At 71.9% G+C, this 101,364-nt stretch carries 100 protein-coding genes and 1 riboswitch (1 of these 101 running past the window's edge); of the genes, 51 read left to right on the forward strand and 49 right to left on the reverse strand.

Translation table 11 applies throughout. The annotated features are described in order from the left end of the window. From ACWDGI_RS26590 to ACWDGI_RS26610, 5 genes are all read left to right on the forward strand, one after another. Positions 1-7, forward strand: the end of a protein-coding gene (locus tag ACWDGI_RS26590) for an aldehyde dehydrogenase (NADP(+)) (RefSeq protein WP_450763015.1). The gene continues 1,523 nt to the left of window position 1, outside the view; only the last 7 of its 1,530 coding nucleotides appear in the window; its start codon lies beyond the left edge, outside the window; its stop codon occupies positions 5-7. Between the two features lie 121 nt (positions 8-128). Beyond that, positions 129-737 (forward strand): DUF1349 domain-containing protein, encoded by a 609-nt coding sequence (locus ACWDGI_RS26595; protein ID WP_450763017.1) that lies wholly within the window; start codon positions 129-131, stop codon positions 735-737. A gap of 66 nt (positions 738-803) precedes the next feature. Beyond that, on the forward strand, positions 804-1,307 hold the full coding sequence (locus tag ACWDGI_RS26600) for an N-acetyltransferase family protein (protein ID WP_450763019.1): 504 nt from the start codon (positions 804-806) through the stop codon (positions 1,305-1,307). A 61-nt stretch (positions 1,308-1,368) separates the two neighbouring features. Continuing rightward, positions 1,369-2,085 carry a DsbA family oxidoreductase gene (locus ACWDGI_RS26605; protein ID WP_450763021.1) on the forward strand — a complete coding sequence of 239 codons (717 nt, stop codon included), beginning with the start codon at positions 1,369-1,371 and terminating at the stop codon, positions 2,083-2,085. Between the two features lie 97 nt (positions 2,086-2,182). Next, complete coding sequence (locus ACWDGI_RS26610; protein WP_450763023.1) at positions 2,183-3,244, forward strand: aminotransferase class V-fold PLP-dependent enzyme; 1,062 nt, start codon at positions 2,183-2,185, stop codon at positions 3,242-3,244. A 154-nt stretch (positions 3,245-3,398) separates the two neighbouring features. On the opposite strand, the gene thpD is transcribed toward ACWDGI_RS26610, so the two are convergent. The 5 genes from thpD to ACWDGI_RS26635 form a co-directional block, all read right to left on the reverse strand. After that, positions 3,399-4,286 carry an ectoine hydroxylase gene (gene thpD / locus ACWDGI_RS26615; protein WP_450763025.1) on the reverse strand — a complete coding sequence of 296 codons (888 nt, stop codon included), beginning with the start codon at positions 4,284-4,286 and terminating at the stop codon, positions 3,399-3,401. Positions 4,287-4,289: 3 nt separating this feature from the next. After that, a complete protein-coding gene (locus tag ACWDGI_RS26620; protein ID WP_362720622.1) occupies positions 4,290-4,688 on the reverse strand; it encodes an ectoine synthase in 399 nt (132 codons plus the stop codon). A gap of 31 nt (positions 4,689-4,719) precedes the next feature. Then, a complete protein-coding gene (ectB, locus tag ACWDGI_RS26625; protein WP_450763027.1) occupies positions 4,720-5,991 on the reverse strand; it encodes a diaminobutyrate--2-oxoglutarate transaminase in 1,272 nt (423 codons plus the stop codon). 11 nt (positions 5,992-6,002) lie between these two features. Continuing rightward, entirely contained in the window at positions 6,003-6,518 is a 516-nt protein-coding gene (gene ectA / locus ACWDGI_RS26630) for a diaminobutyrate acetyltransferase (RefSeq protein ID WP_450763029.1), read from the reverse strand. A 356-nt stretch (positions 6,519-6,874) separates the two neighbouring features. Continuing rightward, positions 6,875-7,975: a pyridoxal-phosphate-dependent aminotransferase family protein gene (locus tag ACWDGI_RS26635; protein WP_450763214.1), complete on the reverse strand. Its 1,101-nt coding sequence runs from the start codon at positions 7,973-7,975 to the stop codon at positions 6,875-6,877. A gap of 216 nt (positions 7,976-8,191) precedes the next feature. On the opposite strand from ACWDGI_RS26635, the gene ACWDGI_RS26640 reads away from it, so the two are divergent. The 5 genes from ACWDGI_RS26640 (at position 8,192) to ACWDGI_RS26660 (ending at position 12,886) form a co-directional block, all read left to right on the forward strand. Then, positions 8,192-9,046 (forward strand): transporter substrate-binding domain-containing protein, encoded by an 855-nt coding sequence (locus tag ACWDGI_RS26640; RefSeq protein ID WP_450763031.1) that lies wholly within the window; start codon positions 8,192-8,194, stop codon positions 9,044-9,046. After that, positions 9,043-9,876, forward strand: coding sequence for an amino acid ABC transporter permease (locus ACWDGI_RS26645; protein WP_450763033.1), 834 nt, complete (start codon positions 9,043-9,045; stop codon positions 9,874-9,876). Before ACWDGI_RS26640 ends, ACWDGI_RS26645 begins: the two co-directional genes overlap by 4 nt. Beyond that, on the forward strand, positions 9,873-10,652 hold the full coding sequence (locus tag ACWDGI_RS26650) for an amino acid ABC transporter ATP-binding protein (RefSeq protein WP_450763035.1): 780 nt from the start codon (positions 9,873-9,875) through the stop codon (positions 10,650-10,652). Before ACWDGI_RS26645 ends, ACWDGI_RS26650 begins: the two co-directional genes overlap by 4 nt. A 91-nt stretch (positions 10,653-10,743) precedes the next feature. Beyond that, positions 10,744-11,835, forward strand: a complete 1,092-nt coding sequence (locus tag ACWDGI_RS26655) for an amidohydrolase family protein (RefSeq protein WP_450763037.1) — start codon at positions 10,744-10,746, stop codon at positions 11,833-11,835. 142 nt (positions 11,836-11,977) lie between these two features. Beyond that, positions 11,978-12,886: an SCO1860 family LAETG-anchored protein gene (locus tag ACWDGI_RS26660; RefSeq protein WP_450763039.1), complete on the forward strand. Its 909-nt coding sequence runs from the start codon at positions 11,978-11,980 to the stop codon at positions 12,884-12,886. Positions 12,887-13,010: 124 nt separating this feature from the next. Here the strand turns inward: ACWDGI_RS26660 and cobC are convergent, their stop codons facing one another. The 6 genes from cobC to cobM are packed head-to-tail and all read right to left on the reverse strand — an operon-like array spanning position 13,011 to position 19,403. Next, positions 13,011-14,096, reverse strand: a complete 1,086-nt coding sequence (cobC, locus tag ACWDGI_RS26665) for an Rv2231c family pyridoxal phosphate-dependent protein CobC (protein WP_450763041.1) — start codon at positions 14,094-14,096, stop codon at positions 13,011-13,013. Further along, positions 14,086-15,012 carry a sirohydrochlorin chelatase gene (locus tag ACWDGI_RS26670; RefSeq protein ID WP_450763043.1) on the reverse strand — a complete coding sequence of 309 codons (927 nt, stop codon included), beginning with the start codon at positions 15,010-15,012 and terminating at the stop codon, positions 14,086-14,088. The genes cobC and ACWDGI_RS26670 overlap by 11 nt, the downstream gene beginning before the upstream one ends. Continuing rightward, on the reverse strand, positions 15,009-15,593 hold the full coding sequence (locus ACWDGI_RS26675; protein ID WP_351733119.1) for a precorrin-8X methylmutase: 585 nt from the start codon (positions 15,591-15,593) through the stop codon (positions 15,009-15,011). The genes ACWDGI_RS26670 and ACWDGI_RS26675 overlap by 4 nt, the downstream gene beginning before the upstream one ends. Continuing rightward, positions 15,590-17,293, reverse strand: coding sequence for a precorrin-3B C(17)-methyltransferase (gene cobJ / locus ACWDGI_RS26680; RefSeq protein ID WP_450763045.1), 1,704 nt, complete (start codon positions 17,291-17,293; stop codon positions 15,590-15,592). Before cobJ ends, ACWDGI_RS26675 begins: the two co-directional genes overlap by 4 nt. Beyond that, positions 17,290-18,546, reverse strand: a complete 1,257-nt coding sequence (gene cbiE / locus ACWDGI_RS26685) for a precorrin-6y C5,15-methyltransferase (decarboxylating) subunit CbiE (protein ID WP_450763047.1) — start codon at positions 18,544-18,546, stop codon at positions 17,290-17,292. The genes cobJ and cbiE overlap by 4 nt, the downstream gene beginning before the upstream one ends. Beyond that, a complete protein-coding gene (gene cobM / locus ACWDGI_RS26690) occupies positions 18,543-19,403 on the reverse strand; it encodes a precorrin-4 C(11)-methyltransferase (protein ID WP_450763049.1) in 861 nt (286 codons plus the stop codon). The genes cbiE and cobM overlap by 4 nt, the downstream gene beginning before the upstream one ends. Before the next feature lie 84 nt (positions 19,404-19,487). Here cobM and ACWDGI_RS26695 point away from each other — a divergent pair, with 84 nt between their 5' ends. Next, entirely contained in the window at positions 19,488-20,216 is a 729-nt protein-coding gene (locus tag ACWDGI_RS26695) for a ZIP family metal transporter (protein ID WP_450763051.1), read from the forward strand. A 5-nt stretch (positions 20,217-20,221) separates the two neighbouring features. Here the strand turns inward: ACWDGI_RS26695 and cobI are convergent, their stop codons facing one another. From cobI to ACWDGI_RS26745, 10 genes are all read right to left on the reverse strand, one after another. Continuing rightward, a complete protein-coding gene (gene cobI / locus ACWDGI_RS26700) occupies positions 20,222-20,971 on the reverse strand; it encodes a precorrin-2 C(20)-methyltransferase (protein WP_450763053.1) in 750 nt (249 codons plus the stop codon). Next, complete coding sequence (locus ACWDGI_RS26705) at positions 20,968-22,566, reverse strand: cobyrinate a,c-diamide synthase (protein WP_450763055.1); 1,599 nt, start codon at positions 22,564-22,566, stop codon at positions 20,968-20,970. Before ACWDGI_RS26705 ends, cobI begins: the two co-directional genes overlap by 4 nt. After that, positions 22,566-23,165 (reverse strand): cob(I)yrinic acid a,c-diamide adenosyltransferase, encoded by a 600-nt coding sequence (gene cobO, locus ACWDGI_RS26710; RefSeq protein WP_450763057.1) that lies wholly within the window; start codon positions 23,163-23,165, stop codon positions 22,566-22,568. Before cobO ends, ACWDGI_RS26705 begins: the two co-directional genes overlap by 1 nt. Then, complete coding sequence (locus ACWDGI_RS26715) at positions 23,165-25,159, reverse strand: putative cobaltochelatase (protein ID WP_450763059.1); 1,995 nt, start codon at positions 25,157-25,159, stop codon at positions 23,165-23,167. Before ACWDGI_RS26715 ends, cobO begins: the two co-directional genes overlap by 1 nt. Further along, positions 25,156-28,809 carry a cobaltochelatase subunit CobN gene (gene cobN / locus ACWDGI_RS26720; RefSeq protein ID WP_450763061.1) on the reverse strand — a complete coding sequence of 1,218 codons (3,654 nt, stop codon included), beginning with the start codon at positions 28,807-28,809 and terminating at the stop codon, positions 25,156-25,158. The genes ACWDGI_RS26715 and cobN overlap by 4 nt, the downstream gene beginning before the upstream one ends. After that, entirely contained in the window at positions 28,806-30,353 is a 1,548-nt protein-coding gene (locus tag ACWDGI_RS26725; protein ID WP_450763063.1) for a cobyric acid synthase, read from the reverse strand. The genes cobN and ACWDGI_RS26725 overlap by 4 nt, the downstream gene beginning before the upstream one ends. Then, complete coding sequence (locus tag ACWDGI_RS26730) at positions 30,350-31,333, reverse strand: cobalamin biosynthesis protein (protein ID WP_450763065.1); 984 nt, start codon at positions 31,331-31,333, stop codon at positions 30,350-30,352. The genes ACWDGI_RS26725 and ACWDGI_RS26730 overlap by 4 nt, the downstream gene beginning before the upstream one ends. A 101-nt stretch (positions 31,334-31,434) precedes the next feature. Then, positions 31,435-31,574: riboswitch (cobalamin riboswitch) on the reverse strand. Between the two features lie 145 nt (positions 31,575-31,719). Beyond that, positions 31,720-31,947: a hypothetical protein gene (locus tag ACWDGI_RS26735; RefSeq protein ID WP_450763067.1), complete on the reverse strand. Its 228-nt coding sequence runs from the start codon at positions 31,945-31,947 to the stop codon at positions 31,720-31,722. 19 nt (positions 31,948-31,966) lie between these two features. After that, positions 31,967-33,220 (reverse strand): anion permease, encoded by a 1,254-nt coding sequence (locus ACWDGI_RS26740; protein ID WP_450763069.1) that lies wholly within the window; start codon positions 33,218-33,220, stop codon positions 31,967-31,969. Positions 33,221-33,394: 174 nt separating this feature from the next. Continuing rightward, positions 33,395-34,183 (reverse strand): lysozyme, encoded by a 789-nt coding sequence (locus ACWDGI_RS26745; protein ID WP_450763071.1) that lies wholly within the window; start codon positions 34,181-34,183, stop codon positions 33,395-33,397. A gap of 196 nt (positions 34,184-34,379) precedes the next feature. Between ACWDGI_RS26745 and ACWDGI_RS26750 the strand changes: the two genes are divergently transcribed. From ACWDGI_RS26750 to ACWDGI_RS26760, 3 genes are all read left to right on the forward strand, one after another. Continuing rightward, positions 34,380-35,114 (forward strand): class II aldolase/adducin family protein, encoded by a 735-nt coding sequence (locus ACWDGI_RS26750; RefSeq protein ID WP_450763073.1) that lies wholly within the window; start codon positions 34,380-34,382, stop codon positions 35,112-35,114. A gap of 239 nt (positions 35,115-35,353) precedes the next feature. Continuing rightward, positions 35,354-36,481, forward strand: a complete 1,128-nt coding sequence (locus ACWDGI_RS26755; RefSeq protein ID WP_450763075.1) for an alpha/beta hydrolase family protein — start codon at positions 35,354-35,356, stop codon at positions 36,479-36,481. A gap of 256 nt (positions 36,482-36,737) precedes the next feature. Beyond that, the gene (locus ACWDGI_RS26760) at positions 36,738-38,213 is read left to right on the forward strand and encodes a hypothetical protein (RefSeq protein ID WP_450763077.1); all 1,476 of its coding nucleotides are present in this window, start codon (positions 36,738-36,740) and stop codon (positions 38,211-38,213) included. 22 nt (positions 38,214-38,235) lie between these two features. Here the strand turns inward: ACWDGI_RS26760 and ACWDGI_RS26765 are convergent, their stop codons facing one another. Next, complete coding sequence (locus tag ACWDGI_RS26765) at positions 38,236-38,649, reverse strand: VOC family protein (protein ID WP_450763079.1); 414 nt, start codon at positions 38,647-38,649, stop codon at positions 38,236-38,238. Between the two features lie 246 nt (positions 38,650-38,895). Beyond that, positions 38,896-39,786, reverse strand: a complete 891-nt coding sequence (gene ypfJ / locus ACWDGI_RS26770; protein WP_450763080.1) for a KPN_02809 family neutral zinc metallopeptidase — start codon at positions 39,784-39,786, stop codon at positions 38,896-38,898. 207 nt (positions 39,787-39,993) lie between these two features. Here ypfJ and ACWDGI_RS26775 point away from each other — a divergent pair, with 207 nt between their 5' ends. The 4 genes from ACWDGI_RS26775 (at position 39,994) to ACWDGI_RS26790 (ending at position 44,154) form a co-directional block, all read left to right on the forward strand. Continuing rightward, the gene (locus tag ACWDGI_RS26775; RefSeq protein ID WP_450763082.1) at positions 39,994-40,908 is read left to right on the forward strand and encodes a hypothetical protein; all 915 of its coding nucleotides are present in this window, start codon (positions 39,994-39,996) and stop codon (positions 40,906-40,908) included. 92 nt (positions 40,909-41,000) lie between these two features. Next, positions 41,001-42,599, forward strand: coding sequence for an ABC-F family ATP-binding cassette domain-containing protein (locus ACWDGI_RS26780; RefSeq protein WP_450763084.1), 1,599 nt, complete (start codon positions 41,001-41,003; stop codon positions 42,597-42,599). Positions 42,600-43,003: 404 nt separating this feature from the next. Next, the gene (locus tag ACWDGI_RS26785; protein WP_046727957.1) at positions 43,004-43,222 is read left to right on the forward strand and encodes a helix-turn-helix domain-containing protein; all 219 of its coding nucleotides are present in this window, start codon (positions 43,004-43,006) and stop codon (positions 43,220-43,222) included. A 128-nt stretch (positions 43,223-43,350) separates the two neighbouring features. Beyond that, positions 43,351-44,154: an enoyl-CoA hydratase/isomerase family protein gene (locus ACWDGI_RS26790; protein ID WP_450763087.1), complete on the forward strand. Its 804-nt coding sequence runs from the start codon at positions 43,351-43,353 to the stop codon at positions 44,152-44,154. 208 nt (positions 44,155-44,362) lie between these two features. On the opposite strand, the gene ACWDGI_RS26795 is transcribed toward ACWDGI_RS26790, so the two are convergent. After that, positions 44,363-45,061 (reverse strand): nucleopolyhedrovirus P10 family protein, encoded by a 699-nt coding sequence (locus tag ACWDGI_RS26795; RefSeq protein ID WP_450763089.1) that lies wholly within the window; start codon positions 45,059-45,061, stop codon positions 44,363-44,365. 87 nt (positions 45,062-45,148) lie between these two features. Between ACWDGI_RS26795 and ACWDGI_RS26800 the strand changes: the two genes are divergently transcribed. The 6 genes from ACWDGI_RS26800 (at position 45,149) to ACWDGI_RS26825 (ending at position 48,450) form a co-directional block, all read left to right on the forward strand. After that, on the forward strand, positions 45,149-45,622 hold the full coding sequence (locus ACWDGI_RS26800; RefSeq protein ID WP_450763091.1) for an Asp23/Gls24 family envelope stress response protein: 474 nt from the start codon (positions 45,149-45,151) through the stop codon (positions 45,620-45,622). 19 nt (positions 45,623-45,641) lie between these two features. Beyond that, positions 45,642-45,836 (forward strand): hypothetical protein, encoded by a 195-nt coding sequence (locus ACWDGI_RS26805; protein WP_360481506.1) that lies wholly within the window; start codon positions 45,642-45,644, stop codon positions 45,834-45,836. After that, on the forward strand, positions 45,833-46,192 hold the full coding sequence (locus ACWDGI_RS26810; RefSeq protein ID WP_450763093.1) for an Asp23/Gls24 family envelope stress response protein: 360 nt from the start codon (positions 45,833-45,835) through the stop codon (positions 46,190-46,192). The genes ACWDGI_RS26805 and ACWDGI_RS26810 overlap by 4 nt, the downstream gene beginning before the upstream one ends. Beyond that, positions 46,192-46,797 carry a DUF6286 domain-containing protein gene (locus ACWDGI_RS26815; RefSeq protein ID WP_450763095.1) on the forward strand — a complete coding sequence of 202 codons (606 nt, stop codon included), beginning with the start codon at positions 46,192-46,194 and terminating at the stop codon, positions 46,795-46,797. Before ACWDGI_RS26810 ends, ACWDGI_RS26815 begins: the two co-directional genes overlap by 1 nt. Before the next feature lie 2 nt (positions 46,798-46,799). Continuing rightward, complete coding sequence (amaP, locus tag ACWDGI_RS26820; RefSeq protein ID WP_450763216.1) at positions 46,800-47,378, forward strand: alkaline shock response membrane anchor protein AmaP; 579 nt, start codon at positions 46,800-46,802, stop codon at positions 47,376-47,378. A gap of 175 nt (positions 47,379-47,553) precedes the next feature. Beyond that, positions 47,554-48,450 (forward strand): LysR family transcriptional regulator, encoded by an 897-nt coding sequence (locus tag ACWDGI_RS26825; protein ID WP_450763097.1) that lies wholly within the window; start codon positions 47,554-47,556, stop codon positions 48,448-48,450. An 89-nt stretch (positions 48,451-48,539) separates the two neighbouring features. Here the strand turns inward: ACWDGI_RS26825 and ACWDGI_RS26830 are convergent, their stop codons facing one another. The 6 genes from ACWDGI_RS26830 to ACWDGI_RS26855 all read right to left on the reverse strand — a co-directional run bounded on the left by ACWDGI_RS26830 (position 48,540) and on the right by ACWDGI_RS26855 (position 54,211). Continuing rightward, entirely contained in the window at positions 48,540-49,316 is a 777-nt protein-coding gene (locus tag ACWDGI_RS26830) for an SDR family oxidoreductase (RefSeq protein ID WP_450763099.1), read from the reverse strand. A 118-nt stretch (positions 49,317-49,434) separates the two neighbouring features. After that, positions 49,435-50,190: an SDR family oxidoreductase gene (locus ACWDGI_RS26835; RefSeq protein WP_450763101.1), complete on the reverse strand. Its 756-nt coding sequence runs from the start codon at positions 50,188-50,190 to the stop codon at positions 49,435-49,437. Positions 50,191-50,195: 5 nt separating this feature from the next. Continuing rightward, entirely contained in the window at positions 50,196-51,980 is a 1,785-nt protein-coding gene (locus ACWDGI_RS26840) for a glycoside hydrolase family 15 protein (protein ID WP_450763103.1), read from the reverse strand. Between the two features lie 65 nt (positions 51,981-52,045). After that, positions 52,046-52,843 carry an SURF1 family cytochrome oxidase biogenesis protein gene (locus tag ACWDGI_RS26845; RefSeq protein WP_450763105.1) on the reverse strand — a complete coding sequence of 266 codons (798 nt, stop codon included), beginning with the start codon at positions 52,841-52,843 and terminating at the stop codon, positions 52,046-52,048. 49 nt (positions 52,844-52,892) lie between these two features. Then, on the reverse strand, positions 52,893-53,126 hold the full coding sequence (locus tag ACWDGI_RS26850) for a hypothetical protein (protein ID WP_351326105.1): 234 nt from the start codon (positions 53,124-53,126) through the stop codon (positions 52,893-52,895). 92 nt (positions 53,127-53,218) lie between these two features. Beyond that, positions 53,219-54,211 carry a DEDDh family exonuclease gene (locus ACWDGI_RS26855; RefSeq protein WP_450763107.1) on the reverse strand — a complete coding sequence of 331 codons (993 nt, stop codon included), beginning with the start codon at positions 54,209-54,211 and terminating at the stop codon, positions 53,219-53,221. Between the two features lie 206 nt (positions 54,212-54,417). Between ACWDGI_RS26855 and ACWDGI_RS26860 the strand changes: the two genes are divergently transcribed. The 8 genes from ACWDGI_RS26860 to ACWDGI_RS26895 all read left to right on the forward strand — a co-directional run bounded on the left by ACWDGI_RS26860 (position 54,418) and on the right by ACWDGI_RS26895 (position 62,115). Continuing rightward, complete coding sequence (locus ACWDGI_RS26860) at positions 54,418-55,212, forward strand: acetoacetate decarboxylase family protein (RefSeq protein WP_450763109.1); 795 nt, start codon at positions 54,418-54,420, stop codon at positions 55,210-55,212. Beyond that, entirely contained in the window at positions 55,212-56,096 is an 885-nt protein-coding gene (locus ACWDGI_RS26865) for an SDR family NAD(P)-dependent oxidoreductase (RefSeq protein ID WP_450763111.1), read from the forward strand. The genes ACWDGI_RS26860 and ACWDGI_RS26865 overlap by 1 nt, the downstream gene beginning before the upstream one ends. Positions 56,097-56,121: 25 nt before the next feature. Beyond that, on the forward strand, positions 56,122-57,408 hold the full coding sequence (locus ACWDGI_RS26870) for an amidohydrolase family protein (protein WP_450763113.1): 1,287 nt from the start codon (positions 56,122-56,124) through the stop codon (positions 57,406-57,408). Beyond that, entirely contained in the window at positions 57,405-58,634 is a 1,230-nt protein-coding gene (locus ACWDGI_RS26875) for an amidohydrolase family protein (protein WP_450763115.1), read from the forward strand. The genes ACWDGI_RS26870 and ACWDGI_RS26875 overlap by 4 nt, the downstream gene beginning before the upstream one ends. A 45-nt stretch (positions 58,635-58,679) precedes the next feature. Then, positions 58,680-59,393: a VIT1/CCC1 transporter family protein gene (locus tag ACWDGI_RS26880; RefSeq protein WP_450763117.1), complete on the forward strand. Its 714-nt coding sequence runs from the start codon at positions 58,680-58,682 to the stop codon at positions 59,391-59,393. 110 nt (positions 59,394-59,503) lie between these two features. After that, positions 59,504-60,370: a sterol desaturase family protein gene (locus ACWDGI_RS26885; RefSeq protein ID WP_450763119.1), complete on the forward strand. Its 867-nt coding sequence runs from the start codon at positions 59,504-59,506 to the stop codon at positions 60,368-60,370. Then, complete coding sequence (locus tag ACWDGI_RS26890; protein WP_450763121.1) at positions 60,367-61,032, forward strand: lysoplasmalogenase; 666 nt, start codon at positions 60,367-60,369, stop codon at positions 61,030-61,032. The genes ACWDGI_RS26885 and ACWDGI_RS26890 overlap by 4 nt, the downstream gene beginning before the upstream one ends. Before the next feature lie 36 nt (positions 61,033-61,068). Beyond that, the gene (locus ACWDGI_RS26895) at positions 61,069-62,115 is read left to right on the forward strand and encodes a zinc-dependent alcohol dehydrogenase family protein (RefSeq protein ID WP_450763123.1); all 1,047 of its coding nucleotides are present in this window, start codon (positions 61,069-61,071) and stop codon (positions 62,113-62,115) included. 24 nt (positions 62,116-62,139) lie between these two features. On the opposite strand, the gene ACWDGI_RS26900 is transcribed toward ACWDGI_RS26895, so the two are convergent. The 4 genes from ACWDGI_RS26900 to ACWDGI_RS26915 all read right to left on the reverse strand — a co-directional run bounded on the left by ACWDGI_RS26900 (position 62,140) and on the right by ACWDGI_RS26915 (position 67,812). Next, positions 62,140-63,150 carry a CopD family protein gene (locus ACWDGI_RS26900; RefSeq protein WP_450763125.1) on the reverse strand — a complete coding sequence of 337 codons (1,011 nt, stop codon included), beginning with the start codon at positions 63,148-63,150 and terminating at the stop codon, positions 62,140-62,142. A 105-nt stretch (positions 63,151-63,255) separates the two neighbouring features. After that, the gene (locus ACWDGI_RS26905; protein WP_450763127.1) at positions 63,256-64,632 is read right to left on the reverse strand and encodes a CoA transferase; all 1,377 of its coding nucleotides are present in this window, start codon (positions 64,630-64,632) and stop codon (positions 63,256-63,258) included. 43 nt (positions 64,633-64,675) lie between these two features. Beyond that, positions 64,676-66,220 (reverse strand): S8 family peptidase, encoded by a 1,545-nt coding sequence (locus tag ACWDGI_RS26910; RefSeq protein ID WP_450763129.1) that lies wholly within the window; start codon positions 66,218-66,220, stop codon positions 64,676-64,678. 65 nt (positions 66,221-66,285) lie between these two features. After that, positions 66,286-67,812: a S8 family peptidase gene (locus ACWDGI_RS26915; RefSeq protein ID WP_450763131.1), complete on the reverse strand. Its 1,527-nt coding sequence runs from the start codon at positions 67,810-67,812 to the stop codon at positions 66,286-66,288. A gap of 335 nt (positions 67,813-68,147) precedes the next feature. Between ACWDGI_RS26915 and ACWDGI_RS26920 the strand changes: the two genes are divergently transcribed. From ACWDGI_RS26920 to moaA, 3 genes are all read left to right on the forward strand, one after another. Then, positions 68,148-68,504, forward strand: coding sequence for a DUF485 domain-containing protein (locus ACWDGI_RS26920; RefSeq protein WP_450763133.1), 357 nt, complete (start codon positions 68,148-68,150; stop codon positions 68,502-68,504). Next, positions 68,501-70,120 (forward strand): solute symporter family protein, encoded by a 1,620-nt coding sequence (locus tag ACWDGI_RS26925; RefSeq protein WP_450763135.1) that lies wholly within the window; start codon positions 68,501-68,503, stop codon positions 70,118-70,120. The genes ACWDGI_RS26920 and ACWDGI_RS26925 overlap by 4 nt, the downstream gene beginning before the upstream one ends. A gap of 154 nt (positions 70,121-70,274) precedes the next feature. Then, on the forward strand, positions 70,275-71,264 hold the full coding sequence (moaA, locus tag ACWDGI_RS26930; RefSeq protein WP_450763137.1) for a GTP 3',8-cyclase MoaA: 990 nt from the start codon (positions 70,275-70,277) through the stop codon (positions 71,262-71,264). Positions 71,265-71,294: 30 nt separating this feature from the next. Here the strand turns inward: moaA and ACWDGI_RS26935 are convergent, their stop codons facing one another. Together ACWDGI_RS26935 and ACWDGI_RS26940 are read right to left on the reverse strand one after the other, a co-directional pair. After that, positions 71,295-71,501, reverse strand: a complete 207-nt coding sequence (locus tag ACWDGI_RS26935) for a hypothetical protein (protein ID WP_450763139.1) — start codon at positions 71,499-71,501, stop codon at positions 71,295-71,297. 231 nt (positions 71,502-71,732) lie between these two features. Next, positions 71,733-72,131, reverse strand: a complete 399-nt coding sequence (locus ACWDGI_RS26940; protein ID WP_450763141.1) for a DUF3099 domain-containing protein — start codon at positions 72,129-72,131, stop codon at positions 71,733-71,735. Between the two features lie 245 nt (positions 72,132-72,376). On the opposite strand from ACWDGI_RS26940, the gene ACWDGI_RS26945 reads away from it, so the two are divergent. Further along, on the forward strand, positions 72,377-72,655 hold the full coding sequence (locus tag ACWDGI_RS26945; protein WP_362719552.1) for a GlsB/YeaQ/YmgE family stress response membrane protein: 279 nt from the start codon (positions 72,377-72,379) through the stop codon (positions 72,653-72,655). Between the two features lie 55 nt (positions 72,656-72,710). Here the strand turns inward: ACWDGI_RS26945 and tyrS are convergent, their stop codons facing one another. The 3 genes from tyrS to ACWDGI_RS26960 form a co-directional block, all read right to left on the reverse strand. Further along, a complete protein-coding gene (tyrS, locus tag ACWDGI_RS26950) occupies positions 72,711-73,979 on the reverse strand; it encodes a tyrosine--tRNA ligase (RefSeq protein ID WP_450763143.1) in 1,269 nt (422 codons plus the stop codon). 78 nt (positions 73,980-74,057) lie between these two features. Beyond that, positions 74,058-75,452, reverse strand: coding sequence for a metallopeptidase TldD-related protein (locus ACWDGI_RS26955; protein WP_450763145.1), 1,395 nt, complete (start codon positions 75,450-75,452; stop codon positions 74,058-74,060). After that, positions 75,449-76,972 carry a TldD/PmbA family protein gene (locus ACWDGI_RS26960; protein WP_450763147.1) on the reverse strand — a complete coding sequence of 508 codons (1,524 nt, stop codon included), beginning with the start codon at positions 76,970-76,972 and terminating at the stop codon, positions 75,449-75,451. The genes ACWDGI_RS26955 and ACWDGI_RS26960 overlap by 4 nt, the downstream gene beginning before the upstream one ends. A gap of 236 nt (positions 76,973-77,208) precedes the next feature. On the opposite strand from ACWDGI_RS26960, the gene fabG reads away from it, so the two are divergent. The 3 genes from fabG (at position 77,209) to ACWDGI_RS26975 (ending at position 79,288) form a co-directional block, all read left to right on the forward strand. Next, positions 77,209-77,928, forward strand: a complete 720-nt coding sequence (gene fabG, locus ACWDGI_RS26965; protein WP_450763149.1) for a 3-oxoacyl-[acyl-carrier-protein] reductase — start codon at positions 77,209-77,211, stop codon at positions 77,926-77,928. A gap of 5 nt (positions 77,929-77,933) precedes the next feature. After that, positions 77,934-78,701, forward strand: coding sequence for an enoyl-ACP reductase FabI (fabI, locus tag ACWDGI_RS26970; RefSeq protein WP_046727988.1), 768 nt, complete (start codon positions 77,934-77,936; stop codon positions 78,699-78,701). 236 nt (positions 78,702-78,937) lie between these two features. After that, entirely contained in the window at positions 78,938-79,288 is a 351-nt protein-coding gene (locus tag ACWDGI_RS26975; protein WP_360481410.1) for a hypothetical protein, read from the forward strand. On the opposite strand, the gene ACWDGI_RS26980 is transcribed toward ACWDGI_RS26975, so the two are convergent. Then, complete coding sequence (locus ACWDGI_RS26980; RefSeq protein ID WP_450763151.1) at positions 79,266-79,958, reverse strand: FadR/GntR family transcriptional regulator; 693 nt, start codon at positions 79,956-79,958, stop codon at positions 79,266-79,268. The two genes, ACWDGI_RS26975 and ACWDGI_RS26980, sit on opposite strands and share 23 nt — an antisense overlap. Positions 79,959-80,062: 104 nt before the next feature. On the opposite strand from ACWDGI_RS26980, the gene ACWDGI_RS26985 reads away from it, so the two are divergent. The 4 genes from ACWDGI_RS26985 (at position 80,063) to ACWDGI_RS27000 (ending at position 82,760) form a co-directional block, all read left to right on the forward strand. Then, positions 80,063-81,349 (forward strand): CynX/NimT family MFS transporter, encoded by a 1,287-nt coding sequence (locus ACWDGI_RS26985; RefSeq protein ID WP_450763153.1) that lies wholly within the window; start codon positions 80,063-80,065, stop codon positions 81,347-81,349. Between the two features lie 320 nt (positions 81,350-81,669). Then, positions 81,670-81,786 (forward strand): SGM_5486 family transporter-associated protein, encoded by a 117-nt coding sequence (locus ACWDGI_RS26990; protein WP_089107830.1) that lies wholly within the window; start codon positions 81,670-81,672, stop codon positions 81,784-81,786. A 168-nt stretch (positions 81,787-81,954) separates the two neighbouring features. Next, positions 81,955-82,161, forward strand: coding sequence for a hypothetical protein (locus ACWDGI_RS26995; RefSeq protein ID WP_450763155.1), 207 nt, complete (start codon positions 81,955-81,957; stop codon positions 82,159-82,161). An 80-nt stretch (positions 82,162-82,241) separates the two neighbouring features. Next, complete coding sequence (locus tag ACWDGI_RS27000) at positions 82,242-82,760, forward strand: SixA phosphatase family protein (protein ID WP_450763157.1); 519 nt, start codon at positions 82,242-82,244, stop codon at positions 82,758-82,760. Positions 82,761-82,886: 126 nt separating this feature from the next. On the opposite strand, the gene serB is transcribed toward ACWDGI_RS27000, so the two are convergent. Both serB and ACWDGI_RS27010 read right to left on the reverse strand, forming a co-directional pair. After that, positions 82,887-84,095, reverse strand: coding sequence for a phosphoserine phosphatase SerB (serB, locus tag ACWDGI_RS27005; RefSeq protein WP_450763159.1), 1,209 nt, complete (start codon positions 84,093-84,095; stop codon positions 82,887-82,889). A gap of 249 nt (positions 84,096-84,344) precedes the next feature. Beyond that, the gene (locus ACWDGI_RS27010; protein ID WP_450763161.1) at positions 84,345-86,363 is read right to left on the reverse strand and encodes a streptophobe family protein; all 2,019 of its coding nucleotides are present in this window, start codon (positions 86,361-86,363) and stop codon (positions 84,345-84,347) included. Positions 86,364-86,595: 232 nt separating this feature from the next. Here ACWDGI_RS27010 and ACWDGI_RS27015 point away from each other — a divergent pair, with 232 nt between their 5' ends. After that, positions 86,596-89,127, forward strand: coding sequence for an FHA domain-containing protein (locus ACWDGI_RS27015; protein WP_450763163.1), 2,532 nt, complete (start codon positions 86,596-86,598; stop codon positions 89,125-89,127). 82 nt (positions 89,128-89,209) lie between these two features. On the opposite strand, the gene ACWDGI_RS27020 is transcribed toward ACWDGI_RS27015, so the two are convergent. The 3 genes from ACWDGI_RS27020 to ACWDGI_RS27030 form a co-directional block, all read right to left on the reverse strand. Next, positions 89,210-90,043 (reverse strand): transglycosylase SLT domain-containing protein, encoded by an 834-nt coding sequence (locus ACWDGI_RS27020; protein ID WP_450763164.1) that lies wholly within the window; start codon positions 90,041-90,043, stop codon positions 89,210-89,212. A 297-nt stretch (positions 90,044-90,340) separates the two neighbouring features. Next, the gene (locus tag ACWDGI_RS27025) at positions 90,341-91,423 is read right to left on the reverse strand and encodes an S-adenosylmethionine:tRNA ribosyltransferase-isomerase (protein WP_450763166.1); all 1,083 of its coding nucleotides are present in this window, start codon (positions 91,421-91,423) and stop codon (positions 90,341-90,343) included. Further along, entirely contained in the window at positions 91,420-92,115 is a 696-nt protein-coding gene (locus tag ACWDGI_RS27030) for an SDR family NAD(P)-dependent oxidoreductase (protein WP_450763168.1), read from the reverse strand. Before ACWDGI_RS27030 ends, ACWDGI_RS27025 begins: the two co-directional genes overlap by 4 nt. 225 nt (positions 92,116-92,340) lie before the next feature. Here ACWDGI_RS27030 and ACWDGI_RS27035 point away from each other — a divergent pair, with 225 nt between their 5' ends. The 3 genes from ACWDGI_RS27035 to ACWDGI_RS27045 all read left to right on the forward strand — a co-directional run bounded on the left by ACWDGI_RS27035 (position 92,341) and on the right by ACWDGI_RS27045 (position 94,538). Then, positions 92,341-93,486: a GAF domain-containing sensor histidine kinase gene (locus tag ACWDGI_RS27035; RefSeq protein WP_450763170.1), complete on the forward strand. Its 1,146-nt coding sequence runs from the start codon at positions 92,341-92,343 to the stop codon at positions 93,484-93,486. Continuing rightward, entirely contained in the window at positions 93,479-94,120 is a 642-nt protein-coding gene (locus tag ACWDGI_RS27040; RefSeq protein ID WP_450763171.1) for a response regulator, read from the forward strand. The genes ACWDGI_RS27035 and ACWDGI_RS27040 overlap by 8 nt, the downstream gene beginning before the upstream one ends. Before the next feature lie 169 nt (positions 94,121-94,289). After that, entirely contained in the window at positions 94,290-94,538 is a 249-nt protein-coding gene (locus ACWDGI_RS27045) for a chaplin (protein WP_365283670.1), read from the forward strand. Positions 94,539-94,712: 174 nt separating this feature from the next. On the opposite strand, the gene ACWDGI_RS27050 is transcribed toward ACWDGI_RS27045, so the two are convergent. Next, entirely contained in the window at positions 94,713-95,498 is a 786-nt protein-coding gene (locus tag ACWDGI_RS27050) for a hypothetical protein (protein ID WP_450763174.1), read from the reverse strand. A gap of 150 nt (positions 95,499-95,648) precedes the next feature. Here ACWDGI_RS27050 and ACWDGI_RS27055 point away from each other — a divergent pair, with 150 nt between their 5' ends. The 3 genes from ACWDGI_RS27055 to ACWDGI_RS27065 all read left to right on the forward strand — a co-directional run bounded on the left by ACWDGI_RS27055 (position 95,649) and on the right by ACWDGI_RS27065 (position 98,041). Next, positions 95,649-96,440: an ABC transporter ATP-binding protein gene (locus ACWDGI_RS27055; RefSeq protein ID WP_450763176.1), complete on the forward strand. Its 792-nt coding sequence runs from the start codon at positions 95,649-95,651 to the stop codon at positions 96,438-96,440. An 82-nt stretch (positions 96,441-96,522) separates the two neighbouring features. Then, complete coding sequence (locus ACWDGI_RS27060; RefSeq protein ID WP_450763178.1) at positions 96,523-96,954, forward strand: NfeD family protein; 432 nt, start codon at positions 96,523-96,525, stop codon at positions 96,952-96,954. A 130-nt stretch (positions 96,955-97,084) separates the two neighbouring features. Continuing rightward, positions 97,085-98,041 carry an SPFH domain-containing protein gene (locus ACWDGI_RS27065; protein WP_450763180.1) on the forward strand — a complete coding sequence of 319 codons (957 nt, stop codon included), beginning with the start codon at positions 97,085-97,087 and terminating at the stop codon, positions 98,039-98,041. Positions 98,042-98,154: 113 nt separating this feature from the next. Here ACWDGI_RS27065 and ACWDGI_RS27070 read toward each other — a convergent pair whose 3' ends face one another. From ACWDGI_RS27070 to ACWDGI_RS27080, 3 genes are all read right to left on the reverse strand, one after another. Beyond that, on the reverse strand, positions 98,155-98,664 hold the full coding sequence (locus ACWDGI_RS27070; RefSeq protein ID WP_360481358.1) for an HNH endonuclease: 510 nt from the start codon (positions 98,662-98,664) through the stop codon (positions 98,155-98,157). 167 nt (positions 98,665-98,831) lie between these two features. Further along, positions 98,832-99,371 carry a YbhB/YbcL family Raf kinase inhibitor-like protein gene (locus ACWDGI_RS27075; RefSeq protein ID WP_450763182.1) on the reverse strand — a complete coding sequence of 180 codons (540 nt, stop codon included), beginning with the start codon at positions 99,369-99,371 and terminating at the stop codon, positions 98,832-98,834. Positions 99,372-99,436: 65 nt separating this feature from the next. Further along, positions 99,437-100,219, reverse strand: a complete 783-nt coding sequence (locus ACWDGI_RS27080; RefSeq protein ID WP_450763184.1) for a sporulation protein — start codon at positions 100,217-100,219, stop codon at positions 99,437-99,439. Positions 100,220-100,355: 136 nt separating this feature from the next. Here ACWDGI_RS27080 and ACWDGI_RS27085 point away from each other — a divergent pair, with 136 nt between their 5' ends. Next, positions 100,356-101,006, forward strand: a complete 651-nt coding sequence (locus tag ACWDGI_RS27085; RefSeq protein WP_450763186.1) for a DNA-3-methyladenine glycosylase — start codon at positions 100,356-100,358, stop codon at positions 101,004-101,006. Positions 101,007-101,364: the final 358 nt, after the last annotated feature.

Consider the following 101,364-nt stretch of genomic DNA (forward strand, 5'->3'; position numbering starts at 1 on the left):
GCGGTAGCGCCGAGGGGGCGCGGGTGCGTTGCGGTGTGCCGGTTCGTGGTTGCTCGCGCAGTTCCCCGCGCCCCTTGAAGTCGGCTGCCCCTGCGTCTGTTTCAAAGTGACCCTGACACAATCCGACCATGGACGTGGAACTTCCCGAACTTCCCTTTCCCCTCCGTACCTACGGGCCCGACGGGCACTGGTTCTATGAGGGCGGTGTGCTCACCGGGTGGGCCGGGGCCCGGCAGGACCGGTTCGTGTCGCCCACCGGGGAGGCCCTGGATCCCGCCTCGGACGCGCCCCGGCTGCTCGGGGCGCCCGAGGGGGACTTCCAGCTGATCGCCCGGGTCACCGTCGGATTCGGCGCCGCCTTCGACGCCGGTGTGCTGTACGTCCACGTCGGTGACCGGGCCTGGGCCAAGCTCTGTCTGGAGAACTCCCCGGACGTCCCCACCGTCTGCACGGTGGTCACCCGGGGGCACTCCGACGACTCCAACGCCTTCACGGTGGAGGGGAGTTCGGTCTGGCTGCGGATCAGCCGGACCGGGCGGGCGCTCGCCTTCCACGCTTCCCGCGACGGCAAGAGGTGGGTCTTCGTGCGGCTGTTCACGCTGGGCGGGGAGAAGGAGACGGAGGGCGCCCTGGTCGGCTTCATGACCCAGTCGCCGATAGGGGAGGGATGTGTGGTGACGTACGACCACATCGAGTTCAGGCCCGACTGGCCGGCCGATCTCCGCGACGGAAGCTGAGCGGGAAGACCACGGCGAGAAGGACGGCCTTGGAACCGGCGCGGGCCTGATCGCGTCCTCCGTTGCATGATCAGGGACCCTCTGAAGGGGCTGCGGGTGATCCGTACGGCCCTGCCCGCCGAGGCCGAGAAGATCGCCGCGCTGCACCACCGGGCCCGGTCGACGTACTACCCGGACGGCCTCCCGGACGACGACGTCGACTGGACGGCGGCCTGGCGGGGAGCAGTCGAGCGGCCCGACGGGCAGGTGCTGTGCGTGGTGGAAGCGGGCGTGATCACCGCGATCGCCTCCTTCCGTACACCGGAGGGCGGGCCCGCGGAAACGGTCAAGCTGTTCCAGTTCCATGTCGACCCCGACCACTGGCGGGCCGGGGTCGGCACCGCCCTGCACGGCGCCTGCCTGGAGCAGTGGCGCGCCGACGGCAGGCGGACGGCCGTGCTCGACGTGCACACCGACAACCGGCGGGCCCAGGCCTTCTACGCCCGCCAGGGCTGGGTGCCGGACCCGGACCAACCGCCCGCCGACGGTGACCACCATCTGTACCTGCGGTACACGGTGGGCGGGGAATGAAGCGGGCTGATTGAAGGTTCAGGCAGTTGAGAGACGTCTTACTACCTGGAGAGCCGAAGACATGCGCGTCGAGATCTGGAGCGACATCGCCTGCCCGTGGTGTTACGTGGGCAAGGCCCGCTTCGAGAAGGCGCTCGCCGCCTTCCCGTACCGTGAGCAGGTCGAGGTCGTGCACCGCTCCTTCGAGCTGGACCCCGGCCGTGCCAAGGACGACGTCCAGCCGGTGCTGGCGATGCTCACCAAGAAGTACGGCATGAGCGCGGCGCAGGCCCAGGCCGGCGAGGACAACCTGGGTGCCCAGGCCGCCGCCGAGGGCCTCGACTACCAGACGCGAGGCCGGGACCACGGCAACACCTTCGACATGCACCGGCTGCTGCACTTCGCCAAGGAGCAGGGCCGCCAGGACGAGCTGATCCAGCTCCTGTACCGGGCCAACTTCGCCGAGGAGCGGTCCCTGTTCACCGAGGGCGCCGAGCGGCTCGTCGAACTGGCCGTGGCGGCCGGGCTGGACGCGGAGGATGTGCGCGGGGTGCTCGCCGACCCGGCCCGCTACGCCGACGACGTCCGCGCCGACGAGCGCGAGGCCGCCGAGCTCGGCGCCAACGGGGTGCCCTTCTTCGTCCTCGACCGAAAGTACGGGGTCTCCGGCGCCCAGCCCGCCGAGGTGTTCACCCAGGCGCTCGGCCAGGCCTGGGGTGCGCGTTCCCCGCTGCAGCTCATCGACGAGGGTGACGCCGAGGCCTGCGGGCCGGACGGGTGCGCGGTCCCGCAGCACTGAGAAACCCCAGGTCAGAGCGGTCGTATAAGCAGGGCTTAGCGGTTCTGCGTAAAAATCCGCAATGGACGGGGGGTTCGGTGGGCCGCAGAGTGGAGCCATGGAGACCACGGAGACGTTCGAGAGCCTCGTCCGCGCCGAGTTCACCCCGAAGAGCACCTACCTGAACACCGCCAGCAACGGCCTGCTGCCGGCCCGCACCGTCGCCGCCCTGCACGAGGCGGCGCTGCTGCGGGCCGAGGGCCGTCCGCTGACCTCGCTGTACGAGGACGTGGAGGCCGCCCGGGCCGCGTACGCCCGGCTCGCCGGCGTCCCCGCGACCCGGGTCGCGGTGGGCGCGTCGGTCGCCGCGCACTCCGGTGTGATCGCCGCCTCGCTGCCCGCCGGCGCCGAAGTCCTCACCGCCGAGGACGACTTCACCTCCGTGCTGAACCCGTTCCACGTCCGCGGCGACCTCAAGGTCCGCGCCGTGCCGCTGGAGCGGATCGCCGAGTCCGTCCGCCCCGGCACCGCTCTGGTCGCGGTCAGCGCCGCCCAGTCCGCCGACGGACGCGTCGCCGACCTGCCGGCCCTGCGGGAGGCCGCCCGCGAGCACGGGGCGCTTACCTACGTCGACTTCTCCCAGTCCGCCGGCTGGCTCCCGATGAACGCCGACGACCACGACTTCTCGGCCGCGGTCTCCTTCAAGTGGCTGCTCGGCCCGCACGGCACCGCCTTCCTCGTGGTCCCCGAGGACTTCGGCGGGCTGACCCCGCTGCTCGCCGGCTGGGTCGCGGGCGAGGAGCCGTGGGACAGCTGCTACGGCCCGGTCACCGAACTCGCGCACTCCGCCCGCCGGTTCGACCTCACCCACGCCCTGTTCACTCTCGCGGGCCTGCGCCGCTCCCTCGACCTGATCGAGGAACTCGGGGTGGCCGCCGTGCACGCCCACGACGTGGCCCTCGCCGACCGGTTCCGGGCCGGACTCGCCGCCCTCGGGCACGCGCCCCTGCCCGCACCCGGCTCGGCGATCGTCTCGGTGCCCGGACTCGGCGGCCGGCAGCCGGACCTGAGCCGCGCCGGCATCGAGGTCTCCAACCGGGCGGGCAACCTGCGGGCCGCGTTCCACCTGTACAACACCGCCGCGGACGTGGACCGGCTCCTGGACGTGCTCGGCGGCTGAGGGGACGCGGACACGACCGGGCCGGGACCCCGTCCCACGGGAGGTCCCGGCCCGGCCGGCTCAGGGGGAGATCACCGCACGGGCGTGAAGTCCCGCGCCCCGATGCGGTGTCCGATGGCCGCTGCGCGGCGGCCCGGTCGGCTGTGCACTCGCGTCACCGCACCGGCGTGAAGTCCCGCGCCCCGATGAACTCAGGCCGTCGTACCGGGGCCGAGAACGGTTCCACCGCCGCGTTCTCCACGCTGTTGAACACGATGAAGACGTTGCTGCGCGGGAACGGCGTGATGTTGTCGCCGGAGCCGTGCATGCAGTTGCAGTCGAACCAGGTCGCCGAACCGGCCCGGCCCGTGAACAGCTTGATGCCGTACTCGCCGGCCATCGCGGTCAGCGCCTCGTCCGAGGGCGTGCCCGCGTCCTGCATCTGCAGCGACTTCTTGTAGTTGTCCTCGGGCGTGGCACCGGCGCAGCCCAGGAACGTCCGGTGCGAGCCCGGCATGATCATGAGACCGCCGTTGGTGTCGTGGTTCTCGGTCAGCGCGATCGAGACCGACACGGTCCGCATGTTCGGCAGTCCGTCCTCGGCGTGCCAGGTCTCGAAGTCCGAGTGCCAGTAGAAGCCACTGGCCCCGAACCCGGGCTTGACGTTGATCCGCGACTGGTGGACGTAGACGTCCGAGCCGAGGATCTGCCGGGCCCGCCCGACCACCCGCTGGTCGCGCACCAGGTTCGCGAACACCTCGCTGATCCGGTGCACCTCGAAGACCGAGCGGATCTCCTTCGACTTCGGCTCGACGATCGAGCGCTCGTCGGCCCGGATCGCCGGGTCGGCGACCAGCCGCTCCAGTTCCTGCCGGTACACGGCGACCTCGTCGTCCGCGAGGAGGTGCTCGTCGGCGAGGAAGCCGTCCCGCTCGAACGCCTCCAGCCGGTCCGTGGCGATCGGCCCGGCCGCACCGGGCGCCGACCAGACGACCGGGTCCTTGCGGGGTACGGAGACCTCGACCGGGCCACGGCTCGGGTACAGGTCGGTGATCGTGGTCATGGGTCAGCCCTCCTCCGTCAGCAGCGGATAGACGCCGTTCTCGTCGTGGTCCTCCCGGCCGGTGACCGGCGGGTTGAACACGCAGATGCAGCGGAAGTCCTCCTTGACGCGCAGCGTGTGCCGCTCGTGCCCGTCGAGGAGGTACATGGTGCCGGGCGTGATCGTGTACGACGTCCCGGTCTCGCGGTCGGTCAGCTCGGCCTCGCCCTCGACGCAGACCACGGCCTCGATGTGGTTGGCGTACCACATCTCCGTCTCCGTGCCCGCGTAGAGGATCGTCTCGTGCACCGAGAAGCCGACCCGCTCCTTGGCGAGGACGATGCGTTTGCTCTCCCAGGTCCCGGACGCGGCCTTGACGTGCCGGTCGGTGCCTTCGATCTCCTTGAACGAACGGACGATCACGGTGGTGTACAGCCTCCTTGCTAGATCCTGGTCAGACGGTCTCCCGGACGGCACGGGCGAGGATGCTCAGCCCCTCGTCCAGCTCGTCCGGGGTGATGGTCAGGGCGGGCAGCAGCTTGACGACCTCGCTCTCCGGCCCCGACGTCTCTATGAGCAGCCCCAGTTCGAAGGCGCGTTTGGCGATCCGCCCGGCCCGCGCCTTCTCGTGGAACTCCATGCCCCACACCAGACCCCGGCCCCGGTACTCCCGTACGTCGGCGAGGTTCTCCTCGACGATCGCGATGAGCCCCTGCTCGACCTGCTCGCCCTTGGCCCGGGTCTGCTTCTCCATCGCCGGGCCGTCGGTCCAGTAGCTCTCCAGGGCGGCGGCCGCGGTGACGAAGGCGGGGTTGTTGCCGCGGAAGGTCCCGTTGTGCTCGCCCGGCTCCCACACGTCCAGCTCGGGCCGGAACAGGCACAGCGACATGGGCAGTCCGTAGCCGCTGATGGACTTCGACACCGTGACGATGTCGGGGACGATCCCGGCCTCCTCGAAGGAGAAGAAGGCGCCGGTGCGTCCGCAGCCCATCTGGATGTCGTCGACGATCAGCAGCATGTCCTGCCGCTCGCACAGCTCCTTGAGAGCGCGCAGCCACTCGGGCCGTGCGACGTTGATGCCGCCCTCGCCCTGCACGGTCTCCACGATCACCGCGGCGGGCTTGTTGAGCCCCGACCCCTGGTCCTCGAGGAGCCGCTCGAACCATAGGAAGTCCGGGACCTTGCCCTCGAAGTAGTTGTCGAAGGGCATCGGCGTCCCGTGCACCAGCGGAATCCCGGCCCCGGCCCGCTTGAAGGCGTTGCCGGTGACGGCGAGCGATCCGAGGGACATCCCGTGGAAGGCGTTGGTGAACGAGACGATCGCCTCGCGCCCCTTCACCTTGCGCGCCAGCTTCAGCGCGGACTCCACGGCGTTGGTGCCGGTGGGACCGGGGAACATGACCTTGTACGGCAGGTCGCGCGGCCGCAGCACCAGGTCCTGGAAGGTCTGGAGGAACGACCGCTTGGCGGTGGTCGACATGTCGAGGCCGTGGGTGACCCCGTCACGTTCCAGATAGTCGAGCAACGCCCGTTTCAGCACCGGGTTGTTGTGGCCGTAGTTGAGTGACCCGGCGCCGGCGAAGAAGTCCAGGTACTCGTGGCCGTCCTCGTCGTACATCCGGCTGCCCCGGGCCTGGTCGAACACGGTCGGCCAGGCGCGGCAGTAGCTGCGGACCTCGGACTCCAGGGTCTCGAAGACACTCAGGTCGGGCTGGGTGATGGTCACAGGGAGGCTCCTCAGTGCGATGTGGGGGTCAAGGGGCCGATGCGGTACAGGACTTCGGGGTCGTGCGGACCGTCCGGGAACTCGCCGGCCTCGAACAGCACGGTGCGCTCGACGGTGGCGCCGTGCCGGGCGGCGTACGAGGTGAACAGCCGCTCGGAGGCGGTGTTCCCGGGCGTGATGGTGGTCTCGACGGCGGTGAGCGGCTGTTCGGCGGCCACCCGCGCCGTGAGCCCGTCCAGCAGCTTCGCCGCGACACCGCGGCCGCGCTGGACGGCGTCCACGGCCACCTGCCAGACGAGCAGCGTGTCCGGGCGGTCCGGCCGGGTGTACCCGGTCACGAATCCGACCGGCTCGCCGTCCGCGCCGCGCGCCACCGCCGACGTGCCGGCGAAATCCCGGCACCACAGCAGATAGCTGTACGAGGAGTTCAGATCGAGGCTTCCGGAATCCTTTGCGATACGCCACAGGGCGGCGCCGTCGGTCACCATCGGGCGCTCGACGATCAGGTCTGCTTGTGGTGCGGTCATGCGGACTGAATTTAGCGAGGCAAATGCAAAAATGCACGGCGGGTGCTGTTGCCAGCTCGATCCGCCGTGCCCGTATGTGCCGATATTTCCCACCACAAACCGGGCAAATGACCCGGTTATGTGGAGTGCGTCACAGGGTTGAAACCTGGATGAAATTACCCCGGTTTAGCTCCGCAAAAAGCGGGCAGAAGAACTCGGGTAAGCCATCCAACAAAAGGGAATTCGGAATTGCCTTGAATTCTGGCGCCGTTAACACTTTCGATATGCCGCCGGCGGCCCGGGCAAGCCGCCCGACGCGGGTGGCGTCACCGGTGCGGGGTGAATCGCCGGTGCCGCCTCCCGCCCGTTTCCGGCCGCTACCGCCAGACGGACTCCACCGCCCGCCGGGCCCCCTCCAGGTCCACCGTCCGGCCCCGCTTCGCCAGCCCCGCGCCGAGTGCCGCCAGGCTCGCGTGGACCGCGCCCACGGTCGCGTCCACTCCGTAGTGGTTCACCCGGATCATCTCGGTGGCCAGCGCGCCCCCGCCCGCGGCCAGCGGCAGCGTGCCGTCACCCGCCAGTGCCTCGGCGACCAGCTCCGACGCCACCACCCCCGACGGCACCCGCAGTGTCGTGGCGACCGGCGCGGCGTCCGACTCCTCGTACACGTACGGCTCCAGGCCGCCGCCCAGGGCCACCGCCCCGGCCCGGGTGGCCAGTGCCGCCGTACGGTGACGGCGCATCACCGTCTCCGGTCCGTCCGCCTCGATCCGCTCCAGGCACGCCTCCAGGGCGAGCATCTCCAGCTGTGCCGGAGCGTGCAGCAGCACCTTGCGGCCGCCGTCGACCCAGCGCTCCTTCCAGTCCAGCAGCGACAGATACGAGCGGCGCGGGGCCTGCGGGTTCGCCGCCATCCGGGCCCATGCCCGCTCGCTCACCGACACCGCCGAGACGCCGGCCGGGCCGCCCATCGCCTTCTGCGCCCCGATCACGCACAGGTCCACGCCCCAGGCGTCCGGCAGCACCGGCTCGGCCCCGACCGAGGCGACCGCGTCCAGATAGAAGAGGGCGCCCTGCTCCCGTACCACCGCGCCGATCTCCGCGACCGGGTTGGTGTTGCCGGTCGCCGCCTCCGCGTGCACCAGGGAGACGAAGTCGATCTCCGGGTGCTCGGCGAACGCCTCCCGGATCTGCGCGGCCGTCACCGCCGTGTGGAACGGCACCGCGAGGTCGATCACCGTCGCGCCGCAGTCCCGCAGCCAGTCGCCGAAGGTCTGCCCGTAGGGGCCGGTGATCACGTTCAGCGCGGTCGTCCCCGGCCCGGCGGCCGCCCTGATCGCGCCCTCCAGCGGCAGCAGCGCCTCGCCCTGGGTGATCAGGACGTCCTGCCGGGTGTCGAGGAGCCTGGCCACGCGGTCCTCGATGGCGGCGAAGTGCGCGGCGGTCAGCGGGGGCAGGTCGAGGAAGGGGTGGGTCACGGCGGTGCTCTCTTCGCTCACGGAGGGGTGGACCAGCATGAGCGTAACCGGCGCCCATCGCAGCCCCTTGACCGGCGGCGGGCGGTGGTGACCGGCGACTTCTTAGGCCGGACGGCCTCATTGCCATCGGATTGGTTTGAGAAACCCAAACATCTCCTTATAATCGGAACCCGCAAACGGAATGCAAAGCTCCACCACAGACTCACGGGAGGTCTCGTGACCACGCTCCTCGGGCACCGCCGGGCTCGCGCCCTGGCCGCCGTCACCGCCGCGGCCGGGCTGGCCCTCGTGGCCGGCTGCACGTCGAGCGGCAACGGCTCCAGCGCCTCCAGAACGGCCGCGGGCGGGGTCGAACTCGTCAAGGCCGGGCAGCTCACCACCTGCACCCACCTGCCGTACCCGCCGTTCCAGTCGGAGATCGACGGCAAGGTGCAGGGCTTCGACGTGTCGATGATCGACCTGGTCGCCAAGGACCTCGGCGTGAAGCAGCAGATCCTCGACACGCCGTTCGAGAACTTCAAGACCGGCGCCTTCCTCAACTCCGGCGAGTGCGACCTGGCCGCGGCCGGCATGACCATCACCGCCGAGCGCAAGAAGAACGTCGACTTCTCCGACCCCTACTTCGACGCCACCCAGGCCCTCCTGGTCGCCAAGGACAGCGGTATCACCTCGCTCGCCGACGCCAAGGCGAAGAAGGTCCAGCTGGGCACCCAGGCGCAGACCACCGGCGAGGACTACACGAAGGCGCAGGGCTTCGACCCGGTCTCCTTCGAGTCCTCCGACGCCGTCCTCAACGGCCTGCGCACCGGCCAGGTCAAGGCCGTCGTCATCGACTACCCGGTGGTCCAGGGCTGGCTGAAGGACAAGGCCAACGCCGCCGCCTTCCAGATCGCCGGGCAGATCAACACCGGTGAGCAGTACGGCTTCACGGTCAAGAAGGGCAACACCAAGCTCCTCGCCGCCGTCAACAAGGCGATCGCGGACGCCAAGGCCGACGGCACGTACAAGAAGCTGTACGAGAAGTGGATCGGCCCGTACGACGCGTCCGCGGCCTCTCCGGCCGCCTCATGACCGCCGCGGACACCGAATTCCAGCCCCGCAGGAAAGGCCTGAGCCGGCGGCAGAAGCGCCGGCTCTCCCGCGGTGCGCAGTACGTCGTCTTCGTGGCTGCCGTGATCGCCTTCGCGGTCGGCGCCGACTGGGGACGGCTGAAGAACCAGTTCGCGCAGTGGAGCATCGCCAAGCAGATGTTCCCGGACGTCATCACGCTGGCGCTGAAGAACACCGTGCTCTACACGGTGTCCGGGTTCGTCGTCGGCCTGGCGCTCGGCATGCTGATCGCGCTGATGCGGCTCTCCTCCGTCGGCCCCTACCGCTGGCTGGCCGGCATCTACATCGAGATCTTCCGCGGCCTGCCCGCCCTGCTGATCTTCATCTTCATCGGGGTCGCGGTCCCGCTGGCCTTCCCCGGCACGGAGATCGTCGGCGGCACCTACGGAAAGGTGGCGCTGGCCCTCGGCCTGGTCGCCGCCGCCTACATGGCCGAGACGATCCGCGCGGGCATCCAGGCGGTCCCCAAGGGCCAGCTGGAGGCGGCCCGTTCACTGGGCTTCTCGCCGGCCCGCGCGATGGTCTCGATCGTCATCCCGCAGGCGTTCCGCATCATCCTCCCGCCCCTGACCAACGAGTTGGTGCTCCTCTTCAAGGACTCCTCCCTGGTCCTGTTCCTCGGCGTCACCCTGGAGGAGCGCGAACTGTCCAAGTACGGCCGCGACCTGGCCAGTACGACCGCCAACTCCACACCGATCCTCGTCGCCGGCCTGTGCTACCTGCTGGTCACGATCCCGCTCGGTTTCGTGGTGCGCCGCATGGAGGCGAAGGCCCAGGAGGCCGTCAAATGAGCCGACCCGAGATCGAGCTGAAGGGCCTGCACAAGTCCTTCGGCGACAACGAGGTGCTGCGCGGCATCGACCTGGAGATCGGCCAGGGCGAGGTCGTGTGCGTCATCGGCCCGTCGGGCTCCGGCAAGTCCACGTTGCTCCGATGCGTCAACCTCCTGGAAGAGCCCACCAAGGGCCAGGTGTTCGTCGGCGGCACGGAGCTGACGGACCCCGATGTCGACATCGACGCCGTACGCCGCCGTATCGGCATGGTCTTCCAGCAGTTCAACCTCTTCCCGCACCTCACGGTGACCGACAACCTCACGCTGCCGCAGCGCCGGGTCCTGAGGCGGGACAAGGCGACGGCGGCACGGGTGGCCGCCGAGAACCTGCAGCGGGTGGGCCTCTCGGAGAAGGCGGACGCCTACCCGGCCTCCCTCTCCGGCGGCCAGCAGCAGCGCGTGGCGATCGCCCGCTCGCTGTCCATGGGCCCCGAGGTGATGCTCTTCGACGAGCCGACCTCGGCCCTCGACCCGGAGCTGGTCGGGGACGTGCTGGCGGTGATGCGGATGCTGGCCCGGGAGGGCATGACCATGATGGTCGTCACCCACGAGATGACCTTCGCCCGCGAGGTCGCCGACCGGGTCGTCTTCATGGACGGCGGGGTGATCGTGGAGGACGGCGCCCCCGACCGGGTCATCGGCAACCCGCGGCACGAGCGCACTCGCCATTTCCTCTCGCGCCTGCTGGATCCGGCGATGGCGGACGTGGAGGAGGGCCAGGACAGCGCCCCGTAGGGGGCGCGGGGCTGTATTCGATATGCGGCTACCGCCGCGTGGGCGCGACCAGCCACGACGCACCCGCACCCGACGAACTATCGTGCGTAGCATGAGCGATCAAGCGGCGCTGCACGTGAAGGGCCGGGTCCTGGTGGGACCCGAGGACATCCGCGACGAGCTGTGGGTGGTCGGCGGCCGGATCTCCTACGACCGCCCCACCGGCGCCCATGACATCACGACAGTGGACGGCTGGGCCCTCCCCGGTCTCGTCGACGCCCACTGCCATGTCGGGCTCGGCCCGGACGGGCCGGTCGACGCGGCCACCGCCGAGAAACAGGCCCTCACCGACCGCGAGGCCGGCACGCTGCTGATCCGGGACGCCGGGTCGCCCTCCGACACCCGCTGGGTCGACGACCGCGAGGACCTCCCGAAGATCATCCGGGCCGGCCGGCACATCGCCCGCACCCGCCGCTACATCAGGAACTTCGCCCACGAGATCGAGCCGGACGACCTGGTCGCCTACGTCGCCCAGGAGGCCCGGCGCGGTGACGGCTGGGTCAAGCTGGTCGGCGACTGGATCGACCGCGACCTCGGCGACCTGGCCCCCAGCTGGCCACGGGACGCGGTGGAGGCGGCGATCGCCCAGGCGCACCGGCTCGGCGCCCGGGTCACCGCCCACTGCTTCGCCGAGAACTCGCTCCAGGACCTGGTCGAGGCCGGCATCGACTGCGTCGAGCACGCGACCGGCCTGACGGAGGAGCTGATCCCCCTCTTCGCCGCACGCGGAGTCGCCATCGTCCCGACCCTCGTCAACATCGCCACCTTCCCCGACCTCGCGGCGGGCGGCGAGGCCAGGTTCCCGCGCTGGTCGGCCCATATGCGCCGGCTCCACGAGCGCCGCTACGACACCGTCCGGGCCGCCTACGACGCCGGCATCCCGGTCTACGTCGGCACCGACGCCGGCGGCTCCCTCGCCCACGGCCTGGTCGCGGGCGAGGTCGCCGAACTGGTCACCGCCGGGATCCCGCCCCTCGACGCGCTCGCGGCGACCAGCTGGGCGGCCCGCGCCTGGCTCGGCAGGCCCGGCCTGGAGGAGGGCGCACCGGCGGACCTGGTGGTGTACGAGAGCGACCCGCGCGCGGACGTACGCGTCCTCGCGTCCCCCCGCCGGGTGGTGCTGAACGGGCAGGTCGTCGAGTAAAGGAACGCCTGTGCCCGGCGGTTCGAATGCGTGCACGGAAAGTCCACTAATGAGTGAAGTCACGCTGGATTGCCGCCCGTTCACCCCTGGTGCGTAATTCTTGGCGGGTCCCGAGCAAGTTTCCTCTGGGGGTCCCACCACCTTGAACAGCGACACCTTCCGTATGCCCGCACGCCGTCTCGCGACCATCGCGACGGCCACCGCCCTGGTCGCCGGTCCCGCGGCCCTGGCGGGCGCGGGCGCCGCACACGCGACCACCGACCAGGGCCGCGCCGGCGCGGTCGTCCTCCGCACCGGCCTGGACGTCTCGCTCCTCGACAAGACCGTGAACGTCCCGCTCGCGGTCTCCCTGAACCAGGTCCAGGCACCGCAGAGCGCCGACCGCACCGCGCTGACCGCCACGCTCGACGGGGTGGACGGCGGCAAGCCGTTCAGCGTCCTGGGCGCCGAAGCCGCCTCGGCCAGGGCGACGGTCTCCGACAGCCTGGCCGAGGGCTCGGTCCACCTCGTCCACGCCCGGCTGCACCTGCCCGGCCTGCCCCTGCTGTCCCTCGTCGAACTCGACACGGTCACCTCCCGGGCCACCTGCGAGACCGGCAAGCAGCCGGTGGCCTCGGCGAACGTGCTCGGCGCCGTCACGGTCCTCGGCAAGCGCGTGACGCTGAGCGCGGGCGGCCCCACCGACGTCAAGGTCCCCGGCGTCGGCGAGGTCCGCCTCGACCTCTCCAAGCGCGAGACGACTTCGACGACGGCGGCGGCCAGCGCCCTGGAACTCAAGGTCTCCGTGAACCCGCTGAAGCTGAACGTGGCCGACGTGGAAGGAACGTTGACCCTCGCGAAGGCGACCTGCGAGACACCGCCGGACCCGGCCGCCCCGTCGGACCCGGCCGACCCGGTGACCGACGTCAAGCCCCAGGGCGCCCCGGCGAAGGAGACCAAGCTGGCGGAGACGGGCGGGAGTTCGATGACGCCGTATGCGGTGGGAGGAGCGCTCGCGCTCGTGGTGTCGGGCGGGGGAACGCTTCTCCTGGCGCGCCGCAGGCGTTCCTAGAGGCGTCCGCTGACGCGCCCCGGAGGGGTGCGGGGCGGTAGTCGATGTGCGGCTACCGCCGCGCGGGCGCGACCAGCCACAACGCACCCGCACTCACCCACGGCCCGCGGTTCCCCGGCCCCCCTCACCCCCGTATCAACATCAACGCCTGATCCAGCGCCTGCAAGAAGCCGTTCACCGTCCCCCGGTCCCGCACCGCGACCCGCACCCACTCCTCGTCCAGCCCGGGAAACGTGTCCCCCCGCCGCACCGCGTACCCCAACACCCGCAACTGCCGCCGCACCGCGGCCGCCCCGGCCATCCGGACGAGCACGAACGGCCCCTCCGCAGGTCCCGCCACCCGGACCCCCTCCGGCGCGAACTCCTCGAGTCCCGCCACCAGATGGGCCCGGTCGGCCGCCCCCCGGTGCGCCGCGTGCGCCGCCTCCGCCAGCGCCCGCGGCGCCACACACGCCTCGGCCGCCACCAACGCCGGCGCCGACACCGGCCACAAGGGCTGCGCCCGTGCCAGCTCCGCGATGATCTCCGGCGCGGCCAGCACATAGCCGACCCGCAGCCCCGCCAGCCCCCACGTCTTCGTCAGGCTCCGCAGCACCACCAGCCCCGGCACGTCGGTCCGCCCGGCCAGCGCCTCCCGCTCGCCCGGCACCGCGTCCATGAACGCCTCGTCGACCACCAGCGTCCGCCCGGGCCGGGCGAGCCGGGCGATCGCCTCGGCGGGATGCAGCACCGACGTGGGGTTGGTCGGATTGCCGATCAGCACCAGGTCGGCGTCCTCCGGCACGGCCGCGGGGTCGAGCCGGAACCCGTCCGCCTCCCGCAGCAGCACCCGGTCCACGGTGTGTCCCGCGTCCCGCAGCGCCGCCTCCGGCTCGGTGAACTGCGGATGCACCACCACCGGCCGGCGCACCTTCAGCGCACGCGCCAGCAGCACGAACGCCTCCGCCGCGCCCGCCGTCAGCAGCACCCGCTCCACCGGCAGCCCGTGCCGCGCGGCGACCGCCGCCCGTGCCGCCCGCCCGTCGGGATAGGCCGCGAGACCGGCCAGCGATCCGGCGATCCGCTCCCGCAGCCAGGCCGGGGGAGTGTCGGCCCGTACGTTGACCGCGAGGTCGATCAGCGCGGAACCGTCGTCACGGACCTCGGCGTCACCGTGGTGCCGCAGATCGTGCGGGCCTCCCGAACCGCCGGAACCGTCGTCAGTGCGCATGCGCGTGGCCGCCGTGGTGATGGTGGTGCCCGTGGTCGTGGCCGTCGTCGTCGGGATGGAAGTGCGGCTGCTGCGGCAGCCCCACCTTGTCCTCGAAACCGGGCATCGCGATCCGGTACACACACGAGTCGCAGTTCATCCGCACCTCGCCGGCGGCCGCCTCCCGGTACCGCTCCATCACCAGGTCGAGCAGCTCCGGCTCGGGCCCGATGACGTCCGCCGAGCGCACCTCGGCCTCGGGGTGCGCGGCCGCCCAGCCCTCGGTCTGCTGCCGCACCCGCTCCGGCAGGATCCCGGTGAACAGGAAGTACGGGAGGACGACGATCCGGCGCGCCCCCAGTTTCAGACACCGGTCGAGTCCGCTCGGCACGTCCGGCGCGGCCAGCGACACGAACGCCGTCTCCACACCGGCGTAGCCGCGCCCCTCCCACAGCAGCCGTGCCGCCCTGTGCACCTCGGCGTTGGCGTCCGGGTCCGTGGACCCCCGGCCCACCAGCAGCACGGTGACGTCCGCCCGGTCCAGCGGGGCGCGCCCCCCGTCGGCGCCCAGAGCCTCGTCCAGGCGCCGCTCGAGCACGGTCAGCAGCGCGGGATGCGGGCCCAGCGGACGCCCGTACGTGTAGGAGATCCCCGGGTGCCGTTCCTTCTCCCGGGCCAGCGCGGCCGGGATGTCGCCCTTGGCGTGCCCGGCGGAGACCAGCATCAGCGGTACGGCGGCGAACCGTCGTACCCCGCGCTCGACCAGCTCGGCCACCGCCTCGCCCAGCGGGGGCGGGGACAGCTCGATGAAGCCGCCGGCGACGGGCAGTTCGGGGTGGCGGCGGCCCAGCTCCCGTACGAAGTCACGGAACGCCTCGGCCCCGGCTTCGTCCCGGGTGCCATGGCCGGCGATGAGCAGGGCGGGCGGGGTGGTCACAGCGTCTCCTCGGAAGTGGGGTGGTACAGCAGGGCGTTGAGCGCGGCGGCGGCGACCGCCGAGCCGCCCTTCTCGGACACGTTGCTGACGGCGGGCAGCCCGCTCTCCCGCAACGCGGCCTTGGATTCGACGGCGCCGACGAAGCCGACGGGCAGACCGATGACGAGCGCGGGGGAGGCGTCCAGCGTCAGCAGCTCCTCCAGAGCGGTCGGCGCGTTGCCGATCACCCAGAGTGCGCCGGGGCCCACCTGCTCGTACGCGAGGCGGATCGCGTGCGCCGAACGGGTGAGCCCGGCAACGGACTTGGCGTCACGCAGCCGGCACACCGTCTCCCGGCGGGTGATCCCGGCGGCGACCATCTCCACGTCCACCACGACCGGCGCCCCGGCGTGCAGCGCGGCATGCGCCTTCACCAGGTCGTCCTCGTCGGTCACGAGGTCGCTCGCGTACTCCAGGTCGGCGGCGGAGTGGACGACCCGCTCCACCACGGCGCGGGTCAGCGGCGGGAAGTGCGAGGTGTCCAGGCGGGCCCGCAGCCGCCGGAAGGACTCCTCCTCGATGGGATGGACGACCCGGTTCACTCGGCCCCCTCCGGAGCGCTCTCCTGCCAGCGGTAACCACGCGGGGTGACCATGCGCCCGGCGATGTTCCTGGTCGCCGTGTTGCCCACGGTCACGACGGTCATCATGTCGACCCACGCCGGGTCGAGTGCGCCCAGGGTGGTCACCCGGCTCGACTCGTCGGGGCGCGAGGCGTTGCGTACGACACCGACCGGCGTCGCCGGCTCGCGGTGCTCGGCGAGGAGCGTGAGCGCCTTCGGCAGCTGCCAGTCACGGCCCCGGGAGCGCGGGTTGTAGAAGGTCACCACGATGTCCGCCGCGGCGGCGGCCCGCACCCGGCGCTCGATGACCTCCCACGGCGTGTGCAGGTCGGACAGGCTGATGGAGACGTGGTCGTGGCCCAGCGGCGCGCCCAGGATCGCCCCGGCGGCGAGCGCCGCGGTGACGCCCGGGACGCCGATCACGTCGATGTCGTCGGAGGCCTCGGCGAGCGCGGGCGAGGCCATCGCGTACACGCCGGCGTCGCCGCTGCCGATCAGCGCGACGGCATGCCCGGCACGCGCCTCGGCGACCGCGGTCCGCGCCCGCTCCTCCTCGGCGCCGAGCCCCGACTCCAGGACGCGGGTACCGGGCCGCAGCAGGTCGCGGATCTGGTCCACGTACTGGTCGAGCCCGACGAGCACGGAGGCGCGCCGGAGTTCGGCCTTGGCGCGCGGGGTGAGCAGGTCGCGGGCGCCGGGTCCGAGCCCGACGACCGCGAGCCGGCCACGCGCGGGTCGTCGTACGACGGCGCAGGTCGCCATGGCGGGCCGGCCGTCCGCAGGGGCCGACTTCCGCTTGGGGACGAGGAGTTCCCCGCCACGCACCAGGGCCGCGGCCTCCGCGACGGACGGGGTGCCGACGGCGGCCAGCGGCGCGTCGGAGGGGTTGGGCACCGCCACCGCGGCCAGCTCCTCGGCGGTGTACGTCACCAGGGGGACCCCGAGCCGTGCGGCCGCCTCGACGATGCCGGGCTCCCCGGCCTTGGCGTCGACGGTGGCGAGTCCGGCGACGCTACGAGGGGAGAGTCCCGCGTCCCGCAGGGCCCCCTCGACCAGGCTGAGCACCTCGTCGACCGGAGCGCCCTTGGAGGCGCCGACGCCCACCACGAGGGACGGCGGGCGCAACAGCACCTCGCGCTCGGCGGGTTCGACCGCGCGGTCGGTCAGCCGGACCGTGTACGCGCCCTCCCCGGCCAGCGGCAGCGGCGGCAGCGGCCACGTCAGCTCGGTGCGCAGGGCGACCGGTTCACCGTCCAGCAGGGCCCGTGACACGGTCGCCACCGAGCCCTCGACGGGGAAGCCCAGGGTGTCGAGGCCGGGCAGTCCGACGGAGTCCGTCGCGGTGGTCACCACCGGCTGCGCGGCCAGGACCTCGGCCACCTCCCGGGCGAGTTCGTTCGCGCCGCCCGCGTGCCCGCCGACCAGGGACACGGCGAACCGCCCGCCCTCGTCGACGCAGACCACACCCGGGTCGGCCGTCTTCTCGCCCAGCAGCGGGGCGATCAGCCGGACCACCGCACCCGTGGCCAGGAAACACACCAGTTGCCCGCACTCCGCGAACGCGGACCGCACGGCGTCCCCGACCGGACCGTCGTACACCCGCGTGCGGTCCGGCCACGCCGCGGCCAGCCGGTCGCGTGCCGCCGCCCCCGCCGCGGTGGCGGAAATGAGGCCGATCACTGAGCAACTCCTTCTTCGGAGGGTTCTTCGGAGGGTTCTTCGGAAAGGGGGATTCGATCCCCCCACAGCAGGAACACGGGATTGGCCGCCGCCAGCCGGGTGACATCCCCGGGCAGCGGCGCGAGACGCGAGGACTGCAGCAGCACCCCGTCGCAGGAGAACCCGGCACCGGTCAGCGCCTCGCGCGCCGCCGGTACCCGGTCGAGGGCGGCCAGCGCGACCACCACCGACCGCCGGGCCCGCAGCGCGCAGGCACCCACCACGGCGGGCAGCTCACGACCCCCGCCGCCGACGAACACGGCGTCGGGATCCGGGAGTCCGGCCAGGGCCTCGGGCGCCGTACCGTGCACCACGTCCACGTACACGCCGTGCGCCCGCGCGTTGGCGGCGATCCGCTCGACCCCGTCCGCGGCCCTCTCCACGGCGACGGCGGCCGCCCCGAGCCGGGCGCACTCCACCGCCACCGACCCGGAACCCGCGCCGACGTCCCAGACCAGGTCGCCGATCCGCGGCCCGAGCCGGGCCAGCGCCAGCGCCCGTACCTCGAACTTGGTGATCATCGAATCCCGGTGCGCGAACTCCCGCTCGTCCAGGGCCCATCGGGCGGGCCCGGCGGCCACCCCGGCGACGGTACGCGCCGCCCCGAGCACCCGCGCCGGGTCCAGGCACAGCACCACGTTGACGTCCGCTCCCCAGTCCCGGCCGGCGGCCTCGGCGGGCGTGACCCGCTCCACCCGCTCCCGCCCGGGGTCACCGAGCGCGCTCGCCACGACCAGCAGCCGGTCCGCCGGCACCGCGGCCCCCAGCTCCGCCGGGCCGGCCCCCGGCCCGGTCAGCACCGCCACCTTCGGATGCGCCCGGCAGACGTGCACCGCCGTACGCGGCTCCCGCCCGTGCGCGCTCACCACCACCGCGTCGTCCCAGGGCAGCCCGACCCGTGCGAACGCGGCGGCGACGGACGACACCCCGGCCCGCACCTCCAGCCGCTCCGGCCCGAACCGCTCGGCCAGCGCCCGCACGATCCCGAAGAACCCGGGATCGCCCGAGGCCAGCACGGCCACCGGGCGGTCCTTTTCGACGTACTCCTCGACGGCGTCGAGCGCGGGTGCCAGCGGCCCGAGGACGATCCGCTCGGCCCCCTCCGGCAGCCGCACGGCGTCCAGGTGCCGTCGCCCCCCGACCACCAGCGTGGCCCCGGCCAGCGCCTCCGGGGCCAGGGGCGCCCCCGTCCCCGTACCGATGACCGTGATCACGTACTCGCCCCCCGCTCACGCAGCGCCTTCCGCGCCTGAGGGTCGGCCTTGCGGAAGCCGTGGAAGTGGCCGGGGTGGTAGAGGTGCGAGCGGGTGCCGTGGGCGTCCAGGGCGGGGCCGACCAGGAACAGGGTGTGCTTCCAGAGCTTGTGCTCCTTGACGGTCTCCTCCAGCGTCTCGATCGTGCACTTCACGACCAGCTCCTCCGGCCACGTCGCCTGGTAGGCGACGACCACCGGCGTCGACGTCGGATAGCCGCCCTCCAGCAGCTCCCGCACCAGCTGCCCGCTGCGCGCGGCGGAGAGGAAGATCGCCATGGTGGTGCCGTGCCGGGCGAACTCCCGTACCTCCTCGCCCGGCGGCATCGGCGTCTTGCCGCCGCCGAGCCGGGTCAGGACGACGGACTGGGCGACCTCGGGAATGGTCAGCTCGCGCTGGGCGAGCGCGGCGACGGCCGAGAACGAGGACACCCCCGGCACGATCTCGACCTCGACGCCGATCCCGGCACACCGGTCGACCTGCTCCTGGGTACCGCCCCACAGGGCCGGATCGCCGGAGTGGATCCGGGCGACCCGCAGCCCCTCCGCCCCGGCCCGCTCGTAGACGGCGACGACGTCCTCCAACGACATCGTGGCCGAGTCGAGGATCTCGGCGTCCTCGCGCGCGTGCCGGAGGACCTCCGCCTGGACCAGGCTCGCGGCCCAGATCACCACGTCGGCCTCGGCGATCGCACGCGCGGCCCGGAACGTCAGCAGATCGGCGGCGCCGGGACCGGCACCGACGAAGGTCACCCTGCCGGTGGGGGCGGCGCCGCAGGCAGTGGCTGCGACAGCGGCAGAGGCAGCGGCATCGGCCATGGAAAATCGGTCCTCTCTGGACAAACGGTGTTACGGGTGCTGCTGGATGTGCGCTGGGGCGGGTCGATCGGATAGCAAGGGCACATGGCGGTCTTCGTCGCGCTCGGCGCGTTCCTGATGACGCTGGCCGGCGGCTGGACGGCACAGCGCGTGACCGACCGTCGCCACCTGGTCCTGGGCCTGGCCGGCGGACTGATGCTCGGGGTGGTCGGCCTCGACCTGCTGCCGGAGGCGCTGCACGCGGCCGGCCGGGAGATCTTCGGCGTACCGGCCGCCCTGCTGCTCTTCGTGGCCGGCTTCCTGGTGGCCCATCTGGTGGAACGCACGCTGGCCCTCCGCCAGGCCGCGCACGGCGGTGACGAACACGGTCACCGGGCGCCCGAGGTGGGCCTGACGGCGGCCGGCGCGATGGTCGGGCACAGCGCGATGGACGGCGTGGCGATCGGCGCGGCCTTCCAGGTGGGCGGCGGCATGGGCACGGCGGTCGCGCTGGCCGTGATCGCGCACGACTTCGCGGACGGCTTCAACACGTTCACCATCACGAGCCTCTACGGCAACGCGCGCCGCCGGGCGATAGGCATGCTGATCGCCGACGCCTGCGCACCCGTCCTGGGCGCCCTGTCGACCGTCTTCTTCACCATCCCCGAGACCGTGCTCGGCGGCTATCTCGGCCTCTTCGGCGGCGTCCTGCTGTATCTGGCCGCCGCCGAGATCCTCCCCGAGGCCCACCACGAACACCCGGCCCGCTCCACCTTGCTGTGCACGGTGGCCGGGGCCGCCTTCATCTGGCTGGTGGTGGGCATCTCGGGCTGAGGCGCTCACAGCTTTCCGCCTCTGCCGCCGTCCCGGCGCGGCGGCGCGATGAGCGTGGAGAGATACGGCAGCGGGGAACCGTCGAGTTCGGCGGCGGGCCGTATGGACTCCTCGTCAAGGCCTAGCGCCGACCCCCACACGGCGTCCTCGATCCGCCCGGTCTCCCGCAGCGCCTCGGCGACCGCGCCGGCCTGCCGCCCGAACTTGTACGCCACGACCGTCCCCGGCCCGCTCAGCGCGTCCTTCAGCACCTCGGCACCCGCCGTCACCGGCACCAGCGTCAGCGGCTCGGTCCCCTCGGTGAGCACGGCACCGGAACGGGCGGCGAGGTCCTGCATGGCGGTGATGCCGGGCACGGTCTCCACGACCACGTCCGGGACCAGCCCGGCGATGGTCTGCGCGAGATAGGTGAAGGTCGAGTAGACGTTCGGATCCCCGATGGTGGCGAAGGCGACGGACCCGCGCTCCCGCAGCAACCCGGCGACCGTGGTGCCCGCCGCGTCCCAGGCGGCCTCGCGCCGCCCCCGGTCACTGCGCTCGTTCAGCGCGAACACGACTCGGACGACCTTCTCCGCGCCGACGTAGTGCAGCACGGTCGCCTCGGCACGGCCCTGCTCACCGACGTCTTTCCCATCAGGCCCGGCCATGACGGGTACGACGACCACCTCGGCGGCACGCAGGGCGTTGACGCCCTTCACGGTCACCAGCTCGGGGTCACCCGGACCCACCCCGACTCCGATCAGCCTGCTGCTCATGACGTCCGGCACCTCTCCACGAACCTTCGGGCCACACCGGGCTCGGACGCCCAGTGCGTGTGCAGATAACTCGCGTGCACGCCCTGCTGTACAAAACCCTCGACCCGCGGCCGGGGGGTACGCACACCCCACGCGGGCGCCGCACCGGCCCCCGGCTCGACCGCGGTCCGGTGAAACTCGTGTCCCCGCAGCCGGGTCCCGGCGACCGCCAGCACACTGTCGCTCACGGCGACCGCGTCCCGGTAGCCGAGAGTCAGCCGCTCGGTCATCCGCGCCCGGACGTCCAGCACACCGCACATCGCCAGCCCGTCCAGCTCCCGGCACAGATAGAGCAGCCCGGCGCACTCCGCGGCCACCGGAGCACCGCCGTGAGCGAGGGCGCCGACGGCCTTGCGCAGCGGCTCGTTGGCGGACAGCTCGGCGGCGTACACCTCGGGGAAACCGCCGCCGACGACCAACCCCCGCGTCCCGTCCGGCAGTTGCTCGTCCCGCAACGGATCGAACGGCACCACCTCGGCCCCGGCGGCAGCGAGCAACTCGGTGTGCTCGGCATAGGAGAAGCTGAAGGCGGCCCCAGCAGCGACAGCAACAACGGGCCGCACACCCCGACCACCCAGCCCGTCCGGTACACGCAGCGCACCCCCGCCACCCAGCCCGTCCGCCGTCCGAGGACGAAGGCCGGCCCGCACCCTCTGCGGCCCGTCCGCCACCCTCCCCAGCCCGTCCGGCGTTTGAGGACGAGGCCGTTCAGGCCGAAGCGGGGGTTCGGGGGCGGCAGCCCCCGAAGTCGGGGTCGCAGGGGCGCCCGCCCCTGGAGATGGGACGGGTAGGGGCGGCGGGGGCGAGGAAACCACGGAAGCCACGGCCGCACCCGCATCCCACGCCGCACCCGGCACCACACCGGCCCCCCGGGCCAACCCCAGCAGCCCCTCCAGGTCACACCCGTCGGAGACCTGCGCGGCCATCGCCCCGACCGCGTCCACCGCCTCGCCCCGCCGCTCGGCGACCGGCACCAGCCCCAGATGCCGCGACGGCGTATCCACCAGGGCCACCCGCCGCAGCACCCCGAACACCGGCACCCCGGAGGAATCCAGCGCCTCCCGCAGCAACTCCTCGTGCCGGTCCGACGCCACCTTGTTCAGGATCACGCCCCCGACCCGCACCTCCGGATCCCACGACGCGAACCCGTGCACCAGCGCGGCCACCGACCGCGACTGCGACGACGCGTCCACGACCAGCACCACCGGCGCCCGCAGCAGCTTCGCGACATGAGCGGTGGACGCCAGTTCCCCTTCCCCGGCGGCCCCGTCGTACAGTCCCATCACACCCTCGACCACGGCGATGTCGCAGCCGCGCGCACCGTGCGCGAACAACGGCCCGATGAGCTCAGGACCGCACAGGTACGCGTCGAGGTTCCGCCCCACCCGCCCGGTCGCGAGCGCGTGGTACCCGGGGTCGATGTAGTCCGGTCCGACCTTGTGCGGGGACACGGCGAGCCCCCGCGCGGCGAACGCGGCCATCAACCCCGTGGCGACGGTGGTCTTGCCGCTGCCCGAGGAAGGCGCGGCGATGACCAGCCGTGGAACGGAAGACATCACCACTCGATGCCCCTCTGCCCCTTCTGCCCCACGTCCATCGGGTGCTTGACCTTGGACATGTCGGTGACGAGGTCGGCGAGGTCCACCAGCTGCTCGGGCGCGTTCCGCCCGGTGATCACGACATGCTGGTTCCCGGGCCGGTTCCGCAGCACCTCGACGACCTCGTCGGTGTCCACCCACCCCCAGTGCATGGGGTACGCGAACTCGTCGAGCACGTACAGCTGGTACGTCTCGGCCGCCAGGTCACGCTTGACCTGCTCCCAGCCCTCGCGGGCCTTCTCCTCGTTGTCCAGCTGTGCGTCCCGCTGCACCCAGGACCAGCCCTCGCCCATCTTGTGCCAGGCGACGGTCCCGCCCTCCCCGGAGTCCCCGAGGACCCGCAGCGCCCGCTCCTCGCCGACCTTCCACTTCGCCGACTTGACGAACTGGAACACCCCGATCGGCCATCCCTGGTTCCAGGCGCGCAGCGCGAGCCCGAACGCGGCGGTGGACTTCCCCTTGCCGACGCCCGTGTGCACGACGACAAGAGGCCGATTCCGACGCTGACGAGTCGTCAGTCCGTCGTCCGGTACGGCACTCGGCTGTCCCTGCGGCATTACGCGGCCCTCCTCTGCACGTCCTTCACCAGCCCGGCGATGGAGTCAGCCCGCAACTCGTCGAGCGTCACCGCCGCACCGCCCAGTTCACCGGCCAGCTGCCCGGCGAGTCCGAGCCGTACCGGCCCCGACTCGCAGTCCACGACCACCGAGGCGACGCCGTCGGCCGCGAACAGCCGGGCCGCCCGCCCGGCGAGCGCGACCGGCTCAGGTCCACCGGTGGCCCGGCCGTCGGTCACCACGACGACGAGGGCCCGTCGCGCGGGGTCCCGCAACCGCTCCACCCGCAGCACGTCGTGCGCCTTGAGCAGCCCGGCGGCGAGCGGGGTGCGCCCGCCGGTCGGCAGCGCCTCAAGCCGGGCCGCCGCCGCGTCCACGGACGAGGTCGGCGGCAGCGCGACATCGGCGGCCGAGCCCCGGAAGGTCACCAGCCCCACCTTGTCCCGCCGCTGATAGGCGTCGAGCAGCAGCGACAGCACGGCGCCCTTCACGGCGCTCATCCGCTGCCGGGCCGCCATCGACCCGGACGCGTCGACCAGGAACAGCACGAGGTTGCCCTCGCGCCCCTCCCGGGTCGCCTGCCGCAGATCGTCCCGCCGGACCACCAGGCCAGGACCGGACCGCCCGCGGGCCCGCTGATGCGGGGCGGCGGCCTGCACGGTCGCCGCCAGGTGCAGCTTGGTCAGAGCACCTCGGGGCCGCCGGGCACCCGTCGTACGCCCGTGCTCGGTGCGCGCGCGGGAGCGCCGGCCGGCGGCGCCCGCACCGATCCCGGGCACGGTCAGCACCTTGGTGCGGAAGGGTTCGGCGGCCCGTGTCGGCGCCTGCTCGCCCGAGCCGCCGGAGGCCTGTGGCTCGCCGTCCTCCCCGGCCTCGGGCCGCGCACCCGTGTCGCCGCCCTGCGGGTCGCCGTCGTCGGGCGCCGGCTGCCCGCCGCCCCCGCCGGGACCGTCCGGATCGGGATCGTCGTCCTCGGACTCGCCGGAGAACTCCTCCAGCGTCTGGTCCAGCTTGTCCTCGTCGAGGCCCGGCGCGTCAAAGGGGTTGCGGCGCCTGCGGTGCGGCAGCGCGAGCAGCGCGGCCTGCCGGACGTCCTCCGCCAGCACCTCGGTCCGCCCGGCCCACGCGGCCAGCGCGGTCGCCGTCCGCGCCATCACGATGTCGGCGCGCATACCGTCGACCTCGAAGGCAGCGCAGGTCGCCGCTATCTGCCGCAGCGCCCCGTCGCCCAGCCGCACCGACGGCAGCAACGCCCGTGCCGCCACGATCCGTTGCCGTACGGCGGCCTCCTCACCGGCCCAGCGCGTCGCGAATCCGGCCGGGTCGTCGTCGTACGCGAGCCGTCGCCGTACCACCTCGACCCGCTGGTCGGGCTCGCGCGAGGCGGCCACCTCCACGGTCAGGCCGAACCGGTCCAGCAACTGCGGCCGCAGCTCGCCCTCTTCGGGGTTCATGGTGCCGACGAGCAGGAACTTCGCGGCATGCCGTACCGAGACGCCCTCGCGCTCCACGTAGGAGGCGCCCATCGCGGCCGCGTCCAGCAGGAGGTCGACCAGGTGGTCGTGGAGGAGGTTGACCTCGTCGACGTAGAGGATGCCCCGGTGGGCGTCGGCCAGCAGGCCCGGCTCGAAGGCCTTCACGCCCTCCGCCAGGGCCCGTTCGATGTCCAGGGCGCCGACCAGCCGGTCCTCGGAGGCGCCGACCGGCAGTTCGACCATGCGCGCCGGGCGGGACTCGAAGGCACCGGGCGGGTTGTGCGGCCCGTCCGGGCAGGCCGGATCCGGGGCGGCCGGGTCGCAGGAGAAGCGGCAGCCGGCGACGACGTCCACGGTCGGCAGCAGCACCGAGAGGGCGCGTACCGCCGTGGACTTGGCGGTGCCCTTCTCGCCGCGCACCAGCACGCCGCCGACCGCCGGCGACACCGCGTTCAGCAGCAGCGCCAGCCGCAGGTCGTCCTGACCCACGACGGCCGTAAAGGGGAAGGGGGTGGTCACTGGTCGCCCTCCAAGTCGCCTTCGAGCTCCAGGTAGGTGGCGCGCAGCCGCTCCAGGGTGTCCGCGTCCGGCTCGGCCCACAGGCCCCGGTCGGCGGCCTCCAGGAGCCGTTCGGTGATGCCGCGCAGCGCCCACGGGTTCGACTTCTTCATGAAGTCCCGGTTCTCCGCGTCGAAGACGTACTCCGCGCTGAGTTTCTCGTACATCCAGTCGTCCACGACGCCGGCCGTGGCGTCGTAGCCGAAGAGGTAGTCGACGGTCGCCGCCATCTCGAAGGCGCCCTTGTAGCCGTGCCGGCGCATGGCCGCCATCCAGCGCGGGTTGACCACCCGGGCCCGGAAGACGCGGTGCGTCTCCTCGCCGAGGGTGCGGGTCCGCACCTGGTCGGGGGTGGCCGAATCACCCACGTACGCCTCGGGGTTGGCGCCGGTCAGATGGCGCACCATCGCCACCATCCCGCCGTGGTACTGGAAGTAGTCGTCGGCGTCGACCAGGTCGTGCTCGCGCGTGTCCACGTTCTTCGCGGCGACCGCGATCCGCCGGAACGCGGTCTCCATGTCCCCGCGCGCCGGCCGCCCGTCGAGCCCGCGGCCGTAGGCGTAGCCGCCCCAGACGGCGTACACCTCGGCGAGGTCGGCGTCGGAGCGCCAGTTGCGGGCGTCGATCAGCGGCAGCAGGCCCGCGCCGTACGCGCCCGGCTTGGAGCCGAAGACACGGGCGGTGGCGCGCCGCCGGTCGCCGTGTTCGGCGGTGTCCTCGTCGGCGTGGGCGCGCACGTAGTTCCGGTCGGCCGGTTCGTCCAGCTCGGCGACCTTGCGCACGGCGTCGTCGATCAGCCCGACCACGTGCGGGAACGCGTCCCGGAAGAAGCCGGAGATCCGGACCGTGACGTCGATGCGCGGCCGGCCCAGTTCGTCCAGCGGGACCACCTCGAAGCCGGTGACGCGCCGCGACGCCTCGTCCCAGACCGGACGGCAGCCCAGCAGCGCCAGGATCTCGGCGATGTCGTCGCCCTGGGTGCGCATCGCGGAGGTGCCCCACACCGTCAGCCCGACGGACTTCGGATACGCGCCGGTGTCCTGGAGGTAGCGCTGCACCAGCGAGTCGGCGAGGGACTGGCCGACCTCCCAGCTCAGCCGGGAGGGAATGGCCTTGGGGTCGACCGAGTAGAAGTTCCGGCCGGTCGGCAGGACGTTGACCAGCCCGCGGGTGGGGGAGCCGGACGGCCCCGCCGGGACGTAACCGCCGTCGAGCGCCCTGAGGATGTGGTCGATCTCGTCCGTGGTGCGGGCCAGCCGGGGCACGACCTCGGCGCAGGCGAACTCCAGCACGGCGACGGCGTCGGGGAGTTCGGTGCCGAGGACGTCACGGATGAGGGAGCGGCTGTCCGCGACGGCCCAGTCGCGCTCCTCCATCCCTTCCGCGATCCGTCGGCAGAGCTGCTCCAGCAGGTCGATGGCGTCGGCGGCCGTGCGGGCCGGACCCTCGACCAGATCGGACAGCTCGACCGGCACCTTCACCGGCGCACCGGGCTCGGCGAGCAACTCCTTCTCGACCAGGCCGAAGTGCGCGGCCAGCGCGGCCCGGAGCCCCGGCAGCGCGTTGGCCTGCCCGCCCCACACCTGCGAGGCCCGCAGCACGGCCAGCACCAGGTTCACGCGCGCCTCGCCGACCGGGCCGCCGCCGAGGATGTGCAGGCCGTCGCGGATCTGCACGTCCTTGATCTCGCACAGATAGCCGTCGATGTGCATGACGAACTCGTCGAAGTCGGCGTCGTCCGGCTGGTCGTCCACATGCAGGTCGTGGTGGAGTTCGGCCGCCTTGACCAGCGTCCAGATCTGCGCCCGCACGGCCGGTGCCTTCGTCGGGTCCAGGTCGGAGACCAGCGCGTACTCGTCGAGCAGCTGCTCCAGTTTGGCCAGGTCGCCGTAGGTGTCGGCACGGGCCATCGGCGGGACCAGGTGGTCGACCACGGTGGCGTGCCCGCGCCGCTTGGCCTGGGTGCCCTCGCCGGGGTCGTTGACGATGAACGGGTAGATCAGGGGCAGCTCGCCGAGGACCGCGTCCGGCGCACAGCCGGCGCTCAGCCCGAGCCCCTTGCCGGGCAGCCACTCCATCGTGCCGTGCTTGCCCATGTGCACGACCGCGTCCGCGCCGAAAGAGTTTTCGAGCCACCGGTAGGCCGCCATGTAGTGGTGCGACGGCGGCATGTCCGGGTCGTGGTAGATCGCGATCGGGTTCTCGCCGAAGCCGCGCGGCGGCTGGATCATCACGACGACGTTCCCGAACTGCAGGGAGGCGAGGACGATGTCGTCCCCGTCGACGTAGAGGGAGCCCGGCGGCTCGCCCCACGCCTCCAGCATGCCTGCCCTGAGGTCCGGGTCCAGCGTGTCGAACCACGCCCGGTAGTCGGCGAGCGGCACCCGCGCGGGCGCGGCGGCCAGCTGCTCCTCGGTGAGCCATTCGACGTCGTGGCCACCGGCGTTGATGAGCCGGTGGATCAACTCGTCCCCGTTGTCGGGGTGTCCCTCGACCCCGTACCCGGCATCCCGCAGCGCGTCCAGCACGCGTACCGCCGAGGCAGGCGTGTCGAGCCCGACCGCGTTGCCGACCCGCGAGTGCTTGGTCGGATAGGCGGTGAAGACCAGCGCGAGCTTCTTGTCCGCGTTCGGCTTGTGCTTCAACCGCGCGTGCCGCAGGGCGATTCCGGCCACCCGTCCGGCCCGCTCGGGGTCGGCGACGTACACCGGGACGTCGTCCGGCCCCTGCTCCTTGAAGGAGAACGGCACGGTGATCAGACGGCCGTCGAACTCCGGGATGGCGACCTGCATAGCCGCGTCCATGGGGGAGAGGGCGGCGTCGGACTCGTCCCAGGTGCTCTTCGACGAGGTCAGGCACAGGCCCTGCAGCACCGGGACGTTCAGATCGGCGAGCGCCCCGATGTCCCAGGCCTCCTCGTCACCGCCGGCCGAGGCCTGCGAGGCGTGGGTGCCGCCGGCCGCCAGCACGGTGGCGACCAGCGCGTCGGCCCCGGCGAGGATCTCGTACAGCCCGGCGTCCGCCCCGCGCAGCGAACCGCAGTACACCGGAAGGGCGTTGGCGCCCCGTGCCTCGATCGCCTCGCACAGGGTGTCCACGAAGGCGGTGTTGCCGCTGAGTTCATGGGCCCGGTAGAAGAGCACCCCGACCGTGGGACGGCCGGCCCGGATCCGGTACGCGCCGTGCACCCCGAACTCGGGCATCCTCTGCGGCTCGGCGAACCCCTCGCCGGTCAGCAGCACGGTGTCGGACAGGAACCGGGACAGCTCAAGCAGGTTCGCGGGGCCGCCCTCGACGAGATAGCGCAGCGCCTCCGCGACCACGCCGGCCGGCACCGACGACTCGGCCATCAACTCGGCGTCCGGCACGGACTCGCCGCCGAGCAGCACGGTCGGCACCCCGGACGCCCGGAGCGCGGCGAGCCCGTCCTCCCAGGCCCGCTTGCCACCGAGCAGCCGTACGACGGCGACGTCCGCGCCCTCGATCAGCGCGGGCAGCTCCTCCGTGACGTCGACGCGCGTCGGATTGCCGATCCGGTAGTCGGCACCGGAGGCGGCCCGGGCCGCCAGCAGATCGGTGTCGGCGGTCGACAACAACAACACAGTGCTCATGCGGGCGCTCCCGGTGGGATGAAAGGCAGTCCTTGCGGCGCGCCCGACTCGATGAGCCGCCAGAGCGCGTCGGTGTCCGCGTGCTGTTCGATCAGGTCGCCGAGCCGGTCGAGCTGCTCCTCGCGCAGCGCGGCGAACGAGGTGTCGGGGGCCGGCACGAACCGGCGGCCCGCGGCGGCCGCCACCTCGCGCAGAAAGGCCCGGCGGAAGCCGTCCGACTCCAGGGAGCCGTGCCAGTGGGTGCCCCAGGTCTGCCCGACCCGGCAGCCGTCCAAGAAGGGCTCCCCACCGGTGACTTCGGCCACCCCGTGATGGATCTCGTACCCCTCGACGCGCTCGCCGAGGGCCTCGCCGACGGGCCGGGTGAGGGTCTTCTCCCGGGCGAACCGCACCCGTAGGGGCAGGACCCCGAGACCGGCCACCTGTCCGCGCCGGCTCTCGACCTCGTCCTCGATGTGCTCGCCGAGGACCTGGAAGCCACCGCAGATGCCGAGCACCGGCCGCCCCTCGGCGACCCTGCGCTTCAGCGCCTCCGCGAGCCCCCGCTCCCGCAGCCACTCCAGGGCCCGGACCGTCCCCCGGGTGCCCGGGATCACGACGAGGTCGGCGTCGGCGAGTTCCTCGGGCCGGTCCACGAACCGCACCACGACACCCGGTTCGGCGGCCAGCGCGTCCACGTCCGTGAAGTTGGACATCAGGGGGATGGCACAGACGGCGACCCGCAGCACGTCCGCGCCGACCGGCGGAGTCGTGTTCGACTCCCGGACGGTCCCGCGCAGCGAGACCCTCCCCCACGCTCGGCTTCGCTCGCGCGGGGGGACCCCCATCCCGTCCTCCTCGTCGATCCCGAGCCCGTGCCGGAAGGGGAGCACGCCGTAGGTGTGCCGCCCGGTGAGGCCGTGCAGCATGTCGAGGCCGGGCTCCAGCAGGGAGACGTCGCCCCGGAACTTGTTGACGAGGAACCCGGCGACGAGGGCCTGGTCCTCCGGCGAGAGCAGGGCGACGGTGCCGAAGAAGGAGGCGAACACGCCCCCGCGGTCGATGTCGCCGACGACGAGCACCGGGATCCGCGCGTTGCGCGCGATCCCCATGTTCACGATGTCGGTCCGGCGCAGGTTGATCTCCGCCGGACTGCCCGCCCCCTCACAGATCACCGCGTCATACGTGCCCCGCAACTCGGCGAGACAGTCGAGCACGGTCCCGAGCAGCTTCTGCTGCCGTCCCCCGTGGTAGCCGCGCGCGCTCAGCTCGCCGACCGGTTTCCCGAGCAGTACGACCTGGCTGCTCTGCTCGCCGCCCGGCTTGAGCAGCACGGGGTTCATCAGCGCGGTCGGCTCGATGCGACAGGCCTGTGCCTGCATGGCCTGCGCCCGCCCGATCTCGGCGCCCTCGCGCGTGACGAAGGAGTTGAGGGACATGTTCTGCGCCTTGAACGGCGCGACCTTGACGCCCTGCCGCACCAGCCACCGGCAGATACCGGCGGTGACGACACTCTTGCCGGCGTCGGAGGTGGTACCGGCGACGAGGAGCCCGCCGCCGTTCACGACGTCCGTCCCGGCCGCCGTGCGGAGCGCTGTGCCGGGCGCCGTGAAAGCGCCCCCCGCAGCAGGGCCCCGGCCGCGCCGGCCCCGAACGCCAGCCACCCCACCCGCCGTGACAGTCTTACCGCCCGCTCGATGTCCGCGACTTCCACCGCACGCCCCTCCGCGTTCAGTACCGGCCGGTGCTCGACCCGCCCGCCGTATGACAAGGTCCCGCCGAGCCGTACCCCCAACGCCCCGGCGAACGACGCCTCCACCGGCCCGGCGTTGGGGCTCGGGTGCTTCGCCGCGTCGGACCGCCAGGCCCGTACGGCCCCCTCGGTGTCCGCTCCGGCGACGGCGGCCAGTACGGCGGTGAGCCGTGCCCCCGGCCACCCCGCCACGTCGTCCAGCCGCGCCGAGGCCCACCCGTACCGCCGGTACCGGGCCGACTTGTGACCCACCATGGCGTCCAGGGTGTTGACGGCCCGGAACCCGAGCAGCCCCGGCACCCCGCCCACGGCCCCCCACACCAGCGCACCCACGACCGCGTCGCTCGTGTTCTCCGCGACGGACTCCACGACGGCCCGGGCGATTCCGTCGGCGTCCAGGGCCTGCGGATCCCGTCCGCACAGATGCGGCAGCCGGGCCCGGGCGGCCTCGACGTCCCCCGTCTCGAGGGCGCGTCCGATGACACCGGCCTCGCGGGCGAGTGAAGTGCCCCCGACGACGGCCCAGGTGGCGGTCGCGGTGAGCGCGACGGAAGCGGCGGTGGACGGTCGTACGACCCGCTGGGCCAGGGCACCCAGCGTCACGGCGCCGCCGGCGCAGACGGCGGTGTGCAGCGCGCCCCACCCACGGTGGTCCCGCCACAGCGCCCGTTCGACGGCCCCGGCCGCCCGTCCGAACGCGGCGACCGGATGCCCGCGGCGCGGATCGCCGAGCAGCAGATCGCCGAGAAGGCCGGCGGCGGCGCCGTACGCGAAGACGCGACCGGCACCCATCGGCTCAGCCCGCCGCGGGGGCGGGAACGGGCCTGGTACTCAACCTCGAACGGCAGCCGCGCATGGCGATATGTCCTCACTCAGGGTGTCCACGCCCTGGTTCGACGAGACCGGCGGTGAGAGTTCCTGGCTCCCGGGGATTGCTACCCCGGTGACAGTGGCGGGACCGCGCCGGATTCACACCGGCTTCCTCTCTTGCCGCCGTACTTGGCTCCGGAAGTCCACCACGCCCCCGGAAGACCCGTCAACTTGCCGTTGACCTGCGGGAGGAGTGTGTGGGAAGGCCCACACCGGTGGGCCGGCGGGGCTCGTGGGACATGCCGAAGGCTCCTCCCGAGCGAGTCGGGGAGGAGCCTTGTCCGGCCGAGGTCAGGCCTTGGCCACGATCAGGACTTGGCCACGATCAGGTGGATGCCGTACGCCACCGCGGCCGCGCAGGCGGCGAAGCACAGGTAGGCGGCGGTCACGGCCAGGGCCGCGGAGTTGCCCTGGGCCACGGCGCGTTCGCGGGCGGAGAGGCCCTTGATGCCGAGGGTGAAGAGGGCCACCATGCCCACGGTGACCACGAGGCTGACGCCGAAGACGGAGCCGATGGCTGCCCAGTCGATGTTCATGTCGGTTCTTCCTCGGGTGTCAGACGGTCGCGGCCGGGTCGGTGGCGGCGGCCGGCGCGGGTGACGGGGCGGGGGACGGGATCGTGGCGGTGAGGTCGTCGGCCACCGTGCCGGCGGGCGGCGGGGTCACGGCGGCCATCGCCGCGGTCACCACGCCGGCCGGCTCCGTGCCGTCGGTGTCGTTGACGTTGGCGCTGTCCACGACCTCGCGGCGGGAGAGCTTCCAGATCGTGGCGCTGGATGCGACGAGGAAGACGGCGACGACCGCCGTGCCCCAGTCGCCGAGGTCCGTCACGGACTCGGCGAGCGCGCCGACGACCGCGGCCGCGGGGAGGGTGAGCACCCAGGCGATCATCATGCGGGTCGCGGTGGACCAGCGGACCGTACCGCCCTTGCGGCCCAGGCCCGCGCCCATCACGGAACCGGAGACGACGTGCGTGGTGGAGAGGGAGAAGCCGAGGTGGGAGGAGGCCAGGATGGCGGTGGCCGCGCTGGTCTGGGCGGCGAAGCCCTGCTGCGGCTGGAGGTCGGTCAGGCCCTTGCCCATGGTGCGGATGATCCGCCAGCCGCCGATGTAGGTGCCGAGGGCGATGGCGAGGCCGGCGGAGAGGATGACCCAGGTGGGAGGGTTCGAGCCGGGGGCGATGGAGCCGCCCGCGATCAGCGCGAGGGTGATGATGCCCATCGTCTTCTGCGCGTCGTTGGTGCCGTGCGCGAGGGAGACCAGGCCGGCCGAGGCGATCTGACCGGCGCGGAAGCCCTTGCGGGTGGCGTTGTCGTCGGCGTTCTTGCCGATCGCGTACGACAGGCGGGTGGAGAGCATCGCGGCGAGGCCCGCGACGACGGGGGCGGCGACCGCCGGGAGCAGGACCTTGGTGACCAGCACGTCGCCGTGGACCGCGCCGAGGCCGGCGGAGGCGACGGTGGCGCCGATCAGACCGCCCATCAGGGCGTGCGAGGAGCTGGAGGGCAGACCCACCAGCCAGGTCACCAGGTTCCAGAGGATCGCGCCGACCAGGGCGGCGAAGATGACCTCGGGGCGGATGCCGTTCTCGTCGACGAGGCCCTTGGAGATCGTGTTGGCGACCTCCACGGAGAGGAAGGCGCCCACCAGGTTGAGCGCGGCCGACATGGTCACCGCGATCTTGGGCTTGAGTGCGCCGGTCGAGATGGTCGTGGCCATCGCGTTGGCGGTGTCGTGGAAACCGTTCGTGAAATCAAACGCGAGTGCGGTCACCACCACAATCGCGAGGATCAGCGAGAAGTTTTCCATTTACCCAGACAATCTTTAGAGGTCATCGGCCGTTGGACCGTAGGCAACCTGGATGAACGGAAGGTGAACTGGGATGGTCACTGTGGTGTCTGAGATCGACTTCAGGGTATCCGCGCGCGGGAACGGGCGAAGCCGCCGTCCCGTCTCCGGTCCGGCGGCTCAGTCGCCCGTTGGTCAGTAGCCCTTGGCGAACGCCTTCAGCCGGCTCGCCGACCCGTTGAAGAGATTCTGGTCACCCGGCAGGCTGCCGCTGTTGTCGTACTGCCAGAAAGTCCACCGCGACCACCCGGCCGGCAGCGCGCCCGCGTCCGCCGAGCCGTGGCGGGCGATCCACAGGGCGTGGTTCGCGGCGAAGGCGCCGCTGCCGCCGGTGCAGAGGTTCCACCAGTGGGTGGTCGTGTAGATCACCGGCCGCCGGCCGGTCTCCCGCTTCAGTTCGTCACTGAAGGACTTGATCCACTCGACCATCTTGGAGTGGCTCAGCCCGTAGCACCTGTGCTTCTTGTCGTACGGGTTGTACTCGACGTCGAGCGCCGGCGGCAGTGTCCAGCCGTCCGCGCTCCAGGTGCCGCCGTGGCTCACGAAGTACGCGGCCTGCCGAGCGCCCGACGACTTGTCCGGCAGCGCGAAGTGGTAGGCGCCCCGCATGATTCCGGCCTCGCGTGAACCGTTGTACTGCTGGCCGAAGTACGGGTTGCGGTAGGTGGTGGACTCGGTCGCCTTGACGTATACGAACCTGGCGCCTTTCGCCCTGGCGCCCGCCCAGTCGACGTTCTTCTGGTGCGAGGAGACGTCGTGCCCCTTCGGCGGGCTCGCCGCGGACGCCGGCGTCCCGGCGAACGCGGTCGCGGCCCCCGCGAGGGCGAGAGCGGCCACGGACGCCGCGAGGGCGCGGGCCTGATGGCGGTGACGGTGGCGGTGGCGGTGGCGGTGGTGGTGCGACGCGGAGCGGTCACGGGCCATGTTTCCCCCCGGAATGGCGACGTGTACGAAAAATCGTCCAGAGGTTATTGGAAGATCGGCGTATGATCGGCGATCTTCGGCCAAGCCTTGAAATGGGGCGCTTTGTGAGGATTTGCGCTCTACTGAATTCGGGGTGTCCGGCCTAAAGTGCCCTGCCGTACAAGCCGGTTGGGGCACCGCCTGACAGGATCGGGCCATGACTGAGCAGTGGCGGGACGAGCGTGCCGGACGGGGTGGGCGCAGCGACGCACCGGGTGTGTCGGAGCCGCGGAGACGGGATGTGCGCGCGGAGGAGGCGAGCGCCTGGCGCGAACTCGTCGCCACCGCCTGCCGCACCGTGACCGACGGACTGGTCGTCGGCACCTCCGGCAACGTCTCGGTCCGCGTCGGCGACACCGTGCTGGTCACGCCGTCGGGCGTGCCGTACGACCGGCTCACCCCGGACGACGTGACGGGCGTCGACCTCTCCGGTCGCCAGGTGCTGGGCGCCCTGGTCCCGACCAGCGAGCTGCCGATGCATCTCGCGATCTACCGCGGCACGGACGCCGGTGCCGTCGTGCACACCCACGCCGTGCACGCGACGGCCGTCTCGACGCTCGTCCCGGAGCTTCCGGCGATCCACTACATGTCCGCCGCGCTCGGCGGCGCCGTCCGGGTTGCCCCGTATGCGACCTACGGCACCGACGAGTTGGCCGAGAACATGCTCCGCGCCTTGACCGAACGCTCCGGCTGCCTCCTCCAGAACCACGGCACGATCACCTACGGCACCACCCTGACCCAGGCCTACGACCGCACGGCCCAGCTGGAGTGGATGTGCCGCCTGTGGCTGACGGCGTCCGCCGTCCCCGGCCTGACCCCGAGCCTGCTCTCACCGGAACAGGTGGCGGAGGTGGGAGAGCGCCTTCGGGGCTACGGCCAGCAAGGGCGATAGCCGCCAACGGCCCGGCCCGTGGGCGTCCTCCTCGTCGGGTCCGTCCCTCGCATCCCGCCCTGCGCTCGGGCTTCTTCTTTCCGTGCTGCTCGATTCCTTCTCCGCCGCGACGGCGCCACGCCACGACGTACGTCCCCGGCGGTGCCGAACTCGCCCCGCCCCCCTCGACGGCTTCGCCCGCGTGACAAACGGCCCCGCCTCCACTGGCCGCCGTCCCGCTCCGCCCCGACACTGGACAGGTGCGCCCAGTCAAAGTCACGGCCGCCGCGGTCGGTGCCGTACTCGCCGCCGGCGCGGCCAGCGTGGCCGCAGGGCGGTTCGCCAGTGATGCCGCGCTGAAGGCGCCGCCGGGCCGGCCCCTGCCCACCGAGCCCCGGCTCACCGTGCACGGCAGCACGGTCGGCCGCATCACCCTCACCCGGGACCTGGCCTCGCTGCGCCCCGGTACCTACGGCCTGGCCGGCGACGGCTCGCACGCGGTCGTCGGCGCCGTCCTGGAGTCCGCCGCGAACACCCCGGACACCGTCGTACGGCGGCTGGAGAGCGTGACCCACGGCACCCTCGAAACCGGCGACAAGGTCTGGCTCACCCCCAACGTCCACGTCGGCAACCCGGGCGCGGCCCTGGGCCTGGACCACGCCGACATCGACCTGCCCGGCGAACTCGGGGCACTGCCCGCCTGGTTCGTGCCCGGCTACCGGGACACCTGGGTGATCGCGGTGCACGGCCTCGGCACCACCCGTGAGCTCCCCATGAACGTCATGCGGTTCCTGCACGGCCGGCGCCTGCCCGTCCTCGCCCTCGCCTTCCGCGGCGACCTCGGCGCCCCGCGCCCCCCGGACGGCCTGAACCACCTCGGCGAGAGCGAGTGGCGCGACCTGGACGCGGCGATCCGCTACGCCGTCCGCTACGGCGCCCGCCGTGTCGTCCTGTACGGCTGGTCCACCGGCGCCACCATGGCGCTGCGCGCCGTAGCCCACTCGCCGCTGCGCGAGCGCGTCTCCGGGCTGGTCCTGGACTCGCCGGTGCTCAGCTGGGAGGCCACCCTGCGCGCCCTGGCCCAGGCCCGGCACATCCCCGAGCCGCTGCTTCCGCTCGCGGTGCGCGCCGCCCAGGGCCGCGCCGGCCTGCACGCCGACCATGTCGGCGACCCCGTCGACCCGGAGCAGCTCACCGTGCCCACCCTGATCGTCCACGGCCCGGACGACACGGTGGCCCCCTGGGTGTACTCCCGCCGGTTCGCCGCACAGCGCCCCGACCGCATCGCCCTGCACACCGTGCCGGACGCCCCGCACGGCGCGATGTGGAACGCGGACCCCGAGCGCTACGAGGAACGGCTGCGACGATTTCTCACGCCTCTGATGTGATGCCCCTGATGTCTCCTCTCATATGACCTGACACTTTTGATGGGATTTTCCCCGCGCCCGCAACCCTTCCCCGGCCTCGCCCCGACACAAGCCGGAAGCCCCGATTCCAGTCGGTCCCACGGGTTCCGTTTAAGGCCGTACCACTGGCCTGAACATGTCTCCTCGCCTCCCCGCGGGTCCCGTGCGTTGGCCAGCCCCGTCGCCCGCCGTGACATTCCGTTTGGGTTTTCGGACCGTCAACCGGAAGACTGCACCCGTGACGTCCCGTATCCCGCGCGACTCAAGGCTTCGACTCGTCCGAACGCGACCCCTGGCCGCAGCCCCCCGAGCGACGAACCAGCGGCCCGCGCGTCGCCCCGCACCCCGCCCACCCGAGGGCACCCCGGCCCCCGCCGAGCTGGCCAGAATGGCACGGTCCGGGCTGGCCGGAGCGGCCCGAGTCGCCCACTGGGCCGACACGGCCCTCGGGCCGGGCAGCGACGGCGCGACCGCCGACGGCAAGGCCACTCTCTCCGAGGCGTCCGCCGAACGCGCGTCCGGCGATCTGGGCCTGACCGTGGCTCAGATCCGCGCCGACTGGGACACCGCCCGCCTCGCCGGCCTGGTCGAGGTGCACGGCGACAGCGCACGCCCCGGCTGGCGCCTGCGTGCCTGGGACCGCGACGACAGCGCCGTGCTGCGCGGCTGGGTCGCCCTCTTCGACGCCTGGTCGCTCGCCCATCCGGAGCCCGCGGAGTTCGAGGCCGCCGCCGTCGCCGAGGTCGTCTCGGCCATGCCCCAGGTGCTCTCCTTCCTCCAGCTGTCCGCCGGTCCCGTCCCGGTCGAGCAGCTCCTGGACCTGCTGCGACAGCGGGTCACCGAACTGCGCACCGAGCGCTGCGAGGTCCCCTACGAGACGGAGGCCGGGATCGGCGCCGGGGGTGGCTCCGCCGTGCCCGCCGCCACCGTGCCCGCCGCCCGCACCGACCTGGCGGACCGCGCACCGGCCGACGACCCCGCCCCCGCCGAGGACGCCGAACTCGCCCCCCTCCTCGACTGGTCCCTGCACGCGCTCGCCTCCGTCGGCGCGCTGACCTACGGCGTCGGCCAGGCCACCCTCACCCCGCTGGGCAGCTGGGCGGTCTGGGTCAAGCTGGAGCAGATCTGCGTGGCCGCACAGAGCCCCGCCGGGAACATCGAGGTCGCCGCCGAGGAGATGCTGCGCGGCTGCGCCCAGCTCCGCCCCAACGCCGCCCGCGCCGAGTACCGCGCCTGGCTCGCCGCCCGCCCCGTCGGCAGCGCCGTCGCCGAACTCGTCGCCGCCGCCCGTGGCGAGGACGCCCTGCTGCGCGGTCTCGCCTTCGAGGCGCTGCGCGTGGTCGGCGCCCCCGCCGAACCGGACGTCCACGCGGTCGTCGACGAGCCGACCCTGCGGCCGTACGCCCTGCTGTGGCTGGCCGAGCACGACGGGGCCGACCCGGAGGACGCCCATGAGGTGCTCACTCGCGAAGAGGCCACCTGGCTCTGGGTGGACACGGCCGCCGCGGTCGCCGACCACGGTGAGGCGCCGATGCTGGTCCGTCATCTGGAGTCGGCGCTGCAACCCACCGTCCCCGCCCTGCTCGACGAGGTGCGCGCCGTCGGTCATCCGCGCACCGTGCAGGTCCTGGTCGCCCTCGCCGCCGCCCACCCCGACCCGGCACTCGCCAAAGCCGTCCGCCGGGCCGCCTTCCAGGTGCACACCGGCGGCTGACGGCGGAGGCGGGGCGGGCAGGTCAGGCCGTTATCTCCGGGGCGTAGGTGCCGAAGCTCCAGACATTGCCCTCGACGTCCCGGGCCATGTAGTCCCGCGAGCCGTAGTCCTGGTCCGTCGGGGGCATCAGGATCTCCACGCCGTGGTCCACGGCCCGCTGGTGGTGTGCGTCGACGTCGTCCACGACGATGTACACCCCGGTCGGGCCCGCGCCCTCCATCGCCGCGTCGAAACGGCCGCCGCGGCCCTGGGAACCCAGCATGATCGCGCCGTTGCCCTGCACCAGCTCGGCGTGCAGCACCGTGCCGTCCTCGCCCTCGTACACCGACAGCTCGGTGAAGCCGAAGGCCTCCGTCAGTTGCTTGATCGCCGCCTTCGCGTCCGCGTACAGCAGCGACGGATAGATGCTCGGCCGTCCGCCAGTCGTGCCTGCCATGCCGATCACTCCCCTTGTGTGCCGGTCCCCCGAAAGCCGTCGTCCGGTCTGCTGCACAGTCTTGCACCCGGCACTGACAACGCCCCCGGCCCGCGCTGCCGGCGCCGGCCGGGGGCAGCGGCTCAGCGGCCCATGGGGCCATCGGTTCATCAGTTCATCGGAAGGCATGCCGGCAGTTCATCGGAAGGTATGGCAGCAGCTCATCGGAAGGTGTGGCAGCAGTTCACCGGAAGGTGATGTGCCGGTTCACCGGAAGGTGTCGCACCGCGCCATGTCCCCGGTCCGGTACCCCTGGTAGAACCACGCCTGGCGCTGTTGCGCCGACCCGTGCGTCCAGGTCTCCGGCGTCACCCGTCCCTGGAACCGCTCCTGGATCCGGTCGTCGCCCACGGCCGCCGCCGCGTCGAGACCGTCCCGGATGTCGGCGCCCGTCAGGCTGGTGATCAGGGGCCGGCCGGTCGACTCGTCCTTCGTGGTCGTCGCGTGCCGCGCCCACACCCCGGCGTAGCAGTCGGCCTGGAGCTCCACCCGGACCGCATTGCTGTTCACGCCGGTCAGGTTGTCCTGCGACCGGCTCAACGTGCCCATCAGGTCCTGCACATGGTGCCCGTACTCGTGCGCCACGACGTACGCCTGGGCGAACGGGCCGCCGCTCGCGCCGAACTTGGACCGCAGCTCGTCGAAGAAGCCGAGGTCCAGATAGACCTTGCGGTCGCCCGGGCAGTAGAACGGCCCGACCGCCGAGGTCGCCGTACCGCACGCGGTGCCGACCCGGCCGGTGAAGAACACCGTCGGAGCGTTCGTGTAGATGCCCCGGCGCTGCTGGAACTCCTGCTTCCAGAAGTCCTGCACGCTGTTGACCACCGCCACCATCCGGCAGTCGTCCTTGGTGTTCGCGTCCCGCCCGGTACGGCAGCTCTGCTGCACCTGGGCCAGCGAGGAGGAGGCGGGCGTGGGCGAGCTGTCACCGGAGGAGAGGCCGAGCTGGTCGGGGCCGACACCGAAGAACAGGCCGAGGAGCAGCGCGATCAGACCGGCCAGGCCGCCGCCGATGGTCGCCTTCCCGCCCGGCACACGGCTGCCGCGCACGTCCTGGACCTCGGAGGTGTCCAGGTTCGCGTCGTCGTCGAACTGCATAGGGCACCGCCTTCCGCTCGCACCGCCCCCTGCCTCCACCTTGCGCCATCCCGGCCGGCACTTCGCGCCGATGGACCGGCGAACGCCCGATCGGGCGACGTCCCGTCCCGCCCCCGCGTCACGCCCGCCCCCGCCTCGCGGCCGTGACTACGCTCTGCGCCTGACCCATGCGACAAGGACGCCCGCCGGGCGTCGAAGGGGGACCCGGTGCCCGTACTGCCCCACACGAGCACCCCACCGCCCACCACAGCCCCGGTCCCCGGAGCCGGCGTCCCCCGGGATCAGATCCCCGCCGCGGGCGGCCCCCGGAACCCGGTGCGCTCCGCCGACCGCCCCCGGAACCCGGCCCCCACGATCGGCGGCCCGCGCGGGACCGCCCCGATGCCCGCGCCCGCGGGCCGCCCGCCGGTGCGCGCGTCCGACCGGCCCTTCCCGAGCCCCCTCCGGCGCAGGCTCCGCACCCGCAGGCTCCTCCCTGTCGCCCTCGCCGTGCTCCTGACCGGTGCCCTCCTCGGTGTGGTCCAGCAGACCCGGCCCGCCCCCTACGGCGACCGCCTCACCCCCGGTCCGGCCGCGCACAGCGCACGCGCGCGCGGGGCGGTGGTCGAGGCGTACGACGGACGGACCCTGCGGTGGCGGTACGCGCGCGTGGGGCGCCGTCCGCTGAGCGTGCTGCCCGCGCGCGGGCACGCGATCGCCGTCTGGGACGACGGGCTCGTCACCGACACCGACGGCCGTTCCGTGCGCTGGCACCGCGCCCTGCCCGCGGCCGCCGGCTGGCTCCGGCGACAGGGCGGCACCGGCGTCCTGCGCCCCCTCGGCCGCGGCATCCTCGCGGTCGTCTCCCCGGCCCGCATCGCCGCGTACCGCACCGCCGACGGCGACCTGCGCTGGGTGCTGCCCGCCCACGCGGGCTGCGCGTTCCGCCCCGAACGTGCCGTACGTCACGGCACCGCCCTGCTCGTCGCCCAGCCCTGCGCGGACGGCGCCTGGACCGCGCAGCTCATCGCCGTGGACGACCTGGGCCGGATCGCCCCGCACCGCGCGCCCCTCGGCAACGCCCTCCCCGGCAGCCGCCCCGAACACCCGCACGCCGAAAAAGCGCTTGCGCCGCCCCGTTAGACTTGGCCCATGGCCATTCTCCTCGCGCATTAGACGGCGGGAACGTCCTCAGCCGCCCACCCGTCAAACCCCGTACGCCCTGGAGTCTGTCCGTGATCTCCGCCTCCGGTATCGAGCTGCGCGCCGGTGCGCGCATCCTCATCGAGAACGCCACCTTCCGTGTCGCCAAGGGTGACCGCATCGGTCTGGTCGGCCGCAACGGCGCCGGCAAGACCACCCTCACCAAGGTCCTGGCCGGCGACGGCGTCCCCGCCGCGGGCACCGTCACCCGCTCCGGCGAGGTCGGCTACCTCCCGCAGGACCCCCGTACCGGCGACCTCGACGTGCTCGCCCGCGACCGCATCCTCTCCGCACGCGGCCTCGACGTACTGATCCGCAAGATGCGTGAGAACGAGCAGCGCATCGCCAACGGCCAGGGCGCCACCCGCGAGAAGGCGCTGCGGCAGTACGAGCGCCAGGAGACCGAGTTCCTCACCAAGGGCGGGTACTCCGCCGAGGCCGAGGCCGCCACCATCGCCGCCGCGCTCAACCTGCCCGACCGGGTGCTCGGCCAGCCCCTGCACACGCTCTCCGGCGGTCAGCGCCGCCGTATCGAGCTGGCCCGGATCCTGTTCTCGGACGCGGACACGCTCCTGCTGGACGAGCCGACCAACCACCTCGACGCCGACTCGATCGTCTGGCTGCGCGACTACCTGAAGACCTACCGCGGCGGATTCATCGTGATCTCCCACGACGTCGACCTGGTCGAGACGGTCGTCAACAAGGTCTTCTACCTGGACGCCAACCGGTCCCAGATCGACGTCTACAACATGGGCTGGAAGCTCTACCAGCAGCAGCGCGAGGCCGACGAGAAGCGCCGCAAGCGCGAGCGCGCCAACGCCGAGAAGAAGGCGGCCGCGCTGCACTCGCAGGCCGACAAGATGCGCGCCAAGGCCACCAAGACGGTCGCCGCGCAGAACATGGCCCGCCGCGCCGACAAGCTGCTGTCCGGCCTGGACGCCGTCCGCGTCTCCGACAAGGTCGCCAAGCTCCGCTTCCCGGAACCCTCACCCTGCGGCAAGACCCCGCTGACCGCCGAGGGCCTGTCGAAGTCGTACGGCTCGCTGGAGATCTTCACCGACGTCGACCTGGCCATCGACAAGGGCTCCCGGGTCGTCATCCTGGGTCTCAACGGCGCCGGCAAGACCACCCTGCTGCGGCTGCTCGGCGGCGTCGAGCAGCCCGACACCGGCGAGGTCATCGAAGGGCACGGCCTCAAGCTCGGCTACTACGCCCAGGAGCACGAGACCCTGGACCCGGAGCGCACGGTCCTGGAGAACATGCGCTCGGCGGCCCCCGACCTGGACCTCGTCGAGGTCCGCAAGACGCTCGGCTCGTTCCTGTTCTCCGGCGACGACGTCGACAAGCCGGCCGGGGTCCTCTCCGGCGGCGAGAAGACCCGGCTCGCCCTCGCCACCCTGGTCGTCTCCTCGGCGAACGTCCTGCTCCTGGACGAGCCGACCAACAACCTCGACCCCGCCAGCCGCGAGGAGATCCTCGGCGCCCTGCGCACCTACAAGGGCGCGGTCGTCCTGGTCACGCACGACGAGGGCGCCGTCGAGGCGCTGCAGCCCGAGCGGATCATCCTGCTCCCCGACGGTGTCGAGGACCTGTGGGGTGCCGACTACGCGGATCTGGTCGCGCTCGCCTGAGAACCGGGGGGAGAACCGGGAGAGCCGGCGCCCTCGTCCTCACGTGCCGGTCTCGTCGTCCTCGCTTGATCGAATGCCTGATCCACTGGCTATGGATCATTCGGCTTATCGGTGATCCATCATCTGTGTGAGATCTCCTCGTATCGAGGTGTGTCATGCACCGATTTCGCGGCCGATCCCTTTGTCGACAAGGGGTCGGCCGCTTCCCGTGTCTGACCTGGCACTTCGCGGAAGAACCCGTTCGGCCCCTTGGACACCACCCTTAGGAATCATGGATTCCGCTTGTGGGGATGCGCTCCTGTCGTCACAACGATGTCTCACGGACCTTGCCGAATGGGTGGCCATCGCGCCCCGGAGGGGTGATCATGAGGGGACCAGAGCGCACTTCCCATGAGGAGGCACGGGTGGCCGAGACTCTGAAGAAGGGCAGCCGGGTAACCGGCGCCGCGCGCGACAAGCTCGCGGCAGACCTGAAGAAGAAGTACGACTCCGGTGCGAGCATTCGGGCACTGGCCGAGGAAACCGGCCGCTCGTATGGCTTCGTCCACCGGATGCTCAGTGAGTCGGGTGTCACGCTGCGTGGGCGTGGCGGGGCGACGCGGGGCAAGAAAGCCGCGTCCTGACCCCGGGCGGCCCATCGGCTTCGATGGTGGCCACCCGGTCGGCCGACTGATCGGCCGGGTGGTTACTGTGCAGTCACTTAGCATGCCGTACGGCAATGCGTGATGACCGCACACATCGGAGGCGCCCCATGGCTTCGCCCGACCAGGATCTCGTTCCTGTTCTCGACAAGGACGGCGTACGGCTCACCGTGGACGACGCGCTCGCCACGGTGACGCTGACCAACCCGGCCAAGCGAAACGCCCAGAGCCCCGCGCTGTGGCGGGCGTTGGCCGAAGCCGGGCGGTCGCTGCCGGGGTCGGTCCGTGTCGTCGTGCTGCGCGGTGAGGGCCAGTCCTTCTCCGCGGGCCTCGACCGGCAGATGTTCTCGCCGGAGGGGATCCCGGGCGAGCCGACGTTCATCGAACTCGCGCGCCGTGACGACGCCGGGCTCGACGCGGCCATCGCCGAATACCAGCAGGCGTTCACCTGGTGGCGGCGCAACGACCTGGTGTCGATCGCCGCCGTGCAGGGCCACGCCATCGGGGCCGGCTTCCAGCTCGCCCTCGCCTGTGACCTGCGCGTCGTCGCGGACGACGTGCAGTTCGCCATGCGCGAGACCAGCCTGGGCCTGGTACCGGACCTCACGGGTACCCACCCGCTGGTCTCTCTCGTCGGCTACGCCCGCGCGCTGGAGATCTGCGCGACCGGACGGTTCGTACAGGCCGAGGAGGCGGTGGCCTCCGGGCTCGCCAACCTCGCGGTGCCCGGTGCCGAACTCGACGCCGCGGTGCGCGACCTTGCCGCGGCGCTGCTGGCCGCGCCCCGGGACGCGGTGGTGGAGACCAAGGCGCTGCTGCGGGGCGCCGGCGACCGTACCTACGAGGACCAGCGGGCTGCCGAGCGGCAGGCTCAGGCCCGGCGGCTGCGGGACTTGGCGGGCGTGGGCGAGTAGTTCGGCGCGGGCGAGTGGGGCGGGGCTGGTCGCGCCCACGCGGCGACAGCCGCATATCGAAACCGCCCCGCGCCCCTTTCGAGACGCTTCAGGCTCGCCGCGTCCCTTTCGAGGCGCTTCAGGCTTCCCGCGCCCCTTTCGAGGCGCTTCAGGTTCCCTGCGTCCCTTTCGAGGCGCCTCAGGCTCCCCGCGCCCCTTCAGGGTCGCTTCAGCCGACGTCCGTCACCAGCACGGCCACCGTGGGGTGGTCCTCCAGCGCCGCGCCGACCGCTGTACGGACCCCCCTCGCCACGTCCACGGCCCTGGGCCCGTCGGTCAGCGCCACCTCCACCCGCACATGCCGGCGCGGCAACGCCGCCTCGAAGTGCACCTCCCGGCTCAGTGCCCCCGTCACCCGCGCCACCCCCGGCACCGCCAGCGCCGCCGCCGTCACCCGTGCCCCGTCCGGATCCCTGCCCTCCCGGACCGACGGCGGCCGGGGCGGACGTACGGCCGCCGGCTCCGTCCGGTCCGCCGTCAGGAGGTCGGTCACCCGCAGGTCCACCTCGGCCACCACCAGCCCGAGCCGTGCCGTCGCCGCGACCGCCAGCGCCCGGCGCAGCCGTGCCGCCGTCGTCGGCAGCGGCTCGGCGGCCGTCGCCGCGAAGTCCGCCGCCACCCGCAGCGGCCCCGGCGGCACGGCACCGGGCGGCGGCGGTACGACGGGTTCCTCGACGTCCTCCGGATCCGCGGGCGCGATCCGTACCGCCCCCAGCCGCACCCCCGGCACCCCGGCCGCCGCCCGGCGCAGCACCGCGTCGGCCACCGGTTCCGTCACCCACGCACCGTCGTGCCGCCCGCCCAGCGGGAGCAGCCTGCCCGAGCCCAGGGGATGCCGTACCGCGTCTGTCCACCGGTCCGCCGTCATTGCTCCAGCCTGCCGCATCACCGGGGCATGACAGGGCATCCGCACTTACCTTGGTCGCAGGACGACGACCGGAAGGGGCGCACGGCGATGACGGAGACGACGGCGGAGCCGGAGCAGGAGCCGAAGGACCCGACAGTACAGACCCGGAAGACCGTCAGACGCGGTGGCGGTGACCCGTCGACCCGGGGGCGGACCACGATCGCCGACGGTGTGGTGGAGAAGATCGCCGGACTGGCGGCCCGGGACGTCGTCGGCGTACACGCGATGGGCAGCGGACTGGCCCGCACCTTCGGTGTGGTGCGCGACCGGGTGCCGGGCGGCTCCAAGTCGGTCACCCGCGGTGTGAAGGCCGAGGTCGGCGAGGTGCAGACCGCGCTCGACCTGGAGATCGTCGTGGACTACGGCGTCTCGATCGCGGATGTGGCCCGTGCGGTACGGGAGAACGTGATCGCGGCCGTGGAGCGCATGACCGGGCTCGAAGTGGTCGAGGTCAACATCGCGGTGAGTGATGTGAAGCTGCCCGAGGAAGAGGAAGAGGAGCCGGAGTCCCGGCTTCAGTGACGGCTGAGGGGAACGCACCATGAGCTTGGCCGTGGTCGGCATGATCGCCGGCATGGCGCTGGGCTTCGCCGGGTACTTCGGCGGCTTCGGCGCCTTCCTGCTGGTGGCGGCGCTGGGGGCCGTCGGGTTCGTCGTCGGCAGGCTCGCGGAGGGAGACCTCGAACTCGGTGACTTCTTCCGCGGTCGCGACGACCGGCGTGACCGGCGGCGATGACCACCGCGCGCGGTGAGTCGCGCAGGCCCGCGACGGTCGTGGCGCCCGGCGAGCGCGGGGCCGTCCGGATCGCCGACCGGGTGGTGGCGAAGATCGCGGCGCAGGCGGCCCGCGAGGCCCTCGGCCCCCTCCCCGAGGACGCCGTACCTCCGCACGCCACGGTGGCGGTCCACCACGGCACCGCCCGCGTCCGCGTCCACCTCGAACTGGACTATCCGTCGGACATCGGCGCCCGGTGCGCGACTGTGCGTCGGCATGTGGTCGAGCGGGTAGGCGCGTTGGTGGACATGGAGGTCCGGGAGGTCGCCGTACACGTCGAACGGCTGCACCCGGCCCAGCCCCAGGGGAGGACGTGATGAGCACCGAGCAGACACAGGTCATAGAGAAGCCACCCGAGGCCGCGCCGCCCCCGGCCGGCCACGCGGCCCGCTTCTGGTCGCCGCGCCGCACACCCGCGGCCCTGGCCGCCGTCGTTCTCCTGGTGACGGCGGTCGCCTTCCTCTACGACATCGGGGCCGTACGGGCCCGCCACCCCGCGATGCACTGGCGCCGCGCACTGGCCCGGCAACTCGCGACGCGCCCCCTCGACGACACCTGGGTCCTGGTCGGCGCGGGCATCGCCGCCGCCCTCGGCGTATGGCTGCTGACCCTGGCCGTCACGCCGGGCCTGCGGGACGTCCTGCCGATGCGCCGCAGCCACCCCGACGTCCGCGCCGGGTTGCGCCGCGACGCGGCCGCGATGGCGCTGCGCGACCGGGCCATGGAGATCTCGGGCGTACGCCGGGTCCGCGTACGACTGCACCGCTCCCGCGCCCATGTCCTCGCCGTCTCCCACTTCCGTGAACTCGACGAGGTGCGGGCCGACCTGGACGTGGCACTCACCGACGCCATCCACGGCCTGGGCCTGGCCCACCCGCCCAGGCTGACCCTGCACGTCGTCCGCCCCGGACGGAAGGGATGACGATGCTCACGGCGATCAACCGCGTACTGATCGGTCTGGCGGGCCTGGTGCTCCTGGCCCTGGGCGGCGCGGTCCTGGCCGTCGGCCTCGGCGCCCCGCCCCCCTCCTGGTGGATCCACGACGGCCGCCACGACGTCCTCCTCACCACCGCCGAACGCACCCACTGGCGTGGAGCGGGCTGGTGGTGGCCGACGGTTCTGGCCGCTCTGGCGGTCCTGCTCCTGCTGTCCCTGTGGTGGCTGACCGCACAACTGCGCCGACGCCGTCTGACCGAGGTCCTGGTGGACACCGGCGACGGTGAGGGCGCGCTGCTGCGCGGCAGGGCTCTGGAGACGGTGCTGGCGACCGACGCGGCCCACCAGCAGGGCGTCGCCCACGCCCACGCGGTGCTCAGGGGCAGGCGGACGGCTCCGGAGGTACGGGTCTGGCTCCAGCTGGACCCGGACGTGCCACCGCGGGAGGCCCTCGACGGCCTCACCACCCAGGCACTGGCCCACGCCCGGGATTCGGCAGCTTTGAAGAAGCTCCCGGCGGAGGTCCGGCTGACCTCCGTGAAACACCGCGTGGAGAGGGTCACCTGAGACAGCGTCCGGCCTGCCGGACGCACGGCACCGGAGACGCCGTCGGCACCGGAGACGCCGTCGGCACCGGAGACGCCGTCGGCGCCGGCCGCGGCCGCGGGAATCTCCGCCCGCGGAACCGGGTTGTCCGTCCTTGCAGTGATGACCTCGGGACAGCGGGAGGGGACGGGAGCCGATGAGCCTTCGTCAGTTCGAGTACGCCCTGGCCGTTGCCGAGGAGGGCTCGGTGACCGCGGCCGCGGAGCGGCTGCGCGTCGCCCAGCCCTCGATGTCCCAGCAGATCCGCGCCCTCGAGCGGGAACTCGGCGTGGAGCTGTTCGCCCGTACGCCTACCGGACTGGTGCCCACCGTCGTCGGCCGGGCCTTCCTGCGGGAGGCCGAGGTCGCGGTGAGCGCGGCACGACGGGCGCGGGCGACGGCGCGGGGCGGTGCCGACGAACTGGTGGGCGAGCTGGTGGTCGCCGTGCAGATGGGCTTCGGCACGCGGCAGCTGCCGGGCGCGCTCGGCGGGCTGCGCCACCGCTACCCGCGCCTGGAGATCACCGTCTTCGAGGAGCCGGGCTCCGCCGAACTGGAGCGGCTGTGCCGCCAGGGCGTGCTCAACCTCGCCCTGATGGCGGCGTGCGAGCGGCCCCCCTCCGACGCCCACCGCCTCGGCGACGAGGAGTTCGTCGTGGTGCTGGGCGCCGGGCACCCGCAACTCGCCGCGGACCGCGTCGACTTGCGCGCACTGGCGGGGGAGCCGTGGGTGCGCTTCGACCGTGACAGCGCGCTCGACGCCGTGCTGCTGGACGTGCTGCGGACCAACGGACTGGCCCCGGCCACGGCCGCCCGGGTGTCCCAGACGGCGACGGCCGTACGCTGGGCCGCCCACGGGCTCGGGGTGACGCTCGTCCCGGCCTCCGCGGTGCCCCAGGGCCACGAGCATCTGGTACGCCCGGTGTTCCCGGTCGTGTCCCGGCCCGTCATCGCCGTGCTCCGGCCCGGCGCGGGCCCGGCGGAGGCGGCCCTGCTCGAATTCCTGCGCAAGGAGAACTGGTCCGATTCCGCGTTCTTCGCGCCGATTTCCTGACGGCCGGGAAGGACGCGGGCGCCACCGGATTCCGCTGGAATCGTCACCGTATTCCTGTTGCGGAAATCAGCCCCGGAATTCCGTGGGCGTCAGCCCCGGGGGAATTCGCCGCCGTCCACGATGAGATTGCTTCCGGTCAGCCAGCCGGCCCGTTCGGAGGCGAGGAACAGCACCGCGTGGGCGATGTCGTCGGGCCGGCCCTCGCGCCCCAGCGGGGCCGTGTCGCCGGCGTTGACGGTGCCCGGCTTCAGGTCCAGTCGAGCCCACTGCTCCCGTGCCTCCTCACCGCCGGGGGTGGCGACCCTGCCGGGGGTCACGGTGTTGACCCGGATCCCGAACGGGGCCTGCTCCGAGGCCAGTCCCCGGCTGTAGTTCTCCAGCGCCGCCTTCGCCGCCGTGTAGTGCAGGAACGGCGCGACCGGGGTGAGCACCGCGGCCGACGAGACATGCACGATCGCCCCGGAACGCCGCTCCCGCATCCCGGGTACCAGCAGCGAGTCCAGCCGCACCGACGCCAGGAAGTTGAGGTCCAGAGCGTCCTGCCACTCCTCGTCGGGGACGGCCGAAGTGCCCTCGTACGGTCGGGCCCCGCCCGCGTTGTGGACCAGGATGTCCACTCCGCCGAGCACCTCCCGCGTAGCCTCGGCGAGCGCCTTGGCACCGGCCCGGTTCCGCACGTCGGCCGCCACGAAGGCGGCCCCCTCCGGCACCGTGGCCGACGCCGACCTGGCGGTGGTGAGCACCTCGGCGCCCGCGTCCAGGAGCCGGCGCACCACAGCCGCGCCGATTCCGCGAGTACCACCCGTGACGAGGGCCCGCTTTCCGGCGAGTTCCCGTGTTTCCGATCCGTTCTCGATCGTGGCCATGCCACCGATCCTTTCCCTCGCGTTTCCGTTCGCTGTTCACGGTACGGAGGGAAAAGAACCAGAGGCAAAGACGAAATAGCAGCGACCGCCATAGGGAATCCCTATGGCGTGCCGACCGTCAGAAACCGTGCCGCATGCCCCCGTCGACGGGCACCATGATCCCCGTCAGATAGGACGCCCCCGGCGACAGCAGGAACGCGCCCACCCGGCCGAACTCCTCCGGCGTGCCGTACCGCCGCAGCGGGATCCGGGACTCGTTCTCCATCCGGGTGGCCTCGGGGTCGGCCGACAGCGCGTCCAGCGCCCGCGCCCGGTCCGTGTCGATCCGCGACGGCAGCAGCCCCACCACCCGGATCCCGCGCGGCCCCAACTCGTCCGCCAGCGACTTGGCGAACCCGGCGAGCCCCGGCCGCAGCGCGTTCGAGATCGTCAGCCCGGGAATCGGCTCGTACACCGACCCGGACAGCACGAACCCGATGACACCGCCGTCCGCCAGCTCGGCCGCGGCCGCGCGGGCGAGCCGTACGGCTCCCAGGAACACCGCCTCGTAAGCGGTCTGCCACTCCTCGTCCGTGTTGTCGGCGATGAAACCGGCGGGGGGCCCACCCACGCTCACGAGAATGCCGTCGAACCGCCCGAACCGTTCACGCGCCGCCGCGATCACCCGCTCCGGAGCGTCCTCGTCCGCGTTGTCGACGGCGATGCCGGCCGCGTTCGGTCCCAGCTCGGCCACCGCCTCGGCGACCCGCTTCTCGTCCCGTCCGGTCACCACGACCTTCGCCCCGTCGGCGACCAGCTCGCGCGCGGTCGCGTTGCCCAGCCCGCGGGTCGCTCCGGTGACGACGTACACCCGGTCCTTCAGTCCAAGATCCATGCTTCCTATCCTGCCTCGTCGCTGCCGAACAGTGTGAGGGCGGTGTTCACCAGTCCGATGTGGCTGAACGCCTGTGGGAAGTTGCCCAGCTGGCGTCCGAGTTCCGGTTCGTACTCCTCGGAGAGCAGGCCCACGTCGTTGACGAGTCCCACCAGTCGTTCGAACAACTCCTTCGCCTCGTCGGTACGGCCCGTCATGTGCAGCGCGTCGGCGAGCCAGAACGAGCAGGCCAGGAAGGCGCCCTCGCCGCCCGGCATGCCGTCGACGCCGATCGCGTCGGTGTCGTAGCGGCGTACGAAGCCGCCGCGGCCCAGGTCGTCGCGGATCGCGTCCACCGTGCCGATCACCCGCGGGTCGTCCGGTGGCAGGAAACCGAAGTGGGGGATCAGCAGCAGGGCGGCGTCGAGTTCGCGCGAGCCGTAGTACTGGGTGAAGGTGTTGCGCGCCGGGTCGTACCCCTTCTCGCACACCTCCCGGTGCACCTCGTCGCGGAGCGCGCGCCAGCGCTCCAGTTCGCCCTCGAGCTCCGCGTGCTCCTCCAGGGTCCGTACCGCGCGGTCCGCGGCCACCCACACCAGCACCTTGGAGTGCACGAAGTGCCGGCGGCCGCCGCGCACCTCCCACAGGCCCTCGTCCGGCTGGCGCCAGATCTTCTCCAGGAACTTCATCAGCGAGCACTGGATGGCCCACATGTGCGGCTTGGTGGACAGGCCGGCGTTGCGGGACAGCGACAGGGAGTCCATGACCTCGCCGTACACGTCCAGCTGGAGCTGGTCGACGGCGCCGTTGCCGACGCGTACCGGCGCCGAGCCGACGAAGCCGGGCAGCCAGGGCAGTTCGAACTCGGGCAGCCGGCGCTCGCCGGCCAGGCCGTACATGATCTGCAGGTCCGCCGGGTCGCCGGCGACCGCGCGCACCAGCCAGTCGCGCCAGGCCTGGGCCTCCTTGTGGTAGCCGGCCGACAGCAGCGCGCCGAGGGTGAGGGTGGAGTCGCGCAGCCAGCAGAACCGGTAGTCCCAGTTGCGCACCCCGCCCAGTTCCTCGGGCAGCGAGCTGGTGGCGGCGGCCACGATGCCGCCGGTCGGCGCGTAGGTGAGCGCCTTGAGGGTGATCAGGGAGCGCACCACCGCGTCCCGGTAGGGGCCTTCGTAGGTGCAGCGGGCGCTCCAGCGCCGCCAGTCCGTGACGCTGGAGCGCAGCGCCTCGTACGGGTCCACGAGCGGCGGCCGCGGCTCGTGCGAGGGGTGCCAGGTGAGCACGAACGCGACCCGCTCGCCCTCCTCGACGGTGAACTCCGAATGCGTGCCGAAGTCCTCGCCCCAGGTCCGTACGGACGGTTCGCTGCGCAGCCACACCGAGTCGGGGCCGGCGACGGCGACCCGGTGACCGCCCGAGCGGCGCATCCAGGGGATGACCGACCCGTAGTCGAAGCGGAGGCGGAGCGTGCTGTGCACGGTGACACGGCCGCTGACGCCCTCCACGATGCGTACCACGTCGGGGGCGCGGTCGCGTTGGGGCATCAGGTCGGTGACCCGGACCGTGCCCTCGGGGGTCTCCCACTCGGTGTCCAGGACCAGCGTGTCCGGCCGGTAGGCGCGCCGGGTGCAGGTGGTCGCGTCCTTGGGGGCGAGCCGCCAGTGACCGTTGTCCTCGTCGCCCAGGAGCCTGGCGAAGCAGGCCGCCGAGTCGAACCGTGGCACGCACAGCCAGTCGATGGAGCCGTCCCGGCCGACCAGGGCGGCGGTCTGTTCGTCGCCGATGAGGGCGTAGTCCTCGATGCGTCGGTCCACGGGTTCCGGTTTCCCGCCGGGCCGGTGGGCCAATCTGGGGGTGGGCCGGGGGAGTGACCCCGTGCTCAGACGGCGGCCGCCGGTTCCGCATCCGGCGCGGGCTCGGCCTTCGCGGCCTCCTCGCGGGCGCGGGCCTCCCGGCGGACCAGCACGAACCAGCCGTAGGGGACGCCCGCGGCGAACAGCCACCACTGGATCATGTACGCGTAGTTCAGCGGGGCGTCTTCCTTGCCCGGATCGGAGATCTGCTGCGGGGTGTCCGCCTTGGGCTCCGGCGCGGTCTGCTGGATGTAGCCGCCCAGCACCTGCTCGCCGAGCCGGCGCGCCTGCTCCTCGCTGTTGATCAGCATGATCTGCCGGTCGGGCAGACCCTTGATGTCCTTGATGCCGCTCGCCGCGGTGGTCTCGTCGGGCATCAGCCGGCCCTTGATGGTGACCCGGCCGCCGGGCGGAGCCGGAACCCTGGGGAACGCGGTCTGGCTCGGGCCGTCCGAGGAGATCCAGCCCCGGTTGACCAGCAGCACCTTGCCGTCGGCCAGCACGAAGGGGGTGAGGACGTGGTAGCCGACCTCGTCGTCGCCGTTGGTACGGCGCCGGACGACGACCTCGTGGGCGGTGTCGAAGGTGCCGGTCGCGGTCACCGTGTGGTACCGCTCCTTGCGGGTCACCGCGTGCCCCGGCTCGGTCACCTGCTCCACCGGCACCGGCTTGGCGCCGAGTGCCTGGGCCACCAGTGCGTTACGGGCGCTGCGCTCCTCGTACCGGTGCTTCTGCCAGAACCCCAGTCGGATCATCGTGGGGATGAGAAGCAGGGAGATCAGGGTGAGGATCACCCACTGCCGGGTCAGGAGGAAGCGGTACACCCCACGACCGTACAACTCGGTCGTGGGGCGCGAGCGGGCGGGTACCGGGTCACACGCGGTCGACGATGCCCGCCTTCCCGGCCTCGCGGGCGCAGTGCGCGCCGCAGTACCACTGGTTCTCGGCCTCGACGCCCTGCCCGATGATCGAGACCTTGCAGTGCTCGCAGACGGGGGCCATGCGGTGGATCGCACAGGAGAAGCAGTCGAAGACATGGACCGCGCCCTGCGCGTGCACCTCGAAGGTCATTCCGTAGTCATTGCCGCAAACTTCACATTTCGCCATGGGGCTCAGGGTGGGCGGTCGTCCCCGCGCGGGCGAGTGGGCGCCGGGCGAGTCGCCCGGCAATCACCCGTCCGTACGGCCCCGCCGCGCGGTCACTTCCCCGCCGCCCGGGTCGATGCCGGCGCCACGTCCCGCAGCAACTGCCCGAAGGCCGCCTCGTCGACGACCGGCGTGCCGAACTGGCGTGCCTTGAGCACCTTCGAGGTGCTTGAGTCCGGGTCGTTGGTGACGAGCAGGCTGGTGAGCCGCGAGATGCTCGTCGCCACATGCAGTCCGGCCTCGACGGCCCGGTCCTCCAGGAGTTCCCGCTCGATGGAGGTGTCCCCGGAGAACGCCACCCGCATGCCCTGCCTGAGCGGCCTGCCGTCCTCGTACCGCCCCGGGTTCGGATACGGACAGGCCGGCCGCTTGCGGGCCGGCCGCCAACTGCTCGGACGGTAGCCGCCGCTCGCCTGCTGCCCGATCCGGGGCGTCTCCGACCACTCCGTCAGCGGTCGGCACTCGAGCAGCGGCAGCCGTACGCTGCCCGCCGCCGCGGCCCGCAGACTGGGCCGGAACGCCTCCGCCAGCACGCGCGCGTCGTCCAGCGCGTGGTGCGCCCGCCGCTGTACGACACCGAAGTGCGCGGCCAGGGTCTCCAGCTTGTGGTTGGGCAGCGGCAGCCCCAGCTCCTTGGAGAGCGCGATCGTGCACAGCCGTTGCTTCACCGGGGGCTCGCTCTTCGCGCGCGCGTACTCGCGCGCGATCATCTGCCAGTCGAAGACCGCGTTGTGCGCGACCAGTACCCGGCCGTCGAGCCGGGCCGCGAACTCCTCGGCGATGTCGGTGAAGAGCGGCGCCCCTTCGAGCACCTCGCTCGTCAGACCGTGGATCCAGACCGGGCCCGGGTCGCGCTCGGGATTGACCAGCGTGTACCAGTGGTCCTCGACCTCGCCGCGCCCGTCCAGCCGGTAGACGGCGGCGGAGATTATCCGGTCGTCGCGGGCCAGTCCGGTGGTCTCCACGTCGACGACCGCGTACCCCTCGGGATACGCGGCCGGCCACGGGGTGCCGGCGGAGACTGCGGTCGTCTGGTCTTCGAGCATGGTCATTGAGGATACGGGCCCCGACCGACAGTCCGGTCCGTCAGGTCACCCGCCGCCACCGCCCGTTCGCATGTCCTGATTGCCCTTCGCGTGGCTATGGACCTTTTCGGCGCCCGGTGCCACCGTGCTCCCCGCCCGGCGCTGACGCGGCGACGACTCCGCGGCGGCGCGGCGCTCGGACGGTCGACGGAAGGGCGGTACGGCGGATGGCACGCGTACGGTACGGCGCTCGGACCGAGGCGGAGATCGCGGCCGCACGCACCACGAGGCTCCCGGACGTCTGGTCCACCGGTGTGGTGGCCGTCTGGGAGAGCGACCCGGACGCGGTAGCGGCGGTGCTGCCGCCTCCGCTCAAGCCCACCGGCCGCCCCCTGGTCCGCGTCAGCATCAGCCAGGTCCGGCTGCCCGGATACCCGCTGGGCGCGGGCTCGTTCGCGGTCGCCGCCGCGCACGGCACGGCCGAGGGCTGGTATCCGCTGGTGATGCCGATGACCCACGAACGCGCCCTCACCGGCGGCCGTGAGGTCTTCGGCGAGCCCAAGAAGCTCGGCGAGGTGACCGTCGGGCGCGAGGGCGACCAGGTCCGCGCGGTACTGGCCCGGCACGGCGTCGCCTTCGTGGAGGTGCGCGGCACGGTCGACGGCCCGCTGCCGCTGCCGGAACCCGCGCCGAAGACCGACTTCTACTTCAAGTTCCTCCCGGCGGTGGACGGTTCGGGCTTCGACGGCGACCCGTTGCTGGTGCACTGCGTCCGTGAGGAGAAGGTCCGCCGACTGGAGCGCGTGACGGGGGAGGTGATCCTCCGTGAGTCGGCGTACGACCCGGTCGTCGACCTCCCGGTGCTGCGCCTGCTGGACCTCACCCTCGGCGAGAAGACCAGCGACCAGCGCGGCCGGATCGCCGAACGGGTCGATCCCCAGGCCCTGTTGCCCTACGTCCACCAGCGCTACGACGACCCGCGCCAGATCGTCGACGCGCCCCCGGAAGGGAGCGGGGTCTGATGGAACTCCGTGCCGGACAGGTCGCCGTCGTCACCGGCGCGGCGAGCGGGATCGGGCTCGCGATGGCCCGGCGGTTCGTCGCCGAAGGGCTGAAGGTGGTCCTCGCCGACGTGGAGCCGGCCGCCCTGGAGAAGGCCGCGGCGGACCTGCGCGCGGGCGGCGCCGACGTGCACGCGCGCGTGGTCGACGTCGGGGTGCGCGAACAGGTCCTGGAACTCGCCGAGTCGGCCTACGACACCTACGGCGCGGTGCACGTCCTGTGCAACAACGCCGGGGTCGGCTCGGGTGCCGAGGGCCGCATGTGGGAGCACGAACCCAACGACTGGAAGTGGGCGTTCGAGGTCAATGTGTGGGGTGTCTTCCACGGCGTACAGGCTTTCCTGCCGAGGATGATCAAGTCGGGTCAACCCGGTCACGTGGTCAATACATCCTCCGGTGACGGCGGTATCGCGCCGCTGCCGACGGCCTCCGTGTACGCGGTCACCAAGGCGGCCGTCGTCACGCTCACCGAGTCGCTGTACGCGCATCTCAGGGCGGAGCACGCGCGCGTGGGCGCCTCGGTCCTCTTCCCGGGGCCGCACATGCTGCGCACGGGCCTGTGGGAGTCGCACCGCAACCGGCCCGGGCGCTACGCCAAACAGCGGCCGCGCAGGACGCCGTACCGCAGCCTCGACCAGTGGGAGGCGGCGATGCGCGCGGCGGGCAAGGAGGTCGCCTTCACACCCGTCGAGGAGGTCGCCGAGTTCGTCGTGGCGGGCATCCGCGCGGACCGCTTCTGGCTGCTGCCGGAGAGCGAGCGCAGCGACGCCCAGATCCGGGCGCGGGCGCGCTCGATGCTGGACCGGGCGAACCCGTCGTACCTCGAGAACTTCATCCTGGACTGAGCACCTGGACCGACAGGGGGCTGTCGTGACCTCGCTTGACGACCCGTATCTGATCATCTCCTCCGACTGCCACGCCGGGCTGCCCACCGAGGAGTACCGGCCCTATCTGGACACCCGGTTCCACCGGGACTTCGACGAGTTCCTCGCCGGGCGGGACCGCCGCCGGGAGGAGATGACCCGGCTCGGCATCCGCAACGAGGCGTTCGCGAGCAAGTGGTTCCAGGACAACGAGGAAGGTCTGCGCGGAGGCTGGGACAGCGCGCAACGGCTGAAGGAGCTGGACGGCGACGGGGTGGCCGCGGAGGTGGTCTTCCCGGACGCCGACGCGGTCGACAGCCGGACGGCCGCACCCTTCGGGGTGGGCCTCGGCCTGTCCGGCGACCACGACCCGGAACTGGGCATGGCGGGCGCGCAGGCCCACAACCGCTGGCTGGCCGACTTCGTCTCCGAGCACCCCGAACGGCACTGCGGGGTCGCCCTGTTGCCGGTCACGGCCCCGGTGGACCGTGTCGTCGCGGAGGTGCACCGCGCCAAGGAGTCCGGCCTGGGCGCGCTGATGATCCCGGCCATGTGGGTCGACAAGGAGCCGTACCACGACCGCCGTTACGACCCGGTGTGGGCGGCGGCCGCCGAGTGCGGGATGCCGGTCCTCACCCACTCCGGCGCCGCCCCGCGCCACGAGTACGGCGACCATCTCGGCATCTACGTCAGCGAGGTGACCTGGTGGCCGGCCCGGCCGCTGTGGTTCCTGCTCTGGTCGGGGGTCTTCGAACGCCACCCCGGGCTCAGGTTCGGCGTCGCGGAGTCCGGCTGCTGGTGGCTGCCGAACCTGCTCTGGTTCATGGACCGCCTCTACCTCGGCGCGCACGGCGGCAAGAAGCTGTCGCCCTTCGAGGAGCTGAAACGCCCGCCGCACGAGTACCTGGACCGGCAGGTCTTCGTCTGCGCCACCAACACCAAACGCCGGGAACTCGCCCAGCGCTACGAGATCGGCGTCGACAACATCCTGTGGGGCAGCGACTTCCCGCACCCGGAGGGCACCTGGCCCGACACGCGCGCGTGGCTGCGCCGCACCTTCCACGACATCCCGGTGGCCGAGACCCGCCGGATGCTGGGCCTGGCGGCGGCCGAGGTCTTCGGTTTCGACGTGGCGCGCCTGACGCCGCTGGCCCGCCGGATCGGCCCCGTCCCCGCCGACCTGGGCCAGCCGGCCGACCAGAGTGCCGTGGCGGCCTCCTGGGCGCGCTCGCGCGAGGTGGGCCGGCACTGGCTGACGGACAACGACTTCCCGGCTCTGGGGGTGAGTTCATGAACGGTGAGCGCTACACGGTGATCTCCGCCGACTGCCACGCGGGCGCCGACCTCCTCGACTACAAGCCGTACCTGGAGAAGCGGTACCACGACGACTTCGACGACTGGGCGGCGACGTACGTCAACCCGTACGAGGACCTGCTCTCCGACTCGGCCGACCGGAACTGGAACTCCGCCCGGCGGCTCGCGGAGCTGGAGCAGGACGGGATCGTCGCGGAGGTGATCTTCCCGAACACCATCCCGCCGTTCTTCCCGTCCGGCTCCCTGATGGCCCCCGCGCCGACGGGTGCGGAGATCGAGCTGCGCTGGGCGGGCCTGCGCGCCCACAACCGCTGGCTGGCCGACTTCTGCGCCGCCGCACCCGGCCGCCGGGCAGGTGTCTTCCAGATCCTCCTCCACGACGTCGACGAGGCCGTGAGAGAGATCCGCCGGGCGGCGGCCGCGGGCCTGAAGGGCGGCCTCATGCTGCCCGGCACCCCGCCCAGCTCGGGCCTGCCCGAACTGCACGCGCGCGGGTACGACCCGATCTGGGCCGTCTGCGCGGAACTCGGCGTCCCCGTCAACCACCACGCGGGCTCGGCGTCCCCGCCGCTCGGCGACGAACCGGCCGCCCGCGCGGTCTTCATGGTCGAGACGACCTGGTTCTCGCACCGGGCCCTGTGGCACCTGGTCTTCGGCGGCGCCTTCCGTCGCCACCCGGACCTGAGGCTCGTCCTGACCGAGCAGGGCTCCGGCTGGATCCCCGGGGTCCTGGCCATGCTCGACTACTACCACGGCCGCCTGCTGGCCGCGGCCTCGACGGCGACGACCGCGGAGGCGAAGTTCGGGGCGGGCCTTGCGGAGGGCATGGGCGGGTCGCCGTCCGAGGTGTGGCGCTCGAACTGCTTCGTCGGCGCCAGCTTCATGCGCCCGCACGAGGTGCCGCTGCGCGACCGCATCGGCCTGGACAAGATCATGTGGGGCAGCGACTACCCGCACGACGAGGGCACCTACCCCTACACCCGTGAGGGCCTGCGCTTCGCCTACGCGGGCGTCCCGCCCGAGGAGGTCGCGGCCATGCTCGGCGGGAACGCGGCCCGCGTCTACGGCTTCGATCTCGGGCTCCTGGACCCGATCGCGGCCGAGGTGGGACCGACGGTCGCGGAGATCGCCGAGCCGCTGCCGGAGCCGCCGGCGGACGCCACGAGTCCGGTGTTCGCGCGGGGGGCCTCGGTACGGGTCTGGTGACGTCGGTACTCCCCACGCCGGGGCCGGAGTGCGATCCTCCGTGTCGTGACGGAACAGACACACGACAACGAGGCCCACGGGGGCGCGCTCGGCTCCCGGCTGAACTGGTTGCGGGCCGCGGTACTGGGAGCCAACGACGGCATCGTGTCGACGGCGGGCATCGTCGTCGGCGTCGCGGGCGCCACCGGGGACCGCAGCGCCCTGCTGACGGCCGGCCTGGCGGGGCTGCTCGCCGGGTCGATGTCGATGGCGGCGGGGGAGTACGTGTCGGTGTCCACCCAACGCGACTCGGAACTGGCCGCCCTCGCCCTGGAGAAGCGGGAGCTCAAGGAGCAGCCCGAGGCGGAACTGGAGGAGCTGACCGAGCTGCTGGAGCGGCGCGGGCTGTCCCGGGACGTGGCGCGTGAGGCAGCGGTCCAGCTGACGGAGCGGGACGCCCTGAAGGCCCACGCGAGCGTGGAGCTGGGCATCGATCCGGACGAGCTGACCAACCCGTGGAACGCGGCGCTGGCGAGCTTCCTGGCGTTCACCGTCGGGGCGCTGCTGCCTCTGCTGGCGATCCTGCTGCCGCCCGCCGAGTGGCGGCTTCCGGTGACCGTGGGGTCGGTGCTGGCCGCGCTGGTCCTGACGGGATGGAGCAGCGCGCGGCTGGGGGCGGCCCCGGTGGGTCCGGCGGTGGTGCGGAACGTGGTAGGCGGCGCGCTGGCCATGGGCGTGACCTATGCGGCGGGGACTCTGCTGGGGGCGGTGGGGGTGTGACGGCTGCCCGTCCGTTGGCGGAGATCGCCAACAAACAAGCGCATACCGTAGGGAATACTTGTGGGTAACAACGTCTAGCCGCGGGCGACCAGCGGTTCTACGGTGCCCCCATGCCGAACCTGCCCAATGTCGTGCTGTGGTCGATACCCGCCTTCGTGCTGCTCACCGTGATCGAGGTGATCAGCTACCGGATCCATCCCGACGACGACGCCGACGGGTACGAGACCAAGGACGCGGCCACCAGCGTCGGCATGGGGCTCGGCTCGCTCGTCTTCGACTTCCTCTGGAAGATCCCGATCGTCGGAATCTACTCGGCGGTCTACGCACTCACCCCGCTGCGCATTCCCGTCCTGTGGTGGACCGTCCCGCTGATGCTGCTCGCGCAGGACTTCTTCTACTACTGGTCCCACCGCGGCCACCACGTCATCCGCATCCTGTGGGCCTGCCACGTCGTCCACCACTCCAGCAAGAAGTTCAACCTCACCACCGCGCTGCGCCAGCCCTGGACCTCGCTGACCGTCTGGCCGTTCTACCTTCCGCTCATCGCCGTCGGCGTGCACCCGGCCACGCTCGCCTTCCTCTCCTCCGCGAACCTCGTCTACCAGTTCTGGATCCACACCGAACGCATCGACAAGATGCCCCGCTGGTTCGAGTTCGTGTTCAACACGCCGTCCCACCACCGCGTGCACCACGCCTCCCAGGGCGGCTACCTGGACCGCAACTTCGGCGGGATCCTCATCATCTGGGACCGGTTGTTCGGGTCGTGGGTGCCCGAGGTCGAGCGGCCGGTGTACGGGTTGACCAAGAACATCAACACGTTCAACCCGATCAAGGTGGCCACCCACGAGTACCTGGCCATCGGCAGGGACCTGAAGGCCGCCCGCAGCTGGCGGGAGCGGGCCGGGCGGGTGTTCGGGGGACCCGGCTGGGCTCCGCCGGCCGCCGTGGAGCAGACCGAGGAGTCCGTGGCCGCGTGAGAGCGTCCCGGGCGCTGCTCGCCGCCTTCGCCCTGGCCCTCGCGGTCGACCTCGGCTGCCTCGCCGCCGGCTTCCACGCCGGGCACGCCGTCGCCAAGGTGCTCCTGATGCCGCTGCTGGCCGCCTGGACCGCCCGCGCGGGCGGTCCGCGGCTGCTCGTCGCCGCCCTGCTCTGCGGCTGGGGCGGCGACGTGCTGCTGCTCTCCGACGCCGACCCCGCCTTCATGGCGGGGATGGCCTGCTTCGCCGCCGGGCACGTCTGCTATCTCGTCCTGTTCCGCCGGTACGGACCGGCACGCGCGCGTGCCGGTGTTCTCGCCGTCGCCTACGCCGCCGCCCTCGTCACCCTGATCGCCCTGCTCTGGCCGGACCTGCCCGCCGGTCTCCGGGTCCCCGTCGCCGGCTACAGCACCCTGCTCACCGCCATGGCGTACACGGCGGTCACCCGGCTCGGCCCGGTCGCCGGGCTCGGCGGCGCGCTCTTCATGCTCTCCGACACCCTCATCGCGACCGGCGTCGCCGACTGGCCGCAGCTGCCGAGACCCGACTTCTGGATCATGCTCACCTACGCGGTCGGGCAGTTCCTGCTGGTCCAGGGCACCCTCGACGCGCGGCCCGTACCGGCGACGGCGTACCGTGAAGTGCGCCCGACCACCCCCTGAGCGCACCCACGACACCGCACGAGAGGGATCCTCGCCATGCGCGCCACCACCATCCACGCCCCGTACGACATGCGCGTGGAGGACGTGCCCGAGCCGGTGGTGCAACTGCCCACCGACGCCGTCGTACGCGTGCTGCGCGCCTGTATCTGCGGCAGCGACCTGTGGGCCTACCGGGGCGAGGCGGCCCGGCAGCCGGGGCAGCGCATCGGGCACGAGTTCCTGGGCGTCGTCGAGGAGACCGGCTCCGAGGTGGGCACCGTCCGGCGCGGCGACCTGGTGGTGGCCCCCTTCATGTGGTCCGACGGCGTCTGCGACTACTGCCGCGAGGGCCTGACCACCTCCTGCGAGCACGGCGGCTTCTGGGGCTCGGTGGGATACGACGGCGGCCAGGGCGACGCCGTGCGGGTCCCGTTCGCCGACGGCACCCTGGTCCAGCTGCCCAAGGACGCGGCCTCCGACGACCACCTGCTGACCGCCCTGCTCACCCTCTCCGACGTCCTCGGCACCGGCCACCACGCGGCCCTCGGAGCGGGCGCCCGCCCCGGTGCCACGGTCGCCGTCGTCGGGGACGGCGCGGTCGGCCTGTGCGCCGTGCTGGCCGCCAAGCGGCTGGGCGCCGAGCGGATCATCGCGCTGGGCCGGCACGAGGTCCGCACCGACATCGCGCGCCGCTTCGGCGCCACCGACGTCGTCGCCGAGCGGGGAGAGGCGGCGGTGGCCGCCGTACGCGAGCTCACCCGGGGCCAGGGCGCGCACTCCGTGGTGGAGGCCGTGGGCACCGAGCAGTCCATGCGGACGGCCGTCGAGATCACCCGGGACGGCGGGGCGATCGGCTTCGTCGGCGTCCCGCACGGCAGCGGCACCGGCCTCGACCTCGGCGTGATGTTCGACCGGAACATCGCCCTGCGCGGCGGTGTCGCCCCGGTCCGTGCCTACATCCCCGACCTGCTGCCCGACGTCCTCGCCGGCACCATCGATCCCTCGCCGGTCTTCGACCTGACCGTGGGCATCGAGGGCGTGCCCGACGGCTACAAGGCCATGGACGAGCGCACCGCCCTGAAGGTGCTCGTCACCAACGGCTGAACCGACGTGCCGGTCAAGGGCTGATCAAGTCCATCTGATCGGTACCGGCAGCGCCGTCAGCACGCCCGACACCGTGACCACCACCGCCAGCACGGCCACCTCGGCCCGCGCGGGGACGTACGCGGTGAGCGGATCGGCCGCCCGGCGCAGCCGGAACCGCGCCCACAGCGCGAGCGCGGCGACGGCGGCGACGAGGACCACCTTGGCCAGCAGGGTGCGCCCGTACGCCGTCGTCGTCAGCTGGTCCAGGATCGTGCCCGCGGGCATCCGCCGCAGCGAACTCCACACACCCGTCGCGGTGATGGCCGCGAGCAGGAAGGCGGCCACGCGCGCGTAGAGACCGAGCAGCGCCGCTCCGGCCTCCCGGCCGCGCCACCGGCGCAGCAGGCGCAGCGCGTGCAGCAGACCGCCCGCCCACAGCGTCGCGCACGTCAGATGCGCCAGGGTCAGCGCCGAGCCGAGCAACGGGCTGTGCTCGGGCGCGGGATGGGCGCGCAGCGCCTCGGCGACGACCACCGCGGCGAGCGGCCACACCTGGATCGCCGGGCGGCGCGCGCGGGCGCACAGAGCGGCCAGCAGAAAGGCGTTGACCTCGATCAGCGCCAACTTGCCGTCCCGTGACCGGTACAGGCCGCCCACGTCGACGTCGGCGAGAGAGTGCGGCACCAGGTTGCCCGTCGACACGACCGACGCGAGCGCCAGCGCGGCGACGAAACCGGCGGCGGCCGCGAACGCCGCCCAGCTGGACGGCCGTTCGGGCGGAGTGTCGGGCAGCCGGCGGGCCAGCCGGTCCACGAACAGCTCGCCCAGCGGCACGCACAGGGCGGCGAACAGCACCCCGCGCAGCAGAGCGATGCCGTCCACCCCCGGCGCCGCGGCCTCCCCGGTGTCGTGCAACGCGGCGGACGGCCCGAGCAGCGGTACCAGCGCGGCCAGCGCCACCAGGAGCAGGACGGCGACGGCCCGGCCGGTCCCGGGGCGTCTCGCGGGGCCGCTCGCATCGGCAGCTTCGGTGGTCGGTCCTGTCGCCGTCACCCCACGATCTTCGCCAGCCGTGACAGAACCGGGCAAGTGCCGGAAAACAACTGACGGAGCGTCATTCCGTCTCTTCGTATGTTTCCGGCCATCCGGGCGGTGCGGTCATGCCCACTTGGCCGGATCCGATCCCCATGGCACCGGCGGCCGCGCCCAGTCGGCCGGGCCGCCCGCGAAGGACACCGGCGGCCGTGCGTACCGCAGGCGCCCCAGCGCGCTGTCCGTCCCGGCGAGCCAGGCGTCCGGCCCCTCGTACGGCTCGCCGCCCTCGGGCTCGGGCTCCAGCTCCGTCGTCAACCACCGCGCCGTGCGCGCCAGCGCCAGCCGTACGAACCTGCTCCCGCCGTCGTACGACTGCTCGGTCAGTGCTCGCAGCACTCCTGCCGCCAGCAGGTACCCCGTGCCGTGGTCGAGCGCCTGCGCGGGCAGCGCGCCCGGCCGGTCCGCCGAGCCCTCGGTCTCCGCGATACCGGTGGCGACCTGCACCAGGCTGTCGAAGCCGCGCCGCCCGCCCCACGGCCCGTACCCGCCCCACGCGGACACCTGGGCCACGACCAGCCCCGGCCGCCGTTCGGCCAGCGCCTCGGGGGAGAGTCCGAACCGGTCCAGGGCGCCCGGCCGGTAGCCCGTGACCACGACGTCCGCCGAGGCCAGCAGCTCCTCGAAGGCCGCCCGGCCGGTCGTGAGGTCGAGCGTCGCCGAGCGCTTCCCGAAACCCGTGTCGGCGTGCTGGTCGGGGAGTTCGGGCAGCCAGGGCGCGTCCAGGCGCAGGACGTCCGCGCCCAGCAGCGCCAGGGTGCGGGTGGCCACCGGGCCGGCCAGGACCCGGGTCAGGTCCAGCACGCGCAGCCCGGCTGCCGGCAGCAGGGGAGAGGCGCCGGCGTCGAGCGGCGGGAGCACGCGCGCGTGGGCCGTGTCCGGACGGCCTCGCTCGACGAGGGGGCGTGCGGCCACCTCGGCCGCCTGCTCGTGCGCGGCCCACTCCCCGGGTGAGCGCAACGCCACCGCGAGCCCGCCGGCGCCATGAACGGCGGTCTCGACCGCCAAGGCGGGCTGCTCGGCGATCCGGGCCGCCACGTCCTCGACGGCGGCTCCCTCCGGCAGCCCCAGCGCGGCCAGCAGCCGGGCCCGGTGGTGCGGGTAGTTGGCGTGGGTACGCACCCATCCGTCGGCCGTGCGCCAGAACCGCGACAGCGGGGCGAACTGCACGGGAGCGCGCCCGTCGACCAGGAGCTGCCGCTCGCTGGTGAACGCCGCCGCCACCGCCCCGTCGTCCACCCGGACCGCCGGCACCTGAGCGGCACCGGCCCGGCGTGCCCCCAGCTCGGCGGCGGCCAGCGCGCAGGCGCCGACACACGCGCGGGCCAGCCGCCGTACGGGAAGGCGTGACCGGAGCGTGTCCGCGCGTGGCACGGTCGTGATCCGCGCGGGCAACGACGGATCGCCACCCAGCGCGGACCACGCGTAGTTGATTGCAGTCATGACTGCACTATGCAGTATTGACTGAATCAATATATGTAGCTGCCTACCGCGTCACCGCCGCCAGCGCGTCCACCGTGCCCCAGCCGTAGAAACCGTTGTGGTTCCTGGAGCCCTCGCACACCGCGTCGACCTTGCCGTCGCCGTTGATGTCGTAGGGGTCGGTGCACGGCGTGGCGCTCGCCTCCGCGTACAGCAGGGCCTTCACCAGGGCAGGGGAGGCGTGCGGATGGGTTGACTTGATCAATGCCGCGACACCGACGACATGCGGGGTCGCCATCGACGTACCGGCCATGTAGCCCCACGTGCCGCCCGGCAGCGGGCCCAGGATCAGGCCGCTGGTCGCCGGGGGCGCCGGGGCCTGGTAGGCGGTCGAGTCGCCGCCGGGCGCGGCGACGTCGATCACTCCGAGGCCGTAGTTGGAGAAGGACGACTTGAGGCCCTTCGCGCCGGTGGCGGCCACCGTGACGACGCCCGGCAGCTGGGTCGGTATGTCGTAGCACTTGTGCGGGTCGATCACCCGGTCGCTGGGCGTGCCGTCGTTCGGCGAGACCGGGTCGGTGATCGAGTCGGAGGCCAGGTCGTAGCTCTCGTTGCCGGCCGCCGCCACGTTGACGGTGCCCTTCCGCTCCGCGAACCGGGAGGCCCGGGTGATGGCGTCGACGAGCGCCTTCTGGTCCGGGTCGGTGGTGCAGTTGAAGTACCACGGGTCGGTGTAGTAGCTGTTGTTGGTGACGTCGATGTGGTGCTCGGCCGCCCACACGAAACCGCAGACCACGGCCTCCGTGTAGAAGTACCCGGCGGTGGTGGCGACCTTGATGCCCGCCACCTTGACGCCCGGCGCCACACCGGTGATGCCGATCCCGTTCCTGGCACCCGCGATCTCCCCCGCCACGTGGGTGCCGTGCGGGCTCTCGGCGGCGCTGGGCCGCCAGGCCCCGTACGTCGTGTCCGGCTTGCCCGACACGCAGTTGGTGGACTGCGCGGCGGAGAAGTTCGGGGCGATGTCCGGGTGGGTGTCGTCGACACCGGTGTCGATCACGGCGACGGTGACCTTCGAGCTGCCGAGGGTCTTCTCGTGCGCCTTGTCGGCCTTGATGGCCGGCAGGTCCCACTGCAAAGGCTCCAGCGGGTCCTGCCCGTCGGCCGCGTGCGCCTCCGCCTTCGCGACCTGCTCGGAGCTGAGCGCCTGGGGCGTGCCGACGTCGGTGGTCGACTGGGCGGGCAGCGGCGCGTTGCGGGTGGCGCCCGCCGAGTCCACGCCCGGCACCTTGCGCAGGGTCTTGGCGAAGTCGGGGTTGGACGAGTGGACCACGATCACGCCGATCTCGTCGTACGCGATCACCACCGAACCGCCGGCCCGGCCGATCGCCCGCTGGACGCGCTGCGAGGTGCCGTGTCCGGGGCGGACGTTGACGACATAGCTGAGGGACGTCGCGTCACTCGTGTCCGAGGCGCCCGTGACCGTGGTCGTGGTCGTGGTGTCGGCGGCGGACGCCGAGACGTTGGGCAGGAACGCGAGGGCCGTGGCCATGGCCATGCCGAGCGGGATGGCGAGCGCGCGGCGGTGGCGCGACTGGGGCGCTGTCATGTGGGTGAGCCTCCGGTTCGTTCGCGAGACGAGCATGCCGTGCGGGAAGTCCTGCTGCCGGGCGGTCACTTGACCGCGCGGAGCGCGTTCACGACCCCCGAGCCGTAGAAGCCGTTGACGTGTTTCCCGCCCACACAGGTGGCGTCCACGACGCCGTCGCCGTCCCCGTCGTAGGGGCCGGCGGGGCAGCCCGGGTTGTCCGCCTCGGCCTTCAGCAGGGCCAGGAGCCGGGCCGGGGAGGCGTGCGGATGGGCCGACTTCAACAGCGCGGCGACCGCCGCCACGTGCGGGGACGCCATCGAGGTGCCCTGGAGGAAGCCGTACTGGTCGTTCGGCAGGGTGGACAGGATGCGGCCGTTCTGCGACGGCGTGTCAGGGATCTGGTACTTGTCGCCGCCCGGGCCCGCCACGTCGACGACGCCCTGTCCGTAGCTGGAGTAGTACGACTTGGCGTTCTTGACACCGACCGCGCTCACGGTGACCACACCGGGCAGCTGGGTCGGCACGTCGAAGCACTCGTGCGGGTCGACCGTGCGGGTCGTGGCCGTCGAGTCGTCGGGGCTGGAGGCGTCCGTGAGGGCGTTCGCGTCGAGGTCGTCGTTCGAGTTGCCGGCCGAGGCCACGTTGAGCGTGCCCTTGCTCCGGGCGTACAGCTGCGCCCTGTTGACCGCGTCAACGATGGCACGTTGATCCGGGTCGTCCATGCAGTTGTACAGCCATGGATCAACGTAGTAGCTGTTGTTGGTGATCTCGACGCCGTGGTCCGCGGCGAACACGAAGGCGCAGACCACGCTCTCCGGGTAGAACAGCTGCGTCGAGTCGGGCTGGGCCACGGTGATGCTCGCGACCTTCACCCCTGGTGCCACGCCCGCCACGCCGATGCCGTTGCGGGCGGCGGCTATCTCACCCGCGACATGCGTGCCGTGGTAGTGGTCGGCGTCCACCGGCCGCCAGGCGCCGTACGTCGTGTCGGCCTTGCCGCTCACACAGTTCGCGGACTGTGCGGCGGAGAAGTTCGGGGCGATGTCCGGGTGGGTGTCGTCGACGCCGGTGTCGATGATGCCGACCGTCACCGAGCGGCTCCCCGGGTTGACCGCGGCGGCCTTGTCGGCACCGATGCTCCGCAGGTCCCACTGGTCGGCCTCCAGGGGCTCCTGGCCGGCCGCCGCCCTCTTCCCGACCTTGGCGGCGTCCGCCTTGGACAGGACCTGCACGGCCCCCTCGGCCGTGGTCCCCGCCGCGCTCAGCGGAGCGGTCCGCGTCGCTCCCGCCGAGCGCACCCCGCGTACCGCGCGCATCGCGGCGCCGAAGTCCGGATTCGCCGAGTGCACGACGATCACGCCGATCCTGTCGTACGACTCGACGATCGTGCCGCCGTTGCGGGCGATCGCCCGCCGCACCGACTCGATCGTGCGGTGGTCCGTCCTGGTGTTGACGACATAGGCCAGGTTCGGCCCGTCCGCCGCCGGCGTCGCCGAGGCCGTCAGCGGTGCCGCCGAAGCCGCCGCCGGTAGGAGGCCGAGCGAGGCGGTCAGGGACAGGGCAACCGGTACGGCGAGCGCCAGCGCGCGTCTGGAACGCAGATGAGCCATGGGGTCTCCACATCATCCGGAACATCAACCGAAAACGGGCCCGCCCGGGCCGCGAGTTGCCGCCTGGGCAGGTACATGACGGGTGGTGCAGGGCGAAGCTATCTCCCGCACTCACCGGCCAGCAATGACCGGAGGCGACTCACGCCCGCGACTTCCGAAAGAACCCGGGCGAGTTGAACCTGTCCACGCGTGGCGCCGTGACCTTGAGGAGGGAGCCACAGCAGGATCGAGGCCCCCCGTCGGAATCACCTGACGGAGTCGGAACGTCACTCCGGGTAGGTGATCCACATGTCTGTGAGGTCAGAATCCGCATGTCCGTATCGCGAGGAGACTCCGTGGCTACCGAGACACCACCGCCCTCGAACACGCAGACCCGGCTCCCCTCCAGCGAGGAGTTCGCCGAGGTGCAGCAGAGCCCGGAGTTCGCCGAACTGCGGCACTCCCACCGCTCCTTCGCCTTCCCGCTGACCGTCGGCTTCATCGCCTGGTACCTGCTGTACGTCCTGCTCTCCAACTACGCGGGCGACTTCATGGGCACCAAGGTCGTCGGCAACATCAACGTGGCCCTGGTCCTCGGACTCGCCCAGTTCCTCACCACGTTCCTCATCGCCTGGTGGTACGCGCACCACGCCGCGGCCAAGCTCGACCCCCAGGCCGAGGTCATCAAGTCCCGGATGGAGGACGGCGCATGAACCCCGCGATCACCATGGCGGCCGGCGAGGCCAGCGAGCACCGGACACTGATCATCACCCTGTTCGCGGTGTTCGTCGTCGCGACCCTCGTCATCACCATCTGGGCCGGCCGGCAGACCAAGGACGCCGCCGACTTCTACGCGGGCGGCCGCCAGTTCACCGGCTTCCAGAACGGCCTCGCCGTCTCCGGCGACTACATGTCGGCCGCGTCCTTCCTCGGCATCGCCGGCGCCATCGCCCTCTTCGGCTACGACGGCTTCCTCTACTCCATCGGCTTCCTGGTCGCCTGGCTCGTCGCCCTGCTCCTGGTCGCCGAGCCGCTGCGCAACTCCGGCCGCTACACCATGGGCGACGTACTCGCCTACCGCATGCGCCAGCGCCCGGTCCGCACCGCGGCCGGCACCTCGACGATCGTGGTGTCGATCTTCTACCTGCTGGCCCAGATGGCGGGAGCGGGCGTTCTCGTCTCCCTGCTGCTCGGCATCACCAGCGACGGCGGCAAGATCGGCATCGTGGCCCTGGTCGGCGTCCTGATGATCGTCTACGTGACCATCGGCGGCATGAAGGGCACCACCTGGGTGCAGATGGTCAAGGCCGTGCTGCTCATCGCGGGCGCCCTGCTGCTGACCTTCATGGTCCTGGCCAAGTTCCACTTCAACATCTCCGACCTGCTCGGCAAGGCCGCCGACAACAGCGGCAAGGGCACCGCCTTCCTGGAGCCCGGCCTGAAGTACGGCGCCACCGGCACCAGCAAGCTGGACTTCCTCTCCCTCGGCATCGCCCTGGTCCTCGGCACCGCCGGCCTGCCGCACATCCTGATCCGCTTCTACACCGTGCCCACCGCGAAGGCCGCCCGTAAGTCCGTGCTCTGGGCGATCGGCCTGATCGGCGCCTTCTACCTGATGACCCTCGCCCTCGGCTTCGGCGCCGCCGCGCTGATCAAACCGGACGAGATCATCGCCTCCAACAAGTCGGGCAACACCGCGGCCCCCCTGCTCGCCCTGCATCTCGGCGGCGTCGACTCCAACTGGGGCGCGATCCTGCTGGCCACCATCTCGGCGGTGGCCTTCGCGACGATCCTCGCCGTGGTCGCGGGCCTCACCCTGGCCTCGTCCTCGTCCTTCGCGCACGACATCTACGCCAACGTGATCAAGAAGGGCCAGGCCTCCGAGAAGCAGGAGATCAACGCGGCCCGCTACGCCACCGTCGGCATCGGCGCGGTATCGATCGTGCTCGGCGCCATGGCCCGCGACCTCAACGTCGCCGGCCTGGTCGCGCTCGCCTTCGCGGTCGCCGCCTCCGCGAACCTGCCGACCATCCTCTACAGCCTCTTCTGGAAGCGGTTCACCACCGCGGGCGCCCTCTGGTCGATCTACGGCGGCCTGGTCACCGCGGTCGGCCTGGTCCTCTTCTCACCGGTGGTGTCCGGTAAGGAGACCTCGATGTTCCCGGGCGTCGACTTCCACTGGTTCCCGCTGGAGAACCCCGGCATCATCTCGATCCCGGTCGGCTTCCTCCTCGGCGTCGTGGGCACCTACCTGTCCAAGGAGGTCCCGGACACCGCGAAGTACGCGGAACTGGAGGTGCGGTCCCTGACCGGCACCGGAGCGCACTGACCTTCGTACGACTGGCCGCGTCGAGGGGATCGTAGGGTCCTACGACGCGGCCGCGTCGTACCTCGTGGCATCGGCCCCCTCGCGATGTCGGCGGTGTCACGTAGGCTCGCCAGTGACGGAAGAGAACCGATCCGTAACGAGGGAGGGGGCCCACGTGCTCATCGATACCTACGGCCGGGTGGCCACCGACCTGAGGGTCTCGCTGACCGACCGGTGCAATCTGCGTTGCACGTACTGCATGCCCGAGGAGGGCCTGCAGTGGCTGACCAAGTCCGACCTGCTCACGGACGACGAGATCGTCCGCCTGATCGACATCTCCGTCCGCCTGCTGGGCATCGAGGAGGTCCGCTTCACCGGCGGCGAGCCCCTGCTGCGCCCCGGCCTGGTCTCCATCGTGGAGCGGGTCGCGGCGCTGGCCCCCCGCCCCCAGATGTCCCTGACGACCAACGGCATCGGCCTGCGGCGCACCGCCACGGCCCTGAAGGCGGCCGGTCTGGACCGGGTCAACGTCTCCCTCGACACCCTGCGCCCGGCCGTCTTCAAGATCCTCACCCGCCGCGACCGCCACCAGGACGTCCTCGACGGCCTCCAGGCCGCCCGCGACGCCGGCCTCACCCCCGTCAAGGTCAACACGGTCCTGATGCCGGACCTGAACGCGGACGAGGCCCCCGACCTGCTGGCCTGGGCGCTGGAGCACGGCTACGAGCTGCGCTTCATCGAGCAGATGCCGCTGGACGCCCAGCACGGCTGGAAACGCGACAGCATGGTGACGGCGGGGGACATCCTCGCCTCGCTCCACACCCGCTTCGACCTCACCCCCGAGGGCGCGGACGAGCGAGGTGCCGCACCGGCGGAGCGCTGGCTGGTGAACGGCGGCCCGTACCGCGTCGGCGTCATCGCCTCGGTCACCCGCCCGTTCTGCGCCGCCTGCGACCGCACCCGCCTCACGGCCGACGGCCAGATACGCAACTGCCTGTTCGCCAGGGAAGAGACAGACCTGCGCGGCGCGCTCCGCTCGGGCGGGTCCGACGAGGAGATCGCCCGCATCTGGCGACTGGCGATGTGGGGGAAGAAGGCGGGCGCGGGTCTGGATGATCCATCGTTCGTCCAGCCGGACCGGCCGATGTCCGCGATCGGGGGTTAGCGCCGCCCGGCGGAGCCCGGTGGGGGAGCCCTACGGGGACGGCTCCCACTCCTTCAACAACACGACATCCTTCAAAAACCCCCGCACGCCCAGGAACTGGGAGAGATGCTCCCGGTGCTCCTCGCACGCGAGCCAGGTCTTCCGCCGCTCCGGTGTGTGGATCTTCGGGTTGTTCCACGCCAGCACCCACACCGCGTCGGCCCGGCAACCCTTCGCCGAACAGATAACGTCACTCACCGCTTCGTCCCGCACCGTGTCGTCCTGCAAAAAGAGCCCCGAACAAGGCGACGCCGAGCAGCCACGGGGGGAGCTGCCCGGCGTCGGTCCGTCGCTCCGACGGGGGATGCGGAGCGCGTACGCAGTATGTCATGGGTCACCCTCCGCCCGGCACCGGAACAGCGCGATTGATCTGAGCTTTTCTTGAGCTTTGTGTGCGGCCGTCGTCGGCTCACGCCGTGTCCCCGGTGCTCAGACCGACTCCGGCCGCTCACCGCGCACACCCGCCGCCGGGTCGGCCACCACGTCCTCCGGGACGGGTTCCGGGTGCGGTTCCTCCGCGCGCGGCGGCGCGATCATCAGCCGGGTCGGTGCCACACCGAACGTCGACGGGAGCGAGGCCGGCCGCTCCCGGCCCGCGTTGGCGATCACGACCGCGACATAGGGGAGCAGTGCCCCGAGTACCAACGCCACGACGGCGACATAGCGTTCGACGTTCCACAACGTGGCCGCGAGGATCACCGACACGGTCCGCACGGACATCGAGATGACGTACCGCCGCTGCCGGCCGCGCACGTCCTCGGCAAGGCCGGTGCGGGCCCCGGTGATCCGGAACACCTGGACGCTGCCGCCGCCGCGCTGCTTCCGCATCACATTCCACCATCCGCCCGCATCGGACTCTCCCCGACCCCTACCCGGCCCGCACCCGTACGGGGAACCGGGCCAGGACGTCTCCCACGTTACGCCGCGCCTGCGCCGCCTTCGAGACCGGGTCGCCAGCCCGCCTGCGTGAACGTTCTGCGCCGTACCGCGTACGGGTGTACCGACATGCGCCGTACGGCGGACAGGCCGAGACTTGGGCTAATGCTCACGTCGAGCCGTACGAGGAGGCAGCCATGGGCTGGTTGTGGGCGATCATCGTGGGTTTCGTGCTGGGCCTGATCGCGAAGGCGGTCATCCCGGGCAAGCAGCACAGCCCCCTCTGGCTGACGACCATCTTCGGCATCCTGGGCGCGATCGCCGGCAACGCGATCGCCCGTGCACTGGGAGTGGCGGAGACAAGGGGCATCGACTGGAGCCGTCACCTCTTCCAGCTCGTCGCCGCGATCATCATCGTCTTCCTGGGCGACATGCTGTACATGGCAACCCTGGGCAAGCGAAAGCACCGGGTCTGAGCCGCAGGGCCCCGAAGGGGCGCGGGGCTGAGTCCACCCGCACCCCTTACGGCGCTCACGAACCGACGACCTCCACAGCCGCCAGGTTCTTCTTGCCCCTCCGCAGTACCAGCCACCGCCCGTGCAGCAGCTCGTCCGCGACGGGTACCGCGTCCTCGGCGGTCACCTTGACGTTGTTCACGTAGGCCCCGCCCTCCTTCACCGTCCGCCGGGCGGCGGACTTGCTCGCCACCAGCCCGACCTCGGCGAACAGGTCGACCACCGGTCCCAGCTCGGCGATCTGGATGTGCGGCACCTCGGAGAGCGACGCGGCCAGCGTCTTCTCGTCCAGCTCCGCCAGCTCCCCCTGCCCGAAGAGCGCCCGGCTCGCGGCGATCACCGCGGCCGTCTGCTCGGCGCCGTGCACCAGCGTCGTCAGCTCCTCGGCCAGCGCCCGCTGGGCCGCCCGCGCCTGCGGACGCTCCTCGGTCTGCTTCTCCAGGTCCTCGATCTCCTCGTGCGACCTGAAGCTGAAGATCCGCAGGAACTTGGAGACGTCCCGGTCGTCCGCGTTCAGCCAGAACTGGTAGAAGGCGTACGGCGTGGTCATCTCCGGGTCGAGCCAGACCGTGCCGGACTCCGTCTTGCCGAACTTGGTGCCGTCGGCCTTCGTGATCAGCGGCGTGCCCAGCGCGTGCACCACGGCGTCGGGCTCGACCTTGTGGATCAGGTCGGTGCCCGAGGTGAGGTTGCCCCACTGGTCGCTGCCGCCGGTCTGCAGCGTGCAGCCGTACCGCCGGTACAGCTCCAGGAAGTCCATCCCCTGGAGGATCTGGTAGCTGAACTCGGTGTAGCTGATGCCCTCCTGGGACTCCAAGCGCCGGGCGACGGCCTCCTTCGCGATCATCTTGTTCACGCGGAAGTGCTTGCCGACGTCGCGCAGGAACTCGATGGCGGACATGCCCTGGGTCCAGTCCAGGTTGTTGACCATGACCGCCGCGTTCGGCCCCTCGAAGTCCAGCAGGGGGGCGATCTGCGCGCGCAGCCGCTCGACCCACTGGGCGACGACCTCGGGCGCGTTCAGCGTGCGCTCGGCATTCGGCTTCGGGTCGCCGATCAGGCCCGTGGCGCCCCCGACCAGACCCAGCGGGCGGTTGCCCGCCTGCTGGATCCGGCGCATCGTCAGGATCTGCACGAGGTTGCCGAGGTGCAGGCTGGGCGCGGTCGGGTCGAAGCCGCAATAGAACGTGACAGGACCGTCCGCGAACGCCTTGCGCAATGCGTCCTCGTCCGTGGAGAGGGCGATGAGCCCCCGCCACTTCAGCTCGTCGACGATGTCCGTCACGGTTCTCGTATCTCCTCGGGCGATCTCGGATGATCTTCGAATGATCTCGGGGCGGTCGTGCGACCACCGGCTACGAGGTTATACGCCCTGACTGACAGAGCTCATATTGAAGTCGGGCACGCGCAGCGCGGGCATCGCAGCCCTAGTGAACCAGTCGCTCCACTCCCTCGGCAGCGTCTTTTCCGTGCGGCCGGCCTCGGTGGCCCGCCCCAGCAGGTCCACCGGCGACTCGTTGAACCGGAAGTTGTTCACCTGCCCGGTGACCTGTCCGTTCTCCACCAGGTACACGCCGTCCCGGGTCAGGCCGGTGAGCAGCAGCGTCGCCGGGTCGACCTCGCGGATGTACCAGAGGCAGGTCAGCAGCAACCCGCGTTCGGTGGCCGCGACCATCTCGTCCAGGGAGCGGTCGTCGCCGCCGTCCAGGATCAGGTTCCCGCCCGCCGGGGCGACCGGCAGCCCGGTCAGACCGGCCGTGTGCCGGGTGGTGGTCAGGTGCTTCAGCTCGCCGCCCGCGACCCACTCGGTGGCGCCGGCAGGCAGCCCGTTGTCGAAGACCGACTGGTCACCGCCGGAGGAGTGCGCCACCACGAACGGCGCGCACTCCAGGCCCGGCTCGTTCGGGTCGCTGCGCAGGGTCAGCGGCAGCTCGGTCAGCCGCTCGCCGACGCGGGTGCCACCGCCCGGCTTGGAGAACACCGTCCGCCCCTCGGCCGCGTCCCGCCCGGAGGCCGACCACAGCTGGTAGATCAGCAGGTCGGCCACGGCCGTCGGCGGCAGCAGCGTCTCGTACCGGCCCGCCGGCAGCTCCACCCGGCGCTCCGCCCAGCCCAGCCGTACGGCCAGCTCGGCGTCGAGCGCACCCGGATCGACGTCCTTGAAGTCCCGGGTGGACCGCCCGGCCCAGGCCGACCGGGTACGGTCCGGCGACTTGGCGTTCAGCTCAAGGGTGCCGGTGGGCTGGTCGTGGCGCAGCCGCAGCCCGGTCGAGGTGCCGACGTACGTCGAGACCAGCTCGTGGTTGGCGAAGCCGTACAGCTCGCGGCCACCGGCACGCGCGCGTGCGAAGGCCTCGCCGAGCGCCGGGGCGAAGTCGGCGAACACGGCCGAGGAGGTCTCGGCGGGCGCGTCCGTGAAGTCCGGCGCCTCCGGCACGCCGGTGACCAGCGGCTGCGCGTCCTCGGCGGGACCGGCGCCGCGCGCGGCGGCCTCGGCGGCCCGTACCAGCGGCTCCAGGTCGTCGGCGGTCACCGCCGACCGGGACACGACACCGGAGGCGCTGCCCTCCTTGCCGTCGACGGTCGCGACGACGGTGAGCGAACGGCCGCGCGTGACGCCGTTCGTGGTGAGCGCGTTGCCGGCCCAGCGCAGGTTGGCCGTGGAGTGCTCGTCGGCGATGACCACACAGCCGTCGGCGCGGGAGAGTTCCAGCGCGCGCTCGACGATCTCGTGCGGCTTGTTGTCACGGGCGCTCATCGACCGGCCTCCTGCGTGGTGTTGAGGATGTTGACGCCCTTGAAGAGGGCCGAGGGGCAGCCGTGGGACACGGCGGCGACCTGTCCCGGCTGGGCCTTGCCGCAGTTGAAGGCGCCGCCGAGGACGTAGGTCTGGGGGCCGCCGACGGCCGCCATGGAGCCCCAGAAGTCGGTGGTCGTCGCCTGGTAGGCGACATCCCGGAGCTGGCCGGTGATCCGCCCGTTCTCGATCCTGAAGAACCGCTGGCCGGTGAACTGGAAGTTGTAGCGCTGCATGTCGATCGACCAGGAACGGTCGCCGACGACGTAGATCCCGCGGTCGACCCCGCCGATCAGGTCCTCGGTCGACAGCCCGCCCGGATCGGGCTGGAGCGAGACGTTGGCCATGCGCTGCACGGGCACATGCCCGGGGGAGTCGGCGTAGGCGCACCCGTTGGAGCGCTCGAAGCCGGTCAGCTTCGCGATCCGGCGGTCCAGCTGGTAGCCGACGAGCGTGCCGTCCTTCACCAGGTCCCAGGACTGGGCCTCGACGCCCTCGTCGTCGTAGCCGACGGTCGCCAGGCCGTGCTCCGCGGTGCGGTCGCCGGTGACGTTCATCAGCTCGGAGCCGTACCTGAGCTTGCCGAGCTGGTCGAAGGTGGCGAAGGAGGTGCCGGCGTAGGCGGCCTCGTAGCCGAGCGCGCGGTCCAGCTCGGTGGCGTGGCCGATGGACTCGTGGATGGTCAGCCACAGGTTGGACGGGTCGACCACCAGGTCGTACAGACCCGCCTCGACGCTCGGCGCCCGCATCTTCTCGGCGAGCAGCACCGGGATCTGCTCCAGCTCGGCGTCCCAGTCCCAGCCGGTGCCGGTGAGGTACTCCCAGCCGCGGCCGACCGGCGGTGCGATGGTCCGCATCGAGTCGAACTCGCCGCTCGACTCGTCCACCGACACGGCGGTCAGCTGGGGGTGCAGCCGCACCCGCTGCTGGGTGGTCACGGTCCCGGCCGTGTCGGCGTAGAACTTGTTCTCGTGGACGGTGAGCAGCGAGGCGTCGACGTGGTTGACGCCGTTCGCCGCCAGCAGCCGGGCGCTCCAGTCCGCGAGCAGCGCGGCCTTCTCCTCGTCGGGCACGGTGAACGGATCGATCTCGTACGACGAGATCCACGTCCGTTCCTCGTGCACCGGCTCGTCGGCCAGCTCCACCCGCTCGTCCGACCCGGCGGCCTTGATCACCTGCGCCGAGAGCTTGGCCATCGCCACCGCCTGGGAGGCGACCTTGGCGGCGGCGTCCAGGGTCAGGTCCACGCCGGAGGCGAAGCCCCAGGTACCGCCGTGCACGACCCGGACCGCGTATCCGAGGTCGGTGGTGTCCGACGATCCGGCGGGCTTGGCGTCCCTGAGACTCCAGGACGCGCTGCGCACCCGCTCGAACCGGAAGTCCGCGTGCTGGGCGCCCAGCGCACGCGCGCGTGCCAGCGCGGCGTCGGCGAGGGCCCGTAGCGGAAGCGCCGTGAAGGCTTCGTCGATGGAATGGGGCACGGAGGTCTCCCTGCTGTCGTGGCCTGTCCGTCCGATCATGTCGCGCCCGCGGGTGTACGGACCACAGGTTTCGGCCCGGCGTCGCGCCTTTCTGTAGGGACCCGACAGCGACACCCCCGAGCCACTGTCGGTGCCCGCTTGCTCGCCGTGATGGCGGGACCGATAGGTTTTCGATGAAGCCGCCTGTCGTGCCAGCTGTTCCGGCCGGTGGTCAGACCGAACGAAAGGGTGATCCGTTGAGCCGCTCGGTTCTCGTCACTGGAGGCAACCGGGGCATCGGCCTCGCCATCGCCCGCGCATTCGCCGACAACGGCGACAAGGTTGCCATCACATACCGCTCGGGTGAGCCGCCCGCCGTCCTCAAGGAACTGGGCTGCCTCGCCGTCAAGTGCGACATCACCGACACCGAGCAGGTGGAGCAGGCCTACAAGGAGATCGAGGACGCCCACGGCCCGGTCGAGGTCCTGATCGCCAACGCCGGCATCACCAAGGACACGCTTCTGATGCGTATGTCCGAGGAGGACTTCACCTCGGTCGTCGACACCAACCTCACCGGCACCTTCCGCGTGGTCAAGCGCGCCAACCGCGGCATGCTGCGCGCCAAGAAGGGCCGTGTCGTCCTCATCTCGTCGGTCGTCGGCCTCTACGGTGGTCCCGGTCAGGCCAACTACGCGGCGTCCAAGGCCGCCCTGGTCGGCTTCGCGCGGTCCCTCGCCCGTGAGCTGGGCTCGCGCAACATCACCTTCAACGTCGTCGCGCCCGGTTTCGTCGACACCGACATGACCAAGGTCCTCACCGACGAGCAGCGCGAGGCCATCGTGTCGCAGGTGCCGCTCGCCCGGTACGCGCAGCCCGAGGAGGTCGCCGCGACGGTGCGGTTCCTCGCCTCGGACGACGCCTCGTACATCACTGGAGCCGTCATCCCCGTTGACGGCGGACTGGGAATGGGTCACTGATCACCATGAGTGGAATCCTCGAGGGCAAGCGCATCCTGATCACGGGTGTGCTGATGGAGTCCTCCATCGCCTTCCACGCGGCCAAGCTGGCCCAGGAGCAGGGCGCCGAGATCATCCTCACCGCGTTCCCGCGGCCCACGCTGACCGAGCGCATCGCCAAGAAGCTCCCCAAGCCCACCAAGGTCATCGAGCTGGACGTCACCAACGACGAGCACCTCGGGCGGCTGGCCGACCTCGTCGGCGAGGAGCTGGGCGGCCTCGACGGCGTCGTGCACTCCATCGGCTTCGCTCCCCAGGACGCGCTCGGCGGCAACTTCCTCAACACGCCCTTCGAGTCCGTCGCGACCGCCATGCACGTCTCGGCGTACTCCCTGAAGTCGCTGACCATGGCCTGCCTGCCGCTGATGCAGAACGGCGGCTCGGTCGTCGGCCTCACCTTCGACGCCCAGTACGCCTGGCCGCAGTACGACTGGATGGGCCCGGCCAAGGCCGCCCTGGAGGCCACCAGCCGCTACATCGCCCGCGATCTGGGCAAGCAGAACATCCGCTGCAACCTCATCTCCGCCGGTCCGATCGGCTCCATGGCCGCCAAGTCCATCCCGGGCTTCAGCGACCTGGCCGCCGTCTGGGACCACCGCTCCCCGCTGGAGTGGGACCTCAAGGACCCCGAGCCGGCCGGCAAGGGCATCGTCGCCCTGCTGAGCGACTGGTTCCCGAAGACCACCGGCGAGATCATCCACGTGGACGGCGGCCTGCACGCCATCGGCGCCTGACCCGCACGGAGCCATCGGCGCCCGACCCGCGCCGACCTCGTCCGTGCCGAGCTCGTCGGCACGGACGCCCTCCGCACGGACGTTCCGAGGCCCGCATCCCGCAAGGGGTGCGGGCCTCACCCGTTCGGCCCACCGGCCGGGCCGTCGCCGCCCGGGCGGCGCACCCTGGGACTACGCGCCGGATTACGCGTTCACCGCGCGATTCCCTCCCCAGCCCGGCCGAGGAGGTCCCCCTTGTGCGCCTGTCCCGCAGCCTGGCCCCAGTGACCGTGGCCCTCGCCCTCGTGCTGGCCCTTCCGTACGACGCCGTGTCCCACGCGCGCGTGGGCGGCGGTCACCGGCCGGCCCCGCAACTGTTCGGCGCGTCGTGCCGGACGACCGTCCGCGGCTCCCATGTGGTGGCCTACTGCCACAACCCCTACGTGGACACCGACCGGGTACGGCTGCACATCGAGTGCGCCGAGTGGTGGGACATCGACACCGACGGCTCCCCGGTCGACACCGGGCCCGCGCTGACCGTACGGCTCACCGGCCGTTGCTGGCAGGACGTCCGCTCGGTGTGGATCAGTCACCAGAAGGTGAGCTGAACCTGCCCGGACGGCACAGGTACGGGTAGCTGGCCGCCTCCTTGGCGGCCGCGTCGGCGTCGCCCGCGCGGATCGCGTCGACCAGGCGGGCATGGTCCATGTACGTCTCCGGTGTCAGCTCGGCGCCGACGTCCGCGCGCAGCCAGTCCCGCAGCACCTCGCCAAGGTCGGCGTACATCGCCGTCATCACGTCGTTGTGCGAGGCGGCCACCACGGCCAGGTGGAAGGTCGCGTCCGCCGTCACGAAGGCCTCCGCCTCGCCCGACTCCCAGGCCTGCTCGCGGTGGGCGAGAATCGCGTCGAGCTGCCTGAGGTCCTTCTCGGTGCGCCGGGCCGCGGCCAGCCGGGCCGCCGAGGACTCCAGCGTGGAGCGCAGCTCGGCGATGTGCCGGGGGTCGGCCCCGGCGAACCGGCGGTGCATCACGCCGGCCAGCTCACTGGTCGCCACGACGTAGGTGCCGGAGCCCTGCCGGATGTCCAGCAGGCCGTTGTGCGCCAGCGCGCGCACGGCCTCCCGGACGGTGTTGCGGGCCACCCCGAGCTGTTCGACCAGTTCCGGCTCGGTGGGGATGCGCGAGCCGACCGGCCATTCGCCGGAGGCGATCTGGTTCCGCAGCTCGGCGATGACCTGCTCGGACAGCGCCGAGCGGCGCGGGTGGCTCAGAGGCATGACACACCTTCGCACGCGGGGGCCGGGCAGCGGCGGCGGGGTCAGCCGTGGTCCGCCGCCCGGGACTGGACAACCAATCATCCCATGATTCTATGATGGGCGTCATGGGAGCCGAGGAAACCACCACGACGACATCGACGACGGCACGTCCGACGGAACCCGGCGAAGGCCCGGTGAACGGCACGCGCGCGTGGACGACACGGCTCTTCGTCGTCGGCATCCTGCTGGCCGCCGTCAACCTGAGGCCCGCCATCACCAGCCTCGGCGCGCTCCTGGAGGAGGTCCGCGACGGGCTCGGCATGAGCGGCAGCGTGGCCGGACTGCTCACCTCCGTGCCGCCGCTCTGCTTCGCCGTCTTCGGCGTCATGGCCCCCCGCCTGGCCCGCCGCTTCGGGCCGCCGGCGGTGGTCTGCGCCGGCATGGTCGCCATCACGGCCGGCCTGCTGATACGGCCCTACGTCGGCGGTACGGCCGGGTTCCTGGCCGGCAGCGCGCTCGCGCTCATGGGTATCGCCGTCAGCAACGTGCTGATGCCGGTCATCGTCAAGCGCTGGTTCCCCGACCGGGTCGGCTCCATGACCGGCCTGTACTCGATGGCACTCGCCGCCGGAACCTCGGTCGCCGCCGCGGTGACCGTGCCCGTGACCGACGCGCTGGGCGGCGGCTGGCGGTCCGGGCTCGCCGTGTGGGCGGGGCTGGCGGCGGTCGCGGTGCTGCCGTGGCTTCCGCTGGTCCGGGACCGGGGACCGGCACCGGCGCCCGTGGCCGAGGCACGCGCGCGTGCGGACCGGCAGCCGCCCGCCCTGCGGATCACCCGCAGCCGTACCGCCTGGGCGCTCGCCGTCTTCTTCGGACTCCAGGCCACCGCCGCCTACATCACCATGGGCTGGATGGCGCAGATCTTCCGGGACGCGGGCGTGCCCGCGGGCACCGCCGGACTGCTGCTGGCCGTCACCATGGTGATGGGCGTACCGCTGGCCTTCGTCATCCCGCGCGTGGCCACCCGGCTGCCGCACCAGGGCCCGATCGTGATCGCGCTCGGCGTCTGCGGCCTCGCCGGATACGCCGGCCTGTGGGCCGCCCCCGCCGGCGGTGCGTGGGCCTGGGCCCTGCTGCTCGGCGTCTCCAACTGTGCCTTCCCGCTGGCCCTCACCATGGTCGGGATGCGGTCCCGGACCGGCGCGGGTGTCGTGCAGCTCTCCGCCTTCGCCCAGAGCGTCGGCTACCTCATCTCCATCCCGGGCCCGCTGCTGGTGGGCGTGCTCTACCAGCACAGCGGCGGCTGGGGCCTGCCGATCGCCCTCATGGCCGGCCTGATGATCCCGCAGATGGCCGTCGGCGTCCTGGCGGGCCGCGACCGCACGGTCGAGGACGAGGCGGCGGCCGCCTGACACCGACGCGGGCCGTGACGGCACGGGTCCGGGCGGTGCGGTGCGGGTGGTGACGGCACTGGTCCGGGGCGCCTGACACCGACGCGGGCCGTGGCGGCACCGGTCCGGGCCGTGCGTTGCGGGCCGTGTGGGCACCGGCCCGGGGCGCCTGACACCGACGCGGGCCGTGCGCGAGTGCCGGTCCGGCCCCTTCGGCGCCCGGCGACGCGGTCCGGCATCCCGTCGCGCCCAGGCGAGCCGGTCCGGACCCGTCGACGCACCGCGGCGTGTCGGGCCACCCCGCCCGGTCCGTCCCCTGTGGGGGGTGCCAGACTGGGCGCATGCCAGTGCTCGACCCGAACCCCCAGAACGGTCAGAAGAAGATGCTGATCGTCTTCGGCTCGTTCTTCGCCATCTTCATCGTCATCGCCGTCATCGCGACCCTCGCGTCACCCTGACCACCGCCCCGGCGGACAGTGGTGGGGCTAGCACCACCATCCCCTAGGGGGTGAGGGTCAGGGTGAAGTGGGTGGATCACCGGATGGGCCGGCCGCCGCGGATTCCGTAATTTCGAGTTGTGGCCGCGAGAAGCGGTCACCGAAGCCCGGAGACCAGCGGAGGCGACCATGCCGGCCCGTACGCACACCCTGCCCCACCCCGCCACCCAGGGCAGCGTCGACGTCCGGCTGCCCTGGTGGGCCCTCGCCCTGCCCGCGCTCGCCTTCGTCGCCCTGCTGGTGCTGATACTGAACCCGGCGGACGCTCACGCGACCACGGGTGACCCGGCCGTCACCCATCTCGTCGAGCGGGTCCAGCAGATCGTCACGCGTTAGCCGCACCGCCCTCCGGGCCGGGTGAAGTCGCATGTCAACTCCCTGCGCCCGATGGCCTGTTTCATGCGAAGCTGGGTGACATGAGCGTCGCAGAATCCCGCAGGATCGTCTTCTTCCGCCATGCGAAAGCCGACTGGCCACAGGTGACCGACCACGAGCGACCGCTCGCTGAGCGGGGCCGAATGGAAGCCGCCGTCGCCGGACGCAAGCTGGCGGACAGCGGCATCACCTTCGACCTGGCCCTGTGTTCCACTTCCGTGCGCACCCGGGAGACCTGGAAGCTTGCCGTCCATGAGCTCGCGCACCGGCCGAAAACAGTCTACGAGGAGCGGGTCTACGAGGCCTCTCCGGGCGAGCTGATCGCCGTGCTCAACGAGGTGCCCGACGACGCGCAGGACGTTATCCTCATCGGCCACAACCCCGGCGTGCACGGCGTGACCGAGATCCTGACCGGCAGCTCCGAGGGCGACGCCCGCGACCGGATGAACAGCCGGGGCTTTCCCGCCGCCGCCTTCGCCGTCGTGACCTTCGAGGGCACCTGGAAGAGCCTGGAACCCGGGGTGACCACGCTCGTGGACTACTGGGCCCCCTCCGACTGAGGCGACGGGCGCCACCGTACGGCCACCGCTCCCGGCACGGGACGGCACGGGACGGCAAGGAACGGCATGGGGCCCGGCACCGGTCTCCTCGGTGCCGGGCCCCTTGTGACAGGACCGCCGGGCGGTTCAGCTCTCGTCGTGGGTGTCCGCGGCCTCGACCTCTTCGCGGGTGACGCCCAGCAGATAAAGCACCGTGTCCAGGAAGGGGAAGTTCACCGCGGTGTGCGCGGCCTTGCGGACCACCGGCTTGGCGTTGAAGGCGACACCGAGACCGGCCGCGTTCAGCATGTCCAGGTCGTTGGCTCCGTCACCGATGGCCACCGTCTGCGACAGCGGCACGCCCGCCTCGGCGGCGAACCGGCGCAGCAGCCGTGCCTTGCCCGCACGGTCCACGATCTCGCCGGTCACCCGGCCGGTCAGCTTGCCGTCGACGATCTCCAGCGTGTTGGCCTGGGCGAAGTCCAGCCCGAGCCGCTCCTGCAGATCGTCGGTGACCTGGGTGAAACCGCCCGAGACGACGCCGACTTGGTAGCCGAGCCGCTTCAGCGTGCGGATCAGGGTCCGGGCGCCCGGTGTCAGCCGCACCTCGGCGCGCACCTTCCGCACGACCGACTCGTCCAGCCCCTTCAGCAGCGCCACGCGCGCGTGCAGCGACTGCTCGAAGTCCAGCTCCCCGCGCATCGCGGCCGCCGTCACCTCGGCGACCTGGTCCTCGCACCCGGCGTGCGCGGCGAAGAGCTCGATCACCTCGTCCTGGATGAGCGTCGAGTCCACGTCCATGACCACCAGACGCTGGGCCCGCCGGTGCAGGCCGGCCGCGACGACCGCGATATCCACGCCGAGTTCCGCCGCGTCCGAGACCAGGGCGGTGCGCAGTGCCTCGGTTCCCACGCCGGACACCGCGAACTCCACCGCCGTCACCGGGTACTTGGCGAGCCGGAAGATACGGTCGATGTTGCCGCCCGCCTTGGCGATCCGGGCGGCGATGGCGGCCGTCGACTCGGCGGTCAGGGGGTGACCGAGGACGGTGACGAGGGAACGGCCCAGGCCGCGCGGGCGGTTGTCGCCGTGGCCGGAGATGATCTCCGCCTGCATCTTCATCGACTCGGCCCAGCTGTGCACGGTCGCCCTGAGGTCGCCCTCGATCCCCGCCGCGGGCTGGGTCACGAGCGCGCACAGCACCAGCCGGCCCCGCGTGACGACCTGCTCGATGTCGACCACGTCGACCATGTACGCGGCAAGGGTGTCGAAGAGGCCGGCCGTGATGCCCGGCCTGTCCTTGCCGAAGATCTTGACGAGGAGAGTGGGGACCTCGGAGGTCTGAGGATCGCTCATGGTGTAACCACCGTAACCGGCACGCAGTGCCTGCGGCGCAGGTGGTCCGCCTGACGGACACGGAACAATAAGTGTCGGGTCGGTGTCGGAGGCCTTGCGTCCGCACTACGGGCGAACGTGCGTGCGATGTCGGTGGGCGGGAGTGGGGTACTCCCGGCCCGCGCCTTCACACCCTGTTCAGCGCCGCTCCACGCACGGTCCGAACGCCATGGGTGACAGCGCCGGGCCTCGTCTCGGCGGTGAGCAGCCTCACCGATGGGGCCGCCTGGGTGGTGGCGGGGGAGGCGGAGGAGGAGGGGGAGGCGGGCCCGTGTCCGGGCCGTCGGGCCGCCGCACCCCTGGTCCGCGCCGTGGCGAGCGGGGCGGCGGGTCGACCGGCCGCGCCATGGTGGGAGCGCCGTACACGTCACCGGCACCCGGTGGTGCGCCCGAGGGGTCACCGCCGCCGTCGCGCGGCCACTCCTCCGACGACCCCGGAGCGCCGACCGTCCGGCCGTCCGCCGGCGGCTGACTGCCGTACGGCCCCGCCGGATCCCGGGATTCCTGCGGTGCCTCGGACCAGCGGCCCCGACCGTCTCCCGGCCGGGAATCCCGCGGTTCCCACGCATCCCCGGGTCGACCGCCCCGTCCGCCCCCGGCCCCGGAGCCGCGCGGCGCGTCGGGCCAGGGTTCCCGGTCGCCGCTCGCCGGCTCCCGCAGTTCGTCCGGTACCCGGAGGTAGGGATTGGTGTGCGGATTCGGCGGGCGGTACGGAGGCGCCGGCGCGTAAGGCCCCTCCACCCCGCCGCTTCCGGGTGGTGGCCCCAGCGGCCCGCCGGCCGCGTCACCCCGTGCCAACCGTGCCGTGCGGGTGCCGGCGGCGCCGGTGGCCCATGCCAGCAGCGCGCCCGCCGCCCCCGCCGCCGCACCCCACGCCGCGCCGAGAAGCAGGGCCATGCCCAGCTGCCCGTGCAGTCGGATGCCGGCGCCGAAGGCGTCGAAGCCCAGCACCGACAGGGAGGCGTCCACGGACACGTCCGTCAGCCAGGCCAGCAACGGCAGCGTGAGCGCGGTCGCGATGCCCAGCCGCACCGCACACCGCCCGGCGAAACCGAGCGCGCCGGGACGCGAGCCCGGCGACACCTCCGCCCCACCGGCACCGGCACCGCGGCCGGTCACCGGCGTCCGTACCGCCGTGAACACACCGGCCAGCAGCATCAGCAGGACCGCGGCGATGCCCAGCAGCCATACCCGCCCGTCCAGGTCGGCCAGGTGGCCCAGGGTCACCGACTGGTCGGACGGTGAGTTCAGGAGGTCGTCCAGGGGGTGCGGCAGGAACATGGTGAGGATGCCCGTCGCCCTGCCGTCGAAGGGCACGAAGAGGCCGATCGGGATGCCGAGCCAGACGCCGTTCGGGGCGCCGAGCAGCGCCGCGCCCATGATCCGGGCCGGGTGCGGGTCGCCGACCGCCGCGAAGGCCGCCGCCGCCCAGCCCGCCGCGACCGCCACCAGCAGGACCGTCACCAGCGCCGAGACCGCCGGCCGTACCACCCGGTGCACCGGCTCCCAGCCACGTGGCAGCGGAGTGCGGCGTGAGGCCAGCAGGGCGATCAGCAGGATCCCGACCGACCAGCCGAGGCCGCCGAGCAGGGTCGCCGCCGTGTCCACGCTGAAGCCGACCGCCGCGTTCGCGTGCACGAGGTCGCCGAGGCGGTCCGGCAGCAGCCCGCCGACATCCCCGATGCCGGGAATCCTGAGCCCCCCGCCGCCCCCGCCGCCGGTACCCGGCAGCTTGTCCAGCCCCAGCGCGCCGCCGTCGATGGTCACGACCGAATGCCCGGCCCAGGCCAGTCCGCCCAGCATCGCCACGAACAGCACCACCACCGAGCCCCCGCGGGCCAGCAGTTCGGCCGGTGCGATCACAACTCCGGCCGTGCGCAGGGACCGTAAGAAGAACCAGGACAGCAGCAGGGCTCCCACCAGGCTCACACCCAGCGGCGCGATCTCGATGGCCGTGGTGGCCTGTGCCCCTTTCAGACCGAATGCGGACAGATCTCCGTCCGGCGTGACCGAACCACCTGCCCCGAGTGCCACAACCGCCGCTGTCATCGGGCCCAGTGAGCCCGCGGCGTCGGCCCGCAGCAGATGCAGACCCAGCGCCGCGGTACCCGCCATGCCGATCAACGCCCAGCTCACCGCGGCGATCGCGGACAGCAGGATGTCGCCCCACGGCAGCCGGGCGCCGTGCACCGTGTTCTCGACTCCCGTGCCGGACGTGCCAGAACCCATCGCTGACCCCCCGATCCGCGGACGCGCCGGGTCGCTCCGCCGCGCTTGTCCCCCTCGCGTGGATTACCACTCTCCGGCCCGGTTTCAACCCCGTCAACGGAAAGAGTTGAAGCGCTCGTAAGAGGCCTCCACAAGGCCCGACTTTCGGTCAGAGGGCCGAGCCTGAAATAGTTCCCGACGATGTTCGACATCCCTAGACTCCCTGTGATGGGGGTAACTCGGGGGACTATTCATGGGGCTTGGAGTGCCGGAACTCGTACTGGAATCAGACGGACGCACCTGGACGCTCGACCCGTCCAGGTCATACACCCTCGGACGCGATCCGCAGGGGGACCTCGTGTTCGACGACGCCAGGGTCTCCTGGCGGCACGCCACGATCAGCTTCGACGGCCGCAGTTGGGTCATCGAGGACCACGGCAGTACCAACGGCACCTTCGTGCAGAGCCAGCGGGTCCAGCGGACCGAGATCGGCCCGGGCTCGGCCGTACACCTGGGCAACGCGAACGACGGACCGCGGCTGAGCCTGTCCGGCTCCGCGGCCGCGGTGGCCCGGCCCCAGCCTCAGCAGCAGCCGTACGCGGCGCAGGGCGCGGGCGGCGCGGGCTGGTCCCAGCCGCCGGCCGCGCAGCCATCGGCTCCGCAACAGGACTGGCGGCAGGCCTCGCCGGCGATCCCGCAGCAGCAGGGCGCCCCGGCCATGGCCTCCGGTGGTGGCGCGGGGGCGCCGCCGGTCTACGGCGACCGCAGCCCGACCACGTTCCACCAGTTCTCCATCGGCCGTGTGATGCGCATCGGCCGTGCCCTGGAGAACGAGCTGGTCGTGTCCGACCTGCAGGTCTCGCGCCACCACGCGGAGTTCCACTCCACGCCGGACGGCCGCATGGAGATCCGCGACCTGGGCTCGCACAACGGCACGTACGTCAACGGTCTGGCGATCGCCAAGGGCGGCACCGCGCTGCTCGACGCGAACGACATCGTGGGCGTCGGCCACTCCACCTTCCGGATCGTCGGCGACCGGCTGGAGGAGTTCGTCGACACCGGCGAGGTCTCCTTCTCCGCACGGCACCTGACGGTCACGGTCGACGGCGGCAAGCAGATCCTCAAGGACGTGTCCTTCGGCGTCCCGGAGAAGTCCGTGATCGCGGTCATCGGCCCTTCGGGATCCGGCAAGTCGACCCTGCTCAAGGCACTCACCGGCTACCGCCCCGCCAACGAGGGCGAGGTGCTGTACGACAACCGCAACCTGTACAAGCAGTTCGCCGAGTTGCGCCAGCGCATCGGTCTGGTCCCGCAGGACGACATCCTGCACAAGGAGCTGACCGTCAAGAAGGCCCTCAAGTACGCGGCCAAGCTGCGCTTCCCGGCCGACACCACCGGGCAGGAGCGCGACGACCGCATCGACGAGGTGCTGCGCGAGCTGAAGCTGGACATCCACAAGGACAAGAAGGTCACGTCCCTCTCGGGCGGCCAGCGCAAGCGTGTCTCGGTCGCCCTGGAGCTGCTCACCAAGCCGTCGTTGATCTTCCTCGACGAGCCCACCTCGGGTCTCGACCCGGGGATGGACCGCGATGTCATGCAGCTGCTGCGCGGCCTCGCCGACGACGGCCGCACGGTCCTCGTCGTCACCCACTCGGTGGCGGAGCTGGCGCTGTGCGACAAGCTCCTGGTGATGGCGCCGGGCGGTGCGGTCGCCTACTTCGGCCCGCCCGAGGAGGCGCTGAACTTCTTCGGCTACGACACCTGGGCCGATGTCTTCTCCGCCTTCGAGAACTACCGCGACTACGACTGGGCGGGCCGCTGGAAGGGCTCGCAGCACTACCAGATGTACGCCGCGGACATCGACGCGATCGCCCCGCAGTCCGTACAGATCCCCGCGATGCAGGCGATGCGGCCGAAGAAGCCGCAGAGCTGGGGGTCGCAGCTGCTGACCCTGGTGCGCCGCTACGTAGCGGTCATCGCCTCCGACAAGGGCTTCCTGGCGCTGACGGTGATCCTGCCGGCGGTGCTCGGCGCGGTCAGCCTGCTGATCGACAGCGACAAGGGTCTGCTGGTCAACCCGATCAACTCGAAGACGGGGGTACCGGTCCCGAACGGCACGGCGACCACCGTCCTGCTGATCCTCGCCGTCGGCGCCTGTTTCGCGGGCGCCGCGAACTCCGTGCGTGAGCTGATCAAGGAACGGGTCATCTACGAACGGGAGCGGGCGACCGGCCTGTCCCGGTCGGCGTACCTGATGTCCAAGGTGGTCGTGCTCGGCGTGATCACCGTGCTGCAGGGCCTGATGGTCGGCCTGATCGGCTTCTCCAGCCGCGAGATCCCCGACCAGGGCGTGGTCCTCGGCCACTCCACCCTCTTCGAGCTGTGCATCCCGATCATGGGACTCGGCTTCACCTCGATGATGTTCGGCCTGGTCATCTCCTCGCTGGTCAAGACATCCGAGAAGACCATGCCGCTGCTGGTGATGTTCGCGATCATCCAGGTCGTCTTCACCGGCTGCCTGTTCACCCTGAACGGCGCGGTCGGCGTGAACCAGGTCTCGTTCCTGATGCCCTCCCGCTGGGCGGTGGGCGCGGCCGGCGCCGCGCTGGACTTCAACAACATCGCGCCCAACGTCGACGACCCGACCAAGACGGATCCGCTGTGGAACCACACGGCCGGCGCCTGGACCATGGACATGGCCGTGCTGATCGTCCTCGGGGTGATCTGCGGCTTCCTGGTGGCCCGCTTCCTGCGCCGCCACGAGCCCGAGGTCATGCGCAAGTAGCCGCCCGTACGACGCCGAAGGGCGGCACCCCGCAGTGGGGGTGCCGCCCTTCGGCGTGTGCGTGAAGAGGTCCGCGCAGGCCTCAGTACGCGCTGTTGACGTTGTCCATCGAGCCGTACCGGTCGGCGGCGTAGTTGCAGGCGGCCGTGATGTTGGCGACCGGGTCGTAGATGTTCCACGAGGTGCCGGCCACGTGGTAGGTGGCGAAGGTCGGCGGGATGACCTGGAGCAGACCCTTGGAGGGGATGCCGTTGATGGCGTTGATGTCCCAGTTGTTGATGGCGTTGGGGTTGCCGGAGGACTCCCGCATGATGTTGCGGTACAGGCCGTTGTAGGAGCCCGGGATGCCCTTGGAGTGCATGATGTCCAGGGACTGGCGGATCCAGCCGTCGAGGGTGTTCGAGTAGGTCTTCGCGGCGACCTGCTGGATCTGCGGGCGCTGCGCGGACCGGCTCGCGGCCTGCTTGGCGGCGTGCTTCACGTGGGCGGCGTGGGCGGCCTGCTTGGCGGCGGCCTCGACGTGCTTCACGTGAGCGGTGTGGGCGGCCTTGACCTTGGCGGTGTGGGCCGCGTGCGCCGCCTGGACCTTCTTGACGTGGGCCGCGTGCAGGGCGTGGGCCTGCTTCACGTGGGCCAGGTGCCGGGTGTGGGGCGTGGCCGCCTTCTTCTTGGCGGCGATCGCCTCGACCTTGACGTTCTGCATCGCGAGCTGGTCGGTGACCGTGCCCTTGACGTCCTTGATCTGCTGCGTGCCGTAGGCCACCTGGGCCGCGGCCTGGGGGGCCCCGGTCGCGACGGTCTCCGCGCTGCTGGGCACGGCGGAGAAGGCGAGGGCGGCGGCGCCGAGCGTGGCGACACCGGCGAGCGCGATCTTGTGATGCTTGGTCAGCGTGGGACTGTGGGAGTGCTTGGGCATAGCAGTGGACCTCTTCGAATAGCGCGGAGGTCGCTCGTTGTCCGCGGGGGAGACCGGCTCCTCCTGCACGAACACCGCGGGGGGAACCCGCGGTGCTGAGCGACGAGAGCAATTCTTAGCGGCCGCAAAATTCCCTGGCAAAGGTGTGACGTACGATCCGCGGTAGTACACCCCGGAAGGGCAAAACGGGACAGACTGGGTCGTCTGTCCCGTTCATCGCAGGACCCTTTATCTCCTATGTCCGTTCGTACGTGATGTGCGCCCTATGTGCGGCCTCACATCGGCCGCGCATGAATCTCACCGGGAGTTGCTCTCGCAATGCTCTGTGTGAGGGCTCTCCTCCGGCAGGATGAGGTGCACATCGCCGAACTCGTGCCACAGATAGAGCCCGCTCAGCGCCTCCGCGTAGCTGCGGTCGACCGCGGCCCGCCCCGCGACCGCCTCCAGCATCAGCAGATGCGAGGCCTCCGGCTCGTGCAGCCCGGTCAGCAACCCGTCCACCACCCGAACCCCGCGCCCGGGCGTCACGACGAGCTCCGTCCAGCCCTCGGCCGCCCGCACCACCCCGTCGGCGCCCGCGGCCGACTCCACGGCCCGCACGGCCGTCGTCCCGACGGCGACGACCCGCCTGCCGCCCGCCCTGGCCGCGTTGATCAGCCGCGCCGACGCCGCCGGAACGGCGAAACGTTCCGCGTACGGCGGCTCGTGCGCCTCCGCCGACGACACCCCCGTGTGCAGCGTGATCGGCGCGAACTGCACGCCCCGGCTCACCAGCTCCGCCACCAGCCGCGCGGTGAAGGGCCGCGCCGCACTCGGCATCTCCGCACTCCCGGCCCCGTCGGCCGAGGGCAGCGCGAACACCGTCTGGTAGACGGACAGCGGCTGGTCCCGCTCCGTATAGGAGTAACGAATGGGCCGCCCGTGCTCCCGCAGCATCCCCGGCACGTCCCCCGATGCCCGCGCCCACCACAGCCGCTCGCCCCGCGCACTCAGCGGCTCCGTCAGGACCAGCCGCCCGCCCCCGGGCAGCCGCACCTCACTCCCCGCGGACGCGCCCGCACGCGCGCGTGTCGTCCCCCTGCCGTCCGGCTCCCGCAGCTCGACGGCCCACCTCCCGTCGTCCCCGCGGGTGGAGAAGTGCACCACCACGCGCGCGTGCCCGATGCGTCCGTCCACGGCGGCCGCCAGCGTCGGCGAGGTGTTCACGACCAGCAGGTCCCCGGCCCGCAGCAGCACCGGCAACTCGGCGAAGGAGTGATGCGACACCTCCGTCCCGCGCGACACCAGCAGCCGTACGGCATCCCGCTCCAGCCCCGGCCCGCGCTGCTCGGCCGGCACCCGCGCGGACAACTCCTCCGGGACCCGCAGAGCCGTCGTCATCGTCCCGCCACCAGGGCCGGCGCCCCGTACCGGCCGCTCGCCGGCCGCTCGTCGAGCAATCGCAGGAACGCCGGTACGACGCTCTCCGGTGCCGGCCGTGGATCGTCGTCGTCCGGTACGGCCGCCGCGTACAGGCCGGTCGCCATGTCCCCGGGATCCACCGCCCACACCCGCAGCCCCGGCTCCTCCACACCGAGCACCGCCGCCAGCTGGTCCAGGGCGGCCTTCGAGGCGCCGTACCCGCCCCAGGTCTCGTACGCCTCCGCGCCCGCGTCCGAGCTGACCGCGATCACCGCCCCCGCCGCCGACTCCCGCAGCAGCGGCAGCGCCTCTTGGGCCAGGCCCAGCGCGGCCACCACATTCACCTCCAGTGCCCGGCGCAGCCCCGCCAGGGGCAGCTCGCCGAGACGCACCAGCGGCTCGGCACCCAGCGCGCTGGCGTTGCTCACCAGCAGGTCGAGCCCGCCCAGCCGGCGTGCCGCGGCCACCAGCTCGGCCCGGTGCCCGGCGTCCGTGACGTCGCCGGGCAGCGCCGCCACCCGCGTCCCGGCCCCCGCCGCGGCCTCCGCCGCCTCTTTCAGCGCCCCCGCACCCCTGGCGTCCAGCACCAGGTCCCAGCCCCGCGCGGCCAGCGCCTCCGCCAGCGCACGCCCCAGTCCCTTCGACGCCCCCGTGATGATCGCTACCGGCATGACAACCGTCCCCTCGGCTTAGTCCGCCCGCGTCGGCGGTGATCTCAACCTAGGAACGGCACCACCCCGGCCGCCTCGGACGCGGGGCGCAATCCGGCGGGGCCCTTCGGACTACGCCGCCGGTCCGGGGCCTGCGCCCTAGGACCCGGGACCTACGGCCATCGGCCCGCGCCCCGCCACCATCGGCCGATCCGCGCTGTCACACCCCGCCGGTACCGTGAGGGCATGAGTCAAGGTCCCCGGTCCGGCCTCGCCGCGGTCAGCGCCGCGCTGCTGGCCATGAGCAGGCACCTGGAGGTGCGCGACGTCCTCAAGACGATCGTCGCCTCCGCCCGTGAGCTGCTCGACGCGCAGTACGCCGCGCTCGGGGTTCCCGACGACCACGGCGGCTTCGCCCAGTTCGTCGTCGACGGTGTCACCGACGCCCAGTGGAAGGCCATCGGCCCGCTCCCGCGCCAGCACGGCATCCTCGCCGCGATGCTCCACGAGGCGAAGGTCGAGCGGCTCGCCGACGTCCGCAAGGACCCCCGCTTCGAGGGCTGGCCGACGGCCCACCCCGAGATGGCCGACTTCCTCGGCCTGCCGATCCGGGACGGCGACGAGATCATCGGCGCGCTGTTCCTGGCCAACAAGAACTGTGAGAAACCCGAGGGCGGCTGCGGCTTCACCGCCGAGGACGAGGAACTGCTCTCCATCCTCGCCCAGCACGCCGCCATCGCCCTCACCAACGCCCGCCTCTACGAGCGCAGCCGCGAGCTGACCATCGCCGAGGAACGCTCCCGGCTCGCCCACGAGCTGCACGACGCGGTGAGCCAGAAACTCTTCTCCCTGCGCCTGACCGCCCAGGCCGCCGCCGCCCTGGTCGACCGCGACCCCTCCCGCGCCAAGGGGGAGCTGCAGCAGGTGGCCGCCCTCGCCGCCGAGGCCACCGACGAACTGCGCGCGGCCGTCGTGGAGCTGCGCCCCGCCGCCCTCGACGAGGACGGCCTGGTCGCCACCCTCCGCACCCAGATCCAGGTCCTCGACCGCGCCCACGCCGCGCGCGTGACCTTCGCCGCCAGTGGCGTCCGCGCCCTGCCCGCCGCCCAGGAGGAGGCGCTGCTCCGGGTGGCCCAGGAAGCCCTGCACAACGCCCTGCGGCACTCCGGCGCCGAGCACGTCGACGTGACCGTGAACCGGCGCGGCGGCGGGGCCGTGCTGCGGGTCACGGACGACGGCAGCGGCTTCGACCCGCACCTCACCCGCAGTGCCGGACGCCACCTCGGCCTGGTCTCCATGCGGGACCGGGCGAGCGGGGCCGGCGGCACGCTGACCGTGGAATCGGCGCCCGGCAAGGGCACCACGATCGAGATGGAGGTCCCCGGTGGCTGACGCGATCAGGGTCCTGCTGGTCGACGACCACCAGGTCGTCCGCCGGGGCCTGCGCACCTTCCTGGAGGTCCAGGACGACATAGAGGTAGTCGGCGAGGCCGCCGACGGCGCCGAAGGGGTCGAGCGCGCCCAGGAGCTGAGCCCCGACGTCGTCCTCATGGACGTCAAGATGCCCGGCATGGACGGCGTGGAGGCCCTGCGCAGGCTCCGCGAGCTCGACAATCCCGCGCGCGTGCTCATCGTCACCAGCTTCACCGAGCAGCGCACGGTGGTCCCGGCCCTGCGCGCCGGCGCCGCCGGATACGTCTACAAGGACGTCGATCCCGACGCGCTCGCCACCGCCATCCGCTCGGTGTACGCCGGGCACGTCCTGCTCCAGCCCGAGGTGGCCGGCGCCCTGCTCTCCCAGGAGGAGGCGAACTCCGGCCAGGGCAGGGGAGGGTCGCTCACCGAGCGGGAGCGCGAGGTGCTCGGGCTGATCGCCGACGGCCGCTCCAACCGCGAGATAGCACGCGCCCTGGTGCTCTCCGAGAAGACCGTCAAGACGCACGTCTCGAACATCCTGATGAAACTCGACCTCGCCGACCGCACCCAGGCCGCCCTGTGGGCCGTACGCCATGGCGTGACCGGCTGAAACGTCCTCCGTAACGCTTCACCGGCGGCAACCTGAAGGGTCGTCCTACGGGCTGAGATTCATACCGTCGTGGGAATGTCACCCGGACGGCGCATCCTCTCCCGGCCGTGGGCGTTCTTCAGTGCGTGCCGCGGCGACCGCCGTGGCGATCGCCAAGGAGGCTCAAGAAGTGAAGAACCTGAAGAAGGCAGCGGCCGTGACGATGGTGGCCGGCGGGATCGTGGCCGCGGGCGCGGGGATGGCCTCCGCCCACACCGGCGGCTCGCACGCCGACGGCGGGGCGCACGGCTCTCCGGGCGTCGTCTCGGGCAACGTCATCCAGGTCCCGGTGCACATCCCGGTCAACGCCGTCGGCAACAGCGTCAACGTCATCGGCGTGCTGAACCCCGCCTTCGGCAACCTCGGCCTCAACCACTGAGACCGCGCCGCACCGCGGCATCGACCTCCGGCCTTCCGGGTGCCCCCGGAAGGCCGGTCGGCTTTTGCTCCCATCGGCTTCACGGCCGACGACTCCCGGGCTCGACGGCTCTCGGCAAGTAGGACGGCACCGCCGTCGAGGGCTACGCCGTCCGGCGTGCCCCCCCCGGGCGCCCTAGCGCCCCCGCTCGCGCTCCTCCACCACCGAGTTGTACGCCGCCACCTGCGCCCGCCGGGCCGTCCGCTCCACCGGCCGCAGGGCCAGCGACCGCGCCGCCATCTCCGACGCGCTCACCGCGCCCCCGTGCCCGTTCTCGTGTGCCAGCGAGATCAGCAACCCGACCCGCTGCGCCAGCTCGAGGACCCGCACCGCCCGAGGGGGATACCCGGGGGCCAGTACCTCCCGCCCCCGCTCGGCCCGTGCCCGGTAGGCGTCGATCGCCGCCTCCGCCACCGGACCCGACCCGGCGACGTCCATCTTCGACAGGATCTCGGTCGCGTCCCTGAGCGCCTCCGCCAGCTCCCGCTCGGCCTCGCCCAGCGACGGCACGTCCGCAGGCGGCGCCTCCCGCACCGGCAGCACATGCCAGACCACCTCGACGTGCACGTCACCGGCGGGACCGGCCTCGGACACCTCCGGCACCAGCCCCAACGCGGTGCCGTAACAGACCACCGCCTCCTCGGCCTCCAGAGCCCGCGCGTTGAACTCCGGCGGACCGCTCAGCCCCAGCGGATGCCCCGGGGCCGGCAGCGCGACCCGCAGCCCGGTCGCGCCGAGCGTCCGCAGCCGCCCGAGCGCCAGCGTGAGCCCGACCGGAGCGGACTCCCCGGGGAGCCCCGCCACCCGATGCACAGCGTCCTCGCCGACGATGGCGAGCACGGCGTCATCCGGAGAGACAACTCCGGCCAATAGGGCATTTCCCCAGGCGGCGAGGCGTCCTGAGCGTGGTTCCGAAAGCATGCCTCCACCCTAAGGACCGGACCGATGGAATGGAGCGCCGCACTCGTGGCGTAGATTTCATAAGGGCTGCGCCCACCCGCGCCGCCGCCCGAGCCACAGGCGTACGCGCCAGCCGAGACCGGCCACACTGCAAGGGGAGACAACGCGCTCATGAGCGATGTTCTGGAGCTTCAGGACGTATCCGTGGTCCGGGAGGGCCGGGCTCTGGTGGACCAGGTCTCCTGGTCGGTGAAGGAGGGCGAGCGCTGGGTCATCCTCGGCCCCAACGGCGCCGGCAAGACCACCCTCCTGAACATCGCCTCCAGCTACCTCTTCCCCAGCACGGGCACCGCCACCATCCTCGGCGACACCCTCGGCAAGGTCGACGTCTTCGACCTGCGCCCCCGCATCGGTGTGGCCGGCATCGCCATGGCCGAGAAGCTCCCCAAGCGCCAGACCGTCCTGGAGACCGTGCTCACCGCCGCCTACGGCATGACCGCCCACTGGCAGGAGGAGTACGACGAGGTCGACGAGCAGCGCGCCCGCGCCTTCCTCGACCGCCTCGGCATGACCGACTACGTGGACCGGAAGTTCGGCACGCTCTCCGAGGGCGAGCGCAAGCGCACCCTGATCGCCCGCGCCCTGATGACCGACCCCGAGCTGCTCCTGCTCGACGAGCCCGCCGCCGGCCTCGACCTCGGTGGCCGCGAGGACCTGGTCCGCCGCCTCGGCAGGCTCGCCCGGGACCCGATCGCCCCCTCCATGATCATGGTCACCCACCATGTCGAGGAGATCGCCCCCGGCTTCACCCACGTCCTGATGATCCGCCAGGGCAAGGTCCTCACCGCCGGCCCGCTGGAGCTCGAACTCTCCTCCCGCAACCTCTCCCTCTGCTTCGGCCTCCCGCTCGTCGTCGAGCAGCTCGGCGACCGCTGGACGGCCCACGGACTCCCCCTGTCCTGAGGGTTCCTGACGGCTCCTGACGGGCGTTCCGCCCCGGGAAAGCGCCCTGTCGGGTCGGCACCCGCGGCCCTACCATGACAGGGTGAACAGCATCGACGCATGGGTGTGGTGGCTCGTCGGCGCGGCGGCGCTCGGAATCCCGCTCGTGGTGACCGCGATGCCGGAGTTCGGCATGTTCGCGGTCGGCGCACTGGCCGCGGCGATCACCGCGGGACTCGGTGCGGGCGTCGTCATCCAGGTACTCGTCTTCGTCGTCGTCTCCGTCGCCCTGATCGCCGTCGTACGCCCCATCGCAGCCCGGCACGCCGCCCAGCGACCCCAACTCGCCACGGGCATAGACGCGTTGAAGGGCAAGCAGGCCGTCGTACTGGAACGCGTCGACGGCTCCGGCGGACGGATCAAGCTGGCCGGCGAGGTCTGGTCGGCACGCTCGCTCGACACCGGGCGCGCCTACGAAGCCGGAGAGGAAGTGGACGTCGTGGAGATCGAGGGAGCCACGGCCATCGTCATCTGACCTCGTACGACGCAACTCAGCGGAAGGACTCCCGAGTTGGGCGAGGGTCTGTCAGACTCGTCCAGCAAGATCTTCAACAACCATAAGATCTGCCGAAGCGCCGAGGCGGAGAAGGGTACGGGGAGCGACGATGGAACCGGTCATCATCGTCCTGGTCATTCTGGTGGTGTTGGTCTTCATCGCCTTGATCAAGACGATCCAAGTCATCCCACAGGCGAGCGCCGCCATCGTGGAGCGCTTCGGCCGCTACACGCGGACCCTGAACGCGGGCCTGAACATCGTGGTCCCGTTCATAGACACCATCCGCAACCGCATCGACCTGCGTGAACAGGTCGTACCGTTCCCGCCCCAGCCGGTGATCACCCAGGACAACCTGGTCGTGAACATCGACACGGTCATCTACTACCAGGTCACCGACGCGCGAGCGGCCACCTACGAGGTCGCCAGCTACATCCAGGCCATCGAGCAGCTCACGGTCACCACGCTCCGCAACATCATCGGCGGCATGGACCTGGAGCGCACCCTGACCTCCCGCGAGGAGATCAACGCGGCCCTGCGCGGCGTCCTCGACGAGGCCACCGGCAAGTGGGGCATCCGCGTCAACCGCGTCGAGCTGAAGGCGATCGAGCCGCCGACCTCCATCCAGGACTCGATGGAGAAGCAGATGCGCGCCGACCGTGACAAGCGCGCCGCGATCCTCACCGCGGAAGGCACGCGGCAGGCAGCGATCCTCACCGCCGAAGGTGAGAAGCAGTCCCAGATCCTCCGCGCCGAGGGTGAGGCCAAGGCGGCAGCCCTGCGGGCCGAGGGCGAGGCGCAGGCGGTCCGCACGGTCTTCGAGGCGATCCACGCCGGCGACCCGGACCAGAAGCTCCTCTCCTACCAGTACCTCCAGATGCTCCCGAAGATCGCCGAGGGCGACGCCAACAAGCTCTGGATCGTCCCCAGTGAAATCGGCGACGCCCTCAAGGGCCTGTCCGGCGCGATGGGCAACTTCGGGAACCTGGGCGGCGGTTCGGGCGGTAGCGGTAGCGGCAGCGGCAGCGTCCCGGCCCAGGAACGCCGCGAGAAGCCCAGCATCGACTAGGGGTTCCTGCAAACGACCGTTCCCCGCGCCCACCTGTTCTCGGGGGCGCGGGGAACTGCGCGACGAGCCACAACGCGGCCGCAGCCGCACGACGGGACCGGCCAGGCACACGACTAGGCGGCGACATCCCCCGACAGCCACTCAGGCAACGCCGCCAAATCCTCGGCCCCCATGGCCAGAAGCATCGCATCCTGCGGCGAAGGCTCGAACGGCCTCTGAAGCAACGGCATCCCCGCCTGCTCAGGCGTCCGGTCCGCCTTGCGGTGATTGTCCTCCGCGCACGAGGCCACCGTGTTCAGCCAGGAGTCCTGTCCGCCCTGGGCCCGAGGCACCACGTGGTCGACGGTCGTCGCCCGCCGCCCGCAGTACGCGCACCGGTGCCGGTCCCTGACCAGCACCCCCCGCCTCGACCAGGGCGCCTGTCTCCGGAACGGCACCCGTACATACCGGCACAGCCTGATCACCCGGGGCGCGGGTATGTCCACATCCGCACCGCGCATGCGCAGTTCGGGGTGGGCCTGCTCCACGACGGCCTTGTCCTGGAGCACCAGGACGACGGCTCGATTCAACGTCACCGTAGACAGCGGCTCGAAGCTCGCGTTCAGCACCAGCGTGTCACGCATCCAGCCCACCTCCCATGTGCACCGTGCCCACCCCCGGCGGGCTTGGATCAACTCTGGACGGGCGCGCCGAGATGGACAACGCAATAAAAACTGCCCGCCCCTGATCACTTCCAAGACCAGGGACGGGCAAACGTTCAATGAACGCTTGGCTGATTTCGCGAGGTGCGTCAGCCCTTCTCGGGGTTCTCGTACTCGCCGATCAACTGCGCGCGGGCGATCGCGTGGAACCGCAGGTTGAACCCGACGACGGCAGGCGACACATCGGCGTCCGGACCGAGCTTCTCCTGGTCCACCGCGTACACCGTGAAGACGTACCGGTGCGAGCCGTCCCCGGGCGGCGGCGCGGCACCGCCGAAGTCCTTCGACCCGTAGTCGTTGCGCACCTGCACGGCGCCCTCGGGCAGGCCCTCGAACTTGCCGCTGCCCGCACCCGCCGGCAGCTCGGTCACCGAGGCCGGAATGTCGAACACGGACCAGTGCCAGAACCCGCTCCCTGTCGGGGCGTCCGGGTCGTAGCAGGTCACGGCAAAGCTCTTGGTCCCGGCCGGAAAGCCCTCCCACCGCAGCTGCGGTGAGGTGTTGCCCTTGGCGTAGACCTGAGCGTCCTTGAGCGTCGCCCCTTCCTCGATGTCCTCGCTCGTCACCGTGAACGACGGGACGGGCGGATGGAAGTCATGGGGGAGCGGCCGCCGCTTGAGCTCGGTCACCTCGGTACCTCCTGATCGATACTGATCGCTTACGGAAGCCGTAACGGACTCCGCGGTTCCCGAGCCTAGAACCAGTTGCGCTTGCTGCCGACCTCGGACAGCCACTGGTTGAGATAAGCCGCCCAGTCGGTCCCGTGGAAGTCGTGCAGACCCACCTGGAACGACCGGAAGGTGTCACTGCCCTCACTGAACAGCCCCGGCTTCTTGTCCATTTCGAGGATGACGTCCATGGCGTGCGCGTCCGCCACGAAGCTCAGCTCGACCTGGTTCAGCCCCCGGTACTGGGACGGCGGGTGGAACTCCACCTCCTGGTAGAACGGCAGCGTCTGCCGGGTCCCCCGGATGTGACCGCGTTCCAGGTCCGCGTTCTTGAAGCGGAAGCCCAGCTGGATGAAGGCGTCCAGGATCGCCTTCTGCGCCGGCAGCGGGTGCACGTTGATCGGGTCCAGGTCACCGGAGTCCACGGCCCGCGCGATCTCCAGCTCGGTGGTCACGCCGATGTGCATCCCGCGCAGCGCCTGCCCGTCGATCATCGTGACCGGCGTCTCCCAGGGGATCTCCAGCCCGAACGGCACCGCGTGCACCGCCCCGGCCTGCAGCTCGAAGGCACCGCCGAGCCGCACCTTGCCGAAGTCGATGTTCTGCTTGAACTCCTCGTCGCCGTGCTCCACCTCGACCCGCGCCTGCAGGCCGACGGACAGCCCCTGGATCTCCTGGTTCACCGACCCGCCCTGGATCCGCACCTCACCCTGGACGACGCCACCCGGCACGACGTTGATCTCGGTGAGCACCGTCTCCACGGAAGCCCCACCGGCCCCCAGGCTCGCGAGCAGCTTCTTGAACCCCATGACTCTCCCTTTAAGTACAGACCCTTGATCCCTAGAAACGCGATCCGGCCGCGACCGGTTCCGGCCCACACCCTGGCAAGGAGACGAATCCTTGACCACCCCTTGGCATCCTCGGCCTGGACTAGGCTCGGACGCCATGATCGCGCCCCCGGACCGTACGTCACTCCCCAGGGACTTCTTCGACCGCCCTGTACTGGAGGTCGCCCCCGACCTCCTCGGCCGCATCCTCCTCCGCACCACCCCGGACGGTCCGATCGCGGTCCGCATCACAGAGGTGGAGGCGTACGACGGCCCGAACGACCCCGGGTCGCACGCCTATCGCGGGCCCACACCCCGCAACGAGGTGATGTTCGGTCCGCCCGGACACGTGTACGTCTACTTCACGTACGGCATGTGGTTCTGCATGAACCTCGTCTGCGGTCCGGTGGGCACCGCGAGCGCGGTCCTGCTCCGCGCCGGGGAGATCGTCGAGGGCGTCGACCTCGCACGCAAACGTCGACTTTCGGCCCGATACGACAGGGAACTGGCCAAAGGCCCGGCTCGCCTCGCCACCGCCCTGGGTGTCGACCGGGCCCTGGACGGCACGGACGCGTGTGCCGCCGGCGAGACACCGCTGCGGATGCTGACCGGTTCCCCCGTCCCCTCCGACCAGGTACGCAACGGTCCGCGCACGGGAGTGGCCGGCGAGGGAGGAAACGGTGAGGTCCATCCCTGGCGTTACTGGATCGCGGACGACCCGACAGTCAGTCCCTATCGGGCCCATGTACCCCGGCGCCGCTCAAGTTGACGCGTCCCTGGAAGGTGCGTAACGTAGCCCGAGCCGCTTGAACCGGGTACGGCATTCGCCAGCAGCCGGAAGCGGCCACCCACTACCTACGACTTCCCCTGACGGGGTCGGATTCGTCATGCCTGCATGCTCGAATTCGAACTCGCGGAACTCGATTATGAGTCTCGACGGGAATCGGCTAACGTAGTGAATGTCGAAAGGCCGACAGGCGAAAGCCGGAAAGCCCCAGACAATCCCGCCGACCGGGAATCGGACGCCGAAAGGATCTGATAGAGTCGGAAACGCAAGAACGAAGGGAAGCCCGGAGGAAAGCCCGAGAGGGTGAGTACAAAGGAAGCGACCGTTCCTTGAGAACTCA

The organism is Streptomyces sp. NPDC001220, assembly GCF_053597895.1.

What these genes read in the sequence shown, in the direction of transcription:
- ACWDGI_RS26595 (WP_450763017.1), top strand. Translation starts at nt 129, where the DNA reads ATGGACGTGGAACTTCCCGAACTTCCCTTTCCCCTCCGTACCTACGGG.
- ACWDGI_RS26600 (WP_450763019.1), top strand. Translation starts at nt 804, where the DNA reads ATGATCAGGGACCCTCTGAAGGGGCTGCGGGTGATCCGTACGGCCCTG.
- ACWDGI_RS26605 (WP_450763021.1), top strand. Translation starts at nt 1,369, where the DNA reads ATGCGCGTCGAGATCTGGAGCGACATCGCCTGCCCGTGGTGTTACGTG.
- ACWDGI_RS26610 (WP_450763023.1), top strand. Translation starts at nt 2,183, where the DNA reads ATGGAGACCACGGAGACGTTCGAGAGCCTCGTCCGCGCCGAGTTCACC.
- thpD (WP_450763025.1), bottom strand. Translation starts at nt 4,286, where the DNA reads ATGACCACGATCACCGACCTGTACCCGAGCCGTGGCCCGGTCGAGGTC.
- ectA (WP_450763029.1), bottom strand. Translation starts at nt 6,518, where the DNA reads ATGACCGCACCACAAGCAGACCTGATCGTCGAGCGCCCGATGGTGACC.
- ACWDGI_RS26645 (WP_450763033.1), top strand. Translation starts at nt 9,043, where the DNA reads ATGACCGCCGCGGACACCGAATTCCAGCCCCGCAGGAAAGGCCTGAGC.
- ACWDGI_RS26650 (WP_450763035.1), top strand. Translation starts at nt 9,873, where the DNA reads ATGAGCCGACCCGAGATCGAGCTGAAGGGCCTGCACAAGTCCTTCGGC.
- ACWDGI_RS26655 (WP_450763037.1), top strand. Translation starts at nt 10,744, where the DNA reads ATGAGCGATCAAGCGGCGCTGCACGTGAAGGGCCGGGTCCTGGTGGGA.
- cobC (WP_450763041.1), bottom strand. Translation starts at nt 14,096, where the DNA reads ATGCGCACTGACGACGGTTCCGGCGGTTCGGGAGGCCCGCACGATCTG.
- cobM (WP_450763049.1), bottom strand. Translation starts at nt 19,403, where the DNA reads ATGGCCGATGCCGCTGCCTCTGCCGCTGTCGCAGCCACTGCCTGCGGC.
- ACWDGI_RS26695 (WP_450763051.1), top strand. Translation starts at nt 19,488, where the DNA reads ATGGCGGTCTTCGTCGCGCTCGGCGCGTTCCTGATGACGCTGGCCGGC.
- cobI (WP_450763053.1), bottom strand. Translation starts at nt 20,971, where the DNA reads ATGAGCAGCAGGCTGATCGGAGTCGGGGTGGGTCCGGGTGACCCCGAG.
- ACWDGI_RS26705 (WP_450763055.1), bottom strand. Translation starts at nt 22,566, where the DNA reads ATGTCTTCCGTTCCACGGCTGGTCATCGCCGCGCCTTCCTCGGGCAGC.
- cobO (WP_450763057.1), bottom strand. Translation starts at nt 23,165, where the DNA reads ATGCCGCAGGGACAGCCGAGTGCCGTACCGGACGACGGACTGACGACT.
- cobN (WP_450763061.1), bottom strand. Translation starts at nt 28,809, where the DNA reads ATGAGCACTGTGTTGTTGTTGTCGACCGCCGACACCGATCTGCTGGCG.
- ACWDGI_RS26730 (WP_450763065.1), bottom strand. Translation starts at nt 31,333, where the DNA reads ATGGGTGCCGGTCGCGTCTTCGCGTACGGCGCCGCCGCCGGCCTTCTC.
- ACWDGI_RS26735 (WP_450763067.1), bottom strand. Translation starts at nt 31,947, where the DNA reads ATGAACATCGACTGGGCAGCCATCGGCTCCGTCTTCGGCGTCAGCCTC.
- ACWDGI_RS26740 (WP_450763069.1), bottom strand. Translation starts at nt 33,220, where the DNA reads ATGGAAAACTTCTCGCTGATCCTCGCGATTGTGGTGGTGACCGCACTC.
- ACWDGI_RS26745 (WP_450763071.1), bottom strand. Translation starts at nt 34,183, where the DNA reads ATGGCCCGTGACCGCTCCGCGTCGCACCACCACCGCCACCGCCACCGC.
- ACWDGI_RS26750 (WP_450763073.1), top strand. Translation starts at nt 34,380, where the DNA reads ATGACTGAGCAGTGGCGGGACGAGCGTGCCGGACGGGGTGGGCGCAGC.
- ACWDGI_RS26765 (WP_450763079.1), bottom strand. Translation starts at nt 38,649, where the DNA reads ATGGCAGGCACGACTGGCGGACGGCCGAGCATCTATCCGTCGCTGCTG.
- ypfJ (WP_450763080.1), bottom strand. Translation starts at nt 39,786, where the DNA reads ATGCAGTTCGACGACGACGCGAACCTGGACACCTCCGAGGTCCAGGAC.
- ACWDGI_RS26790 (WP_450763087.1), top strand. Translation starts at nt 43,351, where the DNA reads ATGGCTTCGCCCGACCAGGATCTCGTTCCTGTTCTCGACAAGGACGGC.
- ACWDGI_RS26795 (WP_450763089.1), bottom strand. Translation starts at nt 45,061, where the DNA reads ATGACGGCGGACCGGTGGACAGACGCGGTACGGCATCCCCTGGGCTCG.
- ACWDGI_RS26800 (WP_450763091.1), top strand. Translation starts at nt 45,149, where the DNA reads ATGACGGAGACGACGGCGGAGCCGGAGCAGGAGCCGAAGGACCCGACA.
- ACWDGI_RS26805 (WP_360481506.1), top strand. Translation starts at nt 45,642, where the DNA reads ATGAGCTTGGCCGTGGTCGGCATGATCGCCGGCATGGCGCTGGGCTTC.
- ACWDGI_RS26810 (WP_450763093.1), top strand. Translation starts at nt 45,833, where the DNA reads ATGACCACCGCGCGCGGTGAGTCGCGCAGGCCCGCGACGGTCGTGGCG.
- ACWDGI_RS26815 (WP_450763095.1), top strand. Translation starts at nt 46,192, where the DNA reads ATGAGCACCGAGCAGACACAGGTCATAGAGAAGCCACCCGAGGCCGCG.
- amaP (WP_450763216.1), top strand. Translation starts at nt 46,800, where the DNA reads ATGCTCACGGCGATCAACCGCGTACTGATCGGTCTGGCGGGCCTGGTG.
- ACWDGI_RS26825 (WP_450763097.1), top strand. Translation starts at nt 47,554, where the DNA reads ATGAGCCTTCGTCAGTTCGAGTACGCCCTGGCCGTTGCCGAGGAGGGC.
- ACWDGI_RS26830 (WP_450763099.1), bottom strand. Translation starts at nt 49,316, where the DNA reads ATGGCCACGATCGAGAACGGATCGGAAACACGGGAACTCGCCGGAAAG.
- ACWDGI_RS26835 (WP_450763101.1), bottom strand. Translation starts at nt 50,190, where the DNA reads ATGGATCTTGGACTGAAGGACCGGGTGTACGTCGTCACCGGAGCGACC.
- ACWDGI_RS26850 (WP_351326105.1), bottom strand. Translation starts at nt 53,126, where the DNA reads ATGGCGAAATGTGAAGTTTGCGGCAATGACTACGGAATGACCTTCGAG.
- ACWDGI_RS26855 (WP_450763107.1), bottom strand. Translation starts at nt 54,211, where the DNA reads ATGCTCGAAGACCAGACGACCGCAGTCTCCGCCGGCACCCCGTGGCCG.
- ACWDGI_RS26860 (WP_450763109.1), top strand. Translation starts at nt 54,418, where the DNA reads ATGGCACGCGTACGGTACGGCGCTCGGACCGAGGCGGAGATCGCGGCC.
- ACWDGI_RS26865 (WP_450763111.1), top strand. Translation starts at nt 55,212, where the DNA reads ATGGAACTCCGTGCCGGACAGGTCGCCGTCGTCACCGGCGCGGCGAGC.
- ACWDGI_RS26875 (WP_450763115.1), top strand. Translation starts at nt 57,405, where the DNA reads ATGAACGGTGAGCGCTACACGGTGATCTCCGCCGACTGCCACGCGGGC.
- ACWDGI_RS26885 (WP_450763119.1), top strand. Translation starts at nt 59,504, where the DNA reads ATGCCGAACCTGCCCAATGTCGTGCTGTGGTCGATACCCGCCTTCGTG.
- ACWDGI_RS26895 (WP_450763123.1), top strand. Translation starts at nt 61,069, where the DNA reads ATGCGCGCCACCACCATCCACGCCCCGTACGACATGCGCGTGGAGGAC.
- ACWDGI_RS26905 (WP_450763127.1), bottom strand. Translation starts at nt 64,632, where the DNA reads ATGACTGCAATCAACTACGCGTGGTCCGCGCTGGGTGGCGATCCGTCG.
- ACWDGI_RS26910 (WP_450763129.1), bottom strand. Translation starts at nt 66,220, where the DNA reads ATGACAGCGCCCCAGTCGCGCCACCGCCGCGCGCTCGCCATCCCGCTC.
- ACWDGI_RS26915 (WP_450763131.1), bottom strand. Translation starts at nt 67,812, where the DNA reads ATGGCTCATCTGCGTTCCAGACGCGCGCTGGCGCTCGCCGTACCGGTT.
- ACWDGI_RS26925 (WP_450763135.1), top strand. Translation starts at nt 68,501, where the DNA reads ATGAACCCCGCGATCACCATGGCGGCCGGCGAGGCCAGCGAGCACCGG.
- ACWDGI_RS26940 (WP_450763141.1), bottom strand. Translation starts at nt 72,131, where the DNA reads ATGCGGAAGCAGCGCGGCGGCGGCAGCGTCCAGGTGTTCCGGATCACC.
- ACWDGI_RS26945 (WP_362719552.1), top strand. Translation starts at nt 72,377, where the DNA reads ATGGGCTGGTTGTGGGCGATCATCGTGGGTTTCGTGCTGGGCCTGATC.
- ACWDGI_RS26955 (WP_450763145.1), bottom strand. Translation starts at nt 75,452, where the DNA reads ATGAGCGCCCGTGACAACAAGCCGCACGAGATCGTCGAGCGCGCGCTG.
- fabI (WP_046727988.1), top strand. Translation starts at nt 77,934, where the DNA reads ATGAGTGGAATCCTCGAGGGCAAGCGCATCCTGATCACGGGTGTGCTG.
- ACWDGI_RS26980 (WP_450763151.1), bottom strand. Translation starts at nt 79,958, where the DNA reads ATGCCTCTGAGCCACCCGCGCCGCTCGGCGCTGTCCGAGCAGGTCATC.
- ACWDGI_RS26985 (WP_450763153.1), top strand. Translation starts at nt 80,063, where the DNA reads ATGGGAGCCGAGGAAACCACCACGACGACATCGACGACGGCACGTCCG.
- ACWDGI_RS26990 (WP_089107830.1), top strand. Translation starts at nt 81,670, where the DNA reads ATGCCAGTGCTCGACCCGAACCCCCAGAACGGTCAGAAGAAGATGCTG.
- ACWDGI_RS26995 (WP_450763155.1), top strand. Translation starts at nt 81,955, where the DNA reads ATGCCGGCCCGTACGCACACCCTGCCCCACCCCGCCACCCAGGGCAGC.
- ACWDGI_RS27000 (WP_450763157.1), top strand. Translation starts at nt 82,242, where the DNA reads ATGAGCGTCGCAGAATCCCGCAGGATCGTCTTCTTCCGCCATGCGAAA.
- serB (WP_450763159.1), bottom strand. Translation starts at nt 84,095, where the DNA reads ATGAGCGATCCTCAGACCTCCGAGGTCCCCACTCTCCTCGTCAAGATC.
- ACWDGI_RS27010 (WP_450763161.1), bottom strand. Translation starts at nt 86,363, where the DNA reads ATGGGTTCTGGCACGTCCGGCACGGGAGTCGAGAACACGGTGCACGGC.
- ACWDGI_RS27015 (WP_450763163.1), top strand. Translation starts at nt 86,596, where the DNA reads ATGGGGCTTGGAGTGCCGGAACTCGTACTGGAATCAGACGGACGCACC.
- ACWDGI_RS27020 (WP_450763164.1), bottom strand. Translation starts at nt 90,043, where the DNA reads ATGCCCAAGCACTCCCACAGTCCCACGCTGACCAAGCATCACAAGATC.
- ACWDGI_RS27025 (WP_450763166.1), bottom strand. Translation starts at nt 91,423, where the DNA reads ATGACGACGGCTCTGCGGGTCCCGGAGGAGTTGTCCGCGCGGGTGCCG.
- ACWDGI_RS27030 (WP_450763168.1), bottom strand. Translation starts at nt 92,115, where the DNA reads ATGCCGGTAGCGATCATCACGGGGGCGTCGAAGGGACTGGGGCGTGCG.
- ACWDGI_RS27035 (WP_450763170.1), top strand. Translation starts at nt 92,341, where the DNA reads ATGAGTCAAGGTCCCCGGTCCGGCCTCGCCGCGGTCAGCGCCGCGCTG.
- ACWDGI_RS27050 (WP_450763174.1), bottom strand. Translation starts at nt 95,498, where the DNA reads ATGCTTTCGGAACCACGCTCAGGACGCCTCGCCGCCTGGGGAAATGCC.
- ACWDGI_RS27055 (WP_450763176.1), top strand. Translation starts at nt 95,649, where the DNA reads ATGAGCGATGTTCTGGAGCTTCAGGACGTATCCGTGGTCCGGGAGGGC.
- ACWDGI_RS27065 (WP_450763180.1), top strand. Translation starts at nt 97,085, where the DNA reads ATGGAACCGGTCATCATCGTCCTGGTCATTCTGGTGGTGTTGGTCTTC.
- ACWDGI_RS27070 (WP_360481358.1), bottom strand. Translation starts at nt 98,664, where the DNA reads ATGCGTGACACGCTGGTGCTGAACGCGAGCTTCGAGCCGCTGTCTACG.
- ACWDGI_RS27080 (WP_450763184.1), bottom strand. Translation starts at nt 100,219, where the DNA reads ATGGGGTTCAAGAAGCTGCTCGCGAGCCTGGGGGCCGGTGGGGCTTCC.
- ACWDGI_RS27085 (WP_450763186.1), top strand. Translation starts at nt 100,356, where the DNA reads ATGATCGCGCCCCCGGACCGTACGTCACTCCCCAGGGACTTCTTCGAC.